Here is a 97480-nt window from a genome sequence, read left to right as displayed (position 1 = left end):
GCGACCTGGCCGGGATCGACGACCTCCGGCAGTTCGGTCACCGTCTGAGCCCGGTCGGTCCGCGCCATCGTCGACGTCACTGTTCGCCCTCCCTGATCGATCGGCCCCACTTCCGGCACCGGCTCAAACGCGTCTACCCCGGTCCACTCGATACACGCACCCTCTTTTCACACATTCATCGACGGCGGTGGCGCACCAGCCTCACGAGGGCGAAGACGACGGTGAGCACGGCGGCGACGACCAGGAACGCGTCGCCCCAGACCGGCAGGTCGACCCCGGCCCCGGGAAAGGCGGACACGGACCTCACCCCTCCGCGATCACGACCGCCGAGGCCACCCCGGCGTCATGGCTGAGCGACACGTGCCAGGACCGCACGCCCAGCGCGGCGGCGCGGGCGGCCACCGTCCCCTTCACCCGCAGCCGCGGCTGCCCGCTGTCCTCGCACCACACCTCGGCGTCGGTCCAGTGCAGTCCCGCGGGCGCGCCGAGCGCCTTGGCGAGCGCCTCCTTGGCCGCGAACCGCGCGGCGAGCGAGGCGACACCGCGCCGCTCCCCGCTGGGCAGCAGCAGCTCGCTCTCCAGGAACAGCCGCTGGGCCAGCGCGGGCGTCCGCTCCAGCGACGCCGCGAACCGCTCGACCTCGGCCACGTCGATCCCGACTCCGATGATGCTCATGCCCAGCACCTTACGAGCCCGCACGCGGTGGGACGTCGGACGCCGGCGTGGAGGCCGCCAATTCCCGTGCGCACCGGCGCCCGACGGGCGGGCAGGTGCCCGCCGGCCCCTCTCCCACGCCCCCTTTCACCCTTTCCGCACACATTCCGCCGCCCTACCAGCGGTACCAGCGGCCCCGCGCGCCACCCGTGCCCGCCGGGCGGACGAAGAAGCCCACCAGCCACAGCACGACCACGATGGCCGCGATCCACCACAGCGCCTCAAGCGCGAAGCCCGCACCGAACAGGACCAGCGCCAGAAGAAGAACCAGGAGCAGGGGAACCATGTGTATCAACCTCCGGCCCTTCGAGTGCCCCGGCCGCCCGCACACAGGCTCTCCAACTCCGCGCCAGCTTCACGGACTTGAGGGAATTGGCACAGGTCGCGCCGGACCGGGCGGCACGGCGGACGCGCCGGGGACAGCGTGCGCTCAGCCGTACCGGATCAGCACCGGCCGTTCGGTGATCCGTTCTCCGTCCCGGGCGTCGACCTCACGGACGGTGCCGTCGAGGTGTTCGACGCGCCGCGCGCCCGCACCCACCGGGACCTCCGCCGTCCCCAAGTGCGTCCAGCGGATACGGGCCGTGCGGAGGACACCGCGCACGTCCGGCACGAGGAACTCGCACTGCCAGACGTTGTCGGGAAGAGCGGCCTGGCGGCCGTGTCCGCAGGAACGGATCCGGGCGTGGGCCAGCCACTCCTGAAGGCGGCCGACGAAGAGTCCTGCCTTCGTGGGCTTCTGCCCCTCGGCCTGGACGACGACCGGGACCTTGCCGTTGCCCCAGGCGTAGAAGTACATCCGTTCCAGGTTCCGGTTCTGGGCGTAGAGGCCCGTCAGGTAGAAGCGGACCGCGTAGTTCGCCGCCGTGTCCGCGTCCAGCGGGTCGTTCAGCGGCAACGTCTGCGTGGTTCCCGTGCTCCACACGGGTGGGCGATACCCGGCACGCTGGAACGTCCGTTCGGTCCTCCGTACCGCTTCCAGCATGGTTTCCGGGGGGTCGGTGACGTGCCGCTGGAAGAGTTTGACGCCCGCGGCGTCGCAGTGCTGGTAGCCGCCCAGCTCGGCGAAACGCAGCAGGTACCGGTGCGCCTCCTCCCGCCACAGGTCGGTGACCGACGGACAGACCACGGCCGCGTCCGCGTCTTCCTGCTGAATGATGCGGCTCGCACGGCGGGTCATGTCGACGAGCGTCCCCACACTGCCGTTGTAGTGATGCGGGTGATTGGCCATGACCCACAGCTCGTACGCGTCGATGCGGTCACCCGCGTGCCGTACCAGCGCGCGCACGAAGGCGCTCCAGTCGTCGAGGTCATCCGGCGGTGCCGCACGCGCGCCCTCCGGGTACGCGGCCTTGCGCGCGCCCGGCGCGGCCCACGACGGTGTGCCGCCGAAGACGAAGAGGGTGGGCAGCCCCTGCCGCTCGGCGCCGTCGAGCAGCCGGTCGAGGACCGACCAGTCGAACTCGCCGCGCCTGGGCTCCATCTGGGACCACCTCGTCTCGCTGTCCCACAGCCGTAACGACCCCACCCGGAAGGACGGCATGGCACCGCTGAAGCTGTTCATGGTCACGCCGAACAGTTCCGGGGCGACGGGCAGCGGTGCCCGGGCCCAGCCGGCCGCCCCTGCCGGGATCGGCTTGACGGCCGTCCTGGACGCGCTCGGGGAGCCGGCGTCGGCGGTTCCCAGCACGGCGAGCGCGAGCACGGCCGCAAGTACGAGACGGACGGCCGCGAAACGCCGGCGCACGGGCGGCCCGGTCACGGTGCCGGCGGACGCGCTCGCCGGGTCCCGTCCGGCGGCGGACGGCTGGACCGGCGCCTCTCCGTCGCCGTCCGGCCGGACGGGTTCCGGGTCCCGGCTCCGCCCCGTCGCCCCCTCCCAGCACCGCAGCACCTCGTGCAGCTGCTCGGGGCCGGCCCCGCACTCCCGGGCGATCCGCAGGACCAGGGAGTAGTCACCGGGCACCGCCCTGCCGCTGCAGTACCGGTGCAGTGTGGAGCTGCTGACGAATACTCTGCTCCCCAACTCTCGGTAGGTGAGGCCGCTCCGCCGCTTCAGCCCTTCCAGCGCGGCAGCCAACGCCCGGGCGTCCGCCGTCTGCTTCAAGTCCCCCACCCCCGTGACGGCCCCTCCGGCTACCGTCACAGCATGGCACGCCTGTCCCGTCCTGTCTGCGGCATCCGAGGTCAGGGGCATCGGACATGTCCCGTGCCGAGCCGGGACACGACAACGTGGCCATCCGGCGGGGCGGAGCACCACAGTTGTCCCCGTCGCCCGGCGAAGACCGCCGGGGCAGCAGACAGAAACGGGGAAGAACCGCATGTCACGAATCCACCGCGTGCTGACGGCCACGGCCACGGCCACCGTGCTGACCGCCACGCTGGCCGGCGGGACGGCAGTCGCCTCCGAGGCCGGCGCCACGGCCCAGGGCGGCAAGTGCACGTACAAGGAGCAGAGCAAGCCGCTGGTCCTGAGCCACAAGGGCAAGGGAACGAAGAAGTACAACTACGGCGAGACCAAGAAGTACGGCCGCGTCCTGATCCTCTCGACGGGTACCGGTCCCGGCGTCCCCGACAACTCCGCGGCCCGCCTCAGCGGCAAGGTCCGCAAGGGCGACCGCGTGTGGGTCGACATCAGCGACGACCGCGGCAAGAACTGGAAGGGCTGCGGCGGCGTGAGCACCACCAAGAAGGACAAGAAGTTCTACTCGAAGTGGTACGCCCACTGGCGCAGTGACATTCCGAAGCGCGTGATCCGTGCCTGTGCGCGCACCACCATGGGCGCCACCGACAACGGCAAGCGCGTCACCTGGTGTGCGTCCGTCGGCGACGTGCGGACGAAGAACACCGACCGTTACTGGTGGACGGACAAGGACTGACGACCCGCACCGTTCCGGCTCCGCCGCGTGAGCGGTGGGGCCGGAGCCGTCCCGCGACGACGAGCGGGTCCAGCGACCCCACCCCTCTCAGGCGGTGGCCAGCTCGCACCACACGTACTTTCCCGAGCTTCCCTCCCTGGACAGCGGCTGGCACCCCCACAGGTCGGCACACGCCCGCACCAGTGCCAGTCCGCGCCCGTCCTCCAGGCCGAGGTCCGCGGACCGTTCGAAGGGCAGCGGCGCGTCGGTCGGCGCGGGGTCGGTGTCCCACGCCCCGATCCGCAGCACTCCGGCCGCCCAGCTCACCTCACTCCTGGACTCTTCCGGGGCGAACGGCATCACCGTGCGCGTCATCCCCTTCGACCTGGACGGCTCCGGCTTGGCCGCAGGCACCATGACCCACGTGGGCGGTCCCGTTGCCCGACTGGACACGGTCGTACGCGACGCGCCCCACGGCTCGACCCTTGTCGACGCAGAGGCACAACTCGGCGCCTACCGAATGCGTTTCCGTAAAATTGAAGCCGCGTCACTGGAACCGGAACGCTCGCGTGACTTCATCAACCGTCCGGTCAAAGAGCTGTGAGGCACTCGATGAACAACTGGCGCAAGCCGTCCTGCTCGGGCCCCGGCGACGGCAACGACTGCGTCGAGATCGCGAGCACTCCCGCCCGCGTGGGCGTCCGCGACTCGAAGGCCCCGGCCGGGGCGACCCTCGCCTTCCCCGCCGGGGCCCTCTCCGCGTTCCCGGACGGGGGGAAGTCCTACTCCACCGTCACCGACTTCGCCAGGTTCCGCGGCTGATCCACCTCGTTGCCCCGCGCCGTCGCCAGCTCGCAGGCGAACACCTGCAGCGGCACCGTCGCCACCAGCGGCTGGAGCAGCGTCGGGGTGACCGGGACGCGGATCAGGTGGTCGGCGTACTCGGCGACCGCCTCGTCGCCCTCCTCCGCGATGACGATCGTCCGCGCGCCCCGCGCCCGGATCTCCTGGATGTTGGAGACGATCTTGTCGTGGAGGACGGACCGCCCCCGGGGCGAGGGGGCGACCACGACGACCGGCACGTCGTCCTCGATCAGCGCGATCGGCCCGTGCTTCAGCTCGCCCGCCGCGAAGCCCTCCGCGTGCATGTACGCGAGCTCCTTCAGCTTCAGGGCCCCCTCCAGCGCCACCGGGTAGCCCACGTGCCGGCCCAGGAACAGCACCGTGTCCTTCCCCGCCAGTGACCGCGCCAGCTCCCGTACCGGCTCCATCGTCCCCAGGACGCGTTCCACCGCACCGGGGACCGAGGACAGGTCCCGCACCACCGCGCGGATCTCGTCCGCCCACTTGGTGCCCCGCACCTGCCCCAGGTACAGCGCCACCAGGTAGCAGGCGACCAGCTGGGTCAGGAACGCCTTGGTCGAGGCGACCGCGACCTCGGGGCCGGCGTGCGTGTACAGCACGGCGTCGGACTCGCGCGGGATCGTGGAGCCGTTGGTGTTGCAGATCGCCAGCACGTGCGCGCCCTGCTCGCGGGCGTGGCGCAGCGCCATCAGCGTGTCCATGGTCTCGCCGGACTGGGAGACGGCGACGACCAGGGTCTGCTGGTCGAGGATCGGGTCCCGGTAGCGGAACTCGCTCGCCAGTTCCACCTCGCAGGGGATCCGGGTCCAGTGCTCGATGGCGTACTTGGCGATCAGCCCGGCGTGGAAGGCCGTGCCGCAGGCGACGATGACGACCTTGTCGATCTCGCGCAGGACGTTCGCGGGGATGCGCACCTCGTCCAGGGTGAGCGAGCCCGCTCCGTCGATGCGGCCCAGCAGGGTGTCGGCGACCGCCTTCGGCTGCTCGGCGATCTCCTTGAGCATGAAGGAGGCGTAACCGCCCTTCTCGGCGGCGGAGGCGTCCCAGTCCACGTGGTACGCGCGGACGTCGGCCGCGCGGCCGTCGAAGCCGGTGACCGCCACCGCGTCCCGGCGCAGCTCGACCACCTGGTCCTGCCCCAGTTCGACGGCGTCCCGGGTGTGCTCGATGAACGCGGCCACGTCGGAGGCGAGGAAGGCCTCGCCGTCCCCCACGCCCACCACCAGCGGGGAGTTCCGCCGCGCGCCCACCACCACGTCCGGCTCGTCCGCGTGCACGGCGACCAGGGTGAACGCGCCCTCCAGACGCCGGCAGACCAGCCGCATCGCCTCCGCGAGGTCCGCGCAGGAGGAGTACTCCTCGGCGAGCAGGTGGGCGACGACCTCGGTGTCCGTCTCGGAGGCGAGGTCGTGGCCGCGCCCGGTCAGCTCCTCGCGCAGGACGGCGAAGTTCTCGATGATGCCGTTGTGGACGACGGCGGCCCGGCCCGCGTTGTCGAGGTGCGGGTGGGCGTTGGCGTCCGTCGGGCCGCCGTGGGTGGCCCAACGGGTGTGCCCGATGCCGGTGGACCCGGTCGGCAGCGGCCGCTCGGCCAGCTCCTTCTCCAGGTTGACGAGTTTCCCGGCCCGCTTGGCGGTCGCCAGACCGCCGTCCGCCAGCACGGCGACGCCCGCCGAGTCGTACCCCCGGTACTCCAGCCGCTTCAGTCCGGCCGTCACGACGCTCAGCGCCGACTGCGGCCCCACGTATCCCACGATTCCGCACATGCCCGGCAGCCTACGGTCCGCCGGCCGCCGGAAAAGGCCTTCACCTGCCCGAAATCGGAAATTCCCACCGGTGCAGGAAGCACCGGTGGGAACGGAACGCGCAGGCGCGTCAGCCGAGCTTGGCGAGCTGCGCCCGGACCACGTCGGCGGGGTACTCGAAGTCCTCGCCCGAGCCGACCGAGGCCAGGTTCACGGCGGGGAAGTAGGCGACCGTGGAACCCTTGCGGGCCACGACGGCCTTCATCGGGACCTTCGTCCCCTCGGTGTCGACGGTCGCCGTCAGGGCCAGCGCCTCGTCGGCGCCCTCGGGCGCCTCCGTCTCGGCCACCTTCAGGTTCTTCACCTTCTCGCCCTGGGCGGTGTAGGCGAACCCGCCGGCGCAGTCGCCCACGGCCTTGCCCAGCTCCTCCATCGCCTTCTGAGCGCCGCCGTCCGCGTACGCCGCGAGGGTGGCGCGCACCGAGGTCACGTCGAGCGCCGCGTTCATCACGTCCTCGGCGTCGCCGCCCGCGGCCGCGCTCTTGTCCGGCTCGCCGATCCACATCCACTGCGCCGTGGCCGACGGCTTGCCCACCACCGTGCCGGACTGGACGTACGCCAGCGCCGCGCACGCCTCGTCGTCCGCCTCGACCTCGTCCTGCTTGACGAAGTCCTTGGGCGACACCTGGTCCGTGACCTCGCCGCTCTCGACGTCGCCGGAGACCAGCGCCGCCTTCTTCAGCTCGTCGGCGGTGAGCGCCTCGGCCGCAGGCGCGGCGGAGGCGGAGGCGGTCGAGTCGCCCTTGCCCTTGTCGCCGTCGGCCTTGTCCTCGTCGCCGGAGCCACCGCAGGCGGTGACGAGCAGGGCGAGCGCGGCGGCGGAGGCGGCGAGCGCGGTACGGCGGACGGCGGTGGTTCTCACGTGGGACTCTTTCTCGAAGGTGCGGAGGACTCCGCAACGCAATGCGCGCAATCCAAACGGATCACGAAGACGACCGCCACACAGATGATCATCAGGTGATCACCCGGTATGCGACCGTGACAACCGCGTGATCCCTGACGGCCGCGGAAGCGGCGGGCGGCGTGACGCAGCCCACCTGCCGCCCCGTTCGAACTCCGTTAACAATGGACTGTGATCTCTCCGGTCTCCCCGACACCCCGGAGCGCCCACCGGCAGCGGCCGGAGGCGACTCCCTACGTGGACCTCACCCGCGCCGAGTGGAGCGCGCTGCGCGACAAGACCCCGCTGCCCCTGTCGGCGGCGGAGGTCGAGCGGCTGCGCGGCCTCGGCGACGTCATCGACCTCGACGAGGTGCGGGACATCTACCTGCCGCTGTCCCGGCTGCTCAACCTCTACGTCGGCGCCACCGACGGGCTGCGGGGCGCGCTGAACACGTTCCTCGGCGAGCAGGGCTCCCAGTCGGGCACGCCCTTCGTCATAGGGGTCGCCGGTTCCGTGGCCGTCGGCAAGTCCACGGTGGCCCGGCTGCTCCGCGCGCTGCTGTCCCGCTGGCCCGAGCACCCGCGCGTGGAGCTGGTGACGACGGACGGCTTCCTGCTGCCGACGAAGGAGCTCCAGGAGCGGGGCCTGATGTCGCGGAAGGGTTTCCCCGAGTCGTACGACCGTCGGGCGCTGACCCGTTTCGTCGCCGACATCAAGGCGGGCAAGGACGAGGTCACCGCCCCCGTCTACTCGCACCTCATCTACGACATCGTGCCCGGCGAGAAGCTCACCGTGCGCCGCCCGGACATCCTGATCGTCGAGGGCCTCAACGTCCTCCAGCCGGCCCTGCCCGGCCAGGACGGCCGCACCCGCGTGGGCCTCGCCGACTACTTCGACTTCAGCGTGTACGTGGACGCCCGCACCGAGGACATCGAGCGCTGGTACCTCCACCGCTTCAAGCGGCTGCGGGAGACCGCGTTCCAGGACCCGTCGTCGTACTTCCGCAGGTACACCCAGGTCTCCGAGGAGGAGTCCCTCGACTACGCCCGCACGATGTGGCGCACCATCAACCGGCCCAACCTCGTGGAGAACATCGCCCCCACCCGGGGCCGGGCCACCCTGGTGCTGCGCAAGGGCCCCGACCACAAGGTCCAGCGCCTCAGCCTGCGCAAGCTGTGACCCGCTGCGATCCGGCCGCCGGTTCCGGTCAGGGGGCGGGGTCGTACGTGAGGTCCTCGACCGGGTCGGTGGAGGCGTCCTCCACCCGCTGCCGGTGTTCCGGGTCCGTGCCGGGCGTGGACCCGGGGCGCGGCTGGGGCGTGTCCAGGGCCTCCTCGATTTCGGCGCCCCAGTCCGTCGTCCCCCGGCCCCGGTCCGACCCGCCGGCCGCGGACCCGCCGGCCGCGGACCCGCTGACCGTGGCCCCGTCCGCCGTCGCCCCCCGGCCCCGGGACGCCGACGGCCGCCCGCCCTCCGCCCCGGAAGCGGTGACCGCCGCCGCCCGCCACTTCTCCGCGGCGGACACGGCCCTGTGCACCGCCGCCTCGTACGCGGCGTCCCGCTCCGCCTCCCAGGCGGCCAGTTCCTGCGCCTCCGCCTGCAGCGCCACGGCTGTCGCCGCCCGGCCCCCGCCCCAGGGCAGCACGGCACCGGCGCCCGCCGCGGCCGTACCGCTCGCCGCCGTCCAGACCAGCGCCACCGTCAGCGCCGTCCGCGCCCGCTTCCCGTTCCGGCTCATCCTCGGGCACCTCTCGCCTCGGCTCACGTGCCCCGAACGGTACTGATCGCAGGTCTCCCGGTGATCACGGGACGACGGCGTTCGGGAAGCACCCGTCGGTCCCTCCCCCCGCGCCCCCGGCCACTACGCTGCCGCCATGCTGCACCTGCGTCTGATCACACCGGCCGAGAAGACCGACGCCGTGGTCCGCCTGATCGAGGGGACGGTCGGCACGACGCACCTGTGCGTGCTGCCGGGCGCGGCCCGCGATCCCGCGGGCGACATGGTGATGTGCGACGTGGCGCGGGAGGCGGGCGACGACCTGCTCGGCGGGCTGCAGCGGCTGGGGCTGGACACGAGCGGTTCCATCGCGGTGGAGAACATCGACCTGTCGCTGTCGAAGCGGGCCGAGGAGGCGGAGGAGGACGCGCCGGGCGAGGCCGCGGACGCGGTGCTGTGGGAGCACCTGACCGAGGCCACCCGGGAGGAGTCGACGCTCTCGGTCACCTATCTCGCGTTCCTCACGCTGGCCACGATGATCGCGGCCTGCGGCGTGGTGCTGGACAACGCGGTCCTGATCGTGGGCGCGATGGCGGTGGGCCCTGAGTTCGGGCCGCTGGCCGGCGTCTGCACCGCGGTCGTGCAGCGCCGGCCCCGTCTCGCGCTGCGCTCGGTGACCGCCCTGCTGGTGGGCTTCGCGGTGGCGATGACGGTGACGGTGGGGTTCAGCCTCTTCATGGACGCGGTGGGGCTGTTCACCGAGGAGCGGCTGGGGGGCGAGCGGCCGCAGACCGGCTTCGTGTACGCGCCCGACTGGTTCTCGTTCGTGGTGGCGGTCCTGGCGGGCGCGGCCGGCACGCTCTCGCTGACGTCCGCCAAGTCCGGCGCCCTGGTCGGCGTCGCCATCTCGGTGACGACGGTGCCGGCCGCCGCGAACGCCGCGGTGGCGCTGAGCTACGGCGACACGGTCCAGACGTGGGGCTCCACCGAACAGCTCCTGCTCAACCTGCTCGGCATCACCCTGGCGGGCACCGCCACCCTGCTGGTCCAGAAACGCTTCTGGGCCGGACAGCACCGGCGGCTGCGCAAGCGCGGTACGACCTGACCGGCGCGGCGCCCCAGTGGCCGCCCGGCGCGGATGGCGGACCGGGGGTGTGCACGCGGCCCGGCGCTCGCGGGGCGCCTCCCCCACCCCCGGCTCCGCTCGAACGGGAGGACCCCGCCGCCCACCCGTGCCGCCCGGGGGTGCCTCCCAGGCCCTCGGGGCACGGGGGGAGGCACGACTGCCCACGGCCCCGGGCGGGGCGGCGGCACCCTCGCCGGACTATCCCAGCGCCGACTTCACCACGTCCGCCAGCCGGCCCGCCACCGAGCGGGCCTGGTCGATGTCCGCGGCCTCGACCATGACGCGGACCAGCGGTTCCGTGCCCGAGGGACGGAGCAGCACGCGGCCCGTCTCCCCCAGCTCGCGCTCGGCCTCGCCGACGGCCGCGGCGAGCTCCGCGGAGGTCTTCACCCGGGTCTTGTCCACGTCCGGCACGTTGACGAGGATCTGCGGGAGGCGCTCCATCACCGAGGCCAGCTCCCGCAGCGTACGGCCGGTCTGGGCGACCCGCGCCGCGAGCAGCAGCCCGGTGAGCGTGCCGTCGCCGGTGGTCGCGTGGTCGAGGACGATGACGTGGCCGGACTGCTCGCCGCCGAGGGCGTAGCCCTTGTCCTTCATCTCCTCCAGCACGTACCGGTCGCCGACCGCGGTCTGCACGAACCGGATGCCCTCGCGCTCCATGGCCAGCTTGAAGCCGAGGTTGGACATCACCGTCGCGACGACGGTGTCGGACCGCAGCGCCGACCGCTCCCGCATCGCCAGCGCGAGCACGGCGAGGATCTGGTCGCCGTCGACCTCCGCACCGGTGTGGTCCACGGCCAGGCACCGGTCGGCGTCGCCGTCGTGGGCGATGCCCAGCGCGGCCCCGTGCTCGACGACCGCGGCCTTCAGCCGGTCGAGGTGGGTCGAGCCGCAGCCGTCGTTGATGTTGAGCCCGTCCGGTTCGGCGCCGATGGTGACGACCTCGGCCCCGGCCCGGGTGAACGCCTCCGGCGAGACCTTCGCGGCGGCGCCGTGCGCCTCGTCGAGGACGATCCTCAGACCGTCCAGCCGGTTCGGGAGGACGCCGACGAGGTGGGCGACGTAACGGTCGAGTCCCTCCTCGTAGTCGCGCACGCGGCCGACGCCGGAGCCGGTCGGACGGTCCCAGGGGGCGCCGGTGCGGTGCTCCTCGTACACGGACTCGATCCGGTCCTCCAGCTCGTCGGCGAGCTTGTGACCGCCGCGGGCGAAGAACTTGATGCCGTTGTCCGGCATGGCGTTGTGGCTCGCGGAGAGCATCACGCCGAGGTCGGCGCCGAGCGCCCCGGTGAGGTACGCCACCGCCGGCGTCGGCAGCACGCCGACCCGCAGGACGTCCACGCCCGCGCTGGCCAGGCCCGCGACGACGGCGGCCTCCAGGAACTCCCCGGACGCGCGTGGATCACGCCCGACCACGGCGGTGGGCCGGTGTCCTTCGAACGTACCCGCCTCGGCCAGTACGTGCGCGGCGGCGACGGACAGGCCGAGCGCCATCTCCGCCGTCAGGTCCAGGTTGGCGACACCGCGCACGCCGTCCGTGCCGAAGAGTCGTCCCACTTGTCCTCCTGAGGGTGCGTCAGTGTCGAAAGCCGTTCCCGGGGCCCGCCGGGGCCGCGCCGAGGCGTCGGACCCGTCCGTGCGGCCGGCGGTCGTGCCGCTGACAGAGTGTGCGATGTGTACGACGGTCGCGATGCGCATGCGGCCCCGCATCCGCGGACACGTGCCGAAGCGGCCATGTCCGACCATCCGATCACATTAGCCTTTGAGCGCCTTGTGCCGTTATACGCCCACAGCGATGAATAAACGAACGCCCCGGCAGCACTGTGGCGTGCCGCCGGGGCGTTCGGAGTACGCGCGAGCGCCGGTGATTTAGCGCTTGCTGTACTGCGGGGCCTTGCGGGCCTTCTTCAGACCGGCCTTCTTGCGCTCGACCGCACGGTCGTCGCGCTTGAGGAAGCCGGCCTTCTTCAGCGGGCCGCGGTTGTTGTCGACGTCCGCCTCGTTCAGCGCACGGGCGACACCGAGACGGAGCGCACCGGCCTGACCGGAGACACCGCCACCCGCGATGCGGGCGATGACGTCGTAACGGCCCTCGAGCTCGAGCACCTTGAAGGGCTCGTTGACTTCCTGCTGGTGCACCTTGTTCGGGAAGTAGTCCTCGAGGGTGCGACCGTTGATCTTCCACTTGCCGGTGCCCGGGACGATCCGGACGCGGGCGATGGCGTTCTTGCGACGGCCCAGGCCGGCGGCCGGCTGGGGCTCACCGAAGCGGGAGGCCATGGACTCCGAGGTGTACTCGCCCTCGACGGGCACCTCGGACTCGGTGGTGTAGCTGTCGATGTCAAGCTCTTCGAGCGGCTGCTCGGCAGTGGTCTCGGCCACGATTCTCCTCAGATTCTCTTCAGTCTTAGGGGGTGGCCGGACTTACTGCGCGACCTGGGTGATCTCGAACGGCACCGGCTGCTGGGCAGCGTGCGGGTGCTGGTCGCCCGAGTAGACCTTCAGCTTGGAGAGCATCTGACGGCCCAGGGTGTTCTTGGGGAGCATGCCCTTGACGGCCTTCTCGATGGCCTTCTCGGGGTTCTTGTCGAGCAGCTCGTCGTAACGGACGGAGCGCAGACCACCCGGGTAGCCGGAGTGGCGGTACGCCATCTTCTGGGTCCGCTTGTTGCCGGACAGGTGCACCTTGTCGGCGTTGATGATGATGACGAAGTCACCGGTGTCGACGTGGGGCGCGTAGATCGGCTTGTGCTTGCCGCGCAGGATGGAGGCCGCAGTGGAGGCCAGACGACCCAGGACCACGTCCTGAGCGTCGATGACGTGCCACTGGCGCGTCACATCGCCGGGCTTGGGGCTGTACGTACGCACGGTTCGTAGCCTTCGCTTCTTCAGTGAATGAGTCCTGACAAGGTCACCGAAGACGATCACGACAGCCCTGACCGCACAGCGGTGACGCAAACCGCGTGCTGGTCGCTGGTCATCGGCCCGGTGGACCGGTGTAAGGGCCCCTCACGTGAGAATGAGTAAGCCACTACACACAACGAAAATGCAGGATACCCATCCTCGGCCGGACGGGTCAAAACGAGCCCGCCCGGAATGGGCTACGCCGATTCTACGGCCGTGCGCCGCTCCCCCGACGCCCCACCCGGGCGGTCCGCCTCCCGCGTCCCCCGTACGCAGTGGTGGGCGACCGTCGCCGCCAGCGCGCACAGCGTGAAGGAGTCGCGGAAGGCCCGGCGCCGGTCCGCCTCCAGCCACGGCCAGGTCACCCCCGGCAGCTGCGGCACCAGGGCGAGCCAGAACCAGGGCCGCCGCGCCACCGCGCCGGCGTACGGCAGACCGGCGAGCAGCAGCGGCAGGACGACCAGGAGGTAGTGGTTGTAGGAGGGGCGGGACACCAGGAACGCCGAGAGCATCAGCCCCGCGGACGTCTCCGCCAGCCGCAGCTCCGCCGGACCCGGACCGCGCCAGCGCCGGTACGCGCACACCACTCCCGCGGCGGCCGCGAACAGCGCGAGCGGCGCGGCCACGGCCACGGGCACGCCGAGCCGGGGCAGCACGGCCGCCGGCGAGGCCTCGTAGAGCCGTACGAAGGCGTCGTCGCCGCTCAGCAGGAAGGGCAGGGTGCGGGTGAGGAAGCCCGCGGGGTCGGGCAGGAACAGCGCCGCCACCGCCGAGGCGACCGCCGGGACCAGCACCAGCACCGCCAGCGCCCGCCACCGGCGCGCGAAGAGGAACAGCAGCGCCATCGGCGCGAGCAGCGGCTTCAGCGCCACGGCCACCCCGATGACGGCGCCCGCCGCGACCCACCGGCCCCGGCTCGCCAGCAGCAGGCACAGCGGCAGCGCCAGCGCGGCCGTCACCGTCCAGTTCCCCAGCCGCACCAGCTGCCCGAACGGCGCGAAGCCCGCCGCGAGGCCCAGCAGCCCGAGGACGGCGAGCCTGCTGCGCAGCGGCACCCGGTGCAGCCGCAGGGCGCAGGCCCAGCCCAGCGCGAGGGCCAGGACCACCGCCACCGGCACGGCCACACCGAGCACGGACCGCGGCAGCAGCGCCTGCGGGGCGGCGGCCAGGACCGCGCTGGGGAAATAGAGGAAGTGCCGGTCGTCGTAGGGCGAGCCGCCGTCCAGCCAGGTCCGCGCGGCGTCCACGACGATCCCGTTGTCCATGCCCCCGTCCGAGGTCACCCGCACCGTGTGCGCCGTCAGCGCCCCCAGCACGGCCACGAGTCCGGCCCACGACCGGCCGCCCGCAGGTCGCACCAACCACCCGGAGATGTCGCTTTTGCCGGTCGCCATGCGGGCAACGCTAGGGCCTGCCCGGCCCGTTGGGACGGACCAGCACACCCCTTGCCCCGTCTAAGATGCGCCCCATGAGCTTTGGGCAGGGGGGACCTCCGCAGCAGTGGGATCCCTGGAAACCGAATTCCCAGCAGCCGTGGAACAGCGGCGACGGCGGCCAGTCACCCGACTGGGCCGCGCTCGCCGACGCGTCCGAAGCCCGCGCCAAGCGGCGCCGGCTGCTGTTCATCGGCGGCGGCGCGCTCGCCACCATCGCGATAGGCACGGCCGTGGCGGTCGCCGTCGTCTCGGCCAACGGCGGCGACGAGGCCTCGCCGGGCACCGCCTCCCAGCTGCCCGGGGGCTCCGACGTCGCCCTGCCGAGCCCCACGGGCACGGTCCCGTCGTTCGCCCCGACGAGCGCCCCGCCGCCGCTGGACCCGAAGGACTTCATCGCCAGCGCGAAGAAGGACAAGGCCCCGCTGAGCCCCGACATCCTCTTCCCCGGCACCCAGCTGACCATGGGCGCGACGGTGTACAAGAAGGGCCCGACGGCGGACACCGAGGACTGCGCCTCGGCCGCGAAGTCCACGCTCCCGAAGGTCCTGAACGACAACGGCTGCACCCGTCTGATCCGGGTCACCTACACCAAGGACGACATGGCGGTGACGGTCGGCGTGGCCGTCTTCGACACCGAGGCCCGGGCGACCAGGGCCAAGCAGCAGGCCGACAAGAAGAGCATCGTCAAGTCGCTGTCGGGCGGCGGCGTCAAGGACTTCTGCGCCGGCGCGGTCTGCCGCTCCACCACCAACTCCTACGGCCGCTACGCCTACTTCACCCTCACCGGCTTCACCGCCGGCAAGGACGTGACGACCAAGGACACAGCCGTCTTCACCACCGGCGACGACCTGCAGGAGTTCACGTTCCGTCAGATCCGCCGCAGGGGCGTGGCCCAGGCGTCGGCGGCGGCGAACGAGTAGCGCCGCCGCCGGGCGGGGCGCGTCACAGCCGCTTGGCGCTGCGGAGCGTCTTGGCGTAGTAGCCGTTGCCGTCCAGGCGGGAGACGCCGCCGATGTCGCCGATGGTCGGGCCGTTGACCTCCTCCCGGCTGGAGACGAAGATCAGGTGGCCCTCGGTGTCGTAGCCGAGCACCATGCCCACGTGGTCCAGCCGGTCCTTGGTGCGCGCGTCGAGCTTGAAGAAGACGAGGTCGCCGGGCTGGAGCTGATCGATATTGGACGGCCGGTCGTCCGGTGACACCCCGGCCAGCGGGAGCACGTCGACGCCCTCCTCGGAGCGGGCCATGCCGTTCGCGGTGCGGGGCAGGCCGTCGCCGGTGCCCGTGTCCGAGGACATCAGCGGGTAGCGGGCGCGGTAGCCGAGCACCATGCGGATGAAGCCGGAGCAGTCCAGGGACTTGGCGCGCATGGCCTCCGGGGTGCCGAACGTGCCGTCCCGGAAGGGGTACTGGACGCCGAGGTAGTCGTAGAAGTCGGACTGCTCCAGGCGCAGGTCGCCGCCCTCGGCGCCGGTGGTGTTCAGTGGTCCGAAGTTCGCGTCACCGGCGTAGACGACGCCCTGTTCGTCCTTCTTCTGCGGGGCGCCCGCCACGTACTGGAAGGCGAAGGCGAACAGGTCGTCCTCCTTGCTGTCCCGGTACTCGGCGTACCACTCCTCGAACCACTTCTCCTTCTCGGCGCCCTTCTTCCAGGCTTCGGGCATGAGCCGGACCCAGTCCGTGGTGGAGACCTTGGAGGAGGTCGAGGTCGGCTCCTCGAAGGTGCGCGCCGGTCCGGTCAGCGTGGCGGTGCGCGCCCCGTCGGTGAAGACGGCCTGGATCTTGCCGCTCCCGTCGCGCAGCACGGAGCGCGCGGGGTTCTCCAGCCGGGACCAGCGCGCCTCACCCCGGTCCTTCGAGGTGCCGCCGGATCCGCCGCCCCCGTCCAGGACGCCGACGTTCCTGACCTCCGTGACGCCCGGCTCCTCCTGCTTGCGCAGTTCCAGGGTCAGGTAGCCGGAGGTCGCGACGAGCACCAGCACCACGAGGCCCGAAACGACCGGCCGCGACTTCTTCTTCGCTTTCCCTGCCACCGTTCACTCCTCGGTTGTCATTCGGTTCTCAACGGTCTCGGTGCTTCTCAGACGGTGGGCATGACGCCGAGCAGCAGGCCGGCGGCGACGACGATGTAGGCCATGAGGGAGACGGTGCCCGTGGCCAGCAGAGTGGCGCCCTTGGGCTGACGCACCATCTGGTAGGCGACCAGGCCGGGCACGATGAAGCCGAGGGTCTGGTTGCCGTACAGGAGCGGGAACTCGATCGAGAGCACGATCATCACCGTGGCCTGGAGCAGCACGCCCAGCAGCACCACCGCGGCGAACAGCCGCTTGCCGTAGAGGATCACCAGCCGCTGCATGATCTTGGTGCCCGCGTAGGTCAGCGCGGTGACGCCCACCATCATGGCCGCGCGCTGGAGGTCCTCGATGAGGGTCAGCGCGATCCATCCCGGCGTGATCATGCCACCGGGGGACAGATTGGTGGTGAGGTAGCACAGCAGCGAGAAGAACAGGCCTATGGCGATGCCCAGGGCGGCCATCTCGGGGGTCAGTGCGGCGGTGGTCAACGGGGTCTCCGGGCGGGTGAACGGGGCGGGCGAGGCGGGCGGCTCGCGTGGGGTCAGTGGCGCGGATACGGTCCGTCGCCCTCCGCGGTCGGATACCGGTTTCCGTCGTGGGGCCCGTCCGGATCGGCGAAGAACGGGTCGTCGTAGTACGGATAGGGCTCCGGCAGGGGGTCGTACTGCTGCTCCTGTCCGTACGGCGCGTACGGGCCGTTCGGCTGGGCCGGGAGGCGGACGACCGGGATCTCCTGGGTCTGCGTCGCCTGGTAGCGCTCCTCGTACGCCGTCGGGTAGGACGCGAACGGGTCGAGGCGCGGCGCCTGGGCCGGAGCCGCGGCGGCCGGGCCCGGTGCCGGGACGCCGGTGTCGCTGTCGTCGGCCGGGAGCTCGGCCAGGTACTCCAGGAGTTCCTCACCCTGGCCGTGGATGTTGCCGATGGCGACCAAGGAGGAGCCGTCGGACATGCGGCCGAGCAGGGCAGGCATGAACTCGTCGGCGGACCGCCGCTCGCCGCCCAGGTCGACCGCCCGGTCGCGCCACTCGGCGGGGATGGCGTCGATGGCGCTCTTGGACGGGTGTCCGATGACGAAGACGTTGTCCGGCTGCAGGTCGGGGATGATCTCGCCCATCTGCCCGTTGCGCTCCACACGGTCCGGACGGCAGTTGATCACGACGTTGAGCGGGCGGCGGATCGCCCCGAGGTCGAGCAGCTGGTTGATGTTCATCAGCGTCGACTCGGGGTCGTTGGCGGCGAAGACGTTGGCGAAGGCGAGCCTCTTGCCGTCGGGGGCCACGTAGCGCTCCACGGAGAGCACGCCGGGGTCCGGCGGGGCGTCGTACATGCCCTGGAGGGCGACCTCACGCTCCACTCCCAGCAGCTCGGCGACGACCAGGGCGATCGCCACGTTCTCCTTGAAGGTGAACCAGCTGAAGCCGCGCAGCTCCTCGTCGGTGACCATCTCGGGGTCGGCGTAGACCAGCTCGCAGTTACGCGCGTCCGCCTCCTCCTGAAGAATGTGGAAGCGCTCCTTCTCCGCGGTGACGCAGATGCCGTTCTCGGGCATCGAGCGGCACAGCGAGCGGGCCACGTCGTCCAGGGTGGGGCCCATCTCGGCGAGGTGGTCCTCGCGGACGTTGCACAGCACGCCGATCGTGGAGCGGATCAGCTTGCTCTGGTTGACCTCCTGGAGGGCCGGCATGACCGCCATGCACTCGATGACGAGGGCGTCGGGGCGGTAGGTGGCGGCCCGGCGGACGATGCCGATCTGCTCGACGACGTTGGCGATGCCGAACTTGCGGTAGACCGGCTCCTCGGTGGCGTCGGGGTGGATGAAGCGCGCGGCCGTTCCGGTCGTCTTGGCCACCGTGACCAGGTCACCGCCGCGCAGCGCGCCCGCACACAGCCGGGTGATGGAGGACTTGCCGCGGATGCCGTTGACCAGCACGCGCGACGGGATGGAGTGCAGGGCGGCGTAGTGCCGCCGCTGTTCCACGATGCCCGCGACGAGCAGGAAGAGGCTGCCGACCAGCAGGACGAAGTAGAGGTAGAGCACGGCGGGTCACCTTCCTCCGGAGCCGAGCCGGGGCCCGGCGGACCGGCGTGCCTGGTTCTGTCGGCGGGCCTGCAGCTGCTGGCGGATCAGCTCGAGGCTGCGGACGACGGCCCCGACCTCGTCCTGGTAGCGGGGGAAGTGCACGGTCTTGAGGTCTCCGTCAGCGAGTTTCTCGGCACTGGTGGCCAGGTCCCGCAGCGGCCGCGCGACCACCAGGTACACCCAGCCCAGGCAGACCACGATCGCGGCGAGACCGAGCAGTCCGGCGAGGACGCTGCGGTCCTCGCGCTCGTAGGCGGCGATCTGGAAGTGCTTGGCGTTCTGCCAGCTGACCACGGTCCAGCCGAGGTCGGACGCGACGCCGCCACCGGAGAAGGGGGCCGCGGCGGCGACGGTGACGTCGCCGCCCCCGCGGAGGAGCAGACCGTTCTCGACGGGTCCGGCGCCGACCGGCACGTTGCCGGCCCGCACCAGGTCGGGCAGGGCGTCGTTCGGCAGGTCCTCGAAGGCCAGGAAGCCGTCGCTGGCGGCGAGGGTGTCGGCGTCGGCGTTCACGATCCGGACCTCTCCGAGACCGGGCCGCTTCAGCAGCGAGTTCAGGAACTCCACGCGCACCTCGCCGACGAGCGTGGTCCCCTTGTCCCCGGGCACCGGCGCGCCGGTCTGGATCACGGGCTTCTTGCCGCCCTTGCCGGAGACCCGGACCAGGGGCAGGTCCTTGTCGTCGCTCCAGTCGTGCGGGCCGCCGCCGGCCCGGGCGACGACCTCGCCGGCGTCGTCCACGACGTACAGCGCCTGGTAGCGGGTGTGCTCGCGCAGGGCGTCCTCCAGCAGATCGCCGGTGGCGTCGGGGTCGTCGGCGTCGATCAGGCGGGAGGTGGAGACCAGGTCGGCCTGGGCCTCGTTCAGTGCCCTGCGGACCCGGTCGGCGACCAGGTCGGTACGGTCGCGCTGGTCGTTGACCATGGTGGCGGGCACGCTGACCGAGTCGTCGGTGCGGTTCAGCAGCAGACCGACGGGCACGCACCACAGCAGCAGCAGAACGGCGGTCACCGCGAGCGGCACCCGTACGCCGAGGCGGACCCCGCCGCGCCCTGCGCCGGGCCCCTCGCCGTCGCCGGAGCCGTTGAGCTGAATCCGCAGGCGTTCCAGGGCGTCTCCGATCCGGGCGGCCTCTCCCCAGCGGGGCACCGAGACGGGCCGGGTCAGGTCGCCCCGGGCGAGCCGGCGGGACTCCAGGAACAGCCGCAGCAGCGGCCGCTGCACGGCCGCCCACAGCACGGCCGCGGCCAGCAGACCGACCGCGATCAAGGCGCCGGCCGCGATCAGTCCGTACAGTTCCCGGCCGGTGTCGGCGGCGCCCTGCTGCTGGACCACGGGGAGCATGGCCACGACGGTGAGGCCGAGGCCGGCGGCGACGCTGTCCTTCTCCTCCGGGTCGGAGGAGGCGAGCGAGGCGTATCCGGCGGTGGCGATCCGTCCGTTGTAGTCGTCGCCCAGCAGGGCCCCGCTGACACCGGGGTAGCCGCGGGAGCCGGGCTCCTTGGCGCTGACCGGGTGTTCCTCGGTGCGGGCGGCGGCCTGGTCGGAGAGCCGGGACATCTGCTTCTGCAAGAAGGTGAGTTCGTCGCGCTCCTGGTCGGAGTTGAGGGCCTCGGACTGCTCGAAGCCTTCGGTGGCGAGGACCTCGCCGTCCCGGGCCACGACCGCCATGCTGCGGAACGGCCCCAGGTTGATGGCGGGCACGGACAGACTGTTGGAGGCGATCAGCAGCTGCTGCGGCCGGTCCTCGCGGTCGAGGACGGCCATCGTCATCAGCCGGACGTCCCCCGTCTCCAGCCGCACCATGCGTGGGGTGAGCGCGTGCTCGCCGGTGAGGACGTCCTTGTCGAGCCAGGCGAGAGGAATCCTTTCACCGCGCGCGGCGAGCACATCCCCGCTCTCGAGGTCCAGCACCGTGGTGCCGGTCCACTTCTGATAGGTCTTCCCCAGGTCGGACAGGATGTCCTCCGGCTCGACCCGCTTCCCCTTGTTCAGCGCTTCGGCGGTGCGCTGGAGGTCCGTGACCCGCTCGTCGATCGAGGCGCGCAGCGCGATGGCGCCGTCCTCCGCGAAGTGTTGCTGCGAGGTCTGCACGGCCTGGGGGACCACGGGATCGCCGCCCGGACCGAGCACCTTCGCCGTCAGGCCGGCCAGGGCCACGATCAGCAGGCACAGCACGGCGATCGGGGGACGGATGCCGCCCAGGAGCGGCATGTCCGCACGCCTGCGGCTGCGTCGCCGCCTCGTCCTCTCGGAGTTCGCGGCACGACTCGGTGTCACCGGTTTTCTTCCTTGGTCGCTGCGGGATACCCAGCGTCCGCTGGACGCACCGCTCGCGCGGTCGTGCGACGCCGTCACTCAAAAGACTGATAAACGATGAAAAGGTTGCACTTCGAATGCGAGGGGGTACCTGTGGTTCTCGTCACTTCTCCAGGGACAGTGGCTTCAGGCCATCGCCCCCCGGAGCACCGCGATTGAAGAGGAACCCTCGGGTACGGTCCGCCGCGAGCCGGTAGCGGGCGAGTCGCTCCTCGGAGAGGTCTCCCGGCTCGTCCAGCACGCTCTGCACGTCCACCAACCGGTGGTCCTCGACCGCGCCGTCGGGCAGCTCCTCACCGGGCTCCACCTCCGGCGGGATGTCCACCAGCGTGGTGCGGTAGCGGGCGGTGACGTCCCAACCGTCGGTCGCTTCCCGGAATTCGAACCAGCCGATCGCCCCTTCCTCGGTCAGCCCGGTCGGGGAGGAGTGACGCGCCACCTGGTTGCCGAGGCTGTAGGCGATCCACGTGCCGTTGACCTTCTGGATCGGCTGGACCACGTGAGCGTGATGTCCGATCACCAGGTCGATCCCGGTCTCCTCGGTGATCCGCCGGGCCAGGTCCAGCTGGGGCACACTCGGCTCGTTGTAGTGCTCCAGGCCCCAGTGGATCGAGAGGATCACCACCTCGGCCCCTTCCTTGCGGGCCCGGCTCTCGGCCTTCTTGATCTCCCCCGTGCTGCTCCGGTTGAGGGCCCAGCGCTTGTTCTCGGGCGCGGGGTTGAGGAAGGACTCCCACGAGTACGAGAGGTGCGCGACCTTGACGCCGTTGACGTCACGGATGTTGATCTTCTCGGCCTCCTCGGCGGTCCGCGCCGAGCCGGTGTGCCCGAGGCCCACCTCGTCCATGGTGTCCAGGGTGTTCCGTACGCCCTTCATGCCGTGGTCGTAGGTGTGGTTCGAGGCGGTGGAGCAGGTGTCGTACCCCACGCCCTTGATCGCCTTCAGGACCTGCGGGGGTACCAGGAATTCCGGATATCCCTCGAAGGGGCCCTCGGGCTTCCCGACGGGTGTCTCCATGTGGCAGATCGCCAGGTCGGCCTTGCTGATGACCGGCTTCACCCCGGCGAGCAGCGGACCGAAGTCCAGCCCCGCCTCGCCCTCGCCGGTCTCCTCGGCATCCTTGGCCGCCTGCTCGACCAGCTCGGGATGGATGAGGATGTCCCCCGCGGCGGCCACGGTGAACGAGCGGCCACCCGCCTTCGCCCCCGGCTCCACGGTCGCGGAGCCGCACGCGGTGGCGAGGGACGCGACGGCCACCAGGACCGCTACGGCACGACCCATACGGAGAGACTTACGGAATGTCACCGAAACATGTTCACACGCCCCACACAGGCGCCTCCGGCTTTACCGTCACAAGACAGTCACACTTCCTGTGCTTTCTTGGTCTGATCGGTTTGCTCCTGGCACTCACGTCCTGCCAGAAATCCTCCGAGTCCTCTGCGAAGGATTCCGATCCGAGCACCCGGGAACTGGCCGATCTGCGCGGTCGTGTCCTGTCGTACACGGAGGAACTGGTCCCGGACGGCCCCTACACGCCGCCCGACGAGGGGCAGCGCGCCCGGCTCGCCCGGGGCGTCGGGCGTCTGCTGGAGGGCGACGCGCGTGGGGCGGAGCGACTGCTCGCCCCGATCGGCCTCGGTGTCACCCGGCTCACCGACACCGAGTCCGGCCGCCGCTACGACGAGGTCGCGGCCACCGGCCCGGGCGAGAGCGCACGATGGGGCCGGCTGTACGTGAACGCGGACTCCCGCCTCCGCTGGAGCGCCCAGGTGCCGCACCCCGTCTCCGACCGGGACACCGAGGCACTCGGCGTCCGGCTGCTGGAGGACACCCCCGGCGGGGCCCTGGTCCTGGCCGGCGCCCACCGCCGGGCCGGGCGGGGCGATGCCGCCGATGTCGCCCACCGCGAGGACAGCGCCTTCCACACCATCGTCGTGGAGCTGCAGAAGCGTGACGTGCCCGGCGTTCAGCTGCACGGCTTCGCCGAGTCCACCACGGACCGCTACGACGCCGTCCTGTCCACCGGCGCCGCGGAGAGCGCGCCCGAGGAGGTCACCGCCCTCGCCGACCGCATGGAGTCGGACGGACTGCGGGTCTGCCGGGGCTGGTCGGCGCGCTGCCCCCTGGAGGGCACGACGAACGTCCAGGGCCGGGCGGCCCAGCGGCAGCACGCGACCTTCGTCCACCTGGAGCTCGCCCCCGGCGCCCGGGGTGACGGTCGTGACGCCGACGGGGCGGCGACCGCCGTGGCCGGCCTGCTCGCCGCCTGGGCCGACGACTGAGCCGCCCACGCCGGATCAGCAGCAGCGGGCCGTCGGCAGGGTCCGCCTGTTGCGGGCCTCCCTGCTGCGGGCGGCGAGGAGGTCGTCGGCCGGGTAGCCGACCTCCTCCAGGGTCAGGCCGTGCGGGCGCACCACGTGGACGGCCGAGTCCCGCACGCCCGCCGCCAGCACCTCGCCCGGCCAGTCGGGCGGGCGGTGGCCGTCGCCGACGAACAGCAGCGCGCCGATCAGCGAGCGGACCATGTTGTGGCAGAAGGCGTCGGCCCGGACGGTCGCCGTGACGATCCCGTCCTCGCCGCGCACCAGGCTCAGCTCCTGGAGCGTGCGGATGGTCGTCGCGCCCTCGCGCCGCTTGCAGTAGGCGGCGAAGTCGTGCTCCCCCAGCAGCCCGCGGGCCGCCTCGTTCATGGCGTCCACGTCGAGCGGCCAGTCGTGCCACAGCACGTGGCCGCGCAGCAGCGGGTCCACCCCGCCGGGGTTGTCGGTGACCCGGTAGGCGTAGCGCCGCCAGATCGCGGAGAACCGGGCGTCGAACCCGGCGGGCGCCTCCCTGAGCGCCCACACCCGCACGTCCCTCGGCAGTCGTCCGGCGAGCCGCTTGAGCAGCTTCGTGTGGTGCTCGGCCCACACCTCCCGCTCCAGGTCGACGTGCGCGACCTGACCGCGCGCGTGCACACCGGCGTCGGTCCGCCCGGCCACCGTCAGCTCGTACGTCGTCGCGCCGGACCGCGTCACGGTCCGCAGCGCGTCCTCGATCTCCCCCTGCACGGTCCGCCGGCCCCCGGCCTGCTTGGCCCACCCGGAGAAATCGGTCCCGTCATAGGAAAGGTCCAACCGGACCCGCACGAACCCTGGCTGCACTTCGTCACTCACGTACAGATCCTCTCAGACACACGAAAGCGGGCCCGTCCCTGGAAGGAACGGGCCCGCAACGCGCCCCTCAGGGGCGCGGGGCCGTACGGACACGCGGCTCCGCCGCGCGGGCGCGACCGGCCACGACGGCGCCGCGGACGAACGGCCCCGGCAGAACGCCTACGCGTCCTTCGACTCCTCGGCGGCCTCGTCGGCCTTGGCCTCGGTGGTCTCCTCGGCCTTGGTCTCCTCGGCCTTGGCCTCGGTGTCCTTGGCCTCGGCGTCCTTGGCGGCGCGCTTGGTCGCGGCCTCGGCCTCGCCGGTGGCCTGCTGCTGCACCGTCAGCGCCTCGACCAGCTCGATGACGGCCATGGGCGCGTTGTCGCCACGGCGGTTACCGATCTTGGTGATGCGGGTGTAGCCACCGGGACGGTTCTCGTACCGCGGGCCGATCTCGGTGAAGAGCGTGTGGACGATGCTCTTGTCCGTGATCACCTGGAGCACCTGGCGGCGGTTGTGAAGGTCGCCCTTCTTCGCCTTGGTGACCAGACGCTCGGCGTACGGACGCAGCTTGCGCGCCTTCGCCTCGGTGGTGGTGATGCGGCCGTGCTCGAACAGCGCCTTCGCGAGGTTCGCGAGGAGCAGCTTCTCGTGCGCGGCGCTGCCGCCCATACGGGCACCCTTGGTGGGCCTCGGCATGGTGTTTCTCCTAGGTGTCTGCCCCGGCCGTATCAGGTACCGGGGTCAGTATCCGAGCAGACGGTTGTCTGTCGGAGACCCCGCGCCCCTGCAGGGGCGCGGGGAACTGCGCGACCAGCCACGGCGGGCCCGCAGCCAGGTACGGACGACGAGTCCCGAGCTCTCAGTACTGCTCGGTCTCGACGAAGCCCGCGTCCGCGTCGTCGTCCGCGCCGAAGGCGTCCGCGGCGGCGGTCGGGTCGAATCCGGGCGGGCTGTCCTTCAGGGCCAGGCCCATGCCGGCCAGCTTCGCCTTGACCTCGTCGATCGACTTCGCGCCGAAGTTGCGGATGTCGAGCAGGTCCGCCTCGGAGCGGGCGACGAGCTCACCCACGGAGTGGATGCCCTCGCGCTTGAGGCAGTTGTACGACCGGACGGTGAGCTCCAGCTCCTCGATCGGCAGCGCCAGGTCGGCGGCGAGCGCGGCGTCCGTCGGCGACGGGCCCATGTCGATGCCCTCGGCGTCGATGTTGAGCTCGCGGGCCAGACCGAACAGCTCGACCAGGGTCTTGCCGGCGGAGGCCATGGCGTCACGGGGACGCATCGCCTGCTTGGTCTCGACGTCGACGATCAGCTTGTCGAAGTCGGTGCGCTGCTCGACACGGGTCGCCTCGACCTTGTAGGTGACCTTGAGGACCGGCGAGTAGATCGAGTCGACCGGGATGCGCCCGATCTCCTGACCGACCTGCTTGTTCTGCACGGCGGAGACGTAGCCGCGACCGCGCTCGACGGTCAGCTCCATCTCCAGCTTGCCCTTGCCGTTGAGCGTGGCGAGGACGAGGTCGGGGTTGTGCACCTCGACACCGGCCGGCGGCGCGATGTCGGCGGCGGTGACCAGACCCGGACCCTGCTTGCGCAGGTACATCACGACCGGCTCGTCGTGCTCGGAGGAGACGACCAGCTGCTTGATGTTGAGGATCAGGTCGGTGACGTCCTCCTTGACGCCCGGCACGGTGGTGAACTCGTGCAGGACGCCGTCGATGCGGATGCTGGTGACAGCGGCTCCGGGGATCGACGAGAGGAGCGTGCGGCGCAGGGAGTTGCCGAGGGTGTAGCCGAAGCCCGGCTCCAGCGGCTCGATGACGAACCGGGAGCGGAACTCGTCGACGACCTCTTCGGTCAACGAGGGACGCTGAGCGATCAGCATGGAGTGAATCCTTCAGTCAGGGGCGCCCGCTATTTGACGCCCGACTCTGTACTGCAAGGGTACGGGCGGTACGACCCGGAAGAGCCGTACCGCCCGGAAATCCCTGACGAAGCGAGGTCAGACGCGACGGCGCTTCGGCGGACGGCAGCCGTTGTGCGGGGTCGGGGTGACGTCCTGGATGGAGCCGACCTCGAGGCCCGTGGCCTGCAGGGAGCGGATGGCGGTCTCACGACCGGAACCCGGGCCCTTGACGAACACGTCGACCTTGCGCATGCCGTGCTCCTGGGCGCGGCGGGCGGCCGACTCGGCGGCCATCTGCGCGGCGAACGGCGTGGACTTCCGGGAGCCCTTGAAGCCGACGTGGCCGGCGGAGGCCCAGGAGATCACGTTGCCGGACGGGTCCGTGATCGACACGATCGTGTTGTTGAACGTGCTCTTGATGTGCGCGTGGCCGTGAGCGACGTTCTTCTTTTCCTTGCGGCGCACCTTCTTGGCAGCGCCCTGACGACCCTTGGGGGGCATCTATAACTCCTACGGGAGGTGGTCGGTCCTGCAGCAAGACCGCTGGATGAGCGTCCGCTGAGGACTACTTCTTGCCCGGCTTCTTCTTGCCGGCGATGGCGCGACGCGGGCCCTTGCGGGTACGCGCGTTGGTGCTGGTGCGCTGACCGCGGACGGGCAGACCGCGACGGTGACGCAGACCCTGGTAGGTGCCGATCTCGACCTTGCGGCGGATGTCGGCCTGGATCTCGCGACGGAGGTCACCCTCGGTCTTGATGTTGTTGTCGACGTACTCGCGGATCGCGACGAGCTGCTCCTCGGAGAGGTCGCGGACGCGGGTGTTCGGGTCGACGCCGGTGGCGGCCAGCGTCTGCTGCGAAAGGGTCCGGCCGATGCCGAACACGTAGGTGAGGGCGATCTCCACGCGCTTTTCGCGCGGGATGTCAACACCGGAAACGCGTGCCATTCAATGGCTCCAGTTGATTGTCGGAGGTCTTCCACAGGACCGGATCCCAGCCCGCCGTACCAGGTACGGACCGGGTCCCCGGCCTCCGAGCCGGGGGTGTCGAGCCGTGCGGCTCGGGTCCTGCGTATGAACGTGTACTGCTCGCGTCGCGCGAATTTCTGCGGAAGTCGCAGAGGGTGGATCGTGCTGCGGTCAGCCCTGGCGCTGCTTGTGGCGCGGGTTCTCGCAGATGACCATGACCCGACCGTGACGGCGGATCACCCTGCACTTGTCGCAGATCTTCTTGACGCTCGGCTTGACCTTCATGGGTGTGAGGTTCTCCGGGTCAGTGCCATCACCCCGGCGGGCCGGGGAGCGGGCAAGATCTACTTGTACCGGTAGACGATCCGGCCACGCGTCAGGTCGTACGGAGAAAGCTCCACCACGACCCGGTCGTCAGGGAGGATGCGGATGTAGTGCATGCGCATCTTGCCGCTGATGTGTGCCAGGACCTGGTGGCCGTTCTGGAGCTCGACCTTGAACATGGCGTTCGGCAGAGACTCGACGACAGTGCCCTCGATCTCGATGGCACCTTGCTTCTTGGCCACGCTTCGCCCTTCGAATCGACTACCTTGATCGACTCTGGCGTGCACCGCGTGGAACACATGCAGACATGCGGGTGCACAAGAGCCGACGAGTCAGTCTACGTCAGCGCACCCGGAAACACGAATCGGGGAAGTCTGCCCCATGAAGCCGATCCTTAACCGAGCGGATCCGGAGCCGCCGTGACGCCCATCTCCGCGAGCTTCGCCTTGCCGCCGTCGGGGGCGGTCAGGACCAGGGGGCCCTGCTCGGTGAGGGCGACCGAGTGCTCCCAGTGGGAGGACCAGGTGCCGTCGGTGGTGACGACCGTCCACTCGTCGGAGAGGACCTTCGTCTTCGGGGTGCCCAGGGAGACCATCGGCTCGATGGCGAGGCAGAAGCCCGGGACCAGCTTGGGGCCCTTGCCCCGCTTGCGCTCGACGTAGTTCAGCAGGTGCGGGTCCATGTGCATCTCGGTGCCGATGCCGTGGCCGCCGTAGTCCTCGACGATCCCGTACTTGCCGCCCCCCGGCTTGGGCTGGCGGCGGATGTACGTCTCGACGGCCCGGGAGATGTCGACGAGCCGGTTGCCCTGCTTCATGGCCGCGATGCCGGCCCACATCGACTCCTCGGTCACCCGGGAGAGCTCGATCAGCTCCGGGGAGTGGCCGGAGCCGACGAACGCGGTGTAGGCGGCGTCGCCGTGCCAGCCGTCGACGATCGCGCCGCAGTCGATGGAGATGATGTCGCCGTCCTTGAGGACGACGTCGTCGGAGGGGATGCCGTGCACGACGACCTCGTTCACCGAGGTGCAGATCGTCGCGGGGAAGCCGCCGTAGCCGAGGAAGTTCGGCTTGGCGCCGTGCTCCGCGAGCACCTTGCGGGCGACCTGGTCCAGGTCCTTCGTCGTGGCACCGGGCACGGCGGCCTCGCGGGTGGCCGCGTGGATGGCGGCGACGACCAGCCCCGCCTCGCGCATCTTGGCGATCTGCTCGGGGCTCTTGATCTGCACCATGGGGACGACGGCCTTTCCGGGACCAGGGGAAGTGCGGACGCTTCCAACGATACGGGGCCGCGGCGCCGCGCCCGCGGGCGGCCGTGCCTCCCGGCGCCTCCACGGCGCCCCTCCGGGGCCCGGGGCGCCCCGGGGCGACGGGACGCACCCCCTCCGGGGAGGGAGGCACCCCGCCCCCGTCAAGCCGCAGCCGCGGCCCCCGGCGAGGGGACCGCGGCTGCACGCGCCCGTACGACTACTCCCCGCGCTTCAGCGCCTCCAGCGCCCGCCCGGTGACCTCGTCGACCGCCCCCATCGCGGAGATGGTGACGACCAGGCCCTGCGCCTTGTAGTAGTCGATGATCGGCTCGGTCTGCGTGTGGTAGACCTCCAGCCGCGTCCGCACGGTCTCCTCGGAGTCGTCGTCCCGCTGGTACAGCTCACCGCCGCAGACGTCGCACACGCCCTCCTGCTTCGGCGGGCTGTACGTCACGTGGAAGACGTGCGCGGACTTGTTACGGCAGGTCCGCCGTCCGGCGATCCGCCTGACGACCTCGTCCTCGGGGGCCTCCAGGTCGAGTACCGCGTCCAGCTTGACGCCCTCGCTCTGCAGCAGCTCGTCCAGCGCCCCGGCCTGCGACACGTTGCGCGGGAAGCCGTCGAGCAGGAAACCGCCCTCGGCGTCGGGCTGCTCCATGCGGTCCTTGGCCATGGCGATGGTGACCTCGTCGGGAACGAGGTTGCCCGCGTCCATGTAGGACTTCGCGAGCTTCCCGAGCTCGGTCTGCCGGCTGATGTTGGCGCGGAACAGGTCGCCCGTGGAGATGTGCGGGATGCGCAGTTTCTCGGCAAGGCGGGTGGCCTGCGTACCCTTACCGGCACCCGGCGGCCCGACGAGGACGATTCGCATCAGCGGAGGAACCCTTCGTAATTGCGCTGCTGGAGCTGGCTCTCGATCTGCTTCACGGTCTCGAGACCGACACCCACGATGATCAGGATGCTGGTCCCGCCGAACGGGAAGTTCTGGTTCGCCCCGAAACCAACCAACGCCATCGTCGGCACGAGAGAGATCAGACCCAAGTACAGCGAACCCGGCCAAGTGATCCGGTTGAGCACGAAGCTGAGGTACTCAGCGGTCGGTCGGCCAGCCCGGATGCCCGGGATGAAGCCACCATACTTCTTCATGTTGTCCGCGACTTCCTCGGGGTTGAAGGAGATCGCCACGTAGAAGAACGCGAAGAACACGATGAGCAAGAAGTACAGCGTCACGTAATACGGGTGGTCACCGCTGACCAGGTGAGCCTCGATCCAGGTCTTCCACCCGGAGGTCCCGCTGGAGAACTGCGCGATCAGGGCCGGGATGTACAGCAGCGACGAGGCGAAGATGACGGGGATCACGCCCGCCTGGTTCACCTTCAGCGGGATGTAGGTCGACGTGCCGCCGTAGGAGCGGCGGCCGATCATGCGCTTCGCGTACTGCACGGGGATCCGGCGCTGGGCCTGCTCGACGAAGACGACCAGGCCGACCATGACGAACCCGACGAGCATGACGGTGCCGAACTCGATCCAGCCGTCCGCCAGGCTGCCCTGCTCCTTGATGGCCCACAGGGCGGAGGGGAAGGTCGCGGCGATCGAGATGAACATCAGGATCGACATGCCGTTGCCGATGCCGCGGTCGGTGATGAGCTCACCGAGCCACATGACGGTGGCCGTACCGGCGGTCATGGTGATGACCATGGTGATGGTCACGAAGATCGACTGGTCCGGGACGATCTGGCTCGCGACCGGGCAGCCCTGGAACAGGGCACCGCTGCGGGCGGTGGCCACCAGGCCCGTGCCCTGCAGGATGGCCAGCGCCACCGTCAGGTAACGGGTGTACTGCGTGATCTTCGCCGTACCGGCCTGGCCCTCCTTCTTGAGGGCTTCCAGGCGCGGGATCACCACGGTCAGCAGCTGCAGGATGATGCTCGCCGTGATGTACGGCATGATGCCCAGCGCGAAGACCGTGATCTGGAGCAGCGCGCCGCCGCTGAACATGTTGACGAGACCGAACAGACCCTGGTTCGCCTCAGCGGCGTCGATACAGGTCTGGACGTTGCGGTAGTCGACACCCGGGATGGGGATGTGCGTACCGAGCCGGTACACCACGATGATGCCGAGCGTGAAGAGCAGCTTCTTGCGCAGGTCGGGCGTCTTGAACGCCCGGGCGAACGCGGTGAGCACGGTGCCTCCTGCGACCCCCCGCGCAACTGCGTCAAGGGTGACGGTCTTGAGATTCCGACTAAGGACGAATACGTAACGGTCAACTGCCGCCCTGAGTGCCCCACTGGGGCGCCCGAGGTCGGCGGGCAGCCAGGCCACCTTACCGGCGACACCACCGCCCTAGGAACGACCAACCGGGGATACCCCATTTGTGGGGTATCCCCGGTCGGGATCGCTCTACGTCATCGAGACACCTGAACGGGTCAGACGAGCTCGGTGACGGTACCGCCGGCGGCGGTGATCTTCTCCTTGGCGGAGCCGGAGACGGCGTCGACCGTCACCTGCAGCGCCACGGAGATCTCGCCCTGGCCGAGGACCTTGACGAGGCTGTTCTTGCGCACGGCACCCTTGGCCACGAGACCCTCGACGGTGACCTCGCCACCCTCGGGGTAGAGCGCGGCCAGCTTGTCGAGGTTCACGACCTGGTACTCGGTCTTGAACGGGTTCTTGAAGCCCTTCAGCTTCGGGAGGCGCATGTGGAGCGGCATCTGGCCACCCTCGAAGCGCTCCGGAACCTGGTAACGGGCCTTGGTGCCCTTGGTACCACGACCGGCCGTCTTACCCTTCGACGCCTCACCACGACCGACACGGGTCTTGGCGGTCTTGGCGCCCGGGGCGGGACGGAGGTTGTGGATCTTGAGCGGGTTCTGCTCCGCCATGATCAGTCGACCTCCTCGACCGTCACGAGGTGGCGGACGGTGTGCACCATGCCGCGGAACTCGGGGCGGTCCTCCTTGACGACCTGCGTGTTGATGCCCTTGAGACCAAGGGAGCGCAGGGTGTCACGGTGGTTCTGCTTGCTGCCGATGTAGGACTTGACCTGCGTGATCTTGAGCTGCGCCATGATCACACACCCGCCCCGGCACGCGCACGGAGAAGAGCCGCGGGGGCGACGTCCTCGAGCGGCAGACCGCGGCGGGCCGCGATCTCCTCGGGACGCTGCAGGCCCTTGAGTGCCTCCACGGTCGCGTGCACGATGTTGATCTGGTTGTCGGAGCCGAGCGACTTCGACAGCACGTCGTGGATGCCGGCGCACTCGAGCACGGCGCGCACCGGACCACCGGCGATCACACCGGTACCGGGCGACGCGGGCTTGAGCAGCACGACGCCGGCAGCCTTCTCACCCTGGATGGGGTGCGGGATGGTGCCCTGGATGCGGGGAACCTTGAAGAAGTGCTTCTTGGCCTCCTCAACGCCCTTGGCGATGGCGGCCGGCACCTCCTTGGCCTTGCCGTATCCGACACCCACGGTGCCGTCACCGTCGCCCACCACGACCAGCGCGGTGAAGCTGAAGCGACGACCACCCTTCACAACCTTGGCGACGCGGTTGATCGCGACGACGCGCTCAACGTACGCGGTCTTCTCGGCGGCAGCTGCGCCGCCGTCACGGCCCTTCCGGTCCCGCCGCTCGCCGCCACCGGCACCGCCACCGCGGCGCTGGGGTCCAGCCATTGGAATTACCTCTCTCTGTTTCCGCTAGCTACGGAACCGGCTCAGAACTTCAGTCCGGCTTCGCGGGCGGCGTCCGCCAGGGCGGCGATGCGCCCGGCGTACTGGTTGCCACCACGGTCGAACACGACGGCCTCGACACCGGCGGCCTTGGCGCGCTCGGCGACCAGGGCGCCGACCTGCTTGGCCTGCGCGGACTTGTCGCCCTCGCCACCGCGGACGGAGGCGTCCAGGGTGGACGCCGACGCCAGGGTGTGGCCCTTCAGGTCGTCGATCACCTGCGCCACGATGTGGCGGTTGGAACGAGTCACGACCAGGCGAGGACGCTCGGCGGTGCCGGCGACCTTCTTGCGGATCCGGATGTGGCGGCGCTTGATAGCGGCACGCTTGTAGGCGTCGCCCTTGAGGATCTTCTGCCCGTATGCCATGGCTTACTTACCCGCCTTTCCGACCTTGCGGCGGATGACTTCGCCCTCGTACTTGACGCCCTTGGCCTTGTACGGGTCGGGCTTGCGCAGCTTGCGGATGTTGGCCGCAACCTCGCCGACCTTCTGCTTGTCGATGCCCTCGACCGAGAAACGGGTCGGGGCCTCGACCTTGAAGGTGATGCCCTCGGGCGCCTCGACCGTGATCGGGTGGCTGTAACCGAGGGAGAACTCCAGGTTCGAACCCTTGGCGACAACGCGGTAACCGACACCGCTGATCTCGAGCTTCTTCACGTAACCCTGGGTCACGCCGGTGATCATGTTCGCCACCAGCGTGCGGGACAGGCCGTGCAGGGCCTTGTTCTGACGCTCGTCGTTGGGGCGGGTGACGTTCAGAACGCCGTCCTCACCCTTGGCGATCTCGATCGGCGCCACGACGGTGTGGGTCAGCGTGCCCTTGGGGCCCTTGACCGATACCGTACGGCCGTCGATGGTGACGTCCACGCCGGCGGGAACCGCGATGGGGAGCTTGCCGATGCGCGACATAGCTGTTTCCTCCGTTCCCTTCCGCTACCAGACGTAGGCGAGGACTTCCCCACCCACGCCCTTCTTGCCGGCCTGCTTGTCGGTGAGGAGCCCGTGCGACGTGGAGATGATCGCCACGCCGAGGCCGCCCAGCACCTTCGGCAGGTTGGTGGACTTCGCGTACACCCGGAGACCGGGCTTGGAGATCCGCTTGATGCCCGCGATGGAGCGCTCACGGTTCGGGCCGAACTTCAGCTCGAGGACGAGGTTCTTGCCGACCTCGGCGTCCTCGGTCTTCCAGCCCGTGATGAAGCCCTCCTGCTGGAGGATCTCCGCGATGTGCGACTTGATCTTCGAGTGCGGCATCGCCACGGTGTCGTGGTACGCCGAGTTCGCGTTCCGCAGACGCGTGAGCATGTCTGCGATCGGATCAGTCATGGTCATGAATTGGCCTTCGGCCTCTCTCGCCGGGGTTTCCTGGTGCGCCATCCCTCTCCCCGATCCGAGACGGGACGGGTGCGGCGCGGTGGACCTACGGCGTAGTAAGCAAATATGAGCGGGCACTGCCCGCAGGCGTCTGGGCACGGCAGGCGCCCAACCCCGCAAGCCTAAGCCATGCGGAGCGGGCCTCCCGCCGTTTCCCTTGCTTACCGAGAGTCCTGGGGGTCCGGGATTACCCGGACTACCAGGAGCTCTTGGTCACGCCCGGCAGTTCACCACGGTGAGCCATCTCACGAAGGCACACGCGGCACAGGCCGAACTTGCGGTACACGGAGTGCGGACGACCGCAGCGCTGGCAGCGGGTGTAGCCGCGCACTCCGAACTTGGGCTTGCGAGCAGCCTTCGCGATGAGAGCCTTCTTCGCCATCTCGCTCACGCCTCCTTGAACGGGAAGCCGAGGTGACGGAGAAGGGCGCGGCCCTCTTCGTCGTTGGTCGCCGTGGTGACCACGGTGATGTCCATACCCCGGACACGGTCGATCTTGTCCTGGTCGATCTCGTGGAACATGACCTGCTCCGTGAGACCGAAGGTGTAGTTGCCCCGGCCGTCGAACTGCTTGGGGGACAGACCGCGGAAGTCGCGGATGCGCGGCAGCGCGAGCGACAGGGTGCGGTCCAGGAACTCCCACATGCGGTCGCCGCGGAGCGTGACGTGGGCACCGATCGGCTGGCCCTCGCGCAGCTTGAACTGCGCGATGGACTTGCGGGCCTTGGTGACGGCCGGCTTCTGACCGGTGATCGTGGTGAGGTCGCGGATGGCGCCCTCGATCAGCTTGGAGTCGCGGGCGGCGTCGCCCACACCCATGTTGACCACGATCTTGACGAGGCCGGGAACCTGCATGACGTTCTCGTACTTGAACTCGTCACGCAGCTTGCCCGCGATCTCCTCGCGGTACTTCGTCTTCAGACGCGGAGTGGTGGTGGTAGCCATCAGATGTCCTCACCCGTCCGCTTGGCAACGCGGATCTTGTTGCCTTCGTCGTCGAAGCGGTAACCGACGCGGGTCACGACCTTCTTGCCGTCCTTCTCCACGACCAGCTGGACGTTGGAGACGTGGATCGGCGCCTCGGTGGTGACGATGCCGCCGGCCTGCGAACCGCTGGCGGTCGGCCCGGCCTTGGTGTGCTTCTTGACCCGGTTGACACCCTCGACCAGGACGCGCTCCTCGCGCGGGTAAGCGGCGATGACCTTGCCCTGCTTGCCCTTGTCCTTGCCGGTGATGACCTGGACCAGGTCGCCCTTCTTGATCTTCATGCTCACAGCACCTCCGGCGCGAGGGAGATGATCTTCATGAACTTCTTCTCGCGCAGTTCACGGCCGACGGGGCCGAAGATGCGGGTGCCGCGAGGGTCGCCGTCGTTCTTCAGAATGACGGCGGCGTTCTCGTCGAAGCGGATGTACGAGCCGTCCGGACGGCGGCGCTCCTTGACGGTGCGAACGATGACCGCCTTGACGACGTCACCCTTCTTCACGTTGCCACCGGGGATCGCGTCCTTGACGGTGGCGACGATGACGTCACCGATGCCCGCGTAGCGGCGACCGGAGCCGCCGAGCACACGGATGCAGAGGACTTCCTTCGCACCCGTGTTGTCGGCGACACGCAGTCGCGACTCCTGCTGGATCACGTCTATCTCCTGTTTGTCTGCCGGTTCCCCGGGGGCCGTTCGGCTGAACGGCCCCCGGAGCCTGGCGGAACTGCCCTGCGGGGAATGCCCCGCAGGAACGTACTTGTGGGAATTCCCTTACGGGAACTACCTACTTGGCCTTCTCGAGGATCTCGACGACGCGCCAGTGCTTCGTGGCGGACAGCGGCCGGGTCTCCATCAGGAGGACGCGGTCGCCGATGCCGGCGGCGTTCTGCTCGTCGTGGGCCTTGAGCTTGCTCGTGCTGCGGATGACCTTGCCGTACAGCGCGTGCTTCTTGCGGTCCTCGACGGCGACGACGACGGTCTTGTCCATCTTGTCGCTGACGACGATGCCCTCGCGGGTCTTGCGGAAGCCCCGAGCCTCGGTGTTCGTCTCAGTCACGTTGTTCTCGCTCATGCGTTCTCCACCGTCTCGATGCCCAGCTCGCGCTCGCGCATCAGGGTGTAGATCCGCGCGATGTCCTTACGGACGGCCTTCAGCCGACCGTGGTTCTCGAGCTGACCGGTCGCCGCCTGGAAGCGGAGGTTGAACAGCTCTTCCTTGGCCTCGCGGAGCTTCGCGAGAAGCTCCTCGTTGCCCAGCTCGCGCAGCTCGGACGCCTTGGTACCGGCCGACATCACGCTTCACCTGCCTCGCGCTTGACGATCCGGCACTTCATCGGCAGCTTGTGGGCCGCACGGGTCAGCGCCTCACGGGCGATCTTCTCGTTGGGGTAGGACAGCTCGAACATGACCCGGCCCGGGTGCACGTTCGCGATCCACCACTCCGGCGAACCCTTACCGGAACCCATGCGGGTCTCGGCCGGCTTCTTCGTGAGCGGGCGGTCCGGGTAGATGTTGATCCAGACCTTGCCGCCACGCTTGATGTGGCGGGTCATCGCGATACGGGCCGCCTCGATCTGGCGGTTGGTCACGTACGCCGGCGTGAGGGCCTGGATGCCGTACTCGCCGAACGCGACCGTCGTACCGCCCTTGGCCATACCGCGGCGCTTCGGGTGGTGCTGCTTGCGGTGCTTGACCCTACGGGGGATCAGCATGTCGGTCAGGCCTCCGTTCCGGTGCTCTCAGCCGGAGCGGCCGCCGGAGCCTCGGCCTTGGGGGCCTCGGCAGCGGGAGCCTGCTGCGGCTTGCGGCCGCGACCGCCACGCTCGCCACCGCGGCCACCACGGGCCGGGCGGTCGGCGCCACCACGGGCCGGGCGGTTGCCGGCGCGGGCGGCGGCGTTCTCGGCGCGGACCTCGGCGATGTTCTTGACGTCGCCCTTGTAGATCCAGACCTTCACACCGATGCGGCCGAAGGTCGTCTTGGCCTCGAAGAAGCCGTAGTCCACGTTCGCACGGAGCGTGTGCAGGGGCACACGGCCCTCGCGGTAGAACTCCGAGCGGGACATCTCGGCGCCGCCGAGGCGGCCACCGCACTGGATCTTGATGCCCTTGGCGCCCGCCTTCATCGCCGACTGCATGCTCTTGCGCATGGCGCGGCGGAAGGAGACGCGGGAGGAGAGCTGCTCGGCGACGGCCTGGGCCACGAGCTGAGCGTCCGTCTCGGGGTTCTTGACCTCGAGGATGTTCAGCTGGACCTGCTTGCCGGTGAGCTTCTCGAGGTCGCCGCGGATACGGTCGGCCTCGGCGCCGCGGCGGCCGATGACGATGCCCGGACGAGCGGTGTGGATGTCCACCCGCACGCGGTCACGGGTGCGCTCGATCTCGACCTTGGAGATGCCGGCGCGCTCCATGCCGGACGTCATCATCCGACGGATGGCGACGTCTTCCTTGACGTAGTCCTTGTACAGCTTGTCGGCGTACCAACGCGACTTGAAGTCGGTGGTGATGCCGAGCCGGAACCCATGCGGGTTAACCTTCTGGCCCATTACCGGGTTCCTTCCTTGCTGCTGACGACCACGGTGATGTGGCTGGTCCGCTTGCGGATCCGGTAGGCGCGGCCCTGGGCGCGCGGACGGAACCGCTTCAGGGTCGGGCCCTCGTCGACGTAGGCCTCGGAGATGTAGAGGCTGTCGGCGTCGGTGTGGTCGTAGTTGTGCGCGGCGTTGGCAATGGCGCTGTCCAGCACCTTGCCCACCGGCACGCTCGCGGCCTGCGGGGCGAAACGCAGGACCGCCTGAGCCTCCGTGGCGTCCATGCCACGGATGAGGTCCACCACGCGGCGGGCCTTCATGGGCGTGACGCGGATGTACCGCGCCTGGGCCCTGGCTTCCATGGTTGTCCCTTCAGTGTCTGTCATTGGTCATTCCACCCCGCTGGTTAGCGGCGCTTCGACTTCCGGTCGTCCTTGACGTGACCCCGGAAGGTGCGCGTCGGCGAGAACTCGCCGAGCTTGTGGCCGACCATGGACTCGGTGACAAACACCGGGATGTGGGTCTTGCCGTTGTGCACCGCGATCGTGTGGCCGAGCATCGCCGGGACGATCATCGAGCGACGGGACCAGGTCTTGATGACGTTCTTGGTACCGGCTTCGTTCTGGGCGTCCACCTTCTTGATCAGGTGGTCGTCGACGAAGGGTCCCTTCTTCAAGCTACGAGGCATCTCAACCCGTCCTTAGCGCTTCTTGTTCGTCTTGCGGCGGCGGACGATGTACTTGTTCGACGCCTTCTTGGGCGAACGAGTACGGCCTTCCTTCTTGCCCCACGGGGACACGGGGTGACGACCACCGGAGGTCCGGCCCTCACCACCACCGTGCGGGTGGTCCACCGGGTTCATGACCACACCACGGACGGTCGGGCGAACGCCCAGCCACCGCTTGCGACCCGCCTTGCCCCAGTTGATGTTGGACTGCTCGGCGTTGCCGACCTCGCCGACCGTGGCGCGGCAGCGCTGGTCGACCAGGCGGATCTCACCGGACGGCATGCGGAGGTGGGCCATCGTGCCCTCCTTCGCGAGCAGCTGCACGGAGGCGCCGGCGGAACGGGCGAACTTGGCGCCGCCACCGGGACGGAGCTCGATCGCGTGGATCGTGGTACCGACCGGGATGTTGCGGAGGGCCAGGTTGTTGCCCGGCTTGATGTCGGCCCCGGGACCGTTCTCGACGCGGTCGCCCTGCTGCAGGTTGCGCGGGGCGAGGATGTAGCGCTTCTCGCCGTCGGCGTAGTGCAGCAGCGCGATGCGCGCGGTGCGGTTGGGGTCGTACTCGATGTGCGCGACCTTCGCCGGCACGCCGTCCTTGTCGTGACGACGGAAGTCGATCACGCGGTAGGCGCGCTTGTGGCCACCACCCTGGTGGCGGACGGTCACACGACCGGAATTGTTACGGCCGCCCTTGCTGTGCAGGGGACGGACCAGCGACTTCTCCGGCGTGGACCGCGTGACCTCGACGAAGTCGGCGACGCTGGAGCCACGACGGCCCGGAGTCGTCGGCTTGTACTTGCGGATACCCATTTCTCAGTCCTCGTCCGATATCGAACGATCCTGACCGCTTACGCGGTCGGACCGCCGAAGATGTCGATACGGTCGCCCTCGGCGAGGGTCACGATCGCGCGCTTGGTCGCCGCGCGCTGGCCGAAGCCGGTGCGGGTGCGCTTGCGCTTGCCGACGCGGTTGATCGTGTTGACCCCGGTGACCTTGACCTCGAAGACCGCCTGGACGGCCTCCTTGATCTGGGTCTTGTTGGAGCCCGGCGCGACGATGAACGTGTACTTGTTCTCGTCGATGAGCGCGTAGCTCTTCTCGGACACGACCGGCTTCAGCAGGACGTCACGGGGGTCCGTGAACGCCTTGCTCGCCGGGGTGACGACGGTGTTCTTGCCTTCGGCCTCGTGGCGGCGCGCCTTGGCGACGCGGGCGGCCTTGGCCGCCTTCGCGGCCTTCGAGGCGATCGAGGGGTGACGGGCAGCCATCAGACCTCGCTCCCTTCGTTGTCGTTGGCCTTGTTCGGGCCGGCGACGAAGGACTCGAAAGCGGCCTTGGTGAAGACCACGTCGTCCGAGACGAGAACGTCGTACGTGTTCAGCTGGCCCGGCTCCAGGATGTGGACCTGGGGCAGGTTGCGGGCGGACAGCCACGCGGCCTCGTCGGCGCGGTCGACGACCAGGAGCAGGTTCTTGCGCTCCGAGATCTTGCCGAACAGCGTCCTGGCGGCCTTCGTGGAGGGGGTCTCGCCCTCGATCACGCCGGAGACGACGTGAATGCGGTTGTGGCGCGCCCGGTCGGTGAGGGCGTGACGCAGAGCGGCAGCCTTCATCTTCTTGGGGGTGCGCTGCGAGTAGTCGCGCGGCACGGGACCGTGCACGACGCCACCACCGGCGAACTGCGGCGCGCGGGTCGAACCCTGACGGGCGCGACCGGTGCCCTTCTGGCGGTACGGCTTCTTGCCACCACCACGGACCTCGCCGCGGGTCTTGGTCTTGTGGGTGCCCTGGCGGGCAGCGGCCAGCTGCGCGACGACGACCTGGTGGATCAGCGGGACGCTGACCTTCTCAACGCCGAAGATCTCCGCGGGGAGCTCGACGGTACCGGCCTTGTCGCCCGCCGGCGAAAGGATGTCAACAGTGCTCATCGGTTACCTCAGGCCCCCTTGGCCGCGGTGCGGACCAGGACGAGGCCGCCGTTCGGACCGGGAACCGCGCCCTTGATGAGCAGCAGACCCTTCTCCGCGTCAACGGCGTGGACGGTCAGGTTCTGGGTGGTGACCCGCTCGTTGCCCATGCGACCCGCCATGCGCAGGCCCTTGAACACGCGACCCGGGGTGGCGCAGCCACCGATGGAACCGGGCGAGCGGTGCTTGCGCTGGGTACCGTGTCCGGCGCCGAGGCCCTTGAAGTTGTGACGCTTCATGACACCGGCGAAGCCCTTGCCCTTGCTCTTGCCGGTCACGTCGACCTTCACGCCGGACTCGAACACCTCGGCGGTGACTTCCTGGCCCAGCGTGTACTCGGAGGCGTCCGACGTGCGGATCTCGACGAGGTGACGACGGGGGGTGACGTCGGCCTTGGCGAAGTGGCCCTTGAGGGGCTTGTTCACCTTGCGCGGGTCGATCTCGCCGAAGGCGATCTGGACCGACTCGTAGCCGTCGACGTCGTTCGTACGGACCTGGGTGACGACGTTGGGGCCGGCCTTGACGACGGTGACCGGAACAACACGGTTGTTCTCGTCCCACACCTGCGTCATGCCGAGCTTCTCGCCCAGGATGCCCTTGATCTGCTTTGCCATCTGTTCAGATCACCGGCCTCAGAGCTTGATCTCGATGTCGACACCGGCCGGGAGGTCGAGTCGCATCAGAGAGTCAACGGTCTTGGGGGTCGGGTCGAGGATGTCGATCAGGCGCTTGTGCGTGCGCATCTCGAAGTGCTCGCGCGAGTCCTTGTACTTGTGCGGCGACTTGATGACGCAGTACACGTTCTTCTCAGTGGGCAGCGGCACCGGGCCCGCGACCGACGCACCAGTGCGAGTCACCGTCTCGACGATCTTCTTCGCCGAAGAGTCGATGACCTCGTGGTCGTAGGCCTTGAGCCGGATGCGGATCTTCTGTCCCGCCATGGCTACTTCGTAGTCCTGTCTCTCTTTACGCTCCGGAACCCGGTGTTCCAGGGCTCGTCCTCCGACCCACGCGGTCGGGTGTGTCGCATTCCCGCCGACATGAATGTCCCTTGTTCGAACATCCCTGCGGGATCGACACGGCCCTACCAGAACCGCGGACCGGGGGCGAAAGGCCCACCGGGCGCCTGGCCGGCGCCGCGCAACGCTTCCCGGAAGATTCCCGTACGTCCGCCCCTGATCAGGGACGACGAGTACTGTGGGACTCGCTTCCGGTCCTCCCGGCGGGAGGCGCGCAGCATCAACACTCGACCGAGCAACTTGGACAGTCTGACACAGAGAGCGGCGCGCTGGCCAATCGGGCGGAAGAGAGTACCCCGAGGGGTGACCGGAGCAAACCATCCGGGGCGCGCCCCGGCCCGGGCGGTCAGGGGGTGGTCTCCGGCCGCACCCGTGCGGTGAGCCTGCGCAGGGCCTCGTCAGGGGTGGGGGCCAGCAGGTGGACGTGGTCCATCCCCGCGTACACGGCTCCGTCCTCCGCCATGGCGAGGTACTGGTTGCCGCGGTCGCGCGTACCGATGGGGTACAGCTCGACGCCCGCCTGTTCGGCGAGGTCGTCGATGATCTCGGCGTCCCACATCGCCGCCAGCGGGTCGAGCGAGAACTCCACCCACGGCATCGAGTCCGCGGGGTCGCGGTGGGGCACGGCCAGGGCGCCGAACTCGGCGAGGAAGCGGCGGGCGGCGGCGTGCGGTTCGAACTCGCCGGTGTGCAGCAGAACGCTCTCCCACGTGTCCGTGGCCACTGCCCGGCCCGGGAACCAGCCGCCCGCCCTCAGCACCCGGTCCGTCTCCTCGGGCCAGCGGGACCCGGCGTCCGGACCGGCATGCCCGGCACGGAAGTGTCGCCAGAAGGGGTGCTCCTGCGTCGATCCGTCCGGTGACCAGAGCCCCGACTGCGTCTGCTGCGTCTCCACCAGGCGGTCCAGCGCCCGGTCGATGCTCCTCCCCATCGGTTCCGCACGCTTCCGCACAAGGTGGAGAACGCCGTCCTCGCTGACGCCGAGGAGGCTTGCGCCCTGGTCCGCGGTGCCCACGGGACACAACGGCGTTCCCGCTTCCCGGCTGGCCTCGGCGAAGCGTTCCCTCTGCCACGCGGCCTGCAGGGGGTCGAACCGAATCGCCGACGAGGTGGTGATCGAGTCAGCCGGCCAGCCGTACGTCACGAGGCCGCCGAACTCGGAGAGGAACGCGTCGGCGGCACCATGGACCACGAATCCCCCGCGCTCTCGCAGCACCGACTCCCAGGTCCCCGTGGGCACGGCACGGCCGGGCCCCCAGCCCGCGCGACGCAGCACGTCCTCGGTCCGCCGCGACCACCCACGTGTCAGGTCGTCACTCACTCACATCACCGCCCGAACTCCGAGTTGATCCAGTACATGCGCACAGGAGGGACACGGCGCCTTCGGTGTCCCGTGCACCGGATTGCCCTCCGCACGTACGTTCACGGCCGCCATCGTCCCGCCCCGGGGATCGACCCCCGCCTTCATGGCGTCCGACAACGCCTCGGCCTCGCCGCACTTCGAGTGCGCGCCGCCGACCTCCGCCTTGATGTGCTCCGGAACCCGATCATAGGCGGCCTGTACATCGGGGTGGAGATCATGGTTGCCGCCCCCCTTGAGGCTGGCGCCGTCGAAGGGTGTGTTGTGCCCGGGCACCGACAGCCCCGCCGTGCTCGTGGGCCTGGTCTTCTTGCTGGCCCCCGGGCGCTGCTGTTCCATGTCGGCCCGGCGCCGGGCGGCACTACGGGCCACGTCTTCGCAGGAGGGCGCGAGCCCGAAGGGGTCGACCGCCGTGAAGGGGTTGGCGACGTAGGTGCGGGGGTTCGGCCCCGGCGCGAGACCCAACGGGTCCAGCGAGGCGTACCGGCCTGTCTCCGGGTCGTAGTGACGCTGGTAGTTGTAGTGGAAGGCCGTCTCGGGATCGTGGTACTGCCCCGGAAAGCGCAGAGGGCAGTACGCGTCGTCCGCACGGTCGGGGCGGCCCAGAGGTGCCCCCCACACCGTGGTCCGTGACTGCCAGGCGATCTCTCCGGGTTCCGCAACCAGTTCGGTCGGGGTTCCGATCAGATCCGTGACGATGGAGTAGAACCTGTCGTCGACCCATTCCTGAGGTGCGTCCGGCGCAGGCACCCGTTCGATCTGTGTGACAGGGCTGAAGCGGTCCTGTTCCCAGTCCCAGGTGACGCACCTGGGCTCCTCGCCGACCACCGTGGTGACCTGCTCGGCCAGGACGAACCCATCCCAGACGAAGGTGGTTTCCTCCACCACGATTCCGTCCGGGCCGTGCCGCCGTTTGGCGATGCGACGGCCGTACGGGTCATAGGCGTAGCTCCACTCGGTGCCGTCCGGAGTGGTCACCGCCACCAGGCGGTCCTGGCTGTCCCACGCGTACCGCCAGACGTCCGCCTTGCGGGAGAGCCGCTTCTTGCGCCTGGTGACGACCCGGCCCTGCCTGTCGTACTCGTAACCGATGTCCCCGACCCGACGCCGACGTTCCGAGGAGGATCCGGGGCCGGGTGCCGCCTGCGCGGGCGCCGCGAGTTGCCACTCGCCCTCGGAGATGTTGCCCGCCGCGTCGTAGGCGTAGCTCTCCGACCAGTCCTGTGCCCGGACCCCGGTGACCCGTCCGTCGCCGTTGACGTCGATCAGGCGCTCGCCCAGGAGGAGATCGCTGATCGCAGCGACCGTGCCGTCCGGCAGATAGCGGTAGGCCCTGTGCTGAAGGCGCCGTGGCTCGTCCCGCTCGGGGGAACCGAACCCCCGTCCCGCAGTGGCCAGGGTCTGCGTGCTCAGCCTGCCGGCGGCGTCCCAGGTCTGGCTCAGCGCGACACCGCCCACGCGCCGTTCCGTCTCACGTCCGGCTCCGTCGTAGGCGAACGTGACGCTTCTGCCGGCCGTCCGCAGCAGTACGGGACGGTCGCACCCGTCGTACTCCCAGACGCTCTTCGCACGGGACGGAGTCACACGGCTGACGCGCCTGCCCAGGATGTCGTAGACCGAGCGCACGGTGGCACCGTTGCAGGTCTCGGCCAGGATCCGCCCGCGTGCGTCACGCTCGTACGTGAGCTCCGTCTCAGGGGCGACCACACGGAGTACCTGGCCGAGGGCGTCGTACTCGTAGCGCGTGACGCCTTCCGGTGTCCGCTGCTCCGTCACCTTCCCGAGGTCGTTGCGGACGTAGTCGATGGACTCGCCCGCACCGTTGGTCTGCCCGACAAGGCGACCGACCTCGTCGAATCGGTAGGACTGGACGCGCCCGCCGAAGTCCCGCTCCCGGACCAGCCGCCCGGCTTCGTCGTAGAAGTACTCCCACGCGGAGCCCCGCTGGTTGGTCACCGAGGTCAGGCGCAGCTCACGGTCGTAGGAGAAGCGCACGTGCGAGCCGTCGGGATCGGTGCGCGCGAGCAGCGCGCCGAACCCGCCGTACTCGAAGCGTGTCACCCGGCCCAGCGCGTCCGTGTGCTCGGTGAGGTTTCCCTCGTCGTCGTACACACGACGTTCCGTGGCTCCGTCGGGCAGGCGGACCCCGAGCTGCCGGCCCTCCGGACTCCAGTCGATCCGGGAGACCGATCCATCGGGGTCGGTCTGTTCGACGACCCGGCCGGTGGCACCGCGCGTATAGCGTGTGACACCCCCTTCGGGGTCGACGACTCTCAAGGGCAGGCCCGCCGCATCGGCGTCCAGCTCGGCGGTACGGCCGAGTGCGTCGACGACCGTGGTGAGGGCACCGTCGTCCCGGTACCGATAGTCGACACGGGCCCCCGCCGGATCGGTCTCCGCGATCAGGTTGCCCCGGTCGTCGTACTCCATCCGCCAGATGCGGCCGTCGGCCTGGACGAGCATGGTGGGCTGGCCGAAAGCGTTGTTCTCGGCCGTCTCGCGGGTGCCGTCGGACCGGACGACCGCAGTCGGGGCCCCCAGGTCGTCGTAGCTGTACCGGGTCGTCCGGCCGCGCGCGTCGGTGCGGGCCAGCAACCGGTCGTAGCGGTCCCACTCGGACCGGGTGGTGTTCCCGAGGGGATCGGTCACGGAGACGAGCTGGTACAGACGGTTCCAGCGGTATGTCGTGGTACTGCCGAGTGCGTCCGTGTAGCGGGTCTCTTGCTTCTCCACGTCGTAGGTGATGGTGCACCGCAGGAAACCGTCGGTGCCCTCGCCGCCGACGCAGCGGTCGTGGTCGTCGTACGTGAAGCGGTACCAGAAGCCGTTGCGGTCGGTCCAGGAGGTGATGCGCGCGCGCTCGTCGTAGGTGAGCTTCAGGGGCGTGCCGCTGGAGTTACGGATTTCGGTGAGGTGTCCCTCGGGGCCGTAGTCGAACCGCCTGAGCAGTGTCCCCTGGGGGCCGGTTCCCGGGTCGCGCAGGCGCAGGGCCGTGACACGCGTTCCCTGCGTCTCCACGTCGATGTGCCGACCGCCGGAGTCGCGCACGGCCAGTGGCGTACCGTCGGCGCCCCGGTCGATGTCGATGCGGTAGCCGTTGCGGTCGGTCAACGCCACCAGGTGGAGCGTGAACACTTCGTCGACCGCGGCCGACCGCTTCGGGGCCGAGAAGAGACGGGTGATGCCGGTGAGCGGGTCGGTGATGCCCAGCGGGGCGTCGGAGCTCCCGTTCCAGTGCAACGGTCGCCGCGGCCCCTCGGCCGGCATCACCGAGTCACCTGGCTTGGGCACCGGGTAGAGGAGGATCATGCCGTCCTCGGCGGCGTAGACCGCTCCTTGGTCGTCCAGCTCCAGACGTTCGTCGAGCGTGGACGCCCAGGACACTCCGAAGGAGCGGCCCGCTCGGTATGTCGACAGGTGGGTGCGTCTGAGCACCAGAGGGAGGAGGCCGGGGAGTTCCACGTCGGTCTCGGCCATGAACATCTCACCGGAGACCATGTCGATGGGGTCGCCGTTCAGACAACGCGCCTTGGCCGGCTTCGACTTCGCCACGGCGTTGTCCGCCTCTTTACGCAGGCCCTTTTTCCCCAGCCCTTTCGCCATGTCCTTGAGCCCCGCCTTGCCGGCGGTCTTCAGGCCCTTGGCGAGCCCGCCGAGGGTGGTCAGTCCCTTCATGCCGGGGATGCAGTCCAGCGCGGCGAGCCCCACATCCCATAGCGACGCCTGGCCCTTGCTGTACTTGTAGAGCGTGTCGGCGAGGACTACGAGGGCGGCGATGAGGACGATCGCGCCGAGGATCGGACCGCCGATGATCATCGCGACGATGCCGACGACCGCCACCACGATCTTGCAGGCGGCCACGATGTCGTCCCAGTTGTCGGTGACCCAGTCGCCGATCTCCTCCCACCACGACCGGTTCCGGATCCCCGCGTCGGACGCCTCGTCGATCTTCGACTTCGCGTCCCGCGCCGCCTCCTCACGCATCTTCCGCGCGTCCGCGGCCATCTTCTTCGCCGCCGCCAGCGCGTCCTGCGCGTCGGAGACGTCCGACTGCGCCTTCCCCTGCGCCGACTTCGCACTGCGCACGTCCCGGGTCGCGGCCCGCACCTTCGCCTCGTCCGGCCTGTCCGCGTCCGACCTCGACCCCGTGGGATCGTCCTTGTACTTGTCGGCCTCCCGCGTCGCCCGCCCCACCCACGACTCCGCCGACGCCAGCCTCGACTGCGCCGAGGAAAGATCCGCCCTGGCCTCGCGGGCCTTCGCCAGCGCCTTGTCCGCCAGCGCCTGCGCCCGCTCCAGCCTCGGCCAGTAGGCCGCGAGCGCGTCCCCGCACAGCGCGTAGGACTTCTCCAGCTTCCTCAGATTCTTCGGGACGCCGGAGAACTCCTCCTTGAAGACGGTCGCCGACTTCCCCGCCCACTCCGCCAGCGTCCCCTCACCGGCCATCCCCTTGACCAGGCGCAGCGCCTCGGAGACGTCGTCGGCGAAGTCGTGCAGGACCTTGGCGAGGGTGCGCACCCGTTGTGGATCACCGGGGGTCGGGTCCTTGTCCAGGTCAAGGACATGCCAATCCGTCGGCCGATGACCCACCATCCCGCAACCCCCGTCACGCGCGCATCGTCAACATCCGTATGCGCAGGTGAACCTACCGGGCACGGCAGTTCGACGGGAAGGCCGGCCCGTCGCTCCTCAGGGACGCCGCCGTCGCAGGGTCTGCCAGGTGTCCCCCACCGCGTCCTCGGCGCGCAGCCACCAGCCCTCCAGTGTGTCCCGCACCGCCAGGTACACCGACCGCCGCTTGAACCAGGACGGCAGCTCCCGGAACGGCACGAAGGTCAGCGTGTCCCTGATGGCGTCCTCTGCGGTGCCGACGAGCCCTTCCGCCCGCAGCGCCTCGTACAGCTCCGGTGTCAGCGCCCCGTTGAGCCGGGCCGCCGTACCCACCGCCGTGAAGGCGAAGCCTCGTTGGGCGATGTCCGGCAGCCGTGTCGCGCGGACGATCCGGGGCGACGCATCCTCCAGCGGGCAGTTGAATGCCAGCCCGATCGCCGCCGTCCCCAGACGTCGCTCGCCACGCTCGAACGCGGCATCCCAGTCCGCGGGGTCGTCGATGCCCAGCAACCCTTCACCGGTCGCCCAGTCCCGCTCGGCCGCCACGGCCCTCAGTCCGCGAAGCGGAACGTCGACGTGATCGCGTCGAAGATGTCGAAGAAGGACTCCGCGAGGTCCAGGACCTGGCTGCTGCCGGCGACCAGGGCGACCTTGCCCTCCTGCCCGGGCACCGGGACGAACGTCTGCATCAGTACGGCGCGGACGGTCCGGTGGAGTTCGTCGCCCGGGACCGGGATGTCCTCGACGCCGTACGTCCGCGCGGCCGGGCCGACGCCGGGGATGTCGACGGTGGTGACCTTGCGCCAGGAGTCGCCCGGCTTCTTCGCCTCCTTCACGGCGAGCTGGGCGGCGATGGCGGCCGGCTCGGTGGGCAGCGGATCGCCCCTGCCCGTACGGCCGCCGACCAGGGACACCGTCACCGAGCCGGTGATCGGGGTGTCGCCGCCGAAGCTCTCCGCCATGCAGCCGCAGTACAGCGCACCCGACTTCCAGGCGTCCGCGGCGGCCTTCCGCAGGAAGGAGGTGTACGTGTCCCGGTGCGGAGCCAGCTCCGGATGGTCGCGCAGGCGTTCGTTCACCATCCGGCGGATCGAGTCGTCCCGCGACTCCGGCCGCACGTCGAACTCCCACCACGACTCCGGCACCTTGATCCGGAAACCGCCCCGTTCGACGGTCAGCGCCTCCATGTAGCGGGCCATGACGCCGGCCTCCCCGTTCACTCGATCACCTGTACCGCCATCGTGCCACCGTGCGGCCCCGGTCGGGTCCGGCCCCTACAACGAGGAGCGGGCGCCGCCCAGCTCCTCGCCGAACTCGATGTCCGCGTAGCGGCGGGTCAGGCCGACGGCGGTGCCGCTGACGGCCGTCGAGCCGCTGAGGACCGGGCCGCTCGTCGCGCCGCGGGCGATCCACAGCAGGCCGTCGGCGTTCTCGCCGGGGGCGCCGACCACGGCTTCGGCCCGGCCGTCCTTGTTCAGGTCGGCCAGGTGGGTGGACGCACCGAACATGTCGCCCCGCTCGGCGGTCCCGGGCACCCCGCCGGTGTTCTGCGTGTACGCCCTGGATCCGGTCGCCGTCAGACCGGCGGCCGAGCCGCGCAGCAGCGTCGCCGAGCCCGCGTACCCGGCGGAGCCGACGGCTTCCCCGTGGCTGCCGACGAGGACGTCCGCGTACCCGTCGCCGTCGGTGTCCCCGACGGCGAGGGAGAAGCCGAACAGGTCGCCGTCCTCGCCCCCGCCGGGCACCGAGGCGGTGTCCTGGTGGATGACCTGGGGCTTCTGGCCGGTGGTGATGCCCCGCGCGCTGCCGTAGAGGACCTGGATCTCGCCGCCGCGGTGGGCGGGGGTGTCCCCGGACGTCAGCGACGCGTCGTAGGGGACGCCGGTGACGAGGTCGCCGTACCCGTCGCCGTTGACGTCACCGATCTGCCCGGACAGGCCGTCGGCGAGCGGGAGTTCGGTGTACGAGCCGTTGCCGTTGTCGAGGTGGACGGGTCCGCTGATGTCTCCGGTGGTGGGGCCGGGCAGCCAGAACCGCTCGGCCGTTCCGTCGCCGTCGACGTCGCCGACGACGACGCCGCGGTTGGTGCCGAGCGCGTTCACGAACGCCCTGCGGGCAGGGGTCCCGGTACGGGTGAAGGGGCCCGTGTAGGTCGTCGCGCCGCACTGGCCGGTGACGCCGAGGTCAGGAGCGCCGTCGCCGGTGACGTCGCCCGCGGCGATGCCGGCCGCGAAGTTGCAGCCCTCGTCCAGGCCGGTGGGCGTCGGGATCGAGGCACCGCCCTTCAGCCCGGTGGAACCGCCCCACACCACGGTGAGCGACCCGGTCCCCCCCATGGTGCCCGCCGCCTCCGAGGGGGTGCCGACCAGCAGATCGGCGTAGCCGTCGCGGTCGAGGTCGGCGGAGGCGACCGCCGTGCCGAAGCGGTCCCACTCCTCGGGCACGCCCGGTACCCCACTGGTCGCCTGGGTGATCACCGTGCGGCGGGAGGCCGCGACGCCGTTCGCGGAGCCGTAGAGCACGACGACGGCGCCCGCCGCGTCGACCGAGCCGTTGGACGCGCCGGGTGCGCCCACGGCCAGGTCGCGGTAGCCGTCACCGTTGAAGTCGTCCTGGACGGCGGCGGTGTTGGCCCCGCGGTAGGGGGAGGCTGCTACGGCGGGGTGGGCGGGCAGGACCACGGCGGTGAGGGCGGCGGCCGCACCGACCGCGACGGCGGCGGCGAGGCGGCGGGATCCGATCGTGCCCGGGGCGGGCGGGGCGGACCGGGTGGGCTGGGTGCTGGAGGTGGGCATGACGGCTCCGGGAGTGAGGGCCTGCGAGGACGACGGGGACGACGTGAGGGCGCGGGGAGAACGTGCGGGGGTCACGGACCGGTCACCACATCGCCGAGGCGGGCAGCTCCCGCGGAGCCGAGCCCCGCACCGCCGACGCCGAAGGTGACCGCCCCGGTCGCCGTGACGGACGTGGCCGAGCCGCGCAGGGACCACACGGAGCCCACGCCGCCGTTCTCGCCCGGAGCGCCGATCAGCAGGTCGGCGTAGCCGTCCTTGTCGGTGTCGACGAGCCGCACGGCGCTGCCGAACGCGTCGCCCTTCTCCGACGCGCCGGGAACGCCGCCGCTGTTCTGCGTCCAGTCGCGAGCGTGGGCGGTGTCCAGCTGACCGCTGGTCCCTCGTACGACCATGACGGCTCCGGTGCCGCTGTTCTCCCCCGGGGTGCCGATCACCAGGTCGGCCCGCCCGTCCTTGTCGGTGTCGCCGATCGCGACCGAGGCTCCGAAGCGGTCGCCCGCCTCACCGGCACCGGGTACGCCCGCGGTGTCCTGGCTGATGGTCTGGACACGGCTCGGTGAGCCGTACGCGGCGTCGTAGTAGACGGTGACCCGTCCGCCGAGCGAGGTGCCGGGGCTCTGCGCGGGGTCCTCCGGGTTGCCGATGACGAGGTCCGGGGAGCCGTTGCCGTCCAGGTTGCCGACGGCGGAGACCGTTCCGGCGGGAAGGGTGGTGTCCTCGAAGTCTCCGGGGGTGACGAGCCAGGTACCGGGGTCGTCACCCTCTCCGTCGTACCCCCGCCCGTCGGACGTGCCGCGACCGTGGATCATCAGTCGGTCGTTGTCGGTGTTCGGGATGTCGACCGCGGTCAGGGCGACGATGCCGTGCCCCGGGTTGAAGGGGGTGCCGGTGCCGCTGCTGCCGGACTGCGCGGACAGGTCCGCCGGCATGAAGGTCACCTCCCCGTCGTTGGCGCCGATGGCGATCGAGAGCTTGCCGTCGTTCACCGGGTTGAGGGAGTTGTGGGTGGCCACGGCGAGCGTCCTGCCATAGGCGTCGTGGGAGGACGGCCAGGGGTCGGCGACCGTCTTCGCCCTGGCCGGGCCGGAGGCGGTGCCCCATATGACCGTGACCGACCCGCCGCCCACGTCCCCGGAGACCTCCTCGCCCGGGGCGCCCACGACCATGTCGGCGTACCCGTCCGCGTTCAGGTCGTGCACGACGACGGAAGCGCCGAAGCGGTCGCCCGCCTCGGCGCTGCCCGGGATGCCCGTGGAGTTCTGGGTCACGACGGTGCGTCTGGTGGTGTCGAGGCCGCGTGCCGTGCCGTAGAGGACGACCACGGCGCCGGCCTTCGCCCGGCCCGCGACCGCGGCGTCCGGTGCCGAGACGACGACGTCGCGGTACCCGTCCCGGTTGATGTCGCCGGGGGTTCCGGCGGCGCCCTGGGCGGTTCCCGCCACCAGGGGGGTGAGGCTTGAGGCGAGCATGACAGCGGACGTCAGCAGGGTGCGTGTGCGCACGGGGCTCCTCCGGAGAGCGCGGCGGGACGGGACGCGGCCGACGCCCTCACCGGGGCTCCCGGGGACGCACCTCGGCGGGTCGGCACACGGAAGACCACCGACAGGACCGAAGAGTTGTACCCGGGACGGAGGAATTTCCAGGCGGCCGGCCGCCCCGGACCGGCTCCCGGCGACGCCGTGCTCGCGGACACCCGCACGGGTGCACGTCCTCGTGCGGGGATCCACGGTGTGCGCCCGCGTCTCCGGGGCGGGACGGCGGCCCCCGACGGGCACCGCGCGCCGCCTCACGGGCCGTCCGGCGCCGGCGCCCTCCGCGATACTGGTGCGGTGCCGCCGACACCGCCGACCCCGCAGCCCGTCACGCCCGATCCGCCGGAGGCGATCGCGCGTCCGCTGCTCACCCAGTCGTGGCTGGACCTGACCTTCGTCCACTGGGCGGTGGACCCGGCCGACGCGGCCCCGCTGCTGCCGCCGGGCACCGTGCCGGACACCCTGGACGGTGTCACGTACGTCGGTCTGGTCGCGTTCCGGATGCACCGGGTGGGCTGGCTGCGGCTGCCGGGCGTCCCGTACCTGGGGAACTTCCCGGAGACCAACGTCCGCCTGTACTCGGTGGACGCGCACGGGCGGCGCGGGGTGGTGTTCCTCTCCCTGGACGCCTCCCGGCTGATCCCGGTGGCCGTCGGCCGCCTCGGGTTCCGGATGCCGTACCTCTGGTCCCGGATGCGGGTGGAGCACCTCGACGGCGGCACGGTGACCTACACCGGCAGCCGGCGCTGGCCCGGACCGCGCGGCGCCGGCGGCCGGATCACCGTGCGCAGGGGCGAGCCGATCGAGGAGCCGACCGAGCTGGAGCACTTCCTCACCGCCCGCTGGGGCATGCACGGCGCGTTCTTCGGGCGGTCGATGTACCTGCCCAACGCGCATCCGCGCTGGCCCCTGCACCGGGCCGAGCTGCTGGAGTGCGAGGAGGACCTGATCACGGCGGCCGGTCTGCCGGGGCCGGACGGGGACCCGGTGAGCGTGCTGTACTCACCGGGAGTCCCCGCCCGCTTCGGACGCCCGGCCCGGCCGGCCGGCCTGCCCACGCCCTGACGGCGTGCCGCGGGTGCGTCAGATGACGCCCTGCGCGAGCATCGCGTCCGCCACCCGCTCGAAGCCGGCGATGTTCGCGCCGGTCACGTAGTCGCCGGGGGCGCCGTAACGCTCGGCGGTCTCGGCGCAGGTGGTGTGGATGTCGGTCATGATGCGGGCCAGCTCCGCCTCGACCTGGTCGGCCTTCCAGCTGGTGCGCGACGCGTTCTGCGTCATCTCCAGCGCGCTGACCGCGACGCCGCCCGCGTTGGCCGCCTTGCCGGGGCCGAAGGCGACGCCGGCCCGCTGGAACAGCTGCACGGCCTCCGGCGTGGTCGGCATGTTGGCGCCCTCGGAGACGGCCTTCACGCCGTTGCGGATGAGGGCGTCGGCGTCCACGGCGTTCAGCTCGTTCTGGGTGGCCGACGGCAGGGCGACGTCCGCCGGGACCTCCCAGACGCGTCCGCCGGGCACGAACCGCGCGGAGGCGCCCCGGCGCTCGGCGTACTCGCTCACCCGGCCGCGCTCGACCTCCTTGATCTGGCGCAGCAGCTCCAGGTCGATGCCCTTCTCGTCGACGACGTAGCCGCTGGAGTCGGAGCAGGTCACCGGGTTGGCGCCGAGGGCGGCCAGCTTCTGGATGGTGTAGATCGCGACGTTGCCGGAGCCGGAGACGACCGCGGTCTGCCCCTCCAGGTCCTCGCCGCGGGCGCGCAGCATGGCCTCCGCGAACAGCACGTTGCCGTATCCGGTCGCCTCCGGGCGGATCAGCGAGCCGCCCCAGCCGGCGCTCTTGCCCGTGAGCACGCCGCCCTCCCAGCGGTTGGTGATCCGCCGGTACTGGCCGAAGAGGTAGCCGATCTCGCGGGCGCCGACGCCGATGTCGCCGGCCGGGATGTCGGTGTACTCACCGATGTGCCGGTACAGCTCGGTCATGAAGGACTGGCAGAAGCGCATGACCTCCGCGTCGCTGCGGCCCTGCGGGTCGAAGTCGCTGCCGCCCTTGCCGCCGCCGATGCCGAGACCGGTCAGGGCGTTCTTGAAGATCTGCTCGAAGCCCAGGAACTTGATGATCCCGAGGTTCACCGAGGGGTGGAAGCGCAGGCCGCCCTTGTAGGGGCCGAGGGCGCTGTTGTATTCGATCCGGAAGCCGCGGTTGACGTGGACCCGGCCCTGGTCGTCCTGCCACGGCACCCGGAACATGATCTGCCGCTCCGGCTCGACCAGCCGTGCGACGAGGCCCGGCTCGGCGTACTCGGGGCGCGCGGCGAGCACCGGGGCGAGGGTGTCCAGCACTTCGCGTGCGGCCTGGTGGAACTCGGGCTCCGCCGGGTTGCGGCGCTCGATCTCGGCGCGGAGCAGGTCGAGCGAGGTCTTGGGGTCGGGTCGTGAGGTCACGAGGTCCCTTTCTGGCGCGGCTGACACCGGTACGGAAACCGGTGATGGGCGCTCGGCGCCGTTGCCGCGCGCAGGACAGCGGCCGGTTGGGGGTGGTTGCCCAAGGCGGCCAGCTTTCCAGTGTTACCTCTCTGTAAACCGGAACGGCAAGGAGCTGGACCGATTGTCCGCTATCTGAGACCCGTCGTGCGGAAACCGGGACGGTGCGCCGGGACCCGGTCACCCCTGCCGGCGTGGCATCCCGCGATGCCCCTGTCTCGCTCACGGCCCTCGCCGGCCGACCCCGTCGTCGCCCTCGGTCTCGCGGCGGCCGGCTGCGTCGCGGGCGCCTACTACCGGCCGCCCGGCTGGCACGCTTTCGACGGAACCGGCCCCGTCCTGGCCTGCCCGACCGCGCTGCCCCTGGCGGTGCGACGCCGGCTGCCGGGCGCGACGGTGCCGGCGTCGGCGGCCGCGTACGCGGTCTACCCCGGTTGCGGCCACCAGCCGTCCGTGAACGTCTGGACGCCGGTCGTCGGCCTGCTCAGCCTGGCCGGGTGCCGTCCGCTCGCCGTCGCCTGGGCCGGGGGCGTCCCGGTGGCCGCGGTCACGGCGCTGAGCGGCCTCGCCGGCCACCCGCACCTCGCGCTGGTGGCCGCCCGGGCCGTCCTCGTGGTCCGGGACGACGGCGGCCCGGCCGCGCCGCCCCCTCCCGCGCCTCCCGACTTCCGCACACGGGTGCCCGGCGCCTCGCGCGATCCGGGGCCTGGCTATCGTGACGATCGCGACTGACGGGAACCAACTGCGCGGTGGGGCAAGGGGAATGATGGCGGATCAGCAGCACTCCGGTATGGACGCTCCCATACGGATCGACACCAGCAAGCCGCATCCCGCGCGGATGTACGACTGGTTCCTCGGCGGCAAGGACAACTACCCGGTGGACGAGGGGCTGGGCAGGCAGCTCGTGGGGTTCGCGCCGGCCATCCCGGTCATGGCGCGGATGAACAGGGCGTTCATGCACCGTGCCACCCGCTGGGTGGTCGGCCGGGGCGTGCGCCAGTTCCTCGACATCGGGACCGGCATCCCGACGGAGCCGAACCTGCACCAGGTGGCCCAGCGGGTCGCCGCCGACGCACGGGTCGTGTACTGCGACAACGACCCCATCGTCCTGGTCCACGCCGAGGCGCTGCTGCGCGGCACCCCCGAAGGGGTCGTCGACTACGTGCAGGCGGACGCCCGCGACACCGCCCTCATCGTCGAGCGCGCCCGGAGGACACTGGACTTCGAGCGGCCGGTCGCGCTCTCCCTGATCGCGCTGCTGCACTTCATCGGCGACGAGGACGGGGCGTACGAGCTGGTGGAGCGGCTCAAGGAGGCGCTGGCGCCGGGCAGTTACCTGATCATGTCCCACCTCACCCCGGACTTCCACCCGGAGGAGGCCTCGCGGAAGGTGATCGACCTGTACCGGGCGGGCGGCCTCACCATGGACATGCGCAGCCGGGACCGGTTCGCCCGCTTCTTCGAGGGCCTGGAGGTCGTCGACCCCGGCATCGTGGCCGCCGAGGAGTGGCACCCGGAGCTCGGGGAGCCGGTTCCCGGCCAGGAGGGCGTCCACAGCGGGGCCTACGTGGCGGTGGCCCGCAAGGGGTGAGCCCCGCCGGGAGGCGGTGGGGGGCCGCCCGGGGCCGGCCGTGCGCGGCCGGCCCCGGGCGGGCTCGTTCAGCCCTTCCCGTGCGTGTGGTGCTTGTGGCCCTTCTTGCAGTCGTCCTCCCGGGCCGCCTCCCGCAGCGTGTCCCGCAGGGCGTAGAAGGCGGGCTTGCGGTCGAAGCCGTCGGTCATGACGGTCGCGAAGCCCTCGCCCTCGAAGAAGACCGGCACCCACGAGTACTTGTCGGTGAAGCCCCAGATGGTGAACGAGTTGCAGCCGTCGACGGCCAGGCACGCCTCGAGCGTCCGCTGGTAGTAGTCGGCCTGCTGCCGCTCCTGCGCCGCGGTGGGCGTCTCGCCCTCCGGGACGTCCATGCGGACGTCCAGCTCGGTGACGGCGGTCTCCAGGCCGAGCGCGTCGAACCGGCGGAGGTTGTCCTCCAGGTCGCCCGGGAAGCCGTAGCGCGTGCTCAGGTGCGCCTGGACGGAGAAGCCGTGCACGGGCACGCCCTGCGCGAGCAGGTCCTGGACGAGGGCGTAGTAGGCGTCGCTCTTGGCGTTGACGCTCTCGACGTTGTAGTCGTTGAAGAACAGCTTCGCCTTCGGGTCGATCCGGTGGACCCACCGGAAGACGTCCGCGACGATGCCCGGGCCCAGCTCACGGATCCAGATGTTGTCCTGGGTGCGCAGGTTGCCCTGGTCGTCGAAGATCTCGTTGGCGACGTCCCACTGCTGGATCTTCCCGGCGTAGCGGCCGACGACGGTGGTGACGTGCTCGCGCAGGATGGAGCGCAGTTCCTTCTTGGAGAAGTCGCCCTGCTCCAGCCACGCCGGGTTCTGGCTGTGCCACAGCAGGGTGTGGCCGCGCACGACCTGGTGGTTCCGCTTGGCGGACGCGACGATGGCGTCGGCCTGCGCGAAGTCGTAGCGGTCCCGCTCGGGGTGGATGTAGTCCCACTTCATCTGGTTCTCGGGGGAGACCGAGCTGAACTGGCGCCCCAGGATCTTCCGGTACTCCTTGTCGTGCGTGAAGGGGTCCGGGTAGTCCTGCTCCAGGTGGTGGCCGCCGCCGGCCACGGCGGTGCCCACGACGAAGCCCTCCGGCGCGGCCTCGCGCAGCCGGTCGGACTTGGCGTGGGAGTGCGGCGCGGCCTTCTTGCCCGCCGCCGGTTCGGCGACGGCCGAACCCGCCATGAGCGGCAGGGCCAGGGCGGCGGTCGCGAGGGCCACGGTGGCGAAACGAATGGATCTCATGCGGGGAGTCTCATTCCATCGTCGTTCGTTCTCGAATGTTTCGAAACCGATGCCGAAACATTAGGGATGGGCGGACGCTAAGGTCTGACCGAACGGCGCGTCAATACCCGTGCACCGGCACGTCCGCGCCACCCCTCCCGCACCCGGGGGCTTCCCTGTGCCTGCCGTACGGTTCCCGACCCGGCGACGCCCTCGTGACGGACGAAAGGAGACACCGTGGTGTCCGGCCCCCCAGCGACCGAACTGATCTCCCTGTCGGACGGGGAGCAGGGCGTCACCGTGCGCGTCCTTCGGTCGGAGAACTTTTGCGGCGGTGAACAGGACGACACCCTGCACGCCGAGATCACCGTCTCCAGTGCGTTCGTGAACGGGCGTGTCGATCTCCACCTCCACGCTCACGACCTCGACAGCTGGGCGGAGGTGCTGGACTCGGTCGCGTCCGGGCGCACCGCGAGCTGGCTGGAGAGCGGCCGATCGCCGCGCATCACCCTCACCCCTGCCGACATCAGCGAAAGCGAATGCACGGAAGTGCACGTCCACGACGTCACCGCTTCCCAGGTCCACGTCACCGTGCCGGTCGCGGCACCGCCCGACTGGATCGAGCGCCACCGCGCCCTGCTCTCCGCCGTCAGGAGTCGTTTCCCCCTCGCGTGAGGGCCCCTCCCCCGGCGGGGAACGGAAGGGCCGGAGCGGCCCCCCTCCTTCGCGCTCGGTGACGGTCCTCCGCACGCCGGCCCGACGGAGCCGGGCACCGAGCGCGAGAACACCGGCGTGTTCGAGGCCCTCGAGAGCGTCGCCGACCTGGTGGACGGCGCTCCGGAGCGCTGGGAACCGGCGGCCCCGAGCGGGGACGTCAGGCTCTCCGGCTGCTGACCCGCCCCGCCCGGACGGCCCGTCACCCCGGAGTGCCCCCAGGGGGCGGGCAGGACCCACCGGGCCTCTCCTGCGGACCGGGGGCGGAGGACTGCTCCTCCTCGTCCCCGCCACCGGCACCGCCCTCAAGGCCCGGCCCGGCCCTCCTGGAGCCGGCCGGGGCCCGGCCGAGGGGCACCTGGGCTTCGCGGCGGGCGGCGCCGGCGACGCGCTCGGCACGGCGGGGCGTGGTGGTACACGCCGCTCACCCGTGCGGCGCCCCTCACCGGCCGGGGCGGCCCGCCCGGCGCCGGCGTCGACGCCCCGGGACACCCCCGGGGCGCCCGCACAGGCGAAAGGGCCCGCACGACCGAAGTCGTGCGGGCCCTCTCAGGTGCTCGCGGCAGGAGCTACCGGGTCAGATCAGCAAGCTCACTTGTTGATCTTGGTGACCTGGCCGGCGCCCACGGTCCGACCACCCTCACGGATGGCGAACTTCAGGCCCTCCTCCATGGCGACGGGCTGGATGAGCTCCACCTTCATCTCGGTGTTGTCACCCGGCATGACCATCTCGGTGCCCTCGGGGAGGGTCACGACGCCGGTCACGTCCGTCGTGCGGAAGTAGAACTGCGGGCGGTAGTTGTTGAAGAAGGGGGTGTGACGGCCACCCTCGTCCTTCGACAGGATGTAGGCCTGGGCCTCGAACTCGGTGTGCGGGGTGACCGAACCGGGCTTGATGATGACCTGGCCGCGCTCGACGTCCTCGCGCTTGATGCCGCGGAGCAGCAGACCGACGTTCTCACCGGCCTGGCCCTCGTCGAGCAGCTTGCGGAACATCTCGATGCCGGTGACCGTGGTGGTGGTCTTCTCGGTCTTGATGCCGATGATGTCGACGGTCTCGTTGACCTTGAGGACACCACGCTCGATGCGGCCGGTGACGACCGTACCGCGACCGGTGATGGTGAAGACGTCCTCGATCGGCATCAGGAACGGCTTGTCGACGTCACGCTCGGGCTCCGGGATGGACTCGTCCACGGCCTTCATCAGCTCGAGGACGGAGTTGCCCCACTCCTTGTCGCCCTCGAGGGCCTTCAGGGCGGAGACCTTGACGACCGGAACGTCGTCGCCCGGGAACTCGTACTCGGAGAGGAGCTCACGGACCTCGAGCTCGACGAGCTCCAGGATCTCCTCGTCGTCCACCATGTCGGCCTTGTTCAGGGCGACGACGATGTACGGAACGCCGACCTGGCGGGCCAGGAGCACGTGCTCCTTGGTCTGCGGCATCGGGCCGTCGGTGGCGGCGACCACGAGGATGGCGCCGTCCATCTGCGCCGCACCCGTGATCATGTTCTTGATGTAGTCCGCGTGACCGGGGCAGTCGACGTGGGCGTAGTGACGCGTCTCGGTCTGGTACTCGACGTGCGCGATGGAGATGGTGATACCGCGCTGGCGCTCTTCGGGAGCCTTGTCGATCTGGTCGAAGGCCGAGGCCTCGTTCAGGTCCGGGTACGCGTCGTGCAGCACCTTGGTAATGGCGGCCGTGAGGGTCGTCTTACCGTGGTCGATGTGACCGATGGTGCCGATGTTGACGTGCGGCTTAGTCCGCTCGAACTTCGCCTTCGCCACGGGGGTCCTCCTGAGAGTGGTTCTGGTACGCCTTACTCATCGGCGCCAGGTGATCTTTGCTGGGAAACCCGGACCCGGGACATTCCGCCGGGGTGACGGCGGAATGTCCCCTGCAGGCTCCGGGGTCAAGCCTAAAGCGTGTACGGCGGGTCCGTTAAACGGAGTCCGTCACTCGCCCTTGGCCTTCGCGATGATCTCCTCGGCGACGTTCCGCGGAACCTCGGCGTAGGAGTCGAACTGCATGGAGTAGCTGGCACGGCCGGACGTCTTGCTGCGCAGGTCGCCGACGTAGCCGAACATCTCCGAGAGGGGCACGAGACCCTTCACGACGCGGGCACCGGCCCGCTCCTCCATGGCCTGGATCTGGCCACGGCGGGAGTTGATGTCGCCGATGACCTCACCCATGTAGTCCTCGGGCGTGGTGACCTCGACGGCCATCATCGGCTCCAGGAGCACGGGAGAAGCCTTGCGCGCGGCCTCCTTGAAGGCCTGCGAACCGGCGATCTTGAACGCGAGTTCGGAGGAGTCGACCTCGTGGTAGCCACCGTCGATGAGCGTGACGCGGACGCCCGTCATCTCGTAGCCGGCCAGGATGCCGAACTGCATGGCCTCCTGCGCACCGGCGTCCACCGAAGGGATGTACTCCTTCGGGATGCGGCCACCGGTGACCTTGTTCACGAACTCGTACGAGGCGTCGCCGCCCTCGATCGGCTCGATCGCGATCTGCACCTTGGCGAACTGACCGGTACCACCGGTCTGCTTCTTGTGGGTGTAGTCCACGCGCTCGACGGCCTTGCGGATCGTCTCGCGGTAGGCGACCTGGGGCTTGCCGACGTTGGCCTCGACCTTGAACTCACGGCGCATGCGGTCGACCAGCACCTCGAGGTGCAGCTCGCCCATGCCGCCGATGATGGTCTGGCCGGTCTCCTCGTCCGAGTGGACCTGGAAGGACGGGTCCTCCTCGGCCAGGCGCTGGATCGCGACGCCCAGCTTCTCCTGGTCGCCCTTCGACTTGGGCTCGATGGCGACCTGGATGACCGGCGCCGGGAAGTCCATGGACTCCAGGATCACCGGGTTCTTGTCGTCGGACAGCGTCTCACCGGTGGTGGTCTGCTTCAGGCCCATGACGGCGACGATGTCGCCGGCGCCCACCGACTCGATCTCCTCACGCTTGTTGGCGTGCATGCGGTAGATCTTGCCGATGCGCTCCTTCTTGCCCTTGACGGAGTTCAGCACGGCGGTGCCGGACTCCAGGCGGCCCGAGTAGACCCGGACGAAGGTGAGCTTGCCGAGGTGCGGGTCGCTCATGATCTTGAACGCGAGGGCCGCGAGCGGCTCGTCCTCGGACGGCTTGCGCTTGACGACGGTCTCGGCGTCCTTCGGGTCGTGACCCTCGATGGCCTCGACGTCGAGCGGGGTCGGCAGGTAGCGCACGACCGCGTCGAGCAGGGGCTGGACGCCCTTGTTCTTGAACGCGGTACCGCAGAACACCGGGGTGACCGTGGTCTCGCTGGACTTGCCGGACGCGATGGTGATGCGACGGATCGCGGCGTACAGCTGCTCCTCGGTGGGCTCCTGGCCCTCCAGGAACAGCTCCATGATCTCTTCGTCGTTCTCGGCGACGGCCTCGACCAGCTTGCCGCGCCACTCCTCGGCGGCCTCGGTGTGCGTGGCCGGGATGTCGACGACGTCGTACATCTCGCCCTTGGCGGCCTCGGCGGACCACACGAGCGCCTTCATGCGGACCAGGTCCACGACGCCCTGGAAGTCGGCCTCGGCACCGATCGGGAGCTGCATGACGAGCGGCTGGGCGCCCAGGCGGTCCGAGATCATGTCCACGCAGCGGTGGAACTCGGCGCCGGTACGGTCCAGCTTGTTGACGAAGCAGATGCGCGGGACGCCGTAACGGTCGGCCTGACGCCACACCGTCTCGGACTGCGGCTCGACACCGGCGACACCGTCGAACACGGTCACGGCACCGTCGAGCACACGCAGGGAACGCTCCACCTCGACGGTGAAGTCGACGTGCCCCGGGGTGTCGATGATGTTGATCGTGTAGTCGTTGTCCTCGAGCGGCCAGTGACAGGTGGTCGCAGCAGACGTGATCGTGATGCCACGCTCCTGCTCCTGCTCCATCCAGTCCATGGTGGCGGCGCCGTCGTGGACCTCACCGATCTTGTACGACACACCGGTGTAGAACAGGATCCGCTCGGTGGTGGTCGTCTTGCCCGCGTCGATGTGGGCCATGATCCCGATGTTGCGGACCTTGGCCAGGTCAAGTGAAGTGGTAGCCATAAGGCTTCAGTCTTCTCTCGGTCTCGATGTGGGTAGCGACTACCAGCGGTAGTGCGCGAAGGCCTTGTTGGACTCGGCCATCTTGTGCGTGTCCTCGCGCTTCTTCACAGCGGCACCCAGGCCGTTGGAGGCGTCGAGAAGCTCGTTGAGCAGACGCTCGGTCATGGTCTTCTCGCGACGGGCGCGGGAGTAACCGACCAGCCAGCGCAGCGCGAGCGTGTTGGCGCGACCGGGCTTGACCTCGATCGGAACCTGGTACGTCGCACCACCGACACGGCGGGACTTGACCTCGAGGGTCGGCTTGATGTTCTCCAGCGCGCGCTTCAGCGTGATGATCGGGTCGTTGCCCGTCTTCTCACGCAGACCCTCCATGGCGCCGTAGACGATGCGCTCGGCGGTGGAACGCTTGCCGTTGAGCAGCACCTTGTTGATCAGGGAGGTCACCAGAGGAGAACCGTAGACCGGGTCGATGATGACCGGGCGCTTCGGGGCGGGGCCCTTACGAGGCATTCTTACTTCTCCTTCTTGGCGCCGTAACGGCTGCGAGCCTGCTTGCGGTTCTTGACACCCTGGGTGTCGAGCGAACCGCGGATGATCTTGTAGCGAACACCCGGCAGGTCCTTCACACGGCCGCCGCGCACGAGCACGATGGAGTGCTCCTGCAGGTTGTGTCCCTCACCCGGAATGTAAGCAGTGACCTCGATACCGCTGGTCAGACGCACACGCGCGACCTTACGCAGGGCCGAGTTCGGCTTCTTCGGGGTGGTCGTGAACACACGCGTGCAGACGCCACGACGCTGAGGGGAACCCTCGAGTGCGGGCGTCTTGTTCTTCTCGACCTTGTCCTGCCGGCCCTTGCGGACCAGCTGCTGGATCGTAGGCACTACTTCTCCGGTTTCTGTGTGCCGAATGGTGAAGCTAACCTGGAACGCCTCCGACCCACGCGGTCGGGTGTGTCGGATCGTGCGACCCTCGCCGCGAGGCGAGAGGCTGCGCAAATCACGGTGGCTGCTGCGGACTCCCCTGCGGTGGAAAAGGCACGCAAGGAGGCCAGGGCACACCCCAGGCACAAGGTCTGAGCGTACCTACCGCATACGCCGTGGTCAAAACAAATGTCCCGGGGCCGCGCGGGGGCGGCGGGCACCCGCCGTCCGCCGCCCCGGACGGCGGGCCGGCCCTTCCGCGTCCGGCGCGCGCCGCGTCCACCGGAAGGCGGGCCAAAGCCGCGGGGACGACGACCGCCCGGACGCCGCGCCCGTCGGGACTGACGCCGGATCAGGCCGACGCGCCCGACCGTCCGTTGACCGTTTCCGCAGGTCCGCGCCACCGCGCTCGACAAACCTCCGCCACGACCCCAAGATTGCCCGTACACTTATTCGAACAGGCATTCGAACTACACCCGAGGGACCCGCACCGCCAGTTGGCGCACACCGGAAAGCAGGCAGACAGACATGGCGAGTGGCACCAGTGACTCCTCGAAGCAGCCGACCGACACCTACGCCCGCCTCGCGCACCTCCTGCCCGGCCCCGTACCCCACCGCGAGGCACTGCTCGACCGGCTGTACAAGGAAGTCCTGAGCCACGAGTCGCGCGCCTACGCCGCGGGCTGGTCCGACGCCATGGCCTGGGTGAGGCAGGCCCGCAAGGCCGACGCGGGGCGCACGCGTCAGGGCGTCCACCCGCTCGGGTGAACGCCCTGATCCCTGTCCCTCGCTCCGCCGGCCTCCTCGGCCCCGCCGGCCACGTCGACCCCGCCGGCCGCCGCCCGGATCACTCACGGGCCGCGGCGGAGCCGTCCGCGCCGGCCGCCTCGGCGGCCGGCCCCGGTTCCACGAACTGGGTGACCACCTTGACGAACACCTCCAGCCGTTCGTCGGGCACGCCCAGCCAGTGGGCGAAGTCCTCGATGGTCGGCTGCCAGTCCGGCGGCGGCGCCAGGTCCGCGGAGACCGGCAGCTCCTCCGGCGTGACCCGGCCGGAGCGGATGAGCATCTCCCGGACCGGAACGCCGAGGACGCGGGCCAGCCCGCGCATCGTCTCCAGGTCGGGCATGCTCTGCCGCTGCAACAGACGGGTGACCGCCGCGCGGTGCACGCCGGCCTCGTCCGCGATCCGCGTCCTGCCACCGCCCCGCGGGCTGTCGATGTCGTAGCCGCGCTGCCGCATCAGCCCCTCGACCCAGCCCGCGAAGGCGTCCAGGCTCTGATTGGCCATCCTCGTTCCTCCCACTCCTCCGCCTGCGCAGAGCATAGCGTGCTTGCTCGCAAGAAATGCGTGCAGCCGTGCACGCACGTTGTGGCGCCGGAGGGCTCCGGAGGCGCGACGGGGCGAGGGGTTCTCTCCCATTTTTGTTGCGCGCTCGCACGCAACCTGTCACAGTGACCTTCCGCCGACCCCGTCGGCACAGGATCGGCCCCCAGGAGTCCTCCATGCCCGCAACCGCGACCGGCGTCCGCCCCGCCGCGTCGGCCACCGCCCCGGCCTCGGCGGCCGCCCGCCGCTTCGACCCGTACCGGCCGCCGGACCTGCCGGACCCGCCCGAGCCGGAAGCCTGGCGGGCCGCCGCCGCCTGCGCGGGCCTGGCGCCCGAGCTGGTGTTCACCCGCCGCCTGGCGGACGCCGCACCCGCCCTGCGGGCCTGCGCCGCCTGCCCCGTGCGCGCCGAGTGCGAGGCCGCCGTGGCCCCGGCCGAGAGCTGGTTCGACGGCGTCTGCGCCGGCCGCCTGTGGCGCAACGGCCGCCCCTCGGCCGACCTCATGGACCTCGACCACCTCCAGCACCGCACCGGGAGCAACCGTGGCTGACCGCCCCTCCTTCGACGCCGCCCTCTGGATCTCGGCCCTGCTCAGCCACTTCCCGGAGCTGTCCGAGGAGCTCGCGCCCGGCCGCCCCGGGAACGCCTGCGCACCGGGCCGCGGACCGTCCGGCCCGCACCACGACGCGCTGCTCCGCGAGGAACGCCGGGAGGCCCTGCTGACGCAGCGGCTGCACGGCGTGACCGCCCCCGGTCACAGCGCCGCCCCGATCCGCCTGCACATCTCGGACACCATCCGCGACATCACCGACGGCGTGGTCGAGCTGGAGGAGGCCGTCCACGCCCGGCTCGGCCTCCCCCGCCCCCGCCGCGCCCGGGTGCCCGAGCGGCTGCGCAGGATCGGCGCCCTGCTCGACCGGATCGCCGAGGACCGGGACCTCGCCGGCCACGTCACCGCCGAGACCCGCCGGATGGCCCGTCGCTGCGCCCGCGCGCTCGGCGACGTCGAGACCCCGGTCCGCGTCTCCGGGCGGTGCCCGTGGTGCGACTCGGTCTCCCTGCGGGCCCTGCCGGACAGCCGGACGGCGCTCTGCGTCAATCCCGCCTGCCGCTGCGCCGACACCACGTGCGGCTGCCACGACGATCCGGCCTACCGGCACGTGTGGCCGGAGGCCGAGTGGCAGGCCCTGGCCGACGCCTCGGGCTGCGACCCGGCGGAACTCGAGGCCGCGGTGTCCGCTCCCCCGTCCGTCCCGTCCGCGCCGCAAGGAGCCCGCCGATGACCGCCCTCCCCGCCCTGCCCACCCTCGTCCCCGGCCCCGTCGCGGCCCGGGAGGTCGGCGTCGCGCCGGCCACCATCCGCAAGTGGGTCCAGCTCGGCCACCTCACCGCGGCCGGCAAGGCCGGCCGGGCCCTGCTCTTCCGCCTGGAGGACGTCTTCGCGGCCGAGCGGGCGGTACGACGCGTCACACGCCCCGCCGGCTGACGGCGCCTCCCGACGCACCCGGCACGGACCCCGACGCGGGTGGCCGGACTCCCTCCCCGGGAGTCCGGCCACCCGCGTTTTCGGCATGTCCGGAGCGCCGCTCCGGCATGCCCGGAACGCCGCGGCCCCGGGCCCGCGGCAGGTCCGCCGAGCCCGCACACGGCCGCCCCCTCACTCATTAGTTGCGCGCGCGCACGCTCTCTGTCACAGTTGGTGCAGCGGCGGAGCTGTGCCCCCGACCGGGGCGCGGGCCCGCCGTCCGTCGTCGGGCGGTGTCCGCGCCCCTCTCCCTCCCGCCCCCGCGGACACCGCCCGACAGGCCCGGCACCTCCTTCCGCCCGTGTCCCTCCGTCAGTCCCGAGGAGAACGTCATGTCCACGCCTCCCCCGAGTTCCTTTCCCGACGTCGAGGAGCTGGTCGCCGAAGTCCTCGCGGACGCCCCGGCCCTGTCGACGGCGCTGGTCGCCGTCGAGCCGCCGCCGGAGTTCGACGGCACCCAGCCGGCCGTCCTGGTCAACCGCCGCGGCGGCGCCTGGACCGGCGACCTGCACGTCGACATGCCGCTGATCGAGCTGGAGGTCTACGGCCCCACCAAGGCCCAGGCCCACGTACTGGCCAACTCCGCCCGTCGGGTGCTGCTGGCCCTGATGGACCAGCGGCTCGGCGGCAACTACGTCAGTGACGTCGAGGAGATGGACGGCCCGCGCTGGCTGCCCGACTACCTCTACCGCGCGGCCAACCGCTACGTGAGCGTCACGCGCCTCTCCATCGACGTCCACTGACGTCCGCGGCCCCGGCCGCCCCCGAACGAGGCCTCCGCCGTCCCGGCGGGGGCCTTCGCCATGCCCGGACCTCCCCGGGAGTGGCACGCACCCACTCATCCCGTCCCAAGGAGAAACACCACCATGGCAGGACGCAACGCCTCCGAGATCCGCATCGCCGGCACCGGCCGTCTCTACGTCGCCGACGTCGACACCGACCTCCCGGCCTTCGGCACCGGTGAGGCCGAGACCGACTGGGCCGAATGGAAGGACCTCGGCTACACCACCTCCGACGGTGTCACCTTCGGCAAGAAGGACAAGCTGGAGCCGATCGACGCCTGGCAGGCGGTCAGCCCGGTCCACTTCGTCTACTCGGACCGTGAGCTGACGCTGAAGTTCTCCCTGCTCCAGTTCAACGAGGACACGCTCCCGTTCTTCATGGGCGGCGGCACGGTGAAGCCGGTGGCCGGGTCCACCGACGTCTTCACGTACGACCTCGCCGACTACGCCCAGGCCGACCCCCGCGCCCTGGCCCTGGAGTTCAACGACATCAAGGCGGACGGCAGCGCCGACGGCGTCAACACCGCGGTCACCTACCGCATCTACATCCCGCGCGGCCAGGTCACCGCGTCCGACGACATCAAGCTCGGCCGCAAGGCCGCGGCCCAGCTGGGCATCACCTTCACCGCGATGTCCAGCGGCGACGACCAGCCGCTGGCGAAGTTCCTGATGCAGGACGGCTCCTACGCCGCCACCGCCTGACCCACCCGGGGGTGGGCCGCCCGCCGGCGGCCCGCCCCCGGTCCGTTCCGCTCCCCCTTTCACCCTTCACCACCACCAAGGAGTACGACCCGCCATGGCCCGTTTCGACGTCAACGCCGCCCGTGCCCAGCGCCTGGAAGCCCTCGGCCGCACCTGGTCCTTCGACCTGGACGAGGACACCTTCACCCTCCCGACCGAGCTGTCCCGGGCCACCGCGCGCGCCCTGCGCCGGCTCGACGACAACGACGTCGACGGCCTGCTCAAGCTCCTGATGGGCGAGCAGCAGTTCGCCCGCTTCGAGAAGCACGAGGTGACCATGCAGGACATCGGCGCCATCCTCGAGGCCTACGGCAAGGAGACGGGGATGGGCCTGGGGGAAGGCTGAGCCTCGACGCGTTCGTCGAAGAACACGCCGAGGCCCTCGAAGCCGACCTGCTGCGCCACTACGGCGTGGACCTGCTCGACTGGCACCGCGAGGAGCTGTCGTCGCGCCGGCTGCTGGTGCTGATCCGGCACCTGCCGCCGGACGCGTCGCTCAACCGTGAGCTGCACGGGGAGGCCGCCGACTGGTCGGTCACCGACTACCTGCTCGCGGCGGCCGTCGACCACCTGGCGGTCGCCAACTGGATGTTCGCCAGCGTCAACACCGGGGAGGACGACGACCCCCCGGAGCCCCCGCAGCCGGTGCCGCGGCCCGGGGAACCGACGGACGAATCCGCCCCGGCCGAGGACGCCCCGGGTCTGCCCACCCCCGCGGAGCTGGCCGGCTTCTTCACCTGATCCCGGTCAGCGGCCGTCGTCCTGCTTCGCCACGGGGACCCACTCCTGCAGCTCGTCCACCAGAGCCCTGGCCCGTTCCGACAGGCGGGGCTCACCGCGTCCCTGGGTTCCGGCCGTGCCGGTGCCCACCGCGGAAGCGGGGGCCGTGTCGTCCTCGGCCCGGTGGTGCTGCTCCCGCTGCTCCTCCGGTGCCGGCGCCGGCGCCGGCCCGGCCGGCGGCGTCCTGGGCGAGGGCACCTCTCCTCCCAGGACCCGCCGGGCGGCACGCGCCACCCGGCGCTCGCGCGCCGCGAGTTCCTCCTCCAGCTCGGAGGAGCTCGGGGGGCGGTGCTCGTCGAATCGTTCCTGCTCGCGCGCGATCCGCTCCTCGGCCTCCGCCACCGTGGGCGGCGGCATCAGAAGGTCCGCGAAGGGAAGCGGGATCACATCGGCGTTCTCCTCGGAGGTGCCCGATCTGCGCAGCGGGGTCCCGCCGCGGCGCGCCCCCGTGCCGACGGCCTGGCCCTTCGCGTAGGCGTCGGCGATGCGGCGCTCGTACTCCCGCCGGACGGCGGGGAGGTCGGTGCGCATGGCCTCCGCCCAGCCGGCGGAGAAGGCCGCCGTCTCCCTGCGGTCGACCTCTGACCGGGGCATCACCACGAGCTCGTCGGGATCGAAGCCGTCCCGCAGCACCAACTCGGAGACTCTCGCGATCAGATGGGGCAGGTCCGGCGAGATCACCAGCCAGTCCACCGCCCGGTCGCCCCAACCGTCCCCCACCCGCCTCGACACCGCCGGATCGCCCTCCCGCCCCATGCCCCGCTCTGGCTCCCCAACCCCGCGGAACTCGCTGAATGACCCTCAGCGTACCGCGCTGACATGCAGTCACCCCGGCGGGAGCACACGCCACAGAGGCCCGCCCGACCGCCACGGAACCCGGTGCCCGGCCCTCCCGGACTCAGTAGATCAGCACGAGCGCGACGGATATGGCCGCCACCACCGCCAGGCCGAACAACGCGCTGCCGACGCTGAGATCCGTGGCGACCCTGGCCTTCTGCGGCTTGCTCGGCAGATACAGGAGGGTGCGCGTCTCGCCGACCTCGGCGAGGGGGTAGTTCTGCGGCGTCGTCCTGATGCGGGCAACCTTCCCGTCATCCCCCGTGAACTCGAATTCGCATGTGACGCTCGGCTTCGCGGTGTTGAAGTTTCGATGAATGGCGACGCATACGCCCTCACATTTGACGCCACGCCTCATCAAGGGGACATCGCGCCAAAGAATCGCCAAGCAAGGGGCAATAAAAAATACGCCGAAAAGCACGACGAGTGGTACAAAATCCACGACATCCCCAATAGCCAGTAAACCGAAACCAGCAGCTCAACCTCACAAGGAGGCGCCATATGAGCGATGAGGCTACAGCCACGGAACCCGAGGAGCAAGAGGAGGCGCCAGGTCCAGGCCTCGTGAGCAAGTGGAGCGTGTGGTGGAAGGATCCGGAGCTCGTTGGGGCCGCCATTTCCTGGCAGGGGCTGAAACTTGAGATTCCGCCGATCTTCAATATGGAGGTTCTGAGCGACCACCTCCTCAAGAAATTTGGGTTCGAACGCAACAACCTCGGCATCATGTCCCGAGCGAGTTGGGATGAATGGGGACGCACCACGTTCAACCGTCCCGCCCCACCACCCACCGCCGAGGATGTGAACGCTCGCGTCACCGAGACCAATGCCCAGGTCACCCAGACCAATACCCAGGTCGCCCAGACCAGTACCCAACTCACCCAGACCAACGAGGCGGTGACAAACCTCACCCAGAGCGTCCAGGCCTTGGATGGCGAGATCACCAGACTGAGAAATGATCTGGGCGGGTAAATCTCGGATTTCTCCGTCGGAGAAACATCCACAAGTAACTCGCCGGGAGAAACGCAATGTCCCTCGTCGCTTCATTGAAGAAGAGCTCCGCCGCCCTCCAGGACTTCAAGAACAAAGCCTCCAGTGCTGCAACCGCCGCGAAAAACATCGGAACCGCCGGGCAGCAGGGCGCCAGCCGCCTCAAGTCGCTCAAAAGCGCCGCACAAGGCGCCGAGAAGGAGCTCAAGGACCTCAAGTCCGCCTCCGACAAGGCCGAGAAGTCGATCGCCAAGGCCGGTCGGGCCGGAAGCACCGCCGGCAAGAACCTCGGCACCTACCAGAAGGGCGCCACCAAGGCCGCCAAGGGCCAGGACAAGCTGAACAAGTCGATGAAGGGCAACATCTTCACGCGGCTTCTCAGCATGCTGATGCCGCTGGTCGAGAAGGTCGTCGCGATGGCGACCCAGTCGAAGACCATGCAGAACGTGATGAAGAAGGCCTTCACCGCCGTCCGCACCGTGATCAGCGCGGTGATGAAGGCGATCGGCCCCATCATGAAGAAGGCCGCCTCCCTCATCAAGAGCGTCTGGAACGGCATCAAGAAATCCGTCTCGACCGTCGTCAATGCCGTCTCCAGCATCGTCAAGAAGACCTTCAACGCCATCAAGTCGGCCATCACCACCGTGCTGAACGCCGTCAGGAGTGTGGTCCGCAGCGTCTGGAACGGCATCAAGTCGGCCATCATGCCGGTGGTCAACTGGGTCCGGACGGCGATCCCCCAGGCGTTCCAGACCGTGAAGAACAAGATGTCCAGCGCCTGGAACGGGCTCAAGGACATCGCCGGAAGGGCCTTCAACAGGGTCAAGGGCGCCGTCAAGGGCCCGATCAACGGCGTGATCGACCTGATCAACTCCATGATCCGCAAGGTCAACGGCATCAAGGTCAGCGTGCCCGGCTGGGTGCCGCTCGTCGGCGGCAAGACCTTCGGCGTCAGCCTGCCCACCATCCCCCGTCTCGCCGAGGGCGGCGTCGTCCGGCCCCGCGCCGGAGGTGTGCCGGCGATCCTCGCCGAGGCCGGTGAGGCCGAGGCCGTCCTGCCGCTGTCCAAGCTGAACCGCCTGCTGTCCTACACCGCCCGCCAGAGCCGTGCCCAGGCGCTCAACGCCGGAACCGGCGCGGCGGCCGGCTTCCAGATCGAGAACTACTACGAGGCGCCGTCGGCCGACCTGGAGGACACCGCCCGTGCCCTCTACTTCCTGGCGAAGGCACGCGGATGAGCGCCGCGGCCCTCTCCGCCTCCCCCGCCCTCCGGATCGAGCGGCTCCTGCAGGGGGTCGCCCCGGCGGTCAAGGACTTCCAAAACCGGGTCGGTCAGGTGTCGGGGGCGCTGAAGTCGCTGGTCACCGGTGTGCGAAGGGCGGCCGGCCAGGCGGACGGCCTGGCCCCTGCGGCCCGGCAGGCGCAGACCGCGCTGTCGAGGATGAAGAACGGGGCCACCGCGAGCGCCCGCACCGTGCAGGCACTCGGCCGCGGCGCCACCACCGCCACCGCAGGCGTGAAGCGGATCACCGCACCCGCGAAGAGGGGCCGGGCCGGTCTGGCCGGGCTCGCCCTGGGCGCGAGCGGTCTCCTGACGATGGTGGTCGGCATGAGCACCATCGGCGGCACCCTCGGTACGGCGCTGACCGCGTTCGGCGCGGCCGCCGTCGTCGGCAGCATCGTGATGACCGCGATGAACACCGTCACGAAGGGCAACCCGCTCGGGCTGGCCCTCGCCGTCCTCGTGCCCGTCCTCGCCTACCTCCTGGAACTCGCCCTGAGTTCCGAGACGGGACAGCGGATCATGAAGCAGGTCTTCGCCAGGGTGCAGGAGACCTTCCAGTCGGTCGTCACGTTCCTCACGCCGCTGATGAAACTCGTCGGCCGGGCGGTCGGCACGTACTTCACCGGCTACCTGACCCTGATCACCACCGTGCTGAACGTCGTCGGCCCCGGTGTCCGCAAGGGCTTCGCGGCGGCCCGGTCCGCCGTGAACGGCGCGCTCGCCCCGCTGCGGAGCATCGCCTCGCGTGCCCTCGGCGGGGTGCGGACCGCGGTGGACGGCGTCCGGCGGTGGTTCACCGGCACCCTGCCGAGGTCCTACACCCGGGTGAGGGACGCCGTGGCCAACTCCCTCGGGGGCATCGGCGGCTTCGTCGGCACCGGCCTGCAGACCGTGCTCGGTGTGATCAAGGGACCGCTCAACGGCCTGATCGCCTTCGCCAACTGGATCATCGACGGCCTGAACGACCTCGGCGGCGAGTTCTTCGGCAAGAAGTTCGGCGTCCACCTCGACAAGATCCCCATGCTCGCCGAGGGCGGCGTGGTCGATCCGTCCGGGTCCGGCGGCCCGGCATCGCACGTCCGTCCGCTGTCGTCACTGGACCGGCTCCGCCCGGCCGAGGCGTCCGCCGCCGGCGCCCGGCGCCCGGCGGACCCGTCCCGGCTGCACACCTACGTCGCCCCGGACGGCCACAGTCCGCTCGCCGTCGCCGCCGACCTGCTCTTCCTGCACCGCACCGCGTGTGCCGCCTGAGGGCGGCCGCGCCCGCCCACCCCGAGCACCGACCCCGTGGAGGTGACGGCCCGTCATGGCCGAAACAGCGTTCCTCACCGGCCCGCCCCTCACCAGACCCGGCTCACTGATCACCCGCGACGGGCAGATCCAGTGGGCCGGTCTGCTGATGGGTCCGGGCACCCCGTACCAGATCGACCGCAGCGGCGTCACCGGCTGGGAGGACCTGCCCGCCCTCGACACCGGTGACATCGCCCGCCCCGACCAGCACGGCGCCTGGCCGGGTGCCCGCTGGGCGCAGCCCAGGATCGTCGAGGCGTCCGTGTGGCTGCTGCCGTCGACGGCCGGTCTCTCCGCCCACGACGTCACCGCCGGCTTCCGGGCGGCGACCGGGGCGGAGGGCGGCGAGCAGTGGCTGACCGTCCGCCTGCACGGCGAGGCCCTCGCCCTGAAGGCGCGGGTCAGCCGCCGCGTCGTGCCCAACGACCGCTCCTTCGCCCGGGACGGCACGGCCAGGGCCACCGTCCAGTGGACGGCGACCGACCCCCGGCGCTACAGCGTCGAGGAGCACAGCGAGGGGGCCAGGCTCCCCCGCACCGAGGACGGACTGGTGTGGCAGGACGAGCGGGGACTCGGCCTGGCCTTCCCCCTCGACTGGGGCAGCACGGGCGGCGCCGGCGCGTTCACCGTCCTCAACGCGGGATCGGCCGCCACCCGTCCCGTGATCGAGTTCCGCGGGCCGCTCCGCCGCCCCGCCCTGACCCGGCTGAGCGACGGGCGGCGGCTCCAGTACGACATCGCCCTCGGACCGCAGGACGTCCTCACCGTGGACACCGAGACCGGCACGGTCCTGCTGAACGGCACGGCCTCCCGGCTCTACACCGCCACCTCGGCCTCCTCACCGGAACAGCTGTTCCACCTCGAGCCGGGCCGCACCCCGCTCGTCTTCCGCTCCGACGACCTGGAGCCGCACCCGGACGCCTCGGTCACCGTCCGCTGGCGCGACGCCCACTGGTGACCGGTCCGCGTCCGCCCGCTCGCCCCAGCCCACCCGACACCCCCACGGCACCCTTCAGGAGGACAACATGCCCGTGCGCAGCGCATGGCTGATCAACCGCACCGAGACCGAGTCCGGCCAGTCCAGGACCGACACCCGTCTCGCCCCTCTCGGCACCATGGCCCCGACCGACGGCCTGAGCACCCTGTCCGGCATCATCCCCGGCTCGCCGGGCGGCAAGCACCGCATGTCCGGCCTCTACGTGTTCGGTGAGAACACCGGCATGACGGCCACGGTGGCCCCGGGCCGGGCCGTCATCCAGGGCTCCGAGGCGGCCGGCGCCTACCCGGTGGTCCTGACCGACTACACGACGGTCACCTTCGCGGACGGCGACGCCGCCAACCCGCGCATCGACCTGGTGGTGCTGCGGGTCTACGACGCCCAGTTCGACAGCGGCAACGGCCGTACCGAGGCGGTCCTGGAGGTGGTCCAGGGCGAGCCGTCCGGCACCCCGCAGCCGCCCGCCCTCCCCCCGACCTCGCTGCCGCTGGCCCGGGTGGAGGTCCCGGCGGGCGCCTCCGTCGGCAACAACGGCATCCGCTGGGACACCGCGGTGGACGATCTGCGGGAGGCCGCCGTCGCGGTCGGCGGCATCCTGCCGGAGACCCACAACCGTGACATCGCGGGCGGCTACCCGGGCCAGTACCGGGACACCGGCACCCAACTGCAGCGCTGGGACGGCTCCCGCTGGACGGTCTACCCCCGCCACGTCGGCGGCATCGCCCCGCAGGGCGCGCTGGCCACCGGCGAGTACACCGGCCAGTACCGCGACGAGGGCGGACGCCTGCAGCGCTGGGACGGCCAGGGGTGGCGCCCGGCGGTCGCCGTGCCGCCGACCGTGTTCGCGTCCGACACCGACGGCGGTTACTCCGCCTCGACCACCTGGACGGAGGCGCTGGAGACCGGCACCACCACGGTGCCGAAGGTCACGACGTCGTTCACCGCCCCGGTGTCCGGCGCGGTCCTGGTGACCCTCGGCTTCCTCGGCAACGCGGGGGTGGACGGTCAGACGGCCCGGATGTCCGTGAGCATCCGCAAGAACGGCTCCGTGCTGGTCGAGCCGCACGAGGCCCGCTCGGCGGTGACCACCTGCAACCGGGCGTCGAGCGTGTCCTACACGTTCAGGATCACCGGTCTGGAGCCCGGCGTCGCGCACAACGCGACCCTGGCCTACCAGTCGTCGGCGGCCTCCAGCCGGAACTGGTACGACTCCCGTTTCCTGCGCATCGACCCGTGGCTGTGAGGCCGCGGTGAACGAGTCCTCCCTCACCCCCGTCTACCGGGCGCTCTTCTGCGACCTGCGCACCGACCAGATCGTGGACGTGCTGCCCCTGACGGACGCCAAGTTCGACGACTACATCGGCAAGGCCGGCTCGCTCACCGCGACCGTCCCGCTCCCGGAGGCGGCCCTCGCCTCCCGGGCGCGGGCGGCCCTCCGGCCGGGCCGCACCGCGGTGTGGCTGGAGCGCGGCGGCGACATCTGGTGGGGCGGAGTGCTGTGGACCATCACTCCGGCCTGCGACGAACAGGGCCGCGTCACCGTGCAGTTCCAGGCGGGCACCTTCGACTCGTACCTGGACCACCGCATCCTCGCCCACGGCCTGGCCGGCACCGCGACCGACCAGTTCGACATCGCCCGGTCCCTGGTCGAGCACATGCAGGACCAGCCGGGCGGCGACATCGGCATCACGCTGGGCAACGAGATGTCGGGAGTGCGACGCGACTACGCGTACCCCTACTCGGCACTCGGCCGGGTCCGGGAACTCCTGGACAAGCTGGCGCAGCTCACCGACGGCTTCGAATGGCGGATCCACTGCTTCCGCGACGCCCGCAACCGCCGGGTGAAGCGGCTGCAGCTCGGCTCCCCACGGATCGTCGCCGGCCAGTCCGACCTGGTGGTGACCCACCCCGGCCAGGTCGTCACCTACAGCCTGCCCACGGACTCCACCGTGCAGGCCAACGTGTGGGTGGCGCGCGGCGAGGCCGCCGGCACCGACCAGACGGAGGAGTCCGAGCCGCTGACCGTGGAGGAGACCGCGCCGGCGGCACTGGCCGACGGCTGGCCCCGGCTGGAGCAGACCTCCGACCACAGCGGTGTCACCGACGAGGCGACCCTGCGCTCGCTGGCCCGGGCCGAACTCGCCCGGCAGAACAGGCCGGAGATGATCCCGGAGATCACCGTCACGCTCGACGGGACCATCACCCCCGCCCTGCTGGGCGCCGTCGTCCGGCTGCGCATCCACGACCTGTGGCACCCCGGGGGGCTCGACCGGCCCTACCGGATCGTCGGGCTCGCGGTGAACCCACCGCAACGCACCAAGCCCGAGACGGCCACGCTCTACCTGGAAGAGGTGTGACGGATGGCGATCATCCCGCTCGACCTGCTCGACCGCATCCGCGCCCTGGAACGCCAGGTCCGCGAGCTGATGGGCAGCGCCAACACCAGCCCCGCCCGCAACCAGGTCAGCAGCGGCGAGATCGTCATCGGTGACGGCGGCCGCCTGCGGGTGCGGACCCCGGCCGGCGAGGACCTGCTCTACCTGGGGCGGGTCGCACCGGACCGGGAGGGGGACACGCCCCAGCAGGGCCTGGTGGTCCGCCGCGACGACGGCTCGCTCGCCCTCACCGTGTGGACCGCCAGCCCCGACACGCTGCCGGTCCAGTCGGTGCGGATCCTGGACCGGCGCGGCAACGTCGTCGTCGCGGACGACTCCGTCCGCCGGGGTCTCGCCCGCCCGTACATCCCGTACCCGCTGCCCGGCCCCGCCGCCACCGCCCGGTGGGAGTCGACCGGTTCCACCGAGTGGACCACGCTCTACCGCGGCCCCGGCATCGTGCAGCACCCGCGGCTGCACTGCCGGATCGCCCTCGAGGGCCCGGCCGGCGCGGAGGTCCGGCTCCTGGTGAACGGCGCCCAGGTGGGCCCGGTGGGTTCCGCCACCGCCGAGGACGGCACCCCCGTCGACGAGTTCCTGCTGGTCGAGGAGGTCGCCGTGGACTTCGACGCACCCGTCGTCCTCGAGGTCCAGGCACGGGTGGCCGCCACCGGCGACACCGTCCGCTGCCTGCCCCTCGCCCTGTACGGCGTCCAGTCCTGACCCGCCGCCCCGTCCCGGGGCCCACACCGCGCCGGATCCCGCCCTCCGGCACCCCGACCCCGTAAGGAGAGGCACAGTGCTGCCCGAATCCATCCCCACCGTCCGTGTCACGGCACGCTATCTGGCCCCGGACGGCACCCCGCTCACCGGAACCGTGGAGTTCCGTCCGCCCGCCCTGCTGACCCACTCCGACACCGACGTGTTCGTGGGCGGTCCCACCACGGCGGCCCTGGACGCCGACGGCCGGCTCGCGGTCGTCCTGCCGGCCACCGACGCACCCGGCTGGAACCCGGTCGACTGGACGTACCGGGTGACCGAGAAGGTCTCCGGGCTCCCCACCCGGAACTACCGGATAGCGCTGGCCGCCGCGCACCCCGCGGTCGACCTCGCCGACGTCCGGCCCGCGGACCCGTCCACCCCGAACTACGTCGCCGTCCCCGGCCCGCCCGGGCCGCAGGGCGAGCTGGGACCGGCCGGCCCGCCCGGACCGGTCCGCTCGGTCAACGGCCGCACCACCCCGGACATCACCCTCACCGCCGCCGACGTGGGCGCGCTGGCCGTCGACACGGCCGGCGTGCCGAGCGGTGTCGCCCAGCTCGGCACCGACGGGAAGGTCCCGCTGTCGCAGCTCCCCGCCCTCGGCGGCCAGGTCGCCTCGGTGAACGGCCGCACCGGCGAGGTGGTGATCACCGCCGCCGACTTGTCCGCGCTGACCCAGGCGGCGGGTGACGCCCGCTACCTGCCCATCGACGGCTCCCCGGTGACCTCGGTCAACGGCAAGGCCGGCGCGGTCCAGCTGACCGCCTCGGACGTGGCCGCGGTCGCGGCGGGCACCGCCGTCACCCTGACCGGCGACCAGACGGTGGCGGGAGCCAAGACCTTCACCACCCCGCCGTCGACGGCCGCCCTGCCGAGCAGTCCCGACCACCTCGCCTCACGCGCCTACGTCGACTCCGTCGCCGCGGCCGGCATGTGGACCCCGTCGGCCCTCGGCTTCACCGCCTGGGCCTTCGACCCGGCCACCGCCGCGGACGCCAGCGAGCAGTCCCCCCTGACCGGCCACGTCTACCTCATCGGCGTACCGCTGTACGCGCCCGCCACCATCAACAGCGTGGTGTTCTACCTGAACCGGTACTCCACCTCCGGCGGAGCCATCAGCGCCTCCTCGTTCGCCGGCCTCTACAACAGCGCCGGCCGGCAGGTGGGCACCACCACCGCCCTCACCAACCACTTCAAGGCCACCACCGGTGCCACGGTGGTGTGCCCGCTGAGGTCGGCCTACGAGGCGCCCGCCGGCCTCTACTGGGTGGCCCTGCTCCTCAACGGCACCACCTCCGGCCTCGGCCTCCTCCGCGGTGCCAGCCAGGGCGACTTCCCGGGCGGCAGCGCGCGGATGCCCGACCAGGGCATCGCCCGGCACGCCCGGCTCTCCACCACCGGCCAGACCTCCCTGCCGAGTTCGTTCGCCCCGGCCTCGGCCGTCGTCGCGGACGCCAACGCCATCTGGGCCGCGGTCGCCTGACCCGGCACCGCCTCCCTCCCCGCACCCCCGTCCCCGCCCAGAGAAGAAGGAAGAGACATGGCCACTCCCCTCTCCGCCGACGCCCTCGTCGCCGCCCTCCGCGCCGAGGGCCTCACCGTCGTCGAGCACGACGGCTGGCGCACCAACAACCGCGATCACATCGGGCCCTGGGGGCCGGTGAACGGTGTGATGATCCACCACACCGTCACCTCCGGCACCGCCGCCACCGTCGATCTGTGCTTCAACGGCTACGAGGGCCTGCCCGGCCCGCTCTGCCACGGCGTCATCGCCAAGGACGGCTCCGTCCACCTCGTGGGCAACGGCCGCGCCAACCACGCCGGTTCCGGTGACGACGACGTCCTGGCCGCGGTGATCGCCGAGACGGCGCTGCCGGCCCCGAACGAGAACAACACCGACGGCAACACCCGCTTCTACGGCTTCGAATGCGTCAACCTGGGCGACGGCGCCGACCCGTGGCCGGAGGTCCAGCTGGACGCGATCGAGCGGGCCTCCACGGCGATCTGCCGTGCCCACGGCTGGGGCGCCGGGTCGGTCATCGCCCACAAGGAGTGGACCAACACCAAGATCGACCCGCGCGGCTTCGCCATGAGCGGCCTGCGCGGCCGGATCGCCACTCGTCTGGGCCAGGCGCCGACCCGGCCGGTGGTCGACCTCTCCCTGCTGGTCGAAGCGGCCCTGACCGACCCGGCCGCCCCCGGCACCCCGGTGACCTACAGCGGCGTGATCCACGTCGAGCGCGCCCTGGCGGCCGAGGGCCTGCTCGCCGAGGGCTACGTCGACGGCCACTACGGCACCACCACCGTCGACGCCTACGCCGCCTGGCAGCGCCGCCTCGGCTACAGCGGCGCCGACGCCGACGGCATCCCCGGCACGAGCAGCCTGCGCGCCCTCGGTGACAGGCACGGATTCGACGTGGAGGAATGAGTCCATGACCGACGCCAACCGGCGGGCCGCGCGCACCGTGGTCCAGACCCTGCTGGCGGTGGCGGCGCTGCTGCCGGTGATCGTCGACGGCGCGGGTCTGTCGCGCTCCCTCCCGTGGGTGGCCACGGCACTGGCCGTGGCCGGCGCGACGTCGCGGATCATGTCCCTGGCCGGGGTGCAGGCCCTGCTGCCGGCGTGGCTGCGCGCCACCGGCCCGGCCGACGGCTCCGCAAAGCCGGACGGGCGGGCGGCCGGGGGGCGCGGATGACCGAGACCGATCCGCACGACCCGGCGTCCGTGGCCCTCGAACTCGAACGGCTGCGGACGAGCGTGGAGACCGGATTCGCCCGGGTCGACGGCTCGCTCGCCCTGCTGGTGCAGCGGGGCGACCAGACCGACCGGCAGCTCGCCGACCACGAGATGCGCCTGGACGAACTGGAACGAGCCCGCTGGCCACTGACCGGCGTCGCCACCCTCACCGCCCTGGCGGGCCTGGCGGTGGCGGCCTGGGAGCTCACCGCTCACTGACCGGCACGCCCCGCACCACGGCCCGTCCCCACCCCGCGCCGGGCCCCCCCCCCCCCGGGGGGGCGGGGCCCCCCCCAATAAAACCCCCGGGCCGGGGCCCCCCCCCCCCCCCCCCGCCCCCCCCGCCCCCCCGGGGGGGGGCCGGCGCCCCGTCATTTCCTCCGCAGTGCCGGGGCCCCTCCCCACCCGTCCGGGAAGCACGGGACGAGGGGCCACGGCCGGACCAGCGACCGAAAGGACCTCCTCATGGCCGCCCCCCTCTCCGCCGGCGCACTCGTCAGGGCGCTGCGCGCCGAGGGCGTCAGGGTCGTCGAACACGACGGCTGGCGCACCAACAACCGCAACCACAAGGGCGCCTGGGGCCCCGTCCACGGCGTGATGATCCACCACACGGTGACCAGCGGCACCGCCGCCACCGTGCGCCTCTGCTCCGAAGGCCACTCGAGCCTTCCCGGCCCCCTCTGCCACGGCGTCATCGCCAAGGACGGCACCGTCCACCTCGTGGGCAACGGCCGCGCCAACCACGCCGGTTCCGGTGACGACGAGGTGCTGCGCGCGGTGATCGCCGAGTCCGCGGGGCTGCCGGCCCCGAACGAGAACAACACCGACGGCAACGCCCGCTTCTACGGCTTCGAATGCGTCAACCTGGGCGACGGGAAGGACCCCTGGCCGGCCGCGCAGCTGGAGGCGGTGGAGGCGGTCTCGGCGGCCCTCTGCCGCGCCCACCGCTGGAGCGCGCACTCGGTGATCGGCCACAAGGAGTGGACCAACACCAAGATCGACCCCCGGGGCTTCTCCATGGCCGCCCTGCGGGACCGCGTCGCCTCCCGCCTCGGCGGTACCGCCCCGGCCCCTCCGCCGCGGCCCATGGTGGACCTGTCCCGGCTGGTGGCGGCCGCCCGGACCGACCCGTCCGCGCCGGGCACCCCCGTCACCTACAGCGGTGTCAGGACCGTGGAACGGGCCCTGGTCGCGGAGGGGCTGCTGGCCGCACGGTACGCGGACGGCCACTACGGCACCCAGACCGTGTCCGCCTACGCCGCCTGGCAGCGCCGCTGCGGTTACACCGGCGCGGACGCGGACGGCGTCCCGGGCATTACCACGCTGCGCCGCCTGGGCGCGGAACACGGCTTCACGGTGCGGGCCTAGCCGTACCGCCCGGCCCCCCCCGGGGCCGCCCCGAGATGGCCGAAAGGTGGCCGGGGGCACCAACTAAGCTGTTCAGCAAGCACGTTGGGAACGAGGCCCCCAGTACGACCACCTCGCTTCCGCCGTCACGTGCGCACCGCCCCCACACCTCCAGCCGCCCCTCCGCCATCCAGGAGCATCCGTGCAGGTCGTGTACCGCCCCGTCGTCCTCACCCTCGCCACCGCGGCGACCCTGCTGCTGGCCACCGCCTGCGGCAGTGAGACCGGCGACGCAGCCGCCCCGTCGGAGCCGTCGGCCGCCTCCTCCGCGGCCGGCGGCGCGGAGGAGTCCCCGACGGCCTCCCCCTCGGGCTCGGCCACCGCGTCCGCCTCCGCCTCCGCGTCCACCTCGGCGTCCGCATCCGCGTCCGCGTCCGCCTCCGCCTCGGCCGCCTCCGCCGCCTCCACCGCGCCGTCGAAGACCTCCGAGCCCGAGCCGGACAGGCCCGCCGCCCCGTCCTTCCCCGTACCGGTGCAGGTCGGCGACGCCACCCAGGTGATCACGGTCCGCGCGAGCGGCTCGTACGCCACGGTGACCGCCTGGCAGAAGGGCCCCTCCGGCTGGAAGGCCCAGTTCTCCACCGACGCGGGCCGGGTCGGCTCCAACGGGGTGACCAACGGCGCCACCCGGCGCCAGAACACGTACACCACGCCGTCCGGCACCTACACCATCACCGAGGGCTTCGGCCTGCAGGCGGGCGGCACCTCGATGCCGTACACCCGGGTCGACAGCAGCCACTGGTGGGTGCAGGACCCGCAGTCGAAGTTCTACAACTCCCTGCACACCGCGGCCGGAGCCGACTTCCCGCTGACCGAGAAGGGGGACCGGGGCAGCGAGCACCTCGTGAACTACCCGACGCAGTACGCCAAGGCCCTGGTGATCAACTTCAACCGCTGGCCCGCCGTCCCGGGCCGCGGCGCCGGGATCTTCCTGCACGTCAACGGCAGTGGCGCCACCGCGGGCTGTGTCTCCGTGCCCCGCCCGACCATGGACCGCATCATGGCGTGGGTCAACCCTTCCGCCCACCCCCGGATCGCGATCGGCTGACCGGGCCCCGCACACGCCGGAGGGCGGCCACCCCGCGCGAAGCAGGGTGGCCGCCCTCCGGTCGTATCAGGCGACCCGCTTACTGGTTGTACGGACCGTAGTCGTAGTCCTCCAGCGGAACGGCCTGGCCGGAGCCCGTGCCGAACGGCGAGTAGTCGATGTCGTCGTAGCCGACGGCCGAGTACATCGCGGCCTTGGCCTCCTCGGTCGGCTCGACCCGGATGTTGCGGTAGCGGGACAGACCCGTACCGGCCGGGATGAGCTTACCGATGATGACGTTCTCCTTGAGGCCGATGAGGCTGTCGGACTTGGCGTTGATCGCCGCGTCCGTCAGAACTCGGGTCGTCTCCTGGAAGGAGGCGGCCGACAGCCAGGACTCCGTCGCCAGCGAGGCCTTGGTGATACCCATCAGCTGCGGACGACCGGAGGCCGGGTGACCGCCCTCCTGGACCACACGACGGTTCTCGGTCTCGAACTTGGAGCGCTCGACCAGCTCGCCGGGCAGCAGCTCCGCGTCGCCGGACTCGATGATCGTCACCCGGCGCAGCATCTGCCGGATGATGATCTCGATGTGCTTGTCGTGGATCGACACGCCCTGCGAGTTGTACACCTTCTGGACCTCGCCGACCAGGTGGACCTGGACGGCACGCTGACCCAGGATGCGCAGCACGTCGTGCGGGTTGGTGGCACCCACGGTGAGCTGCTGGCCCACCTCGACGTGCTCGCCCTCGGAGACCAGGACCTTGGCGCGCTTCGAGATCGGGAACGCCGTCTCGTCGCTGCCGTCGTCCGGGGTGACGACGATCTTCTTGGTCTTCTCGGTCTCCTCGATCCGGACGCGGCCGGAGGCCTCGGAGATCGGGGCGACACCCTTCGGCGTACGGGCCTCGAAGAGCTCGACGACACGCGGCAGACCCTGGGTGATGTCGTCACCGGCCACACCACCGGTGTGGAAGGTACGCATCGTCAGCTGGGTACCGGGCTCACCGATGGACTGGGCGGCGATGATGCCGACCGCCTCACCGATGTCGACCAGCTTGCCGGTGGCCAGCGAACGGCCGTAGCACATCGCGCAGGTGCCGACGGCGGACTCGCAGGTCAGGACCGAGCGGGTCTTGACCTCCTCGACGCCGCGGGAGACGAGCTCCTCGATGAGGACGTCGCCCAGGTCGGTGCCGGCCGGGGCCAGCACCTGTCCGTCGACCACGATGTCCTCGGCGAGGCAGCGCGCGTACACGGACGTCTCGACGTCGCCCTCCTTGCGGAGCACGCCCTCCGCGTCCCGGCTCGCGATCTTCAGACGCAGACCGCGGTCGGTGCCGCAGTCCTCCTCGCGGATGATGACGTCCTGGGAGACGTCGACCAGACGACGGGTGAGGTAACCCGAGTCGGCGGTGCGCAGGGCGGTGTCCGCCAGGCCCTTACGGGCACCGTGCGTGGAGATGAAGTACTCCAGCACGGACAGACCCTCACGGAACGACGCCTTGATCGGACGCGGGATCGTCTCGTTCTTCGCGTTCGACACCAGACCACGCATACCGGCGATCTGACGCATCTGCATCATGTTGCCTCGTGCGCCCGAGTTCACCATCATGAAGATCGGGTTGGTCTTCGGGAAGTTGTCGTTCATCGCCTCGGCGACCTCGTTGGTCGCCTTGGTCCAGATCGCGATGAGCTCCTGCGTGCGCTCGTCCTTGGTGATCAGACCGCGCTCGTACTGCTTCTGGACCTTCTCGTCCTGCGCCTCGTAGCCGCGGACGATCTCCTTCTTCGCCTCGGGGACGACGACGTCGGAGATGGCGACGGTGACGCCGGAACGGGTGGCCCAGTAGAAGCCGGCCGCCTTCAGGTTGTCGAGCGTCGCCGCCACGATGACCTTCGGGTAGCGCTCGGCGAGGTCGTTGACGATCTCGGAGAGCTGCTTCTTGCCGACCTCGTAGTCGACGAACGGGTAGTCCTCGGGCAGCAGCTCGTTGAAGAGCGCGCGGCCCAGGGTGGTGTTCAGCCGGAAGCTGTCACCCTGCTGCCACTCCCGCTCCTCGACGCCCTCGTCCCCGTCCTCGCGCGCCGGCGGGGTCCAGCCGCGCGGCGGGATGGTGCCGACCGGGAAGCGGACGTCGATCCTCGACTGGAGCGACAGCTCGCCCGCGTCGAAGGCCATGATCGCCTCCGCGACCGAGGCGAAGGAACGGCCCTCGCCCTTGAGGTCGCGCATCTCGCCGTCGGTGGTGAGGAAGAACAGACCGAGGACCATGTCCTGGGTCGGCATCGTCACCGGACGGCCGTCGGCCGGCTTGAGGATGTTGTTCGAGGACAGCATCAGGATGCGGGCCTCGGCCTGCGCCTCCGCGGACAGCGGCAGGTGCACGGCCATCTGGTCACCGTCGAAGTCCGCGTTGAACGCGGTGCACACGAGCGGGTGGATCTGGATGGCCTTGCCCTCGACCAGCTGCGGCTCGAAGGCCTGGATGCCGAGGCGGTGCAGCGTGGGCGCGCGGTTCAGCAGAACCGGGTGCTCCGCGATGACCTCTTCCAGCACGTCGTACACGACCGTGCGGCCGCGCTCGACCATGCGCTTGGCCGACTTGATGTTCTGCGCGTGGTTCAGGTCGACCAGGCGCTTCATCACGAACGGCTTGAAGAGCTCCAGCGCCATCGCCTTCGGCAGACCGCACTGGTGCAGCTTGAGCTGCGGACCGACGACGATCACGGAACGCGCCGAGTAGTCGACGCGCTTGCCGAGCAGGTTCTGACGGAAGCGGCCCTGCTTGCCCTTGAGCATGTCGGACAGCGACTTCAGCGGACGGTTGCCGGGGCCCGTCACCGGGCGGCCGCGGCGGCCGTTGTCGAAGAGCGCGTCGACGGCCTCCTGGAGCATGCGCTTCTCGTTGTTCACGATGATCTCGGGCGCGCCGAGGTCGAGAAGCCGCTTCAGGCGGTTGTTGCGGTTGATGACACGGCGGTACAGGTCGTTGAGGTCGGAGGTCGCGAAGCGGCCACCGTCCAGCTGCACCATCGGACGCAGGTCCGGCGGGATGACCGGCACGCAGTCGAGCACCATGCCCTTGGGGCTGTTGGACGTCTGCAGGAACGCGGAGACGACCTTCAGCCGCTTGAGCGCACGGGTCTTCTTCTGGCCCTTGCCGGTGCGGATGATCTCGCGGAGACGCTCGGCCTCCTCGTCGAGGTCGAAGGACTCCAGGCGCTTCTGCAGCGCCGCGGCGCCCATCGAGCCGTCGAAGTAGGTGCCGAAGCGGTCGCGCAGCTCGCGGTAGAGCAGCTCGTCGCCCTCGAGGTCCTGGACCTTGAGGTTCTTGAACCGGGTCCACACCTCGTCGAGGCGGTCGATCTCGCGCTGCGCGCGGTCGCGCAGCTGCTTCATCTCACGCTCGGCGCCCTCGCGCACCTTGCGGCGCACGTCGGCCTTGGCACCCTCGGCCTCCAGCTCGGCGAGGTCCGTCTCGAGCTTCTTGGCGCGGGCCTCGAGGTCGGCGTCGCGGCGGTTCTCGATCTGCTGGCGCTCGACGGAGACGTGGGCCTCCAGCGAGGGCAGGTCGCGGGTGCGGCGCTCCTCGTCGACGTACGTGATCATGTACGCCGCGAAGTAGATGACCTTCTCCAGGTCCTTCGGGGCGAGGTCGAGCAGGTAGCCGAGGCGCGACGGGACGCCCTTGAAGTACCAGATGTGCGTGACGGGCGCGGCCAGCTCGATGTGGCCCATCCGCTCACGGCGCACCTTGGCGCGCGTGACCTCGACGCCACAGCGCTCACAGATGATGCCCTTGAAGCGGACGCGCTTGTACTTGCCGCAGTAGCACTCCCAGTCCCGGGTCGGACCGAAGATCTTCTCGCAGAAGAGTCCGTCCTTCTCGGGCTTGAGGGTGCGGTAGTTGATGGTCTCGGGCTTCTTGACCTCGCCGTGGCTCCACTGACGGATGTCGTCAGCGGTGGCCAGGCCGATCCGGAGCTCGTCGAAGAAGTTGACGTCGAGCACTATGCGTCAATCCCTCTCAGGGTCGTGAGTCTTGGGGTCTGATACGGGGGTCCTGGGGCGGGCGGCCCGCTGTTCGGCGGGCCGCCCCACTCCCGTCAGACCTCTTCGACGCTGCTCGGCTCGCGCCGGGACAGGTCGATGCCGAGCTCCTCCGCAGCGCGGAAGACGTCCTCGTCGGTGTCACGCATCTCGATGGACATACCGTCGCTGGACAGCACCTCCACGTTCAGGCACAGGGACTGCATCTCCTTGATGAGCACCTTGAAGGACTCGGGGATGCCGGGCTCGGGGATGTTCTCGCCCTTGACGATGGCCTCGTAGACCTTCACGCGGCCGGTGACGTCGTCGGACTTGATGGTCAGCAGCTCCTGGAGCGCGTAGGCGGCGCCGTACGCCTCGAGTGCCCACACCTCCATCTCGCCGAACCGCTGGCCGCCGAACTGGGCCTTACCACCCAGCGGCTGCTGGGTGATCATGGAGTACGGGCCGGTCGAGCGGGCGTGCAGCTTGTCGTCGACCAGGTGGTGCAGCTTCAGGATGTACATGTAGCCGACCGAGATCGGCTCCGGGAAGGGCTCACCCGAGCGGCCGTCGAACAGCCGCGCCTTGCCGGACGGGAGCACCATGCGCTCGCCGTCGCGGTTCGGGATGGTGTGCTGGAGCAGGCCCGCGAGCTCGTCCTCACGCGCACCGTCGAAGACCGGGGTGGCGACGTTGGTGCCGGGCTCGACCTTGTCGGCGCCGATGGCCTGGAGCCGCTCGGCCCACTCCTCCGCGAGGCCGGAGACGTCCCAGCCGCGGCTGGCGAGCCAGCCGAGGTGGATCTCCAGGACCTGTCCCGGGTTCATTCGGGACGGCACGCCCAGCGGGTTGAGGATGATGTCGACCGGGGTCCCGTCCTCGAGGAACGGCATGTCCTCGATGGGCAGGATCTTGGAGATGACACCCTTGTTGCCGTGGCGGCCGGCGAGCTTGTCACCGTCGGTGATCTTGCGCTTCTGCGCGACGTAGACGCGCACCAGCTGGTTGACACCGGGGGGAAGCTCGTCGCCCTCCTCGCGGTCGAAGACGCGCACGCCGATGACCTTGCCGGTCTCGCCGTGCGGCACCTTCAGCGAGGTGTCACGGACCTCACGGGCCTTCTCGCCGAAGATCGCGCGGAGCAGGCGCTCCTCGGGGGTCAGCTCGGTCTCGCCCTTCGGGGTGACCTTGCCGACGAGGATGTCGCCGGCGATGACCTCGGCGCCGATGCGGATGATGCCGCGCTCGTCGAGGTCGGCGAGGACCTCCTCGGAGACGTTCGGGATGTCCCGGGTGATCTCCTCGGGGCCGAGCTTGGTGTCACGGGCGTCGACCTCGTGCTCCTCGATGTGGATCGAGGAGAGGACGTCGTCCTGCACGAGGCGCTGCGACAGGATGATCGCGTCCTCGTAGTTGTGGCCCTCCCACGGCATGAACGCGACCAGCAGGTTCTTGCCGAGCGCCATCTCGCCGTTCTCGGTGGCCGGGCCGTCGGCGAGGACCTGGCCGGTGATGATCCGGTCGCCCTCGTTGACGATGACCTTCTGGTTGACCGAGGTGCCCTGGTTGGACCGGGAGAACTTGGCCAGGCGGTACGTGATGTACGTGCCGTCGTCGTTGGCGGTGGTGATGTAGTCCGCGGAGACCTCCTGGACCACACCGTCCTTCTCGGCCTTGACCACGTCGCCGGCGTCGACGGCGGAGCGGTACTCCATGCCGGTGCCGACGAGCGGGGACTCGCTCTTGATGAGCGGCACGGCCTGGCGCATCATGTTCGCGCCCATGAGGGCGCGGTTGGCGTCGTCGTGCTCGAGGAACGGGATCATGGCGGTCGCGACCGACACCATCTGGCGCGGCGAGACGTCCATGTAGTCGACGTCGTCACCGGGGACGTAGTCGACCTCGCCGCCACGACGGCGGACCAGGATCCGGTTCTCGACGAACCGCATGTCGTCGCTGAGCGGCGCGTTGGCCTGCGCGATGACGAAGCGGTCCTCCTCGTCGGCGGTCAGGTAGTCCACCTCGTCGGTGACCCGGCCGTCGACGACCTTGCGGTACGGCGTCTCGATGAAGCCGAACGGGTTGATCCGCCCGTAGGAGGCGAGCGAACCGATCAGACCGATGTTCGGGCCTTCCGGCGTCTCGATCGGGCACATGCGGCCGTAGTGCGAGGGGTGCACGTCACGGACCTCGAAGCCGGCCCGCTCACGGGAGAGACCACCCGGGCCGAGGGCGTTCAGACGACGCTTGTGCGTCAGCCCCGACAGCGGGTTGTTCTGGTCCATGAACTGCGACAGCTGGCTGGTGCCGAAGAACTCCTTGATGGAGGCGACGACCGGCCGGATGTTGATCAGGGTCTGCGGCGTGATCGCCTCGACGTCCTGGGTGGTCATGCGCTCGCGCACGACGCGCTCCATACGGGCGAGACCCGTGCGGACCTGGTTCTGGATCAGCTCGCCGACGTTGCGGATGCGGCGGTTGCCGAAGTGGTCGATGTCGTCGGTCTCGACGATGATCGACCGGCCGGACTCGCCGACCGTCTCGGTCTCACCGGCGTGCAGCTTCACCAGGTACTTGATGGTGGCGATGATGTCGTCGGTGGTGAGCACGCCGGCGTCCAGCGGCTCGTCCCCGCCGAGCTTCTTGTTCACCTTGTAGCGGCCGACCTTGGCGAGGTCGTAGCGCTTGGGGTTGAAGTAGAGGTTCTCGAGCAGCGTCTGCGCGGCCTCACGCGTGGGGGGCTCGCCCGGGCGCAGCTTGCGGTAGATGTCGAGCAGCGCGTCGTCCTGGCCCTGGGTGTGGTCCTTCTCCAGGGTGGCGCGCATGGACTCGTACTCGCCGAACTCCTCGAGGATCTGCTCGGTGGTCCAGCCGAGCGCCTTCAGGAGGACGGTGACGGACTGCTTGCGCTTGCGGTCGATGCGGACACCGACCATGTCGCGCTTGTCGATCTCCATCTCCAGCCAGGCGCCCCGGGACGGGATGATCTTGGCGGAGAAGATGTCCTTGTCGGACGTCTTGTCGATGGAGGAGTCGAAGTAGACGCCCGGCGAACGGACCAGCTGCGACACCACGACACGCTCGGTGCCGTTGATGACGAAGGTGCCCTTGTTCGTCATGAGCGGGAAGTCGCCCATGAAGACGGTCTGGGACTTGATCTCGCCGGTCTCGTTGTTGGTGAACTCGGCGGTCACGAAGAGCGGGGCCGCGTACGTGAAGTCGCGCTCCTTGCACTCGTCGATGGAGTTCTTCGGCGGCTCGAAGCGGTGGTCGCGGAAGGTCAGCGACATCGACCCGGAGAAGTCCTCGATCGGGGAGATCTCCTCGAAGATCTCCTCCAGACCGGACTTGGTGGGGACGTCCTGCCCGTTCTCGAGAGCCTCCTCGACCCGACTCTGCCAGGCCGTGTTGCCGAGCAGCCAGTCGAAGCTCTCGGTCTGCAGCGCGAGCAGGTTCGGAACCTCAAGAGGCTCCTTGATCTTTGCAAAGGAGATGCGCAGCGGGGCGGTGCTGGCACCGTTGTTCGTATTCGCGGTCGAGGCGTTGCGCGAGGCGGCCAAGAGGGGGTCCTTCCGAGGGCTCGGACTCACTACGCGCGTACCGGCCCCCCACTGGGCGGGAAGACAGACATCCCAGGTCAGAGATGATCTAGTCGTCCGTACTCGAGTGAGGGCATGCCCCTGGTGACGGGCAGGGGACAGCTAACAGGCAGCGCAAAGGGTCAGTGTAGCCACTTGGCACACTGATGTCCAATGCCGGTTTACGAGACCGGTGGAGTCCCTCGTTCTTCTCATCTCCCTGCGACAAGGCGCTGCCCTCAACGCACGGTGATACTGCCCTCTTTGCCGTCGATCCATGCCTCGGATTCGGATCCTTGCGACGACGCGTCCTGAGAATTGCGCGCCGCGTGCGGTTCGTCAAGGCCCCTCTTGCCGGAACCGTTCACCACCAGGCTGGTCTTCGCGTCCCCCCGGAGGCACAACGAAGATCACCCTACCCCCCGCCGTCCCGGGTGCAAGGCAGCCGCCGCCGGACCCCGGATACGCCGAGGAGCGACCACCCGGATGGATGATCGCTCCTCGGCGCTTGAGCGTTACACGTCCCTCGGGACGCGCAGCGGGCCCTGTGGGACCCGGAAGGTCTTACTTGACCTCGACGGAGGCGCCGGCGCCCTTGAGGGACTCGGCGGCCTTGTCGGCGGTCTCCTTGTTGACCTTCTCGAGGACCGGCTTCGGGGTGCCGTCGACGAGGTCCTTGGCCTCCTTCAGACCCAGGGAGGTCAGCTCGCGCACGACCTTGATGACCTGGATCTTCTTGTCGCCGGCGCCGGTGAGGATGACGTCGAACTCGTCCTTCTCCTCGGCGGCCTCGGCGGCGGCGCCACCAGCGGCACCACCGGCGACGACGACCGGGGCGGCCGCGGCGGCGGTGACGTCGAACTTCTCCTCGAAGGCCTTCACGAACTCGGAGAGCTCGATGAGGGTCATCTCCTCGAACTGCGCGAGCAGGTCTTCCTGGCTGAGCTTCGCCATGATGGCGGTCCTTCCACTAAATCGGCTGGTGCCGGATGTACGGGGTGCGGCGGGCGTACGTCGGGCCCGCGTCGACCCTCACCTCGTGCGGTTCACGCGGCGAGGATCGGAAAGCGAGCCGAATTACTCGGCACCGCCCTGCTCGTCCTGCTTGGCACGGAGCGCGTCCACGGTGCGGACGAGCTTCGACGGCAGCGCCTGGAAGACGGAGGCAGCCTGGGACTGCTTCCCCTTGAAGGCACCGGCCAGCTTGGAGAGCAGAACCTCGCGGGACTCGAGGTCCGCAAGCTTCTTGATCTCGTCGGCGGACAGCGCCTTGCCGTCAAGGACACCGCCCTTGATGACGAGATTCGGGTTGTCCTTGGCGAAGTCACGAAGACCCTTCGCCGACTCCACCGGGTCACCGGTGACGAAGGCGACAGCCGTCGGGCCAGCGAAGAGCTGGTCGTCCAGCGTGATCCCGGCCTCGTTGGCCGCAATCTTGGTCAGCGTGTTCTTCACCACGGCGTACTGGGCGTTCTCACCGAGCGAACGGCGCAGCGTCTTGAGCTGCGCCACGGTGAGACCGCGGTACTCGGTCAGCACGGCGGCGTTCGAGCTGCGGAACTTGTCCGTCAGCTCGGCAACCGCGGCAGCCTTGTCGGGCCTCGCCATAGAGCCTCGGCCTCCTTCCGGGTGATTCGGACCGCGCGGACCCGAAGGAGGACTGGGGAAAACGAAACGCCCCGGCGCAGGCGCACGGGGCGTAGCTCAACCGGTCGCTCGCGGCCTCACGGCAGCGGTCTCCGGGAACTCTTCCACTGACACCTGCGCGGGTCGTCCGCAGTTCAGCGGATCCTTCGGCCACCGTGAACTCCTACGAGGACACGGCAACGACCAGCGGTCTTTGGCTTCCGTGGAAGAGTACGCGAACGGATCGGCGTCAAGCAAATCGGCCGATCGGGGGCATCGGGAACGCCGGAGCTCCGGGGGCTCCGGGGGCTCCGGGAGCCTCAGGAGCTGAAGCCGGCCTCGGAGTCCGCCCCGAGGTCCCCGAGGTCCCCGATCTCCTTCAGCATCTCCATGAGGTCGAAGGTGTCCTCCGCCGCCGGCGCCTCGACCTCGGCCTCGGCGCCGTAGTCGGAGTAGTGGGCCGTCATGTTCATCGTGCCCTGGGGGAACTTCATGCCGACGGCCATCTTGACCGGGTAGTTGTCCTCGTTGACCCAGACCTCGGTGTCGTAGCCCTTCATCCCCGTCTTCTCGACGTTGGCGATCAGCTCCTCGCGCTCCTTCGCGGAGAGCAGGCCGTCCGTCGCCTTGTTGGCGTCGAGCATCTCCTCGAAGCTCAGCGTGCCCTTGTAGTGCTGCGTCCGGGTGCCGTCGACCTTCTCCGGGCCCACGTGCTTCAGGCTCGGCGACTCCAGCAGCAGCGCGAGCTGCTGCGCCGGGTCCTGGTTCATGTTCTCCAGGCCGCCGGCCATCTGCTTCTGGATCTCGGCGTCGCCGGACGCCTCGGCGATGGCAGCGAAGTCCATCTTCATCCAGCGCTTGCCGTCCATCTCGGCGGCCTGCTTCGCCCCCATGTCCACGTACATGGCGTTGTCCAGCATGACCATGCGGACCCGCTCGGGAGCGTCCGGGTTGCCCGCCGTGAGCGCGGAGCCCTTCATGGTGACGTCCATGACGGCCGGGTCCCAGCCCTGCACGCCGGACATCTCCATGGTGCCGCCGCCGTCCATCGCGGCCGGCATCGTCATGGTCATCCGTACCTTGGAGGACTTGGCCTCCGAGGTGTTCCTGAAGGCGGCCCGGAGGACCTCCGTCATCTCGTTCTGCGTCTGGACCCCGGACCCGGCGGAGCCGGCGGCCTTCTCCGCCCCGCCCCCGTCACCGTCCTGACAGCCCGCGACGCCCACGACGACGGCCACGGCCGTCAGACAGACGCCCGTGCGCTTCCATGCGGTCATGCCCATGATTCCCACCCCTGGTCGTTCCGCTGTCCCACTCCTGTGAAGGCGAGGAAACCGTAACCCACGCCGCTGACACCGAGGTACGGAAAAAACCCGCCCCCGCGCCTCGGAGGAGGCGCGGGGGCGGGTCACCGCCGCGTGCGGGGGCCGGTCACCCGGCCCGCCCGGCTCAGACGGCGGCCGGGTCCTCCTCGACGAGGAGGTTGCGGGTGCGGTTCGGGTCGAGCGGAATGCCGGGGCCCATCGTGGTGGTGATGGCGGCCTTCTTGATGTAGCGGCCCTTGGCGGCGGACGGCTTCAGCCGGAGGATCTCCTCCAGCGCCGCACCGTAGTTCTCCACCAGCTTGGTGTCGTCGAACGACGTCTTGCCGATGATGAAGTGCAGGTTCGAGTGCTTGTCGACGCGGAACTCGATCTTGCCGCCCTTGATGTCGTTGACGGCCTTGGTGACGTCCGGGGTCACGGTGCCGGTCTTCGGGTTCGGCATCAGGCCACGGGGACCGAGCACACGGCCGAGACGGCCGACCTTGCCCATGAGGTCCGGGGTGGCGACGACGGCGTCGAAGTCCAGACGGCCCTTCGACACCTCGTCGATCAGCTCGTCGGCGCCGACGATGTCGGCGCCCGCGGCACGCGCGGCCTCGGCACGGTCACCGGTCGCGAAGACCAGGACCCGGGCGGTCTTGCCGGTGCCGTGCGGGAGGTTCACGGTGCCACGGACCATCTGGTCGGCCTTGCGCGGGTCGACACCCAGGCGGAAGGCGACCTCGACGGTGCCGTCGAACTTGGTCGTGGACGTCTCCTTGGCGAGACGGACGGCCTCGAGCGGGGCGTACAGCTTCTCCCGGTCGATCTTGGCGTCCGCAGCGCGGAGAGACTTGCTGCGCTTGCTCACTGAAAGCTCCTGTGCGTTTCGAGGAGTCGTGGTCCGGGCCGAGCAGGCCCTGCCACTACTGCTTGGCTTACGGGGGTGGAGGTCAGCCCTCGACCGTGACGCCCATGGAACGGGCGGTGCCGGCGATGATCTTCTCGGCGGCGTCCAGGTCGTTGGCGTTGAGGTCGGGCATCTTGGTGGTGGCGATCTCACGGACCTGGTCACGCGTGATCTTCGCGACCTTGGTCTTGTGCGGCTCGCCGGAGCCCTTCTCCACACCCGCGGCCTTGAGGATCATCTTGGCGGCCGGCGGGGTCTTGGTGACGAAGGTGAAGGAACGGTCCTCGTAGACCGTGATCTCCACCGGGATGACCCAGCCGCGCTGCGACTCGGTCGCGGCGTTGTAGGCCTTGCAGAACTCCATGATGTTCACGCCGTGCTGACCCAGCGCGGGGCCGACCGGCGGGGCCGGGTTCGCGGCACCGGCCTGGATCTGGAGCTTGATGAGCCCCGTGACCTTCTTCTTCTTGGGAGGCATGGCTCTCCGGGTCCTTTCGATTCGGGTCCTGCCCGCGTCATGGGGACAACCCGGACGCAGGCATACCGCACAACGATAACGGGTATAGATGCGCGGCTGAAAACCGAGCAGGTCAGGCGAACGTGCGACCGTTCGCCCGACCTGTCCGGACGCTGTGTACCAGAAGGGGCTAGTTCTTCTGGATCTGGTCGAAGGAGAGCTCGACCGGCGTCTCCCGGCCGAAGATCTCCACCAGGCCCTTGACCTTCTTGGAGTCGGGGTTGATCTCGTTGATGGTCGCCTGGAGCGTGGCGAACGGGCCGTCGGTGACGGTGACCGAGTCGCCGACCTCGAAGTCCAGCACCTGGACCTCGACCTTGCGCTGCGGGGCCGGCTTGCCCTCGGCCTCGGCGGCCTCGCGGGCGGCCTTCTCCTCGGCCTCCGGGGCGAGCATCTTGACGATCTCGTCCAGCGTCAGCGGGTACGGGTCGTAGGCGTTGCCCACGAAGCCGGTGACACCGGGGGTGTTGCGGACGACGCCCCAGGACTCGTTCGTCAGGTCCATGCGGACCAGGACGTAGCCCGGAAGCTTGTTCTGCCTGATCGTCTTGCGGTCGCCGTTCTTGATCTGGACGACCTCTTCCTGCGGCACCTCGGCCTGGAAGATGTACTCCTCGACGTTCAGCGAGACGGCGCGCTGCTCCAGGTTGGTCTTCACCCGGTTCTCGTAGCCCGCGTACGTGTGGATGACGTACCACTCGCCGGGCAGCGTGCGCAGCTCCTCGCGGAGCTTCTCGACCGGGTCGCGGTCGTCCTCGGGCTCCTCGGCCGCTTCCTCGGCCTCGGCGGTCTCGTCCGCCTCGGCGCTCTCGTCCGCGGTGGTGTCGGCAGCCTCGGCCTCGTCGGGGGCCTCGGTGTCCTCGACGTCGGCGCCCTCGGCGGCGGCGAGCGCGTCCTCGGCGGACTCGGCCCCTTCGCCGTACGGCTCAACGGCGTCGTTCACGTTCGGGTCAGACACGGTGGCTGCTTCTTCCTGGATACAAGGGGTGGAACATGCGAAAAGGAGCGCCGGATACCTCGGCGCTCTTCGCTCTCGGCTCAGCCGAAGACGTACTTGGCGGCGTGACTGAGGCCATAGTCGATCAGGGTGATCAGACCGATCATCAGCACGACGAAGATGATCACAGCGGTCGTGTACGACGTCAGCTGGTTGCGGGTGGGCCAGACGACCTTGCGGAGCTCCGCGATGATCTGGCGGTAGAAGAGCGCGAGGCGCTTCAGCGGACCCTTCTTGGCCCGCTTGCCGCCCTTGCGGGTCTTCTTCTGGGAGTCCGGCGCCTCATCCTGGGCATCAGGCATGTCGATGGAGCCCACGGCGTCCGTCACTCGTCCTCACCTGATTCCGGGTCGTGGCCGTGCCGCGCCCGGTCTGAGCCCGCACGGCGGTGCATTGCTGTACGTACATGCGCACACATCCTGGCGAAGGTGTGTGTAGCAGGGCCGGAGGGACTTGAACCCCCAACCGCTGGTTTTGGAGACCAGTGCTCTACCAATTGAGCTACGACCCTTTGTGTGTCCCCAACGTACCGCATCCGACCGGGTGCTCGGCGTGCACCGGTTGAGCGCGGGCCGCTGAAGGCCAACGAGGTGAGAGTGTACGTGCTCCCGGGCCGGGCGTCGAACAGAAAGTGCCGGGGAGGCGCCGTCCCGGCGGAGGACCGTCCCGGGCGCGGCGGACCGGCGGCGCCGATCCGGACTGGTGTTCAGGGGTTTGCCCGGTGTTGTTCAGTAGGTGAAACCCCTGTGCCGCGTGGGTTTCCGGTCTGGAACGATGGGCCCATGAGCGCTGCAACCCCTCCCACCGAGCGCCGGGTCTCCGCCCGAGTCGGCGCGATCTCCGAGTCCGCCACCCTCGCCGTGGACGCCAAGGCCAAGGCCCTCAAGGCCGCCGGGCGACCGGTGATCGGCTTCGGCGCCGGTGAGCCCGACTTCCCGACGCCGGACTACATCGTCGAGGCCGCGATCGAGGCCTGCCGGAACCCCAAGTACCACCGCTACACGCCGGCCGGCGGTCTGCCGGAGCTGAAGTCCGCGATCGCCGCCAAGACGCTGCGCGACTCCGGCTACGAGGTGGACCCCTCCCAGATCCTGGTCACCAACGGCGGCAAGCAGGCCATCTACGAGGCCTTCGCCGCGATCCTCGACCCGGGCGACGAGGTCATCGTCCCGGCCCCGTACTGGACGACGTACCCGGAGTCGATCCGGCTGGCCGGCGGTGTCCCGGTCGAGGTCGTCGCCGACGAGACGACCGGCTACCGGGTGAGCGTGGAGCAGCTGGAGGCGGCCCGCACCGAGAAGACGAAGGTCGTCCTCTTCGTCTCCCCGTCGAACCCGACCGGCGCGGTCTACGGCGAGGCCGAGACCGAGGCGATCGGCCGCTGGGCCGTCGAGCACGGCCTGTGGGTGCTGACGGACGAGATCTACGAGCACCTGGTGTACGGCGACGCCGTCTCCGTCTCCCTGCCCGCGCTCCTGCCCGAGCTGCGCGACAAGTGCATCGTGGTCAACGGCGTCGCGAAGACGTACGCGATGACGGGCTGGCGGGTGGGCTGGATCATCGGCCCGAAGGACGTGGTGAAGGCCGCGACCAACCTGCAGTCGCACGCCACGTCGAACGTCTCCAACGTCGCCCAGGTGGCCGCGCTCGCCGCCGTCTCCGGCGACCTGGACGCGGTCGCGAAGATGCGCGAGGCCTTCGACCGCCGGCGCAAGACCATCGTCCGGATGCTCGACGAGATCGACGGCGTGGTCTGCCCCGAGCCCGAGGGCGCGTTCTACGCCTACCCCTCGGTGAAGGCGCTGCTCGGCAAGGAGATCCGGGGCAGGCGGCCGCAGACCTCCGTCGAGCTGGCGGCGCTCATCCTGGAGGAGGCCGAGGTCGCGGTGGTGCCGGGCGAGGCCTTCGGCACGCCGGGCTATCTGCGGCTGTCGTACGCGCTGGGCGACGAGGACCTCGTCGAGGGCGTGAGCCGGATCCAGAAGCTGCTGGCGGAGGCGCGGGACTGACCGCCCCGCCCGCCGCGGGGGCGTCCGGAGTCCACTCCGGGCGCCCCTGTTCGTTTGTGCGGGCAAGACCACGAACGGGGAAAACGCTACCGGGACGGCGGTGGCGTGCGGCAACATCCAGGGATGGAGCGTGTACGTGATCTCTCTGAGCTGCCGAAGGCCCATCTGCACCTGCACTTCACCGGGTCCATGCGGCCCACCACCCTGCTGGAACTGGCCGACAAGTACGGCGTGCGCCTGCCCGAGGCGCTGACCGACGCGCTGACCGGCGGGGAACCGCCGAGGCTGCGGGCCACCGACGAGCGCGGCTGGTTCCGTTTCCAGCGGCTGTACGACGCCGCGCGCTCGTGCCTGCGGGAGCCGGAGGACATCCAGCGGCTGGTGCGCGAGGCGGCGGAGGAGGACCTGCGGGACGGCTCGGGCTGGCTGGAGATCCAGGTGGACCCGACGTCGTACGCGCCCCGGCTGGGCGGGCTGATCCCGGCGCTGGAGGTCATCCTGGACGCGGTGGACGCGGCGCGGCGGGACACCGGGATCGGGATGCGGGTGCTGGTGGCCGCCAACCGGATGAGGCATCCGCTGGACGCGCGCACACTGGCCCGGCTGGCGGTGCGGTACGCGGACCGGGGCGTCGTGGGGTTCGGCCTCTCCAACGACGAGCGGCGCGGGATGGCCCGCGACTTCGACCGCGCGTTCGCGATCGCGCGCGAGGGCGGTCTGCTGTCGGCGCCGCACGGGGGCGAGCTGGCGGGGCCGGCGTCGGTGCGGGACTGCCTGGACGACCTGGAGGCGCACCGGATCGGGCACGGCGTGCGGGCGGCGGAGGACCCGCGGCTGCTGCGGCGGCTCGCGGACCGCCAGGTGACGTGCGAGGTGTGCCCGGCGTCGAACGTGGCGCTGGGCGTCTACGACAAGCCCGGGGACGTGCCGCTGCGGACCCTCTTCGAGGCGGGCGTGCCGCTGGCGCTGGGCGCCGACGACCCGCTGCTGTTCGGTTCCCGCCTGGCGGACCAGTACGAGTTCGCCCGCCTCCACCACGGCTTCACGGACGCGGAGCTGGCCGAACTGGCCCGCCAGTCGGTGCGGGGCTCGGCGGCCCCGGAGGACGTGAAGGCGAAGCTGCTGTCGGGCGTGGACGACTGGCTCACCGCCCCGGTCGCCTGAAGTGGGCCAGGGGCGGGTACGCCTGGAAGCCGATGTCCAGCTCCGTCCCCCGCCCCCGGGACAGGGGCAGCAGCGTGGTGAGCGAGGCGCTGAGCACCTCGTGCCCCTTGCCCGCGTCCTTGCCGCGCGGGCCGTAGCCGGCCGCCCGGCCGAGACGCAGGGACGCGGCAGCGAAGGTGTCCCGCGCGCCGAACAGGAACAGCGTCCGGGCGTGCACGGCGGGCCGGATGCGGTCGGCGCGGGGCAGGCGGTCCCAGCGCCGCTCCCAGAGCTCCTCCCAGGCGGCGCCGTGGCTGCGGTGCGCCGCTCGTCGGTGCGGACGGTGCCCGGGGCGCCCCGGGTGAACCCGCGGCGCAGGGCGGGCCACACGGAGGGCCGCAGTCCGAGCGACTGGTGGGCGAGCACCAGGTCGACGGGCACGCCCCGGCCGGACTCCCGGGGAACGCTCCGCCGGAGCGGGACGTG

At 70.3% G+C, this 97480-nt stretch carries 106 protein-coding genes, 1 tRNA gene and 1 pseudogene; 34 read left to right on the top strand and 74 right to left on the bottom strand.

Going from position 1 to position 97480, the window contains the following annotated elements; all coding sequences use genetic code 11:
• Positions 1-175: 175 nt before the first annotated feature.
• The 4 genes from ABTY20_RS05355 to ABTY20_RS05340 form a co-directional block, all read right to left on the bottom strand.
• Positions 176-298 (bottom strand): hypothetical protein, encoded by a 123-nt coding sequence (locus ABTY20_RS05355; protein WP_351995642.1) that lies wholly within the window; start codon positions 296-298, stop codon positions 176-178.
• 5 nt (positions 299-303) lie between these two features.
• Positions 304-675 (bottom strand): holo-ACP synthase, encoded by a 372-nt coding sequence (locus ABTY20_RS05350; RefSeq protein WP_351995641.1) that lies wholly within the window; start codon positions 673-675, stop codon positions 304-306.
• A gap of 154 nt (positions 676-829) precedes the next feature.
• Positions 830-1000 (bottom strand): hydrophobic protein, encoded by a 171-nt coding sequence (locus ABTY20_RS05345; protein ID WP_351995640.1) that lies wholly within the window; start codon positions 998-1000, stop codon positions 830-832.
• 144 nt (positions 1001-1144) lie between these two features.
• On the bottom strand, positions 1145-2821 hold the full coding sequence (locus ABTY20_RS05340) for a helix-turn-helix domain-containing protein (protein WP_351995639.1): 1677 nt from the start codon (positions 2819-2821) through the stop codon (positions 1145-1147).
• A gap of 214 nt (positions 2822-3035) precedes the next feature.
• On the opposite strand from ABTY20_RS05340, the gene ABTY20_RS05335 reads away from it, so the two are divergent.
• Positions 3036-3593, top strand: a complete 558-nt coding sequence (locus ABTY20_RS05335; protein ID WP_351995638.1) for a hypothetical protein — start codon at positions 3036-3038, stop codon at positions 3591-3593.
• Between the two features lie 87 nt (positions 3594-3680).
• Here the strand turns inward: ABTY20_RS05335 and ABTY20_RS05330 are convergent.
• Positions 3681-3899 (bottom strand): annotated as a pseudogene (locus tag ABTY20_RS05330) (ATP-binding protein); the annotation flags it as partial.
• 37 nt (positions 3900-3936) lie between these two features.
• Between ABTY20_RS05330 and ABTY20_RS05325 the strand changes: the two are divergent.
• Together ABTY20_RS05325 and ABTY20_RS05320 are read left to right on the top strand one after the other, a co-directional pair.
• Positions 3937-4176: a Scr1 family TA system antitoxin-like transcriptional regulator gene (locus tag ABTY20_RS05325; protein ID WP_502991747.1), complete on the top strand. Its 240-nt coding sequence runs from the start codon at positions 3937-3939 to the stop codon at positions 4174-4176.
• 8 nt (positions 4177-4184) lie between these two features.
• The gene (locus ABTY20_RS05320) at positions 4185-4394 is read left to right on the top strand and encodes a DUF397 domain-containing protein (protein WP_351995649.1); all 210 of its coding nucleotides are present in this window, start codon (positions 4185-4187) and stop codon (positions 4392-4394) included.
• Here ABTY20_RS05320 and glmS read toward each other — a convergent pair.
• Both glmS and ABTY20_RS05310 read right to left on the bottom strand, forming a co-directional pair.
• Entirely contained in the window at positions 4355-6202 is a 1848-nt protein-coding gene (gene glmS, locus ABTY20_RS05315; RefSeq protein ID WP_351995637.1) for a glutamine--fructose-6-phosphate transaminase (isomerizing), read from the bottom strand. The two genes, ABTY20_RS05320 and glmS, sit on opposite strands and share 40 nt — an antisense overlap.
• A 109-nt stretch (positions 6203-6311) precedes the next feature.
• Entirely contained in the window at positions 6312-7103 is a 792-nt protein-coding gene (locus ABTY20_RS05310; RefSeq protein WP_351995636.1) for a hypothetical protein, read from the bottom strand.
• 210 nt (positions 7104-7313) lie between these two features.
• On the opposite strand from ABTY20_RS05310, the gene coaA reads away from it, so the two are divergent.
• Positions 7314-8303: a type I pantothenate kinase gene (gene coaA, locus ABTY20_RS05305; protein WP_351995635.1), complete on the top strand. Its 990-nt coding sequence runs from the start codon at positions 7314-7316 to the stop codon at positions 8301-8303.
• Between the two features lie 28 nt (positions 8304-8331).
• Here coaA and ABTY20_RS05300 read toward each other — a convergent pair whose 3' ends face one another.
• The gene (locus ABTY20_RS05300) at positions 8332-8862 is read right to left on the bottom strand and encodes a hypothetical protein (RefSeq protein WP_351995634.1); all 531 of its coding nucleotides are present in this window, start codon (positions 8860-8862) and stop codon (positions 8332-8334) included.
• A gap of 136 nt (positions 8863-8998) precedes the next feature.
• On the opposite strand from ABTY20_RS05300, the gene ABTY20_RS05295 reads away from it, so the two are divergent.
• On the top strand, positions 8999-9946 hold the full coding sequence (locus ABTY20_RS05295) for a DUF389 domain-containing protein (protein ID WP_351995633.1): 948 nt from the start codon (positions 8999-9001) through the stop codon (positions 9944-9946).
• Positions 9947-10165: 219 nt separating this feature from the next.
• Here the strand turns inward: ABTY20_RS05295 and glmM are convergent, their stop codons facing one another.
• The 4 genes from glmM to ABTY20_RS05275 form a co-directional block, all read right to left on the bottom strand.
• On the bottom strand, positions 10166-11524 hold the full coding sequence (glmM, locus tag ABTY20_RS05290) for a phosphoglucosamine mutase (protein WP_351995632.1): 1359 nt from the start codon (positions 11522-11524) through the stop codon (positions 10166-10168).
• 312 nt (positions 11525-11836) lie between these two features.
• Entirely contained in the window at positions 11837-12349 is a 513-nt protein-coding gene (gene rpsI, locus ABTY20_RS05285; protein WP_004927169.1) for a 30S ribosomal protein S9, read from the bottom strand.
• 42 nt (positions 12350-12391) lie between these two features.
• Positions 12392-12835, bottom strand: a complete 444-nt coding sequence (gene rplM, locus ABTY20_RS05280) for a 50S ribosomal protein L13 (RefSeq protein WP_004927173.1) — start codon at positions 12833-12835, stop codon at positions 12392-12394.
• A gap of 233 nt (positions 12836-13068) precedes the next feature.
• The gene (locus ABTY20_RS05275) at positions 13069-14265 is read right to left on the bottom strand and encodes a glycosyltransferase family 87 protein (protein ID WP_351995631.1); all 1197 of its coding nucleotides are present in this window, start codon (positions 14263-14265) and stop codon (positions 13069-13071) included.
• A 74-nt stretch (positions 14266-14339) separates the two neighbouring features.
• On the opposite strand from ABTY20_RS05275, the gene ABTY20_RS05270 reads away from it, so the two are divergent.
• A complete protein-coding gene (locus tag ABTY20_RS05270) occupies positions 14340-15227 on the top strand; it encodes a hypothetical protein (RefSeq protein WP_351995630.1) in 888 nt (295 codons plus the stop codon).
• Positions 15228-15249: 22 nt separating this feature from the next.
• Here the strand turns inward: ABTY20_RS05270 and ABTY20_RS05265 are convergent, their stop codons facing one another.
• The 5 genes from ABTY20_RS05265 to ABTY20_RS05245 all read right to left on the bottom strand — a co-directional run bounded on the left by ABTY20_RS05265 (position 15250) and on the right by ABTY20_RS05245 (position 22061).
• Complete coding sequence (locus ABTY20_RS05265) at positions 15250-16338, bottom strand: C40 family peptidase (RefSeq protein ID WP_351995629.1); 1089 nt, start codon at positions 16336-16338, stop codon at positions 15250-15252.
• Positions 16339-16385: 47 nt separating this feature from the next.
• The gene (locus ABTY20_RS05260) at positions 16386-16868 is read right to left on the bottom strand and encodes a poly-gamma-glutamate biosynthesis protein PgsC/CapC (protein WP_184761006.1); all 483 of its coding nucleotides are present in this window, start codon (positions 16866-16868) and stop codon (positions 16386-16388) included.
• 53 nt (positions 16869-16921) lie between these two features.
• Complete coding sequence (gene pgsB / locus ABTY20_RS05255; protein WP_351995628.1) at positions 16922-18418, bottom strand: poly-gamma-glutamate synthase PgsB; 1497 nt, start codon at positions 18416-18418, stop codon at positions 16922-16924.
• A 6-nt stretch (positions 18419-18424) separates the two neighbouring features.
• A complete protein-coding gene (locus ABTY20_RS05250) occupies positions 18425-20674 on the bottom strand; it encodes a HAMP domain-containing protein (protein ID WP_351995627.1) in 2250 nt (749 codons plus the stop codon).
• 208 nt (positions 20675-20882) lie between these two features.
• Positions 20883-22061 (bottom strand): CapA family protein, encoded by a 1179-nt coding sequence (locus ABTY20_RS05245; RefSeq protein WP_351995626.1) that lies wholly within the window; start codon positions 22059-22061, stop codon positions 20883-20885.
• A 107-nt stretch (positions 22062-22168) separates the two neighbouring features.
• On the opposite strand from ABTY20_RS05245, the gene ABTY20_RS05240 reads away from it, so the two are divergent.
• Complete coding sequence (locus ABTY20_RS05240; RefSeq protein WP_502991748.1) at positions 22169-23062, top strand: hypothetical protein; 894 nt, start codon at positions 22169-22171, stop codon at positions 23060-23062.
• A gap of 15 nt (positions 23063-23077) precedes the next feature.
• On the opposite strand, the gene truA is transcribed toward ABTY20_RS05240, so the two are convergent.
• From truA to ABTY20_RS05055, 37 genes are all read right to left on the bottom strand, one after another.
• Positions 23078-23935, bottom strand: coding sequence for a tRNA pseudouridine(38-40) synthase TruA (gene truA / locus ABTY20_RS05235; protein WP_351995624.1), 858 nt, complete (start codon positions 23933-23935; stop codon positions 23078-23080).
• Positions 23936-24094: 159 nt separating this feature from the next.
• Positions 24095-24613, bottom strand: coding sequence for a 50S ribosomal protein L17 (gene rplQ / locus ABTY20_RS05230; RefSeq protein ID WP_351995623.1), 519 nt, complete (start codon positions 24611-24613; stop codon positions 24095-24097).
• 163 nt (positions 24614-24776) lie between these two features.
• Positions 24777-25799: a DNA-directed RNA polymerase subunit alpha gene (locus ABTY20_RS05225; protein ID WP_003966937.1), complete on the bottom strand. Its 1023-nt coding sequence runs from the start codon at positions 25797-25799 to the stop codon at positions 24777-24779.
• Between the two features lie 117 nt (positions 25800-25916).
• On the bottom strand, positions 25917-26321 hold the full coding sequence (gene rpsK / locus ABTY20_RS05220) for a 30S ribosomal protein S11 (RefSeq protein WP_003956432.1): 405 nt from the start codon (positions 26319-26321) through the stop codon (positions 25917-25919).
• Between the two features lie 64 nt (positions 26322-26385).
• Entirely contained in the window at positions 26386-26766 is a 381-nt protein-coding gene (gene rpsM, locus ABTY20_RS05215) for a 30S ribosomal protein S13 (protein WP_004984507.1), read from the bottom strand.
• A 192-nt stretch (positions 26767-26958) separates the two neighbouring features.
• Complete coding sequence (gene rpmJ, locus ABTY20_RS05210) at positions 26959-27072, bottom strand: 50S ribosomal protein L36 (protein WP_003998809.1); 114 nt, start codon at positions 27070-27072, stop codon at positions 26959-26961.
• A gap of 59 nt (positions 27073-27131) precedes the next feature.
• Positions 27132-27353 (bottom strand): translation initiation factor IF-1, encoded by a 222-nt coding sequence (infA, locus tag ABTY20_RS05205; RefSeq protein WP_003948620.1) that lies wholly within the window; start codon positions 27351-27353, stop codon positions 27132-27134.
• A 152-nt stretch (positions 27354-27505) separates the two neighbouring features.
• Positions 27506-28342, bottom strand: coding sequence for a type I methionyl aminopeptidase (map, locus tag ABTY20_RS05200; RefSeq protein ID WP_351995622.1), 837 nt, complete (start codon positions 28340-28342; stop codon positions 27506-27508).
• A gap of 235 nt (positions 28343-28577) precedes the next feature.
• A complete protein-coding gene (locus ABTY20_RS05195; protein ID WP_351995621.1) occupies positions 28578-29231 on the bottom strand; it encodes an adenylate kinase in 654 nt (217 codons plus the stop codon).
• On the bottom strand, positions 29231-30544 hold the full coding sequence (secY, locus tag ABTY20_RS05190) for a preprotein translocase subunit SecY (protein WP_351995620.1): 1314 nt from the start codon (positions 30542-30544) through the stop codon (positions 29231-29233). The genes ABTY20_RS05195 and secY overlap by 1 nt, the downstream gene beginning before the upstream one ends.
• Positions 30545-30786: 242 nt before the next feature.
• Positions 30787-31242: a 50S ribosomal protein L15 gene (gene rplO / locus ABTY20_RS05185; protein ID WP_014674382.1), complete on the bottom strand. Its 456-nt coding sequence runs from the start codon at positions 31240-31242 to the stop codon at positions 30787-30789.
• 2 nt (positions 31243-31244) lie between these two features.
• The gene (rpmD, locus tag ABTY20_RS05180) at positions 31245-31427 is read right to left on the bottom strand and encodes a 50S ribosomal protein L30 (protein ID WP_003974250.1); all 183 of its coding nucleotides are present in this window, start codon (positions 31425-31427) and stop codon (positions 31245-31247) included.
• Positions 31428-31429: 2 nt separating this feature from the next.
• Positions 31430-32035: a 30S ribosomal protein S5 gene (gene rpsE / locus ABTY20_RS05175; RefSeq protein WP_351995619.1), complete on the bottom strand. Its 606-nt coding sequence runs from the start codon at positions 32033-32035 to the stop codon at positions 31430-31432.
• 41 nt (positions 32036-32076) lie between these two features.
• Entirely contained in the window at positions 32077-32460 is a 384-nt protein-coding gene (gene rplR / locus ABTY20_RS05170) for a 50S ribosomal protein L18 (protein ID WP_004927235.1), read from the bottom strand.
• 3 nt (positions 32461-32463) lie between these two features.
• Positions 32464-33003, bottom strand: a complete 540-nt coding sequence (gene rplF, locus ABTY20_RS05165; protein WP_033272455.1) for a 50S ribosomal protein L6 — start codon at positions 33001-33003, stop codon at positions 32464-32466.
• A gap of 24 nt (positions 33004-33027) precedes the next feature.
• Positions 33028-33426 (bottom strand): 30S ribosomal protein S8, encoded by a 399-nt coding sequence (gene rpsH, locus ABTY20_RS05160; RefSeq protein WP_033319644.1) that lies wholly within the window; start codon positions 33424-33426, stop codon positions 33028-33030.
• A 238-nt stretch (positions 33427-33664) separates the two neighbouring features.
• Positions 33665-33850 carry a type Z 30S ribosomal protein S14 gene (locus ABTY20_RS05155; protein ID WP_003948630.1) on the bottom strand — a complete coding sequence of 62 codons (186 nt, stop codon included), beginning with the start codon at positions 33848-33850 and terminating at the stop codon, positions 33665-33667.
• A 5-nt stretch (positions 33851-33855) separates the two neighbouring features.
• On the bottom strand, positions 33856-34413 hold the full coding sequence (gene rplE, locus ABTY20_RS05150) for a 50S ribosomal protein L5 (protein ID WP_014674377.1): 558 nt from the start codon (positions 34411-34413) through the stop codon (positions 33856-33858).
• The gene (gene rplX / locus ABTY20_RS05145; RefSeq protein WP_225100404.1) at positions 34413-34736 is read right to left on the bottom strand and encodes a 50S ribosomal protein L24; all 324 of its coding nucleotides are present in this window, start codon (positions 34734-34736) and stop codon (positions 34413-34415) included. Before rplX ends, rplE begins: the two co-directional genes overlap by 1 nt.
• Positions 34737-34738: 2 nt before the next feature.
• Positions 34739-35107: a 50S ribosomal protein L14 gene (gene rplN / locus ABTY20_RS05140; protein WP_030831680.1), complete on the bottom strand. Its 369-nt coding sequence runs from the start codon at positions 35105-35107 to the stop codon at positions 34739-34741.
• A 130-nt stretch (positions 35108-35237) separates the two neighbouring features.
• Positions 35238-35525 (bottom strand): 30S ribosomal protein S17, encoded by a 288-nt coding sequence (rpsQ, locus tag ABTY20_RS05135; protein WP_037694127.1) that lies wholly within the window; start codon positions 35523-35525, stop codon positions 35238-35240.
• The gene (gene rpmC, locus ABTY20_RS05130) at positions 35522-35746 is read right to left on the bottom strand and encodes a 50S ribosomal protein L29 (RefSeq protein ID WP_007494763.1); all 225 of its coding nucleotides are present in this window, start codon (positions 35744-35746) and stop codon (positions 35522-35524) included. Before rpmC ends, rpsQ begins: the two co-directional genes overlap by 4 nt.
• A complete protein-coding gene (gene rplP, locus ABTY20_RS05125) occupies positions 35746-36165 on the bottom strand; it encodes a 50S ribosomal protein L16 (protein WP_007443989.1) in 420 nt (139 codons plus the stop codon). Before rplP ends, rpmC begins: the two co-directional genes overlap by 1 nt.
• Positions 36166-36170: 5 nt before the next feature.
• Positions 36171-36998 carry a 30S ribosomal protein S3 gene (gene rpsC / locus ABTY20_RS05120; protein WP_010986347.1) on the bottom strand — a complete coding sequence of 276 codons (828 nt, stop codon included), beginning with the start codon at positions 36996-36998 and terminating at the stop codon, positions 36171-36173.
• The gene (rplV, locus tag ABTY20_RS05115; protein ID WP_019329637.1) at positions 36998-37345 is read right to left on the bottom strand and encodes a 50S ribosomal protein L22; all 348 of its coding nucleotides are present in this window, start codon (positions 37343-37345) and stop codon (positions 36998-37000) included. The genes rpsC and rplV overlap by 1 nt, the downstream gene beginning before the upstream one ends.
• 44 nt (positions 37346-37389) lie before the next feature.
• Positions 37390-37671, bottom strand: a complete 282-nt coding sequence (rpsS, locus tag ABTY20_RS05110; protein WP_010036728.1) for a 30S ribosomal protein S19 — start codon at positions 37669-37671, stop codon at positions 37390-37392.
• Positions 37672-37683: 12 nt separating this feature from the next.
• Complete coding sequence (gene rplB / locus ABTY20_RS05105) at positions 37684-38520, bottom strand: 50S ribosomal protein L2 (RefSeq protein ID WP_030220992.1); 837 nt, start codon at positions 38518-38520, stop codon at positions 37684-37686.
• Between the two features lie 38 nt (positions 38521-38558).
• Entirely contained in the window at positions 38559-38978 is a 420-nt protein-coding gene (gene rplW, locus ABTY20_RS05100; protein ID WP_030220990.1) for a 50S ribosomal protein L23, read from the bottom strand.
• Complete coding sequence (rplD, locus tag ABTY20_RS05095; RefSeq protein ID WP_351995618.1) at positions 38978-39637, bottom strand: 50S ribosomal protein L4; 660 nt, start codon at positions 39635-39637, stop codon at positions 38978-38980. Before rplD ends, rplW begins: the two co-directional genes overlap by 1 nt.
• 8 nt (positions 39638-39645) lie before the next feature.
• Entirely contained in the window at positions 39646-40290 is a 645-nt protein-coding gene (gene rplC / locus ABTY20_RS05090) for a 50S ribosomal protein L3 (RefSeq protein ID WP_004927290.1), read from the bottom strand.
• Between the two features lie 18 nt (positions 40291-40308).
• Entirely contained in the window at positions 40309-40617 is a 309-nt protein-coding gene (gene rpsJ / locus ABTY20_RS05085) for a 30S ribosomal protein S10 (RefSeq protein WP_003948644.1), read from the bottom strand.
• Between the two features lie 424 nt (positions 40618-41041).
• A complete protein-coding gene (locus ABTY20_RS05080; RefSeq protein WP_351995617.1) occupies positions 41042-42016 on the bottom strand; it encodes an SUKH-3 domain-containing protein in 975 nt (324 codons plus the stop codon).
• Positions 42017-46573 carry a DUF6531 domain-containing protein gene (locus ABTY20_RS05075; protein WP_351995616.1) on the bottom strand — a complete coding sequence of 1519 codons (4557 nt, stop codon included), beginning with the start codon at positions 46571-46573 and terminating at the stop codon, positions 42017-42019.
• Positions 46574-46744: 171 nt separating this feature from the next.
• A complete protein-coding gene (locus tag ABTY20_RS05070) occupies positions 46745-47212 on the bottom strand; it encodes a hypothetical protein (protein WP_351995615.1) in 468 nt (155 codons plus the stop codon).
• Positions 47213-47217: 5 nt separating this feature from the next.
• Positions 47218-47865, bottom strand: a complete 648-nt coding sequence (locus tag ABTY20_RS05065; protein ID WP_351995648.1) for a hypothetical protein — start codon at positions 47863-47865, stop codon at positions 47218-47220.
• Between the two features lie 75 nt (positions 47866-47940).
• Complete coding sequence (locus tag ABTY20_RS05060; RefSeq protein ID WP_351995614.1) at positions 47941-49461, bottom strand: hypothetical protein; 1521 nt, start codon at positions 49459-49461, stop codon at positions 47941-47943.
• Positions 49462-49532: 71 nt separating this feature from the next.
• Positions 49533-50963 carry an integrin alpha gene (locus ABTY20_RS05055; RefSeq protein WP_351995613.1) on the bottom strand — a complete coding sequence of 477 codons (1431 nt, stop codon included), beginning with the start codon at positions 50961-50963 and terminating at the stop codon, positions 49533-49535.
• A gap of 327 nt (positions 50964-51290) precedes the next feature.
• Between ABTY20_RS05055 and ABTY20_RS05050 the strand changes: the two genes are divergently transcribed.
• On the top strand, positions 51291-52058 hold the full coding sequence (locus ABTY20_RS05050; protein ID WP_351995612.1) for a YqjF family protein: 768 nt from the start codon (positions 51291-51293) through the stop codon (positions 52056-52058).
• A gap of 18 nt (positions 52059-52076) precedes the next feature.
• On the opposite strand, the gene gdhA is transcribed toward ABTY20_RS05050, so the two are convergent.
• Positions 52077-53435: an NADP-specific glutamate dehydrogenase gene (gene gdhA, locus ABTY20_RS05045; protein WP_351995611.1), complete on the bottom strand. Its 1359-nt coding sequence runs from the start codon at positions 53433-53435 to the stop codon at positions 52077-52079.
• Positions 53436-53681: 246 nt separating this feature from the next.
• Between gdhA and ABTY20_RS05040 the strand changes: the two genes are divergently transcribed.
• Together ABTY20_RS05040 and ABTY20_RS05035 are read left to right on the top strand one after the other, a co-directional pair.
• Complete coding sequence (locus ABTY20_RS05040) at positions 53682-54206, top strand: hypothetical protein (protein ID WP_351995610.1); 525 nt, start codon at positions 53682-53684, stop codon at positions 54204-54206.
• A 58-nt stretch (positions 54207-54264) separates the two neighbouring features.
• A complete protein-coding gene (locus tag ABTY20_RS05035) occupies positions 54265-55065 on the top strand; it encodes an SAM-dependent methyltransferase (protein WP_351995609.1) in 801 nt (266 codons plus the stop codon).
• A gap of 68 nt (positions 55066-55133) precedes the next feature.
• Here the strand turns inward: ABTY20_RS05035 and ABTY20_RS05030 are convergent, their stop codons facing one another.
• Positions 55134-56315 (bottom strand): endo-1,4-beta-xylanase, encoded by a 1182-nt coding sequence (locus ABTY20_RS05030; RefSeq protein ID WP_351995608.1) that lies wholly within the window; start codon positions 56313-56315, stop codon positions 55134-55136.
• A 219-nt stretch (positions 56316-56534) separates the two neighbouring features.
• On the opposite strand from ABTY20_RS05030, the gene ABTY20_RS05025 reads away from it, so the two are divergent.
• Positions 56535-56969, top strand: coding sequence for a DUF5959 family protein (locus ABTY20_RS05025; RefSeq protein WP_351995607.1), 435 nt, complete (start codon positions 56535-56537; stop codon positions 56967-56969).
• A gap of 630 nt (positions 56970-57599) precedes the next feature.
• On the opposite strand, the gene tuf is transcribed toward ABTY20_RS05025, so the two are convergent.
• The 4 genes from tuf to rpsL form a co-directional block, all read right to left on the bottom strand.
• Positions 57600-58793 (bottom strand): elongation factor Tu, encoded by a 1194-nt coding sequence (gene tuf, locus ABTY20_RS05020; RefSeq protein ID WP_351995606.1) that lies wholly within the window; start codon positions 58791-58793, stop codon positions 57600-57602.
• Between the two features lie 168 nt (positions 58794-58961).
• Positions 58962-61088 carry an elongation factor G gene (gene fusA / locus ABTY20_RS05015; RefSeq protein WP_351995605.1) on the bottom strand — a complete coding sequence of 709 codons (2127 nt, stop codon included), beginning with the start codon at positions 61086-61088 and terminating at the stop codon, positions 58962-58964.
• A gap of 39 nt (positions 61089-61127) precedes the next feature.
• On the bottom strand, positions 61128-61598 hold the full coding sequence (gene rpsG, locus ABTY20_RS05010) for a 30S ribosomal protein S7 (protein ID WP_003992340.1): 471 nt from the start codon (positions 61596-61598) through the stop codon (positions 61128-61130).
• Between the two features lie 2 nt (positions 61599-61600).
• On the bottom strand, positions 61601-61972 hold the full coding sequence (gene rpsL, locus ABTY20_RS05005; protein WP_003948652.1) for a 30S ribosomal protein S12: 372 nt from the start codon (positions 61970-61972) through the stop codon (positions 61601-61603).
• Positions 61973-62539: 567 nt separating this feature from the next.
• Here rpsL and ABTY20_RS05000 point away from each other — a divergent pair.
• Positions 62540-62779: a hypothetical protein gene (locus tag ABTY20_RS05000; RefSeq protein WP_351995604.1), complete on the top strand. Its 240-nt coding sequence runs from the start codon at positions 62540-62542 to the stop codon at positions 62777-62779.
• A 79-nt stretch (positions 62780-62858) separates the two neighbouring features.
• Here the strand turns inward: ABTY20_RS05000 and ABTY20_RS04995 are convergent, their stop codons facing one another.
• Entirely contained in the window at positions 62859-63302 is a 444-nt protein-coding gene (locus tag ABTY20_RS04995) for a helix-turn-helix domain-containing protein (RefSeq protein WP_351995603.1), read from the bottom strand.
• Positions 63303-63517: 215 nt separating this feature from the next.
• Here ABTY20_RS04995 and ABTY20_RS04990 point away from each other — a divergent pair, with 215 nt between their 5' ends.
• The 7 genes from ABTY20_RS04990 (at position 63518) to ABTY20_RS04960 (ending at position 67131) form a co-directional block, all read left to right on the top strand.
• Positions 63518-63892, top strand: coding sequence for a WhiB family transcriptional regulator (locus ABTY20_RS04990; protein ID WP_351995602.1), 375 nt, complete (start codon positions 63518-63520; stop codon positions 63890-63892).
• Complete coding sequence (locus ABTY20_RS04985; RefSeq protein ID WP_351995601.1) at positions 63885-64625, top strand: hypothetical protein; 741 nt, start codon at positions 63885-63887, stop codon at positions 64623-64625. Before ABTY20_RS04990 ends, ABTY20_RS04985 begins: the two co-directional genes overlap by 8 nt.
• Entirely contained in the window at positions 64622-64828 is a 207-nt protein-coding gene (locus ABTY20_RS04980) for a helix-turn-helix domain-containing protein (protein WP_351995600.1), read from the top strand. Before ABTY20_RS04985 ends, ABTY20_RS04980 begins: the two co-directional genes overlap by 4 nt.
• A gap of 371 nt (positions 64829-65199) precedes the next feature.
• A complete protein-coding gene (locus ABTY20_RS04975; RefSeq protein ID WP_351995599.1) occupies positions 65200-65610 on the top strand; it encodes a phage tail termination protein in 411 nt (136 codons plus the stop codon).
• A gap of 123 nt (positions 65611-65733) precedes the next feature.
• Positions 65734-66351: a phage tail tube protein gene (locus ABTY20_RS04970; protein ID WP_351995598.1), complete on the top strand. Its 618-nt coding sequence runs from the start codon at positions 65734-65736 to the stop codon at positions 66349-66351.
• Between the two features lie 94 nt (positions 66352-66445).
• A complete protein-coding gene (locus ABTY20_RS04965; protein WP_351995597.1) occupies positions 66446-66736 on the top strand; it encodes a hypothetical protein in 291 nt (96 codons plus the stop codon).
• 65 nt (positions 66737-66801) lie between these two features.
• On the top strand, positions 66802-67131 hold the full coding sequence (locus ABTY20_RS04960; protein WP_351995596.1) for a hypothetical protein: 330 nt from the start codon (positions 66802-66804) through the stop codon (positions 67129-67131).
• A 6-nt stretch (positions 67132-67137) separates the two neighbouring features.
• Here the strand turns inward: ABTY20_RS04960 and ABTY20_RS04955 are convergent, their stop codons facing one another.
• The gene (locus ABTY20_RS04955; protein WP_351995595.1) at positions 67138-67926 is read right to left on the bottom strand and encodes a hypothetical protein; all 789 of its coding nucleotides are present in this window, start codon (positions 67924-67926) and stop codon (positions 67138-67140) included.
• 142 nt (positions 67927-68068) lie between these two features.
• Positions 68069-68449, bottom strand: a complete 381-nt coding sequence (locus ABTY20_RS04950) for a DUF3592 domain-containing protein (protein ID WP_351995594.1) — start codon at positions 68447-68449, stop codon at positions 68069-68071.
• 59 nt (positions 68450-68508) lie between these two features.
• On the opposite strand from ABTY20_RS04950, the gene ABTY20_RS04945 reads away from it, so the two are divergent.
• The 13 genes from ABTY20_RS04945 to ABTY20_RS04885 all read left to right on the top strand — a co-directional run bounded on the left by ABTY20_RS04945 (position 68509) and on the right by ABTY20_RS04885 (position 80895).
• Positions 68509-68976, top strand: a complete 468-nt coding sequence (locus ABTY20_RS04945) for a hypothetical protein (protein WP_351995593.1) — start codon at positions 68509-68511, stop codon at positions 68974-68976.
• 56 nt (positions 68977-69032) lie between these two features.
• Complete coding sequence (locus ABTY20_RS04940; protein ID WP_351995592.1) at positions 69033-70232, top strand: phage tail protein; 1200 nt, start codon at positions 69033-69035, stop codon at positions 70230-70232.
• Positions 70229-71530, top strand: coding sequence for a tape-measure protein (locus tag ABTY20_RS04935; RefSeq protein ID WP_351995591.1), 1302 nt, complete (start codon positions 70229-70231; stop codon positions 71528-71530). The genes ABTY20_RS04940 and ABTY20_RS04935 overlap by 4 nt, the downstream gene beginning before the upstream one ends.
• Positions 71531-71585: 55 nt before the next feature.
• A complete protein-coding gene (locus ABTY20_RS04930; protein WP_351995590.1) occupies positions 71586-72527 on the top strand; it encodes a phage distal tail protein in 942 nt (313 codons plus the stop codon).
• A gap of 67 nt (positions 72528-72594) precedes the next feature.
• Positions 72595-73809, top strand: a complete 1215-nt coding sequence (locus ABTY20_RS04925; RefSeq protein WP_351995589.1) for a hypothetical protein — start codon at positions 72595-72597, stop codon at positions 73807-73809.
• A 7-nt stretch (positions 73810-73816) separates the two neighbouring features.
• Positions 73817-74923, top strand: coding sequence for a hypothetical protein (locus ABTY20_RS04920; protein ID WP_351995588.1), 1107 nt, complete (start codon positions 73817-73819; stop codon positions 74921-74923).
• Between the two features lie 3 nt (positions 74924-74926).
• Positions 74927-75664, top strand: a complete 738-nt coding sequence (locus ABTY20_RS04915; protein WP_351995587.1) for a hypothetical protein — start codon at positions 74927-74929, stop codon at positions 75662-75664.
• Positions 75665-75740: 76 nt separating this feature from the next.
• On the top strand, positions 75741-77186 hold the full coding sequence (locus ABTY20_RS04910) for a phage tail protein (protein ID WP_351995586.1): 1446 nt from the start codon (positions 75741-75743) through the stop codon (positions 77184-77186).
• A 57-nt stretch (positions 77187-77243) separates the two neighbouring features.
• On the top strand, positions 77244-78131 hold the full coding sequence (locus tag ABTY20_RS04905) for an N-acetylmuramoyl-L-alanine amidase (RefSeq protein ID WP_351995585.1): 888 nt from the start codon (positions 77244-77246) through the stop codon (positions 78129-78131).
• 4 nt (positions 78132-78135) lie between these two features.
• Positions 78136-78399: a hypothetical protein gene (locus ABTY20_RS04900; RefSeq protein ID WP_351995584.1), complete on the top strand. Its 264-nt coding sequence runs from the start codon at positions 78136-78138 to the stop codon at positions 78397-78399.
• Positions 78396-78659: a hypothetical protein gene (locus ABTY20_RS04895; RefSeq protein WP_351995583.1), complete on the top strand. Its 264-nt coding sequence runs from the start codon at positions 78396-78398 to the stop codon at positions 78657-78659. Before ABTY20_RS04900 ends, ABTY20_RS04895 begins: the two co-directional genes overlap by 4 nt.
• 246 nt (positions 78660-78905) lie before the next feature.
• The gene (locus ABTY20_RS04890; RefSeq protein WP_351995582.1) at positions 78906-79808 is read left to right on the top strand and encodes an N-acetylmuramoyl-L-alanine amidase; all 903 of its coding nucleotides are present in this window, start codon (positions 78906-78908) and stop codon (positions 79806-79808) included.
• A 181-nt stretch (positions 79809-79989) separates the two neighbouring features.
• Entirely contained in the window at positions 79990-80895 is a 906-nt protein-coding gene (locus ABTY20_RS04885) for a L,D-transpeptidase family protein (RefSeq protein WP_351995581.1), read from the top strand.
• A 79-nt stretch (positions 80896-80974) separates the two neighbouring features.
• Here the strand turns inward: ABTY20_RS04885 and ABTY20_RS04880 are convergent, their stop codons facing one another.
• From ABTY20_RS04880 to ABTY20_RS04835, 10 genes are all read right to left on the bottom strand, one after another.
• Entirely contained in the window at positions 80975-84889 is a 3915-nt protein-coding gene (locus tag ABTY20_RS04880; RefSeq protein WP_351995580.1) for a DNA-directed RNA polymerase subunit beta', read from the bottom strand.
• Between the two features lie 95 nt (positions 84890-84984).
• Positions 84985-88470: a DNA-directed RNA polymerase subunit beta gene (gene rpoB, locus ABTY20_RS04875; RefSeq protein ID WP_351995579.1), complete on the bottom strand. Its 3486-nt coding sequence runs from the start codon at positions 88468-88470 to the stop codon at positions 84985-84987.
• A gap of 582 nt (positions 88471-89052) precedes the next feature.
• Positions 89053-89442, bottom strand: coding sequence for a 50S ribosomal protein L7/L12 (gene rplL / locus ABTY20_RS04870; protein ID WP_351995578.1), 390 nt, complete (start codon positions 89440-89442; stop codon positions 89053-89055).
• Between the two features lie 123 nt (positions 89443-89565).
• On the bottom strand, positions 89566-90096 hold the full coding sequence (gene rplJ / locus ABTY20_RS04865; protein WP_100569727.1) for a 50S ribosomal protein L10: 531 nt from the start codon (positions 90094-90096) through the stop codon (positions 89566-89568).
• A gap of 338 nt (positions 90097-90434) precedes the next feature.
• Complete coding sequence (locus ABTY20_RS04860) at positions 90435-91397, bottom strand: SCO4651 family lipoprotein (protein WP_351995577.1); 963 nt, start codon at positions 91395-91397, stop codon at positions 90435-90437.
• Between the two features lie 166 nt (positions 91398-91563).
• A complete protein-coding gene (gene rplA, locus ABTY20_RS04855) occupies positions 91564-92289 on the bottom strand; it encodes a 50S ribosomal protein L1 (RefSeq protein WP_189558446.1) in 726 nt (241 codons plus the stop codon).
• A gap of 82 nt (positions 92290-92371) precedes the next feature.
• The gene (rplK, locus tag ABTY20_RS04850; RefSeq protein WP_004927359.1) at positions 92372-92806 is read right to left on the bottom strand and encodes a 50S ribosomal protein L11; all 435 of its coding nucleotides are present in this window, start codon (positions 92804-92806) and stop codon (positions 92372-92374) included.
• A gap of 169 nt (positions 92807-92975) precedes the next feature.
• Positions 92976-93803, bottom strand: a complete 828-nt coding sequence (gene nusG, locus ABTY20_RS04845; protein WP_351995576.1) for a transcription termination/antitermination protein NusG — start codon at positions 93801-93803, stop codon at positions 92976-92978.
• Positions 93804-93883: 80 nt separating this feature from the next.
• On the bottom strand, positions 93884-94171 hold the full coding sequence (gene secE, locus ABTY20_RS04840; protein ID WP_351995575.1) for a preprotein translocase subunit SecE: 288 nt from the start codon (positions 94169-94171) through the stop codon (positions 93884-93886).
• A 109-nt stretch (positions 94172-94280) separates the two neighbouring features.
• Positions 94281-94353 (bottom strand) — tRNA-Trp (locus tag ABTY20_RS04835).
• 271 nt (positions 94354-94624) lie between these two features.
• Between ABTY20_RS04835 and ABTY20_RS04830 the strand changes: the two genes are divergently transcribed.
• Positions 94625-95851 (top strand): pyridoxal phosphate-dependent aminotransferase, encoded by a 1227-nt coding sequence (locus ABTY20_RS04830; RefSeq protein WP_351995574.1) that lies wholly within the window; start codon positions 94625-94627, stop codon positions 95849-95851.
• A gap of 123 nt (positions 95852-95974) precedes the next feature.
• A complete protein-coding gene (locus ABTY20_RS04825) occupies positions 95975-97015 on the top strand; it encodes an adenosine deaminase (protein WP_351995573.1) in 1041 nt (346 codons plus the stop codon).
• On the opposite strand, the gene ABTY20_RS04820 is transcribed toward ABTY20_RS04825, so the two are convergent.
• Positions 96996-97382 carry a hypothetical protein gene (locus tag ABTY20_RS04820; RefSeq protein ID WP_351995572.1) on the bottom strand — a complete coding sequence of 129 codons (387 nt, stop codon included), beginning with the start codon at positions 97380-97382 and terminating at the stop codon, positions 96996-96998. The genes ABTY20_RS04825 and ABTY20_RS04820 overlap by 20 nt on opposite strands.
• Between the last annotated feature and the right edge of the window lie 98 nt (positions 97383-97480).

The sequence above is a fragment of the Streptomyces sp. NPDC126497 genome (assembly GCF_040302425.1).
Lineage (GTDB): Bacteria > Actinomycetota > Actinomycetes > Streptomycetales > Streptomycetaceae > Streptomyces.
Note: the sequence above shows the minus strand (reverse complement) of the source record. Positions and strands in the feature narration are given on the sequence as shown.

Excerpts from the sequence above, each read along its gene's own strand:
- ABTY20_RS05350 (WP_351995641.1), bottom strand. The coding sequence starts at position 675 with ATGAGCATCATCGGAGTCGGGATCGACGTGGCCGAGGTCGAGCGGTTC.
- ABTY20_RS05345 (WP_351995640.1), bottom strand. The coding sequence starts at position 1,000 with ATGGTTCCCCTGCTCCTGGTTCTTCTTCTGGCGCTGGTCCTGTTCGGT.
- ABTY20_RS05335 (WP_351995638.1), top strand. The coding sequence starts at position 3,036 with ATGTCACGAATCCACCGCGTGCTGACGGCCACGGCCACGGCCACCGTG.
- ABTY20_RS05320 (WP_351995649.1), top strand. The coding sequence starts at position 4,185 with ATGAACAACTGGCGCAAGCCGTCCTGCTCGGGCCCCGGCGACGGCAAC.
- glmS (WP_351995637.1), bottom strand. The coding sequence starts at position 6,202 with ATGTGCGGAATCGTGGGATACGTGGGGCCGCAGTCGGCGCTGAGCGTC.
- ABTY20_RS05300 (WP_351995634.1), bottom strand. The coding sequence starts at position 8,862 with ATGAGCCGGAACGGGAAGCGGGCGCGGACGGCGCTGACGGTGGCGCTG.
- ABTY20_RS05295 (WP_351995633.1), top strand. The coding sequence starts at position 8,999 with ATGCTGCACCTGCGTCTGATCACACCGGCCGAGAAGACCGACGCCGTG.
- ABTY20_RS05275 (WP_351995631.1), bottom strand. The coding sequence starts at position 14,265 with ATGGCGACCGGCAAAAGCGACATCTCCGGGTGGTTGGTGCGACCTGCG.
- ABTY20_RS05270 (WP_351995630.1), top strand. The coding sequence starts at position 14,340 with ATGAGCTTTGGGCAGGGGGGACCTCCGCAGCAGTGGGATCCCTGGAAA.
- ABTY20_RS05250 (WP_351995627.1), bottom strand. The coding sequence starts at position 20,674 with ATGCCGCTCCTGGGCGGCATCCGTCCCCCGATCGCCGTGCTGTGCCTG.
- ABTY20_RS05245 (WP_351995626.1), bottom strand. The coding sequence starts at position 22,061 with ATGGGTCGTGCCGTAGCGGTCCTGGTGGCCGTCGCGTCCCTCGCCACC.
- rplQ (WP_351995623.1), bottom strand. The coding sequence starts at position 24,613 with ATGCCGAGGCCCACCAAGGGTGCCCGTATGGGCGGCAGCGCCGCGCAC.
- ABTY20_RS05225 (WP_003966937.1), bottom strand. The coding sequence starts at position 25,799 with ATGCTGATCGCTCAGCGTCCCTCGTTGACCGAAGAGGTCGTCGACGAG.
- rpsK (WP_003956432.1), bottom strand. The coding sequence starts at position 26,321 with ATGCCCCCCAAGGGTCGTCAGGGCGCTGCCAAGAAGGTGCGCCGCAAG.
- rpsM (WP_004984507.1), bottom strand. The coding sequence starts at position 26,766 with ATGGCACGCGTTTCCGGTGTTGACATCCCGCGCGAAAAGCGCGTGGAG.
- rpmJ (WP_003998809.1), bottom strand. The coding sequence starts at position 27,072 with ATGAAGGTCAAGCCGAGCGTCAAGAAGATCTGCGACAAGTGCAGGGTG.
- map (WP_351995622.1), bottom strand. The coding sequence starts at position 28,342 with ATGGTGCAGATCAAGAGCCCCGAGCAGATCGCCAAGATGCGCGAGGCG.
- ABTY20_RS05195 (WP_351995621.1), bottom strand. The coding sequence starts at position 29,231 with ATGCGAATCGTCCTCGTCGGGCCGCCGGGTGCCGGTAAGGGTACGCAG.
- rplO (WP_014674382.1), bottom strand. The coding sequence starts at position 31,242 with ATGGCGGAGCAGAACCCGCTCAAGATCCACAACCTCCGTCCCGCCCCG.
- rpmD (WP_003974250.1), bottom strand. The coding sequence starts at position 31,427 with ATGGCGCAGCTCAAGATCACGCAGGTCAAGTCCTACATCGGCAGCAAG.
- rpsE (WP_351995619.1), bottom strand. The coding sequence starts at position 32,035 with ATGGCTGGACCCCAGCGCCGCGGTGGCGGTGCCGGTGGCGGCGAGCGG.
- rplR (WP_004927235.1), bottom strand. The coding sequence starts at position 32,460 with ATGGCATACGGGCAGAAGATCCTCAAGGGCGACGCCTACAAGCGTGCC.
- rplF (WP_033272455.1), bottom strand. The coding sequence starts at position 33,003 with ATGTCGCGCATCGGCAAGCTCCCCATCGCGGTTCCCGCCGGCGTGGAC.
- rpsH (WP_033319644.1), bottom strand. The coding sequence starts at position 33,426 with ATGACCATGACTGATCCGATCGCAGACATGCTCACGCGTCTGCGGAAC.
- ABTY20_RS05155 (WP_003948630.1), bottom strand. The coding sequence starts at position 33,850 with ATGGCGAAGAAGGCTCTCATCGCGAAGGCTGCTCGCAAGCCCAAGTTC.
- rplE (WP_014674377.1), bottom strand. The coding sequence starts at position 34,413 with ATGGCTACCACCACCACTCCGCGTCTGAAGACGAAGTACCGCGAGGAG.
- rplX (WP_225100404.1), bottom strand. The coding sequence starts at position 34,736 with ATGAAGATCAAGAAGGGCGACCTGGTCCAGGTCATCACCGGCAAGGAC.
- rpsQ (WP_037694127.1), bottom strand. The coding sequence starts at position 35,525 with ATGAGCGAGAACAACGTGACTGAGACGAACACCGAGGCTCGGGGCTTC.
- rpmC (WP_007494763.1), bottom strand. The coding sequence starts at position 35,746 with ATGTCGGCCGGTACCAAGGCGTCCGAGCTGCGCGAGCTGGGCAACGAG.
- rplP (WP_007443989.1), bottom strand. The coding sequence starts at position 36,165 with ATGCTGATCCCCCGTAGGGTCAAGCACCGCAAGCAGCACCACCCGAAG.
- rpsC (WP_010986347.1), bottom strand. The coding sequence starts at position 36,998 with ATGGGCCAGAAGGTTAACCCGCATGGGTTCCGGCTCGGCATCACCACC.
- rplV (WP_019329637.1), bottom strand. The coding sequence starts at position 37,345 with ATGGAAGCCAGGGCCCAGGCGCGGTACATCCGCGTCACGCCCATGAAG.
- rpsS (WP_010036728.1), bottom strand. The coding sequence starts at position 37,671 with ATGCCTCGTAGCTTGAAGAAGGGACCCTTCGTCGACGACCACCTGATC.
- rplB (WP_030220992.1), bottom strand. The coding sequence starts at position 38,520 with ATGGGTATCCGCAAGTACAAGCCGACGACTCCGGGCCGTCGTGGCTCC.
- rplW (WP_030220990.1), bottom strand. The coding sequence starts at position 38,978 with ATGGCTGCCCGTCACCCCTCGATCGCCTCGAAGGCCGCGAAGGCGGCC.
- rplD (WP_351995618.1), bottom strand. The coding sequence starts at position 39,637 with ATGAGCACTGTTGACATCCTTTCGCCGGCGGGCGACAAGGCCGGTACC.
- rplC (WP_004927290.1), bottom strand. The coding sequence starts at position 40,290 with ATGGCAAAGCAGATCAAGGGCATCCTGGGCGAGAAGCTCGGCATGACG.
- rpsJ (WP_003948644.1), bottom strand. The coding sequence starts at position 40,617 with ATGGCGGGACAGAAGATCCGCATCCGGCTCAAGGCCTACGACCACGAG.
- ABTY20_RS05065 (WP_351995648.1), bottom strand. The coding sequence starts at position 47,865 with ATGGCCCGCTACATGGAGGCGCTGACCGTCGAACGGGGCGGTTTCCGG.
- ABTY20_RS05060 (WP_351995614.1), bottom strand. The coding sequence starts at position 49,461 with ATGCCCACCTCCAGCACCCAGCCCACCCGGTCCGCCCCGCCCGCCCCG.
- ABTY20_RS05040 (WP_351995610.1), top strand. The coding sequence starts at position 53,682 with ATGCCCCTGTCTCGCTCACGGCCCTCGCCGGCCGACCCCGTCGTCGCC.
- ABTY20_RS05035 (WP_351995609.1), top strand. The coding sequence starts at position 54,265 with ATGGACGCTCCCATACGGATCGACACCAGCAAGCCGCATCCCGCGCGG.
- ABTY20_RS05030 (WP_351995608.1), bottom strand. The coding sequence starts at position 56,315 with ATGAGATCCATTCGTTTCGCCACCGTGGCCCTCGCGACCGCCGCCCTG.
- fusA (WP_351995605.1), bottom strand. The coding sequence starts at position 61,088 with ATGGCTACCACTTCACTTGACCTGGCCAAGGTCCGCAACATCGGGATC.
- rpsG (WP_003992340.1), bottom strand. The coding sequence starts at position 61,598 with ATGCCTCGTAAGGGCCCCGCCCCGAAGCGCCCGGTCATCATCGACCCG.
- ABTY20_RS05000 (WP_351995604.1), top strand. The coding sequence starts at position 62,540 with ATGGCGAGTGGCACCAGTGACTCCTCGAAGCAGCCGACCGACACCTAC.
- ABTY20_RS04995 (WP_351995603.1), bottom strand. The coding sequence starts at position 63,302 with ATGGCCAATCAGAGCCTGGACGCCTTCGCGGGCTGGGTCGAGGGGCTG.
- ABTY20_RS04990 (WP_351995602.1), top strand. The coding sequence starts at position 63,518 with ATGCCCGCAACCGCGACCGGCGTCCGCCCCGCCGCGTCGGCCACCGCC.
- ABTY20_RS04980 (WP_351995600.1), top strand. The coding sequence starts at position 64,622 with ATGACCGCCCTCCCCGCCCTGCCCACCCTCGTCCCCGGCCCCGTCGCG.
- ABTY20_RS04975 (WP_351995599.1), top strand. The coding sequence starts at position 65,200 with ATGTCCACGCCTCCCCCGAGTTCCTTTCCCGACGTCGAGGAGCTGGTC.
- ABTY20_RS04970 (WP_351995598.1), top strand. The coding sequence starts at position 65,734 with ATGGCAGGACGCAACGCCTCCGAGATCCGCATCGCCGGCACCGGCCGT.
- ABTY20_RS04965 (WP_351995597.1), top strand. The coding sequence starts at position 66,446 with ATGGCCCGTTTCGACGTCAACGCCGCCCGTGCCCAGCGCCTGGAAGCC.
- ABTY20_RS04955 (WP_351995595.1), bottom strand. The coding sequence starts at position 67,926 with ATGGGGCGGGAGGGCGATCCGGCGGTGTCGAGGCGGGTGGGGGACGGT.
- ABTY20_RS04945 (WP_351995593.1), top strand. The coding sequence starts at position 68,509 with ATGAGCGATGAGGCTACAGCCACGGAACCCGAGGAGCAAGAGGAGGCG.
- ABTY20_RS04940 (WP_351995592.1), top strand. The coding sequence starts at position 69,033 with ATGTCCCTCGTCGCTTCATTGAAGAAGAGCTCCGCCGCCCTCCAGGAC.
- ABTY20_RS04935 (WP_351995591.1), top strand. The coding sequence starts at position 70,229 with ATGAGCGCCGCGGCCCTCTCCGCCTCCCCCGCCCTCCGGATCGAGCGG.
- ABTY20_RS04930 (WP_351995590.1), top strand. The coding sequence starts at position 71,586 with ATGGCCGAAACAGCGTTCCTCACCGGCCCGCCCCTCACCAGACCCGGC.
- ABTY20_RS04925 (WP_351995589.1), top strand. The coding sequence starts at position 72,595 with ATGCCCGTGCGCAGCGCATGGCTGATCAACCGCACCGAGACCGAGTCC.
- ABTY20_RS04915 (WP_351995587.1), top strand. The coding sequence starts at position 74,927 with ATGGCGATCATCCCGCTCGACCTGCTCGACCGCATCCGCGCCCTGGAA.
- ABTY20_RS04905 (WP_351995585.1), top strand. The coding sequence starts at position 77,244 with ATGGCCACTCCCCTCTCCGCCGACGCCCTCGTCGCCGCCCTCCGCGCC.
- ABTY20_RS04900 (WP_351995584.1), top strand. The coding sequence starts at position 78,136 with ATGACCGACGCCAACCGGCGGGCCGCGCGCACCGTGGTCCAGACCCTG.
- ABTY20_RS04895 (WP_351995583.1), top strand. The coding sequence starts at position 78,396 with ATGACCGAGACCGATCCGCACGACCCGGCGTCCGTGGCCCTCGAACTC.
- ABTY20_RS04890 (WP_351995582.1), top strand. The coding sequence starts at position 78,906 with ATGGCCGCCCCCCTCTCCGCCGGCGCACTCGTCAGGGCGCTGCGCGCC.
- rplL (WP_351995578.1), bottom strand. The coding sequence starts at position 89,442 with ATGGCGAAGCTCAGCCAGGAAGACCTGCTCGCGCAGTTCGAGGAGATG.
- rplJ (WP_100569727.1), bottom strand. The coding sequence starts at position 90,096 with ATGGCGAGGCCCGACAAGGCTGCCGCGGTTGCCGAGCTGACGGACAAG.
- ABTY20_RS04860 (WP_351995577.1), bottom strand. The coding sequence starts at position 91,397 with ATGGGCATGACCGCATGGAAGCGCACGGGCGTCTGTCTGACGGCCGTG.
- rplK (WP_004927359.1), bottom strand. The coding sequence starts at position 92,806 with ATGCCTCCCAAGAAGAAGAAGGTCACGGGGCTCATCAAGCTCCAGATC.
- ABTY20_RS04830 (WP_351995574.1), top strand. The coding sequence starts at position 94,625 with ATGAGCGCTGCAACCCCTCCCACCGAGCGCCGGGTCTCCGCCCGAGTC.
- ABTY20_RS04825 (WP_351995573.1), top strand. The coding sequence starts at position 95,975 with ATGGAGCGTGTACGTGATCTCTCTGAGCTGCCGAAGGCCCATCTGCAC.